The organism is Streptomyces sp. 2131.1 (assembly GCF_900105515.1).
In the GTDB taxonomy this organism is placed as follows: Bacteria; Actinomycetota; Actinomycetes; order Streptomycetales; family Streptomycetaceae; genus Streptomyces; species Streptomyces drozdowiczii.
Map to the genome: position 1 here is coordinate 7140071 of NZ_FNSY01000001.1, position 84346 is coordinate 7224416.

The following is an 84346-nucleotide window of genomic DNA, read 5'->3' on the forward strand; positions in this document are numbered from 1 at the left end:
AGACCACCACCCTGCGCATGATCTCCGGACTCGAACCGCTCAACGCCGGCACCATCACCGTCGGCGACCGGATCATGGACTCCACCGTCGACGGCGTCTTCGTCCCGCCGGAGAAGCGCGGCATGGGCCTCGTGTTCCAGAACTACGCGCTCTGGCCGCACCTGACGGTCGCCAAGAACGTCGAGTTCGGCCTGCGGGTCCGCAAGGTCAAACCGGCCGAACGGGCCGAACGCGCGGCCGTTGCGCTGAAGATGATGCAGATCGAATGGGCTGCCGACCGCTACCCCGCCCAGCTCTCCGGCGGTCAGCAGCAGCGCGTCTCCCTGGCCCGCATGCTCGCCGTCAACCCGAACGTACTGCTGCTGGACGAACCGTTGTCCAACCTCGACGCGCAGTTGCGTCTGGACATGCGGGCCGAACTCAAGCGCATCCACGACGAGACCGGCCACACCATCGTCTTCGTCACGCACGACCAGCTCGAAGCCATGACCATGGCCACCCACGTCGTGGTGATGAACAAGGGACACGTCCAGCAGATGGCCCCGCCCATGGAGGTCTACGCCCGGCCGGCCAACACCTTCGTGGCCCGCTTCGTCGGCAGCCCTCCGATGAACCTCTTCGAGGTCGGCGACGACGCGTTCACCGAGACGGCCCGCGACCAGGTCCTGGCGGCACGCCCCGACCTCACCGACCGGCTGACCACCATCGGCGCGCGCCCCGAGAACCTGCGGCTGCTCGACGAGGGCGACCAGCCACCCGCGGGCACCTACGTCTTCGAAGCGACCATCAAGACCGCCCTGCCCACCGGCTCCAGCTGGACCGTACTGGTCACCGCGGGAGACACCGAGCTGTATTTCGTCTCGTACACCGACGTACACGCCGCCCCGGGGGCGACCGTGCGCTGCGCCGTCCGCACGAGCGACCTGCACCTGTTCGACGCGTCGGGAGACAGGCTGCCCGACGAGGCCGCCGACGCCGCACTCACCGAGGAGAACACCGCCACATGGGCCAGCTGACCCGCCCCACCGCCCTCCTGCTCGACTTCGGCGGGGTGGTCGTGGCGACGACCAACCGGCCCACCTGGGCCAACGAACTCGCCACCGAGTTGCACACCGCGCTGAGCGCGGCAGGCTGCCGCGAACTGAGCATCGAGCACATCGAGGCCGATCTCAAGGCGGGTTCCACGGCCGACTCGCACTGGAAGAACGCGATGAGCCGGCCGGCGGCGCCCGAGGAGTTGACCCACCAGCGCTTCTGGCGCGACTTCGTCGCCGCGGACTGGCCGGCCGCGGCGCAGGCCTGGGTGACCGCGCACGCCGATCCGCTGTGCCACCGCCTCGGCGAACTCAAGCAGGACCGCACCACCCGCCAGGGCATGTCCGAGCTCCTCGACACCTGCGACGACCTCGGCATCGCCGTCGCTATCGTCTCCAACGCACTCTCCGGATCCGTGCACCGCGCGTACATGGCCGAGCACGGCCTCGACGAGCGGGTGGCGGTGCAGGTCTACAGCGACGAAGTCGCCGTCCGCAAACCCAACCCGGAGATGATCCACATCGCCGCACGGGCCCTGGACACCGACCCGGCCGGCTGCTGGTACGTCGGTGACAACTACGACCGCGACGTCCTGTGCGGCAGGCGAGCCGGAGCCGGCGCCACCGTCCTGATGGAAGCTCGCACCACCTACGACCGGCCCTACATCGTTCAGGCAGAACCCGACGCCGTCGTCGGCGACCCGGACGAACTGCGCGGACTGCTCCTCGGGGCATCGGCCCCGCGTACTCAGTGAGCACCGCCGGCCCGGCAGCCCGGCATCACCTGTGGGCTGCCGGGCCGGCGGTCCTCCGCGCACATTTCCCGACCACCCGAACCACCCGATGGGAGACCCCGTGACGACGCTCCGCCCCCCGCGGGCGCTGCTGCTGGACCACGGCGGTGTGCTGATGCGGTCCGTCAAGCGCCCCGAGCGCATGGCTGACTTCGCCGCCCGCGTGCACGCCCTGACCGGCCCTTCATCAGGTCTCGACCGCGCCGCCGTGCTGGCCGACATCACCGCCGGCAGGGCCGCGTACCGAGCCTGGAAGAACGGGCTTGTCCGCAACCCCGAGCCCCGCGAGATCAGGCACCGCGAACTCTGGGAGGACTTCATCGCCGCGGACTGGCCACCCGCAGCCCGCGCTCTCGTCGGTGCGGAGGCGACTTCGCTATGCCGCGAACTGGTCCTCGCCGAGAGCGACAAGACGGTGGCCCCGGGCATGCTCGAGACGCTGCGGCTCGCCCGCCGCCACGGTGTGCGCACCGGCATCGTCTCCAACACCCTCGTCGGCGCGCTCAACCGGGATCTGGCCCGGCGCTTCGGCACCGGCCCCCTGCTCGACGTGCAGGTGTACTCCGACGAGACGGGGCGGCGCAAACCCGACCCCGAGATGATCCTCCTGGCCGCCCGCGCCCTGTCGGTCGTCCCCGCCGACTGCTGGTACGTCGGCGACAACTATGACCGCGACGTGGTGTGCGGGAAGCGCGCGGGGGCCGGGGTGACGATCCTCATGCGCCCCGCCGACCGTCGCGACCCGCAAAGCCGCCCCCGGCCCGACGCCGAGGTCGCCGACGGAACGGAACTGCTGGACCTGCTGCGTACCGCACTCACCCGCCACACCGCACACACCCCCGGGCAGGAGGCCGCGGCATGAACGAACTGGACGAGCTCTCCGTACGGCTGCGCGAGGTTGCCACCGAGGCGGCGCTGGCCGTCGGTCCCGACCTCGTGGCGGCCTTCCGAAGCGCCATGGACGTCGACTTCAAACGCGACGAGCACGACCCCGTCACCGTGCACGACAAGCGCGCCGAAGAGCGCATCCGTGACCTGCTGGTCAAGCGGGTGCCCGACAGCACGGTCGTGGGGGAGGAAGGCGGCCGTCAGGACGGCAGCGGCCGCATCGCCTGGTACGTCGACCCCATCGACGGGACCGCCAATTTCGCGCGAGGTCTCGCCTTCTTCTGCACGTCCGTCGGCGTCACGGTCGACGGCGAACCCGTGGCGGGCGCGATCGTTGATCCGGTCGCCGGACACGTCTTCACCGCCGACGCCACCGGCGCCTGCCTCAACGCCGAGCCGCTGCGCCCCGCCGGAGTGCGCGAAGAGGCCCGCGGGCTGCTCATCACCGGCTTCCCCACCACCCGGGAGCTGGCGTGGAACGACCCGGAGACGCTGCCCAGGTTCGGTGAACTCGTCACCCGCTACGGAACCGTACGCCGTACGGGGAGCGCCGCGCTGACCCTCGCCCACGTCGCGGCCGGCTGGTGTGACGCGGCCCTGGGCACCTCCGTCAACGCCTGGGACATCTGCGCCGCCCGGATGCTGGTCCGGCGTTCCGGCGGCGTGTACGAGTCCTTCGCCGGTGACGGGGGCTGGGACCAGCCCGGGTATCTCGCACACGGGGCGAACCTCGAACCGCACGCCGCGCGTGAGTTCGTGGAGTGGTACCTGAGCCGGCTGCCCGCGAGGAGTGCCTCATGACGATGCCGGAGGCACCCCTTGCCCGCGAGGAGTGCCTCATGATGATGCCGGAGGCACCCCCGCACTACGCGTGGATCGTCACCGACCTGGACGGCACGCTGGTCGGCCGTGACCTGCGGATCGTGCCCCGCAGTGCCGAGGCCCTGCGGCGCTACCAGGACATGGGCGGCACCGTGGTCATCGCCACCGGCCGCAACGAGGTCTCGGCGGGCCGCTACCACCAGGAACTGGGCCTGAGCACACCGCTGATCGTCTACAACGGCGCACGCGTCGTCGATCCGCTGTCCGGAACACGGCTGCTCGACCTGAACCTGGGGGTCTCGTGGGACGCCCTGCGCGATGATCTGCTCCGTGAACTCCCCGACGGCGTAGGAGCGGTGGCCTTCGCCGGCGAGGACGCCCACATCCTGCGGGCAGCGCCCTCGCTGGCGGCCTACGCCGGACGCGACCGGATCGAACTGCGCGAGGACGCCGTGCCGCAGGCACCGACGAAGGTGATGCTGATCGCCGACCGGCCGGGCCTCGGTCCACTGGCCCGGCTGACGGCCCGGCACTGCCCGGCCGCCCGCCTCCTGCAGTCGGAGGACACCTATCTGGAGATCCTGCCGGGTGCCGCGGGCAAGGAGGTGGCGGTGCGCCGGCTCGCCGAGCGGGCGGGCGTGCCGATGGAGCGCGTCGCGGCCATCGGCGACAACCCCAACGACACCGCCATGGTGCGCGCCGCCGGCCTGGGCGCGGCAGTCGGCGACGGGCACAAGGAAGTCCGCGCCGCCGCGGACATCGTGGTGGGCCCGTGCGGGCTGGGCGCGGTCGCTGACCTCGTCGAGCACGTCATCCAGGGCGCCGGACGGTGATCGTCACCGTCCTCGGCTCCTCGGGGTCGGTGCCCGGGCCAAACAACCCCTGCTCCGGGTACCTGGTGGAGCACGGCGGTCACCGGCTGCTGCTCGATCTCGGTACGGGAGCCTTCGGCACGCTGCTGACGTATGCCCGGCCGGACCAGGTCGACACCGTCGTCGTCACCCACCGGCACGGCGACCACTCGGCGGACCTGGCGGCGCTGGCGTACGCCCAGGAGAAGCTGGCGCCGCGTGCCGAGCCGACCCGGGTGATCGCCCCGGCCGGCACACGGGCGGGCGCGAGCCGTACGTCGCCGTTGGCCTTCGAGGACTCCCGTCCGGGCGAGCTGGATCGCGGGCCGTTCAGACTCCGTCTGGTGCCTGTACGCCACTCGGTGGAGACGTACGCCGTGCGGGTCGAGACCGGCGGGGGATCGCTGACGTACACCGGTGACTCGGGGCCCTGCCGCGCGCTCCTGGACCTGGCCCTCGACACCGGACTGCTGCTGGCGGAGGCGGCACTGGGACCCGGCGACGCGCCCGGTGCGGCACGCGGCCGCTGGGACGACGACGCCGCCGGTCCCCCTCCGCACCATCTCACCGCCCGGCAGACCGGGGAGCTGGCGGCCGCCGCCGGAACCGGCCTGCTCGCGGTGACCCATCTGCGCCCGTGGGAGGACGCCGGACGCTCGTTGGCCGCGGCGGCGGCCCGGTTCGGTGGCCCGGTGCTGCTGGCCCGGCCCGGCCTGCGGCTGGCTCCCGGCCGCTCCGCACGCGCGCCGAACCCGAAGGAGGAGACATGAGACGGGGCGAGAGGCTGTCGACCGCGATCCTTGTGGTCCGCGAGGCGGCGGTGCGATCGGCGCTCGGGGCGATGGCCCGGTGAACCACGACGGGACATCACTCGCCCACTTGGCGGTGGCCTTCGCTCTGTGTGCCGTCATCGGTCTGGAGCGCGAGTACCGCCAGAAGTCGGCCGGCCTGCGCACCCATGTGCTGGTCGGCCTCGGATCGGCGCTGTTCATGCTGGTTTCGAAGTACGGCTTCGCCGACATGCTGGGACTGCCCGGCGTGGCACTGGACCCTTCACGCGTCGCCGCGCAGATCGTATCCGGTATCGGGTTCATCGGCGGTGGACTGATATTCGTGCGCAGGGACGCGGTGCGTGGTCTGACGACGGCGGCCAGCGTGTGGCTGGCGGCGTCGATCGGCGCGGCCGCGGGCGCGGGGCTGTTGCTGCTGGCAGCCGCTGTGACGGCGGCCTACCTCCTGGTCACGTTCGCGTTCCCGGTGATCGCACGGCAGTTGCCCCGCTCGCCCACGGAGTCGGTGCTGCTGCGCGTCAGTTACCTGGATGGACGCGGACTGCTGCGCGACATCGTCCGGGAGTGTACGGGCGCGGGATTCCACGTGGCCGGCCTGCGGACGGCCGGCTGCCCGGCGGCGGAGGCGGCCCCCGCCCAGGTGGGTGTCCTGCTCGAGTTGTCCGGGAACGGGGTGTACGACGAGCTGGTGCCTCGCCTCTCCGACCGGGAGGGGATAACCGAGGTGACTCTGTTGCAGGATGAGGTCGACTGAAGGACTCCGCGCACGCAAGGCCGTGTTGCTTGTTGCTGCCCCTTCCGGCGGCAGCTGGGCACCCGGGCATGAGCAATTCTTCAGTCAGTATGTAAGGACAATAGGTTGACAGGTCGCTACATGACGGAGCAAGCTCGGTCACGAGAGCCGGACACATGCCCGGCACACCCACCACGGAGAGAGAAGAGGACGGCATGCCGATCAGCCTGGCCCACGCCGTACACACCGCCGAAGGAGGCAGGCCGTGACCGCACCCCTCACCCAGCGCATCGCGGGAGCACCCATCTCCTGGGGCGTCTGTGAGGTCCCGGGCTGGGGCCACCAGCTCGGCACCGACCTGGTCCTGCGGCAGATGCGCGAGGCCGGACTCGCCGCCACCGAGTTCGGACCGGACGGCTTTCTCCCCGACGCCCCCGCGGCCAAGGCCGAGACACTCGCCTCGCACGGCCTGCGCGCCGTCGGCCAGTTCGTGCCGGTCGTCCTCCACGACCCGGACCACGACCCGCTCCCCGAGGTCGAGACCGCGCTGACCGCTCTCCTGGCGGCCGACGCCCGCACCGTCGTCATCGCGGCGGCGACCGGCTCCGACGGCTACGACGACCGGCCCGCACTCGACGCCGCGGGGTGGTCCGTCCTCCTCGCCAACCTCGACCGGATCTCCGTCGCCGCAACCGACGCAGGCGTCCTCGCGACCCTCCACCCCCATGTGGGCACGATGGTCGAATCGGGCGACGAGACCCAGCGGGTCCTCGACGGATCGGGCATCGGGCTGTGCCTGGACACCGGCCACCTGCTCATCGGCGGCGGCGACCCCCGGGACCTCGCCGCCCGGCTGCCCGGCCGCATCGCTCATGTCCATCTCAAGGACGTACGCCTCGACCTCGCCGACAACGTACGGGCCGGGCGCATGACGTACACCCAGGCGGTCGCCGAGGGCATGTACGTTCCCCTGGGCGCCGGCGACATCGACATCGCGGAAATCGTCCGCCTGCTGGAGGCGGACGGATACGCCGGATGGTACGTGCTCGAACAGGACACCATCCTGCGCGCCGCACCCGGTGAGGACGGTGGAGCCGATCCCCTCGACGACGTCCGCGCCTCGGTCGCCCACCTTCGTTCCCTCGCCGGCGACGACACCGTGGTGGGCTGACCATGGCTCACGAGTTCCTCGCCATCGGACGGGCCGGCGTCGACATCTATCCGCTCGACCACGGCGTCGGCCTTGAACAGGTGAGCACGTTCGAGAAGTTTCTCGGCGGAAGCGCCATGAACGTCGCCGTCGCCGCGGCCCGCCACGGCCGCGACGCCGCCCTGATAACCCGGGTGGGCCGTGACCCCTTCGGCCGGTACGTCCAACAGGAGGCCGCCCGCCTCGGCGTGAACACCGCCTTCATCACACCCCTCACCGCGCCGGACGGACCGCCCACCCCGGTCACCTTCTGCGAAGTCTTCCCGCCCGACGACTTCCCGCTCTACTTCTACCGGTACGGCGCGGCCCCTGACCTCATGATCGATCCCGGCACACTGCCCCTGGAGGACGTCCGCGAAGCGGCGGTGTTCTGGGCCACCGTCACCGGCCTGTCGGCGGAGCCCAGCCGTGCCGCGCACTTCGCCGCCTGGCGAACCCGCGGCCGGCGCACCCGCACGGTCCTGGACCTCGACTACCGCCCCATGTTCTGGGCCGGAACCGAGGAGGCCCGCCACCAGGTCGACCGTGCCCTCGAGCACGTCACCGTCGCCGTCGGCAATAGGGAGGAATGCGAAGTCGCCGTGGGGGAGACGGACCCGCAGCGGGCGGCGGACGCCCTGCTGGAACGCGGCCTCGACCTCGCCGTCGTCAAGATGGGGCCGGCCGGTGTCCTGGCCGCCACCCCGGACGAACGGGTGAGCGTCGCACCGTTCCCCGTCGAGGTCGTCAACGGGCTCGGCGCGGGTGACGCGTTCGGAGGCGGGCTCGTCCACGGCCTGCTCAGCGGCTGGGACCTGCGCCGCGTCATCGAGTTCGCCAATGCCGCGGGCGCCATCGTCGCCTCCCACCTGGCCTGTTCCACCGCCATGCCGACCACGGCCGAGGTAGAGGCGGTCCTCGCGTCCCGGTCGCCGGCCCATGCCGAAGGGATCGCCTGATGGATGCCGCACAACTGACCGAGATCCGGGCCCGCGAGCCCGGCCGTATCGCACGGTCCTGGCAGAAGCGCTCCCGCCGGCCGCTGACCGGCGAGGACGGCCGCCTGCTCATCGTCGCGGCCGACCATCCCGCCCGCGGAGCCCTGGGCGCGGGTGGCGACGAGGCGGCCATGGCGAGCCGCAGCACGCTGCTCGACCGCCTGGCCACCGCTTTGTCCCGCCCCGGGGTGGACGGCGTGCTGGGCACCCCGGACCTCCTCGACGACCTGCTGCTGATGGGCGCCCTGGAGGACCGGGTCGCCATCGGTTCGATGAACCGCGGCGGACTCCAGGGCGCGTCCTTCGAATTCGACGACCGATTCACCGCCTACACCGCCGAGGCGATCGCCGGCCACGGGCTCGAGGGCGGCAAGACACTCACCCGGATCTGTCTCGACGACCCCGGCACCGCGGCCACCCTCGAAGCGACCGCCGCCGCCGTCACCGGCCTGGCCGACCACAGCCTCATGGCCATGGTCGAACCCTTCCTCACCGTCCGCGAGGAAGGCCGCGCGCGCAACCTCCTCGACCCCGACAGCGTCATGAAGTCGATCCACATCGCCAGCGGACTCGGCGCGTCCAGCGCCTACACCTGGCTCAAACTGCCGGTCGTCGACGAACTCGAGCGCGTCCTGGACGCGACCACCCTGCCCACCCTGCTGCTCGGCGGTGACCCGCAAGGCGATCCGCACGACACCTACGCCTCCTGGGCGAAGGCGATGTCGCTGCCGGCGACGCGAGGACTGGTCGTCGGACGCACCCTGCTCTACCCGCCCGACGGCGACGTCGCAGCCGCCGTCGACGTCGCGGCCGGGATCGTGCACGGGAGCGGCACATGAGTGACAACAGCCGATGGGTGCGCCCCCTGGGGACGTCCGCCGCCACGGGATGGCAGACCGCCGTCACCGCCGACGGCCAGGACTGGCGGCACACCAGCCTCCATGTGACGACCCTGGCCCCCGGCGAGAGCCGGGCGGTGGACGCGGGGGACTGGGAGCACGTCGTCGTGCCGCTGTCGGGCAGTGCTCAGGTCACCGCGGTGACCGCCGACGCACGTACCCACGTGGCGGAACTCTCCGGCCGCCCCGATGTGTTCGCCGGCCCCACCGACACCGTGTACGTGCCCGCGCGGTCGCGGATCACCCTCCGGGCCTCTGCCGGACCGGTCCGGCTCGCTCTTGCAGGGGCGCGCGTGGCGGGGGACACCCGTCAGGGCTCGCCCGGCGGTTACGCCTTCCGGCACCTGGCCGCGGCCGAGGTACCGGTCGAACGGCGCGGGGCCGGCAACGCCTCCCGGCAGGTACGTAACTTCGCCAGCCCCGAGGTGCTCGGCGCGGACGCCCTCATCGCCTGCGAGGTCATCACACCAGCCGGTAACTGGAGTTCCTGGCCGCCGCACAAACATGACACCGCACTCCCGGGGGAGGAGAGCATGCTGGAGGAGATCTACTACTTCGAGACGGAACCCACGAACGCCCGCTGCACCGACCCCGTCGGCTACCAGCGCGTCTACACCTCCGACACCGATCGGCCCATAGACGTACTCGCCGAAGTCCGCTCCGGCGACGTCGTCCTGGTGCCCCACGGGTGGCACGGTCCCGCGATGGCCGCGCCGGACGCCCATCTGTACTACCTCAACGTCATGGCCGGTCCCGGCCCCGAGCGCGCCTGGCTCATCAGCGACGACCCCGCCCACGCCTGGGTCCGCGAGACATGGCCGGAGCTGCCCTTCGACGCACGACCGGCGCCCCACCGGGCCGCCGGAGCAACCCGGCCCGCACGCCGCACACCAGGAGGCGCCGCATGAACACCGCACCGTCCGCAACCGTGCGGCTCACCGTGTCGCAGGCGACCGTCAGGTTCCTCGCCGCCCAGTGGTCCGAGCGCGACGAACAGCGCAGACCGCTGTTCGCGGGCGTCCTCGGCATCTTCGGCCACGGCAACGTCGCGGGCATCGGCCAAGCACTCCTCGAACACGAGCACGAAGCGGAAGGGCGCCCCGACCTTCCCTACATCCTGGCCCGCAACGAACAGGCCATGGTGCACACCGCCGTCGCCTATGCCCGGCAGAAGGACCGCTTGCAGACCTGGGCCTGCACCGCGTCGATCGGCCCGGGATCCACGAACATGCTCACAGGCGCGGCACTGGCCACCATCAACCGCCTCCCCGTCCTGCTGCTGCCCGCCGATACGTTCGCCACCCGCCCCAGCGCCCCCGTGCTCCAGGAACTCGAGCATCCCTGCGCGGCAGACATCTCCGTCAACGACGCCTTCAGGCCCCTGTCACGGTTCTTCGACCGGGTCACCCGCCCCGAGCAACTTCCCTCGGCCCTCATGGGAGCCATGCGGGTGCTCACCGACCCCGCGGAGACCGGTGCGGTGACGATCGCGCTGCCCCAGGACGTCCAGGCCGAGGGATACGACTGGCCCGCCGAACTGTTCCACGACCGCACCTGGCACGTGGCCCGCCCACCGGCCGAACCCACCCGCCTCACGGCCGCCGCCGACCTCGTACGACAGGCCCGGTGCCCGCTCATCGTGGCGGGGGGCGGCGTACACCACTCCGCGGCGGAGGAGGCGCTCACCGCGCTGGCCGAGAAGACCGGCATCCCGGTCGGCGAGACCCAGGCGGGCAAGGGATCGCTGCCCCACGGCCATCCGCAGCAGATGGGCGGCATCGGCTCCACCGGCACGACCGCGGCGAACGCCCTCGCCCGGGACGCGGACCTCGTCATCGGCGTGGGAACCCGCTGGGCCGACTTCACAACCGCCTCGCGGACCGCCTTCCAGCACGAGAACGTCCGCTTCATCAACATCAACGTCACCGGCTTCGACGCCGGCAAGCACGCCGGCCTCTCGGTCGTCGCCGACGCCCGTGAGGCGCTGACCGCCCTCACCGACGTACTGGGCGGACACCGTGTCGACTCCGCTTACGAGAAGCGGCAGGACGAGTTGTGGCACAGCTGGAACGAGCAGGTCGAGGCCGCGTACAACCCGCCGCCCGAGGTGACCGAACGGCTCCCCGACGGCGTCCTCACCCAGGCCACCGTGCTCGGCTGCGTCAACGAACTGAGCGACCCGCGCGACGTCGTCCTGTGCGCGGCCGGCTCCATGCCCGGTGACCTGCACAAGCTGTGGCGCGTGCGCGACCGCAAGGGGTATCACGTCGAGTACGGCTACTCCTGCATGGGCTACGAGATCCCCGCCGCACTCGGAGTCCGGCTCGCCGACGACACCCGGGACGTCTTCGCCATGGTCGGCGACGGCGGGTACCTCATGATGCCGACCGAACTGGCCACCGCCGTCCAGGAGCGGCTCAAGATCGTCGTCGTCCTCGTCCAGAACAACGGCTTCCACTCGATCGGCTCCCTGTCGGAATCGCTCGGCTCCCAGCGTTTCGGCACCCGCTACCGCTACCGCTCGGCCGACGGACGCCTGGACGGCCCGAACCTCCCCACCGACCTCGCCGGCAACGCCCGCAGCCTCGGTGCCCACGTCGTCGAGGTGCGTTCCCGCAGCGAATTGGCGGCAGCCGTCGCACAGGCCAAGACGTGGCCGGCGGACGGCGGCCCCTTCGTCATCCACGTCGAGACCGACCCGCACGTCTTCGCGCCGGACAGCGAGAGCTGGTGGGACGTCCCCGTCAGCGCGGTCTCCCGGCTCGGCTCGACGCAGGAGGCCCACGCTTCCTACACGGCCCACAAGAAGGCCCAGCGGCCCCTGCTCGCCCCCGCGGCCGACGCGGAGCGGAACGGCCCGCCCGCAGCGCGTGCCGGGAACCAGTCCTGACCACATCGCAGAAGGAGCTCGCCGTGAGCCTGCCGCAACGGATCACCCACTTCATCGACGGCCGTCTCTGGGACGGACCCGCCGGACGCACCAACCCGGTCCACAATCCCGCCACCGGAGAGCACACCGGGACCGTGGACCTGGCTTCGGCCGAACTCGTCGACGCCGCCGTCGCCTCCGCGAAGACGGCCTGGCGGGACTGGCGCACGCAGTCCCTCGCCAAGCGGGTGCACGTGCTCTTCGCCTTCCGGGAACTGCTCAACGCGCACAAGCGGGAAATCGCCTCCCTGATCACCGCCGAGCACGGCAAGGTGCTGATGGACGCCCTCGGAGAGGTCACCAGGGGCCTTGAGGTCGCCGAGTTCGCCTGCGGAATTCCGCAGCTGCTCAAGGGGGACTACTCCGAGAACGCGTCGACCCGGGTGGACGTCCACTCCGTCCGGCAGAGCCTCGGCGTCGTCGCGGTGATCTCGCCCTTCAACTTCCCCGCCATGGTGCCCATGTGGTTCGTCCCCATCGCCCTGGCCTGCGGCAACGCGGTGGTGCTCAAGCCCAGCGAGAAGGACCCCAGCGCCGCCCTCGCCCTGGCCGCCCTGTGGAAGGAAGCCGGTCTGCCCGACGGCCTGTTCCAGGTCGTCAACGGCGACAAGAAGGCCGTAGACGCGCTCCTCCACCACGACGATGTAAAGGCCGTGTCCTTCGTCGGCTCGACACCCATCGCAAGGTACGTGTACGAGCAGGCGACCGCCCGTGGCAAGCGGGTCCAGGCCCTGGGCGGCGCGAAGAACCACATGCTGGTGCTGCCGGACGCCGACCTCGACCTCGCTGCGGACGCCGCCATCAACGCCGGCTTCGGCTCGGCCGGCGAACGGTGCATGGCGATTTCCGTGCTCGTCGCCGTCGAACCGGTTGCCGACGCGCTCGTGACACGGATCGTCGAACGGATGCGCCGCCTGCGTACCGGCGACGGAACCCGCGACTGCGACATGGGTCCCCTGGTCACCCGGGAGCACCGGGACAAGGTCGCCTCCTACCTCGACGCCGGCGTCAAAGCCGGTGCCACCCTGCTCGTCGACGGCCGCGAAGGCGCGATCGACGCAGACGGGGACGGCTTCTTCCTGGCTCCGACACTCTTCGACCACGTCAGTGCCGACATGTCCCTCTACACCGACGAGATCTTCGGCCCCGTCCTCTCGGTGGTCCGTGTGCCCTCCTACGATGACGGCCTGGCCCTCATCAACACCAACCCGTACGGCAACGGCACCGCGATCTACACCAATGACGGCGGGGCGGCCCGGCGCTTCCAGAACGAGGTCGAGGTCGGCATGGTCGGCATCAACGTGCCGATCCCCGTGCCCGTCTCCTACTTCTCCTTCGGCGGCTGGAAGAACAGCCTGTTCGGAGACACCCACGCGCACGGCACCGAGGGGGTCCACTTCTTCACCCGGGGCAAGGTCGTCACCTCCCGGTGGGCCGACCCCAGCCACGGCGGCATCGATCTCGGCTTCCCCCAGAACGGGTGAACGGCCCCGGCGCGGAGGTCCGCGCCTGCTGGAGGATCGCCCCTCGCCGTGCCGGCCCGGCAGACTACTGACCGGTACTCATCACAGAGTGCCGTCCCGGCCCCTTGCCTGCCCAGCCACCTCAGTCCGTTTACGCCCAGTGGCCGGCAGCGATCTCCCGGCTCACCGTCGACCACATCGAGGAGAGGGACGGAACCATCCGCATCCGCCTTGACACCGTCCCCGTCGAGCTCCCCGCGCCCGTCGCTGCACTGGCCCCCCGGCAGGCCGGGACTCGGCGCAGCCATGCCGTCCTCGGCTGGACAGACTCGTCTGGCTCTTTCCCGGCGGCCAGCCCGGCCGCCCGATAAGTGCCTGGGCCAGGGGCGAACGACTCCGCAAACTCGGCATCCGGCTCGCAAAAGCCCGCTCGACCGCGTTGTTGCAACTCGCTGGCGGACGGGATGTCGCGCGGACCGAGGAACAGGTGCGCGACGCGGTAGAGAGCCTGGTCCAGGAGGCGGTGACGTGGTCGCGGGATGGTCGCTTCGGGCCGCGCGTGTCGTTGATCGGATAAGTGGGACCAGGCGGGGTAGAACGTGTGCGGTTCCTGCTGCCAGGGGCCGGAGCGCGCCAGGACGTCCGGGCGGTGTTCCCAGGTATGAGCGAAGGATCAACAGCATGGCCAGCGGCACTGTGAAGTGGTTCAACTCCGAAAAGGGCTTCGGCTTCATCGCGCAGGACGGTGGAGGTGCGGACGTCTTCGCGCACTACTCCGAGATCCAGGGCAACGGCTACCGCGAGTTGACGGAAGGCGAGCACGTCACCTTCGACATCGGGCAGGGCCAGAAGGGCCCGCAGGCGCAGAACATCGTCCGCGGCTGACCGAGCGAAGCCACGGCCCTGGGGGGTGGCTGCCGGGCCGGCAGCCGCATTCCGCGTCGCCCTGCCAACAACCATGCGGTGCCCTGCCCGGGAGCCGCTCCCCTTTCTAGACACGGCGGCGGCCCGGTTGCGGCCGCCGAAGGCACTGCCCGCCGGTGAGACGGCGCCCGGGCGACTCGCTGTCATTTCGGTAACGCAGTTTCGGATCGGCGGTCGGGAAGAAGCGCCCGCACCTCGGCGGTGACGAGCGCGGTACGGGCCGGCATGACCGGCGCCACGGCACTGCGGGGCTGCGGCCCCGTTGCCTGGGGCCACTTCGCACGGTGACAGTCCCGTGGGCTGCTGGCATTCAGTCGAAGGCCGGATGCAGCTCCGGTCGGGATTCCCACCAGGCTTGGAAGAACGTGTTGTTCGGGATGCTGTCGAGGTACGCGCGAGCCACCGCACGGAACAGCAGGCCGGCGCGTGGTTCGGAGATCGCGGCCCGGTTCCAGGCAAGCCGGATGCGGCCGATGATCGGGTCGCCGGCCAACGGTCGGAGCACTGTGCCCTCGACGTGCGGCGAGGTGGGCTGGCACAGGGAGACGGCTCGTCCGGCGGCGATCAGTTCCCACCGCATTCGGCGGTCGGCGATCCGGTAGCGCAGCTTCGGTGTGAACCCGGCTCGTCGGCAAGCATCCGTCATAGCCTCGGGTCCGCCATCACCGTCATCGGTCAACGTCGTCCAGGTCTCGCCCGCGAGGTCGGCAAGTTCGATTTCCTTCTGCCCGGCCAGTGGGTGGGAGGCCGACAGGCGCACGCATGCAGGTTCCTTCGGTATGAGGGTGCGCACCGCCACACCGTCGGTTAGCGGCACCTCGTGGTCCGCGACCTCTCCGAACAGGATCGCGTCGTACTGTCCGGCCTGGAGCATGCGCATGAGCGCGGGCGCCGAGTGCTCGATGGTGATGTCGATTTCGTGGTCGGGCAGTTCCGTCTCCAGACGCCCGAACAACTGGTCCACCAGGACGAGCAGGATGCACCCGAGCCGCAGTGTCGGGTGCGGAGCGGCGGCTCGCGTCCCGGCGGTCAGGGCGTCCATTTCGCCGAGCACCCGGCGGGCCGCCGACAGCACGAACTCGCCCAGCGGCGTCGGTGCAACCCCGGACGCGCTGCGGACGAACAGCTCCCCGCCCGCCACTCGTTCGATACGGCGCAACTGCGCGGAAAGGGCGGGCTGGGACACCCCGAGCCGCGCTGCTGCACGCCCCACGCTACCTGCCTCCGCCACCTGGAGGACAGCTTCCAGATGCCTCAGCTCTAGCTGCATTTCTCCAGCATATGCAGGCACAGCAGCTGAGTTGAAGGGCTCCGGCGACGCAATCCATAACACCCGTCTTATAGGCGATGAGATGTCCCCTCTATGGCATGCACACACCCATACTTGGCCCATCCCCACCCCCCCTGAATACCCGGAGCAGAAGTGCAACCCACCAGACTCACGGCGGCCCTCGCCACCCTTGCCCTGACGGCGGGCCTCGCCTGCACACTGGCGACCACCGCCACCGCGGCAGACCGGAGCGCCGACAACGCCCCCCGAGGTTTGCACCACGGCGCCCTGGAAGCCAAGCTCAGCCCGGCCGAGAGCAAGGCGCTCGTCCGCAAGGCCGAGGACAAGAGCGCTGACACCGCTCGCACCCTCGGCCTCGGCACGAAGGAGAAGCTGGTCGTCAAGGACGTCGTGAAGGACAACGACGGCACCCTGCACACGCGCTACGAGCGCACCTACGCCGGCCTGCCCGTTCTCGGCGGCGACCTGGTCGTGCACACCGCACCCGCGTCGCAGGCGTCCGGCACGGTGGCCACGACCTTCAACACCAAGCGCGACATCCGCGTCGCCTCCACCACCGCCTCCCTGACCAAGGCGGAGGCCGAGACCAAGGCGCTCAAGACGGCCCGCACACTGGATGCCCGGCAGCCCGCTACTGAAAGCGCCCGCAAGGTCGTCTGGGCCGGCAGCGGTACCCCCAGACTTGCCTGGGAGACGGTGATCGGCGGCCTGCAGGACGACGGCACCCCGAGCCGCCTGCACGTGATCACCGACGCGGACACCGGCAAGGAGATCACCCGCTACCAGGACATCAAGACCGGCACCGGAAACACCCAGTACAGCGGCTCCGTCACGCTGGACACCACGCGGTCCGGTTCGACGTACCAGCTCTACGACACCACGCGCGGCGGCCACAAGACCTACAGTCTCAACAACGCCACGTCGGGCACCGGCACCCTGATGACCGATACCGACGACGTCTGGGGCACCGGCTCAGGCTCGCACACGCAGACCGCGGGCGCGGACGCCGCCTACGGCGCGCAGGAGACCTGGGACTTCTTCAAGGAGACGTTCGGCCGCAGCGGCATACGCAACGACGGCGTCGCCGCCTACTCCCGCGTCCACTACGGCAACGCCTACGTGAATGCGTACTGGGACGACAGCTGCTTCTGCATGACCTACGGTGACGGCTCGGGCAACACCCACGCACTGACCGCGCTGGACATAGCCGGCCACGAGATGAGCCACGGCGTCACCTCCAACACCGCGGGCCTCACCTACAGCGGGGAGTCCGGCGGCCTCAACGAGGCCACCTCGGACATCTTCGGCGCGGGTGTGGAGTTCTACGCCGACAACAGCACGGACGTCGGCGACTACCTCGTGGGTGAGAAGGTCGACATCAACAGCAACGGCTCGCCGCTGCGCTACATGGACAAGCCCAGCAAGGACGGAAACTCGGCGGACAGCTGGTACTCCGGCGTAGGCAATCTCGACGTGCACTACTCCTCGGGCCCCGCGAACCACATGTTCTACCTGCTCTCCGAGGGCAGCGGCAGCAAGACGATCAACGGCGTCACCTACAACAGCCCGACCGCCGACGGCGTCGCCGTCACCGGCATCGGCCGCGACGCCGCCCTGAAGATCTGGTACAAGGCGCTGACCTCGTACATGACGTCCAGCACCAACTACGCCGGCGCCCGCACCGCCGCCCTCAACGCCGCGTCCGCGCTCTACGGCACCAACTCCGCCCAGTACGCGGCCGTCGGCAACGCCTTCGCCGGCATCAACGTGGGCAGCCACATCGACCCACCGGTCGGCGGCGTCGCCGTGACCAACCCGGGCAGCCAGTCCTCCACTGTCGACACCGCCGTCAGCCTCCAGGTCCAGGCGAGCAGCACCAACAGCGGCTCCCTGGCCTACAACGCCTCCGGCCTGCCCACCGGCCTGTCGATCAACGCCTCGACCGGCCTGATCTCCGGAACGCCCACCACGGCCGGGACCTACACCATTACCCTCACGGTGACCGACTCCACCGGTGCCACCGGCACCACGACCTTCACCTGGAAGATCAGCACCAGCGGCGGGGACGGCGGCTGCACCGCGGCTCAACTGCTGACCAATCCAGGCTTCGAATCCGGCAACACCGGCTGGACCAACAGCGACGTCATCAACAACGACCTTCGTGAGCCGGCCCATGGCGGTTCCTACACGGCCTGGCTCAACGGCTGGGGCTCCGCACACACCGACACCTTGTCCCAGACCGTGACGATCCCCGCAGGCTGCAAGGCGACCCTGTCCTTCTACCTGCACATCGACACCACGGAGTTCTACGCCGGCGTATACGACAAGCTGACCGTCACCGCGGGATCCAAGACCCTCGCGACGTACTCCAACGCCGATGCGGCCTCCGGCTACGCCAAGAAGTCCTTCGATCTCTCCTCGCTGGCGGGCCAGACGGTGACCCTGAAGTTCACCGGCGTCGAAGACGCGTACCTCGTGACCAACTTCGTCGTGGACGACACCTCCCTGACAACCAGCTGAGCGTTCGGCCGGCACGTCGCCGTGCCGGCCGGTGACACACGCGGAAGCCCCGGCCAACACAGAGAGGTACTGCCGTGATCATGCCGGAAAGCTCTACCGATGAGCCTGACAACGCTCTCGTCTCCCGAATGGTGTCCCGCCGCCGCATGCTCCTGCTGGGCGGAGCGGTCGGCGCCGTAGCCCTCGGCGGCGCCGCCGTCGCGAACGCCGCCAGCCGCAACACCGCCGACGCCGGCTTCCTCGACTCGGTGAAAACGACCGCCGCTGCCTCCACCACCTGCATGTCGCTGACCACGGAGCAGATCGAAGGCCCCTACTACATCGACTACGAGCTCTTCCGTAAGGACGTGGTCGAGGACCGCACGGGTATCCCGCTCCTCCTCGTGCTGCGCGTGGTGGACAGCGCGACCTGCCGTCCCTTCCGCAACTCCGCCATAGAAATCTGGCACTGCGACGCTTCCGGCGTCTACTCCGGCTACACCCAGAACGGTAACGGAGGCGGCGGGGGCACACCTCCCGGCCCGCCGCCCACCGGAACGCCGACGGCTCCTCCGGACGGTCCGGGCGGTCCGGGCGGTCACGCCCCCCCGACCGACGACCTCACGTGGCTGCGCGGCATTCAGATGACCGACGCTCAGGGGTTCGTTACCTTCCGGACCGTCTTCCCCGGCTGGTATGCCGGTCGCGCCGTCCACATCCACACCAAGGTCCACACCGGCGGCTCGCGCACCTCCGACGGCTACACCGGCGGACGCGCCTGCCACACCGGGCAGTTCTACCTTCCCGAAGAGGCGGTCAACGCGACCTCGAACACCGAGCCCTACTCTGCGAACACCATCACCCGGATAACCCTCGACAACGACTCCATCTATCCGGGGACCGGCCCCCAGGGCGGCCTGCTCAATCTCAACTACGACAAAAAGCACATCGAGCGCGGCGTCATCGGACACATCACGATGGCAGTCGATCCCAACGCCACCCATGACGGCCAAGGAACACCCGGCGGCCCCGCCCCCACGACCACCTCGTAGCCCTCGCCCTGACGCGACGACACCAGCGACTCGACAGCCCCCGGCGGCCCAGACACCGAAAGGAGTCTGGGCCGCCGCCCTCGCGCTCTACCCGAAGCCGAGACAAGATCGAGAAACCGCTTCGAACTTGCGGACGCGCTGCTTGGCGGGCAGCGCACCTGCCACGTGAGGTAATCCCGGGGCACGCCACTTCCTGGGACACACAGGAGCTGCCCGGCGGAACGCCCTGCCAAGCTCTCCTCAAGCAGCACGAGGGGCCCAAATTCGGCGGGGTTCGGCACGTCGATTCTGTTCGGGGCTTCCTTCTCTTGCCAGCACTATGTCTCAGTCTCGACCGTCCGGGAGAACGTAACGTCGGCATCGGTGGCGCACAACTCTCCACAGAGATGCCAGGCGTGGCTCCGCCCGTCTGGAGGCTTTCTGTGTACGGAGCACTTCGTCGGACATGCCGCTGCCTGTGCAGGAGACCTGATCGACACGGAATGACTCCCACACCTCGCCCAGCATCAACCGCTCAGTGATCCCATGGCCAAAGCTTCCGTCGAGTCGCCCAAATGAGATGACTTCTTAGTACACCGCGCGCTCCCGCACCAACGTCGTCTTCTTCCCGGGGGATGTTCCTGGACACGCTCGTGCGAGGATTCCTCGACCAGCAGCGCATGCCACTCGCGTACGGCGGGGGAGCCGACTGGGGACTGGTGATGCACGACATATCCAGCTGGGAGTGCGGCGAGTACGACCTCGCCGATTACGGACGGCGGCGAACTCGATGTCTTCGTGACCGAGCCGTGCTGGGCCAAGGCCCGCGGGCCCTCGTTCCAGTACTACCAGCACGTGCGCCTGATCACGGGCTTCAGCTTCGAGACTTCATGGAGATTCCTCACTCGGCTCTCCGCCTTGGAGAGCCAGTCCACTCCCGACAACGACGCGCACCCTCGCGAGGTGATCGCCCAACCGTGGGCATAACCGCCGGCTGGACAACCTGGTGACCGGTCCCGGACCGGTTCTCGGGAGACCTGTCTCGCCCTGCCGTGGCCGCGCAAGGCGTCATGCGCAGACCTCATGGACGGCGGCCCCCTGAATCCCGCACGCCTCCGGTCCACCCCGACGGAGCCCGCCCAACCCCGGGTACTAAGAGCGGCCTAGCAGTCACTTTGGGTTACCATGCTGCTTTCGGGGCTCCGCGCGCAGTGAGAGGGAGTGGCGACATGGACGAAGCAGCCACGCCTGCCCGCAAAGCCTTCGAGGCAGGTGAGATCGTCAAGATCGTGGACGGGCCGTTCGCCGAGTTCAACGGAGAGATCGAGGACGTCAGCTATGAGAAGAGCCGCCTCGGGATCTCCATCCTCATCTTCGGTAAGCCGACCTCCGTGGAGCTCGACTTCGGCCAGGTGGAAAAGGTGTGAGAATGGCTGGCCCGCACTACGCAGGCGGGTGGCGTCCTCTGGACTGCGCCGCCCTCGGAGCGTCCTCCGACGAAAGGGCCGAGGGGACTACCAGCCCGCCGTTGCGGCGTGCCCGCCATGCGCTCCGACAGCGGCGGGCACGCCGCTCCGTGAAGCGCACGGGCCCCCGGCGCCCCCGGTGGGGTGCGGGGGCCCGTGGCGGGTGGGGTGGTTAGGGGATGATGACGTGGAAGGGTTCGTCGGTGGCGGTGCCGTTGACTCCTGTGAGTACGGAGAAGGTGCGGTCGACGTCGGCTCCGTCGGGAACGCGGGTGTAGATCTCGCTGCCCCAGTCCGCGTCCTGCCTCAGACAGACGACGGGAACGGACCGGTCGAGGGCGATCTCCTCGTTGACGGTGACCGAGTACCGGCCGGCACCGGTCCGCTTGATCTCCACCACGCCCTTGGACCTGACCGCTGTGCCGTCCTTACTGATCGTTTCAGAATGAGACTTGGTCTGACGTCTGACCGAGATCGCGTTCAGCAGGCGATGGAACGGGTTGCCCCGGTTGGCGCGTTGGCTCGACAGGACTCTGGAAGGAGAACCTTGTCGAGTTTGAGCTTCCCGTCGACGCGGGCGGTCGGACGCGGGGCAGCCTGGTACCGCGGGGACTGCCATGTTCACTCCCTCCACTCGGACGGGGAACTCTCCCCCGAAGAGTTGGCCGTCCGGGCGAGGGCGGCCAGGCTCGACTTCATCGCGACTACGGAGCACAACTCAGCCGCGGCCCCGGGGGTGTGGGGGCATCTGGCCGCCGATGACTTCTTGATCCTTCTCGGCGAGGAGGTGACCACGAAGACCGGGCACTGGCTCGCGCTTGGCCTCGATCCCGGCGAGGTCGTCGACTGGAACCACCAGGTCAGGGACGGACTGGTGGACAAATGCCTGGACCAGGTCCACCGAGCAGGGGGCCTGTGCGTGGCCGCACACCCGCATGCGCCCTACCCCTCGGGCGACTTCATGTTCCCCTTCCCTGGCTTCGACGTAGTGGAGGTATGGAATGGAATGTGGACTTCGGACCGGCCCTGGAATGCCGACAACGAGGCGGCCCTGGCCGAATGGGGTCGGAGCCTTGCGACGGACCTTCGCACGGGCTCGTGGCGGCCTGCGATGGGCAACAGCGATACCCACTTGGAAGGGCAGATCGGGATCCCTCACACCGTGGTCTTCGCTGAGGAACTGAGCACAGGGGCAGTGCTGGCCGGGATCTGCGCCGGCCGCAGCTGGATCGCCGAGTCGGCGGATGTGGACGTGTCGTTCACCGCCCATGCGGCCGGCCGCGTTGCCGGGGTGGGCGAGCGGCTCGCGACTCAGGGTGGGCAGGTGGAAGTGCATGCGGCAGTACGGGGTGTGCCGGCGGGGACCGTCAGCTTCCACACCGATCGAGGAAAGGTCCACCGAGCCCCCCTCCCCGATGACGGGCCGGGAGCGGTGCAGTGGGACACGACAGCGGAGCAGTCAGCGTTCGTCCGCATCGAGGTCCGACATCACAGCAGGCACGTCGCCGCACTCACCAATCCGATCATCCTCAACTGACCGCTCATATCATCGTGCGGTCCGCAGGCGGCGGAGGCACATGAGGCTGCGTGCCAGTTCGAGCAAGCCCTGATGAAGGCCGGCGCGTCGTTCGTAGCGAATCCGGAGTCGTTTGAACTGGTGCAGCCAGGCGAAGGCCCGTTCCACCACCCAGCGGACTTTGCCGAGTCCTGATCCGTGGACGACGCCGCGTCGGGCGATCATCGGCTTGATGCCGCGCTTCCACAGGAGGCGGCGGTATTTGTCGAAGTCGTAGACCCGGTCGGCATACAGGTGCCGCGGCTTGCGGCGAGGCCGTCCTCGTAGTCCCCGGATCGGCGGGATCGCTCGAGTAGCGGCAGTAGCTGGGTGACGTCGTGGCGGTTGCCGCCGGTGAGCGTGACGGCGAGCGGGGTTCCATGCCGGTCGACTATCAGGTGGTGCTTGGAGCCGGGCCGGGCGCGGTCGACTGGCGAGGGGCCGACGTGAGCCCCCCTTTTAGGGCCCGAACATGCGAGCCGTCAACAGCGCAATGTTCAAGATCCAGCAGGTCGGCGCGGCGCAGTTCGGTCAGCAGGGCTGCGTGCAGGCGCGGCCAGACGCCAGCCTCGGTCCAGTCTCGAAGGCGGCGCCAGGCCGTCACCCCGGAGCAGCCGACCGTTTCGGCCGGGACATCACGCCAGGCGACGCCAGTCCGCAGTACGTACATCACCCCGGTGAGGGCCGCCCGGTCGGGAACACGCAGTCGCCCGGGGTGGCGGCGGCGTCGCTCAGGAGCGGGTGGCAGGAGCGGAGCCACCCGCTCCCACAAGTCATCCGGAACAAGATCAGCACGCAACCGGACACCTTGACGACCAAGATCGCTAGATGCAAGACCCGCGGTTCAACTCATTCTGAAACGATCAATAAGTCGCGGGCGGCCGCGCCGCTGCCAGTGTGATCCACCTCCTCGCCGCCGAGTACAGCCCCGCCCCGGGCTCGCACCGGCGGCCGATCCGCGCAGTTGACTGGGGAGGCGAGGAGCGCGGTGATTTACGAAAGTGTTTCGTCACTGGTGGATTCCATCTCCTTGTCGCGGGTGTGAATGGCGTGTCAGTGTCCCGGTTCATCAGGCAGGTAGTCCTAGCCGTACCGGTCCGAAATCCTTTCGGGGAATCCGCCCGCCTGATCTGTGGACAGAGCACGGCCGAGAGAAGCGGGACAAGAACATGCACGGGAACCTGGGACCGGGTGGAGCAAAAAGCCGTACGCGCGAGGCGAAGGGGCGGCGCTTCCTCATGCCGGCGGTTGCTGTGGCGGCGGCGCTCAGCCTCGCGGCGTGCGGCTCTTCGGGCCCGTCCGCGGCCACGTCGGACAAGGGCCTGACCATGTGGGCGCTGACGGATCAGACGATCCTCAAGGAGTCCGTGGACGCCTACAACAAGGACCACCCCGACGAGAAGATCACCCTGAGGCTGTTCGCCAACGACGACTACAAGCAGAAGCTGCGGGTGGCCTTCGGCGCGAACCAGGCCCCGGACCTGTTCTTCAACTGGGGCGGTGGGGCCCTGAACGACTACGTCGAGGCAGGAAAGGTCGAGCCGCTCACGGATAGGCAGGTCAACCTGCTGCGCTTCATGCCCAGCGTGCTGAAGAGCGCGGCATTCAGCGGGAAGACATACGGCGTCCCGGCCAACGGGCTGGCCCCGGTGGTCCTCTACTACAACAAGAAGGTACTGAAGGACGCGGGTGTCGAGCCGCCCAAGACCTACGACGATCTGTCGTCTGCTGTGAAGAAGCTCAAGGGCAAGGGAGTCACTCCGCTCTCCCTCGCGGCCAACTCGAAGTGGCCGACCATGATGTACCTGGAATACCTGCTCGACCGCGAGGGCGGCGCCGAGGTGTTCCAGAAGATCGCCGCCAACGGCTCCGAGGACTGGAAGAGCCCGGCGGTCACCAAGGCCAACGCCCGGCTCCAGGAACTCGTGAAGGCCGGAGCCTTCGGCAAGAACGCCTCCTCCGTCGGCTACGACCAGGGCGCCTCCACAGCCCTGCTCTACACCGACAAGGCCGGCATGGAACTGATGGGCACGTGGGAGTACGCCAACCTGGTCAAGGCCGCGCCGGACTTCGTCAAGAAGGACCTCGGTTACGTCGCCTTCCCCGCCGTCTCCTCGGGAGCGGGTGATCCCAAGAATGTCGTCGGCAATCCTTCGAACTTCCTGTCGCTGAACTCGGACAGCAAGAACAAGACCGAGGCTCTGGACTACCTGAAGAACTACGCCATGAACGAGCAGCAGATCGACAGCTACCTTGCCGCGGGCAGCGTGCCGCCCGTCAACAAGTTGGAGGACAAGCTGGCACAGACGAAGTCGGCCGCCGACAAGCAGTGGCTGACCTTCGTCTACGGGCTGGTCGAGAAGGCACCGAACTTCCAGCTCTCCTGGGACCAGGACCTTCCGTCGAGCCAGGCGGATCCGCTGCTGACCAACGTGGACAAGTCGTTCCTGGGCGAGATCAAGCCCGAGCAGTTCGGTAAGAACATGAGCGAGGCGTCGAAGTAATGACCGCCGTTGCTCGTACGCCGTGTCCGGCCGCGCCGCACAGGGCGCGGCCGGACACGACCCGCGCGGGTCGACGCGGCCTGAGCGGTCTGCTCATGGCCGCTCCCGCGCTCCTCCTGTTCGGCCTCTTCGCCCTGATCCCACTCGGGGGCGTGGTGGTGCTCAGCCTCACCAGCTGGGACGGCCTCGGATCCATCAGCTGGGCCGGCCTGTCCAACTGGAGCGGCGTCCTGACCGACGGCACTACCTGGCAGGCGCTGTGGCTCACGGCCAAGGTCATGGTGGTCAGCTGGCTGGTCCAGACACCGCTGGCCCTTGCACTCGGGCTCTTCCAGGCACCCCGGGGCCGGACGCGCGCCTTCTTCGCGGTGCTCTGGTTCCTGCCGCTCCTGCTGTCCGCGGTGGCGATCGGCCTGACCTGGCAGGCGCTGCTCGATCCCTCCTTCGGCATCGGCTCCACCCCCGGCCTGCACTGGCTGGCCCGTCCGCTGCTCGGTTCGCCCGACCTGGCTCTGTACACGGTGATCTTCGTGATCGCCTGGCAGTTCGTCCCCTTCCATGCGCTGCTGTACCAGGCCGGTATCCGGCAGATCCCGGTATCCCTGTACGAGGCTGCTGCCATCGACGGCGCCGGCGTGATGACCCGCCTCCTGCGGATCACACTGCCGCAGCTGAAGTACACGCTCGTCACGTCAAGCACGCTCATGCTGGTGGGCTCACTGACCTACTTCGACCTCATCTTTGTTCTCTCGGGTGGCACGGGCGGACCAGGCACCGCGACCCGCGTACTGCCCCTGGCCATGTACATCACCGGGTTCCAGGCGCACGACATGGGCCGGGCCAGCGCACTGGCCACGCTCCTGGTGCTCTTCGGCCTGGGCCTGTCCATGATCACCACCCGCCTGTCCGGCTTCACCCGGATGGACAGCCAGCAGGAGGGCATGTGAGCACCACCTCGACTGCACGCGGACGCCACCAGGCCACCCGGCCGCCGGTGCAGGCCGCCGCCCGTTCGCGACGGGGCGGCAAGCCGCTGCGCCGCACGCTCTCCGGCGTCGCCGCTCTGGGATGGACGGCACTGGCCGTCGTCCCCGTGTACTGGCTGGTCGTGACCAGCTTGCGGACCCGCACGGACTTCACCACCGACAGCCCGCTGGCCCTGCCCAGCAGCCCGACCCTGGAGAACTACAAGACCGTCCTGAACGGTGAGTTCACCACCTACCTGATCAACAGCGTCCTCGTCACCGTCGTCACCGTGGCGGTCACCCTGGTCGTCGCCCTCATGGCGGCCTTCACGGTCGTGCGGTATTCCAATCCGTGGTCGCGCCTGTCCTTCCGGCTCTACCTGCTCGGACTGGCCATCCCCCTGCAGGCAGTGATCATCCCCGTATACCTGCTGATCATCCGCCTGCAGATGTACGACAGTCTCCCGGCGATCGTTCTGCCTTCCGCGGCGTTCGCACTGCCCGTGACCGTGATGATCCTGGTCAGCTTCCTGCGGGACATCCCCCGCTCGCTGTTCGAGGCAATGGTGGTCGACGGGGCCGGGGACTGGCGGATGTTGTTCTCCCTCGTAGCACCGATGGCCCGTCCGGCTCTGGTGACGGTAGCCGTCTACGACGGTCTTCAGGTCTGGAACGGGTTCCTGTTCCCCCTGATCCTCACCCAGAGCGGCGACAAGGCTGTGCTGCCGCTCGCGCTGACCCTCTACCGGGGCCAGTTCGGCATCGACGTCCCCGCGACGATGGCCGCGGTGGTCCTTTCCACCCTGCCCATGCTCGTCGTGTTCGTCCTGGCCAGAAGGCAACTGGTTGCCGGACTGACCGCCGGATTCTCCAAGTAGTCGCCCGAGGCAGGCCAGGCACCACGCCTGGCCCACTTCGGCATGCCCGAAAACCACTAGGAGCAGTACATGTCCACCACCACGCCGGACTTCAAGCTGCCGGAGTGCGAAACTCTCCCGCCGCCGGCAGGCGGCGACCGGCCATGGGCCGATCCGGACCTGCCGACGGACGAACGGGTCGAGGCACTCCTCGCTCGCCTCACCCTGGAGGAGAAGGTTGCCCAGCTGAGCAGCAGCTGGGAGGACGTCGAGCCCTCCGGCCCCGAGGTGGCCCCCGGAACCAGCCTCTTCGAACGGGTAGGCGATCTCACCGAGACCGCCAGGAACGGTCTGGGACAGCTGACCCGGCCCTACGGGACCGTGCCGCGACATGCCCTCGACCACGCCCGGCTCCTCGCCGAGCGGCAGAGGCAGATCATGGCCCAGAGCAGGTTCGCCATCCCCGCAATGACCCACGACGAGTGCCTGACCGGCTTCACCGCCTACGGCGCCACGATTTACCCCACCTCGCTGGCCATGGCCGCCACTTTCGATCCGCCACTCATCCGCCGCGTCGGCGCCGCCATCGGGGCGGACATGGCGGCCGCAGGTGTCCACCAGGGGCTCGCCCCCGTCGTCGACGTGATCCGTGACTACCGGTGGGGCCGCTGCGAGGAGACCTACGGCGAAGACCCGCACCTGACCGGGGAAATGGGCGAGGCATACGTTCTGGGCCTGCAGAGCGACGGTGTGTATGCCACTTTGAAGCACTTCGCCGGCTACTCCGATTCCATGGGCGGCCGCAACCACGCACCCGCGAACATCGGGCGCCGCCAACTGACCGACGTCATCCTCCCTCCCTTCGAGCGGCTGGTCTGCGCCGGCGTTCGCTCGGTCATGAACTCGTACGCCGAAATCGACGGAGAGGCCCCCGCCGCCAGCCGCTGGCTGCTGACCGAGGTCCTGCGCGAGCAGTGGGGTTTCGAGGGCACCGTCGTATCCGACTACTGGTCGCTGCCCTTCCTGGTCAACGCCCATCGAGTGGCGGCCGACCTCCCCGCAGCCGGGGCGCTGGCCCTGGCTGCGGGCATGGACGTCGAACTGCCCGACCAGCGCGGCTTCGGTGACGCCCTGATCGCCGCCGTGAACAACGGGCTGGCCCAGGAGGCCGACGTCGACCGAGCGGTGCGCCGGGTACTGCGGCAGAAGACCGAACTCGGTCTCCTCGACCCGGACTGGGACCCCGAGCCTCCCGCGCTGCGCGCGGGGGAACTCGAACTCGACAAGCCCGAGAACCGCTCCCTCGCCCGTTCCGTTGCCCGCTCCAGTGCGGTCCTGCTGTCGAACGACGGCACCCTTCCCCTGCCGTCCACGGGACGGATCGCTCTGATCGGTCCGTGCGTCGACGACGTACGGACCATGTTCGGCTGCTACAGCTTCCCCAACCACGTCCTGTCCAACCGCGACGACCTTGGCAACGGTGTCACCGCCGTATCACTGCGCAGCGCGCTGGCCGCACAGTTCCCGGACGTCATGTGGGAGGTCGCCCAGGGGTGCCCGATCCGGGATCTCGACCGGTCGGGCATCGAATCCGCGGCAGCGATCGCCGTTGCCGCCGACCTCACCGTCCTGGTCGTCGGCGACAAACCTGGCATGTTCGGCATCGGGACGTCCGGCGAGGGCTGTGACGTCGAGGACCTGCGGCTACCGGGCGCCCAGGAGGATCTGGTCGAAGCCGTGCTTGCCACGGGAAAACCCGTCGTCCTTGTGATCAACAGCGGCCGCCCGTACGCTGTGGGCCGCTTCGCGGCCACCGCCGCCGCCATGGTGCAGGTCTTCCTGCCGGGGGAGGAGGGCGGCCACGCCCTGGCCGAACTCCTCTCAGGCGTGGCAAATTTCAGCGGCAAGCTGCCGGTGCAGATACCGAACTCGCCGGCTGGACAGCCCTACACCTACCTGCATCCGCCCCTGGGCGACCGCCAGAGCGCGCTGTCCAACCTCGACCCCACCCCGGCCTTCCCCTTCGGGCACGGCCTGTCATACACCACCTTCACGGTCGCAGACCTGGAGGCCGATTGCAGCGACGTCCCCAGCGACGGAGGGTTCGTGGCGTCGGTGCGTGTGAGGAACACTGGCGCGCGCGTCGGCGCCGAGACGGTCCAGCTGTACTTCACCGACCCGCTCGCCCAGGTCACCCGGCCGGTGCGGGCACTGCTCGCCTTCGTCAAGGTCCACCTGGAACCCGGAGAGGAGGCCACGGTCCGCTTCGACGTCCACACCGACCGGCTCGCCTTCACCGGACGGGCCGGCCACCGGATCGTCGAGCCCGGCGAGATCCAGCTGTACGCCGGGTCCTCCAGTTCCGACACACCGGCTGAGGCCGTGGTGCGCGTGGTGGGCCGGGAGCGTGCCGTGCCTGTCGTCCGCAGGCACGGCGTGCCCGTAACGGTCGAACGGGGCTGAAGACCTGCGCAGGGCGGCCGGCCTTCGGGCCGGCCGCCCTCATTCGTTGCGTACGGCAGTCGATGTCCTGAGCACCAGTTCCGTCGCCAGCTCGATGCGCGACGAGACGGGCGGACGCCCGTCCGCCACTTGGAGCAGGACCCGCGTGGCCTCCCGCCCCAGTTCCTCGAAGGGCTGCCGGACCGCGCTCAGCGGCGGGCTTGCCATGGCTGCCACCAGCGTGTCGTCGAACGACATCACCGCCAGGTCCTCCGGAACCCGCCGCCCACGCTGCCGGGCCGCCTCCAGCACCCCCAGTGCCTGAGTGTCGCTGGCCGCGAACACGGCCGTAGGCGGAACCTCCGCCCCCAGAATCTGCGACGTGGCCGCCAGCGACTCGGCGTAGTCGAAATCCGTCGAACGCACCAGTGCCGGGTCGTAATCGATTCCGGCTTCCTCCAGGGCCGCCCGGTATCCGTGCAGCCGGGCAGCCCCGGCCAGCGAGTGCGAACGCCCCGCCACCATGCCGATGCGCCTGTGCCCGAGGCCGATGAGATGCTGCACCGCTTCTCGGGCACCGCTCCAGTTGGTGACCCCGATGCTCGGAATCTCCGCTGACGGAGCACTCAGCGGATCCACCAGCACGACGGGCAACTGCTCCTCGACGATCCGCCGTTGGTCATCCTCCGACAACATCGAGATGACGACGATCAGCCCGGCAGCGCCCAGCACCTCACACTCCTTCAGCCACTGCCCGATGGACCGACGCCCGGTAGTACCGGTCACCACGTGCACACCGAACTCCCCGGCCGCCTCGACGATCCCGCGCACCACCTCCAAGGTGTAGGGACCCGACAGGTCGCGGAACACCGCGATGATCTGCCGGGGCACCCGCGGATCGCGCTCCCAGGAGCGGATGTACCCGTGCCGGTCCAGCAGCTCCTCGACCCGGGCCCGGGTCCGCGTCCCCACGTCACGACGCCGGTGCACCACCTTGGACACGGTGCTCAGTGATACCCCCGCCTCCTGCGCGATGCTCGTCAGCAGCCCGTACTGCGCCTGAAGCCGCCCGCTGTCCTGAACCGTCACTGTCCCGCTTTCCTCACCGGCTGCGCGCCGGGCGTTGCACGTCAGCCCACACAACAGCAGCGGGCGCCGGCAGACAAGCCTGCGGCGCCCGCTGCGAGACGGCTACACCCGGCTCCACGCCTGAGTGGCGTGGCCGAGCGCCGTCCAGAGCTGGACCAGTGATCCGTTGCCGGTCCGCGAACCGCTGACGTCGATAGCCAGACCATTGGAGCGGTTGATCACCGAACCGTCCAGCCTGAACCACCATTTCTGGCTGGAGCTGCCGTTGCACGGCCACAAGATGAGCTTGGTCCCCGCCGCAGTGCCGTCACCGGCCGCGGCGAGGCACTTGCCCGCGACGCGGAGTTCGCCCGCGCCGGTCTGCGTGATGGTCTGGTTCGCGTTGCCGTTGCAGTCCCAGATCTGCACCTGCACCCCCGTCGCACCGCCCGGCACGTCCAGGCATCGGCCCGAGAGGCCGCCCTTGAGCGAGAAGGGCGCATCCGTGGGCAGGGCCTCCCGCACCAGGCGCCATTCCTGGGAATCGTCCGCGGACGGGTCCGTAGCCGCATCGATGGCCGTCCGCACATCGACGGCCGCGTCCGCGGCCGCGCCGGTCATGTACAGACTGCTGTCCCCGGAGGCTCGGAGCTTGTAGTAGCCGTCGCTGGAGGCAACCAGTGTCCACTGTTTGTCGCCGGCGCCGTCGTCGACCCACTGCGCGAGCTCGGCGCCCGCGGTCGCGGTGCCGCCCCAGATGCCGGCCGCCCGGCCACCCGCCTTGTTCAGCAGCGTCACCCTGCCGCCCACGTCGGTGAGGTGCCACCGCTGGGTGTCGTCTGCCGGTGACACCGGCCCGGTGACCAGGTCGGGAACGTTGCCGGTGAGGATGGCATCCTGCGTCCTGCCGCCCCGCGGAGTCAGTGCCTGCCCGGTGCGGCGATTGACGAGCGTGTAGTAGGCGCCGTCCGAGTGCCCGAGGTCGACCTCCCCGTACCGGACGGGACCGATACTGCCGCCCGCCCACGACGCCTGGAGGATCAGCACCCGGCCGGTGCCCTCGACGTACTGGAGGCCGCGGCTGTATCCGGCGGGCACCGGCGTCTGGTACTCCTTCCAGGTGCCGCTGCTCCGGCCGGTCTCGTTCACCCAGACGTTCCCGCTGCCGTTCGCGTTGTAGACGATGCGCCCGTCGGGCAGCGCCGAAAGCACGGGGCTGCCGCCCGTCGCGAGCCCTCTGCCCCCGGACGAAACAGGCAGGGCACCGACAGCGTCGTCCTGGGCGGCGTGGAACCCCAGCGGGTCGTCCCCCAGCCGGTAGCGGACGGTCGACCCTCCGCCCCAGTACTCGTACGTCATGAGCCACTTGCCGTCCGTGGTCGGCACGACGGTGGTCATGCCGGGGCGTCCGCCGCCGATCAGGTTCTTGACGCCGGACCACACGGTTTTGCCGGGTACGTCGACCACCGGGGTGCTCCAGGAGGCGGCCGTACCATCCCAGGTCCGGTGCGCCAGGATCTGGAGAGCGGGGTCCGGCGCGGTGTCGTTGTGCGGATCGAGAGCGGGCACACCGGTGGTGGTGTCGTAGCCGGTGTATTCGTTCTCGTCCGAGTAGTAGGCGATCAGCTTGCCGCCGCGGGCATACAGGTGAGGCTCCCAGACGGGGTCCTGCTGCTTGTTCGTGTTGGCGGCAGAGCGGCCCGTGCCGCCGTCGCCGCCCTGCCATCCGCCTGCCGCGATGATGTTCTCGAAGTTCCAGGTGGCGCCGTCGTCCGCGCTGGCATACAGGGCGAGCGAAACGTCCTTGCGGTCACCGTTGCCGGAGGGCTGCCAATCGGGGTCGGCGGCCTTGCGCTCCTTGTAGTAATAATCGTCGCCCGACACGACGCTCGCCAGCAGCAAGGTGCCGGCCTTCAGCTGCCCCACGTCGTGGGGCAGCACGTAGAGGTAGGGATTGGTCCAGTTGCTCGTGTACTTCGCGTACCGCGGGTCTGCGGACAAAGCGGCTGGTGCCTTCACGTCCGTGAGCTTCTGCCACGTCGTGCCGTGGTCGTCGCTCTTGTACAGCGGCATCGTCTGCCCGACCGGATCGCCCTGGCTGTTCTCGAACGCCGCCACGATCCGGCCGCTCGGCAGCTGTGCCGACTTGGGGTAGAGCACGCAAGGGCGCTTGTTGCACGTCGGGCTCTGCGCCACGTACAGGTCGGAAGGGCTTGGCTGGTACGCCGCCGCGCTCGGTGCCAGGGCGAGAGTGAGCGCTACTCCCAATCCTGCCGTGGTCGCCACCGCGAACGTTTTCCTTATCGAGTCAGATATCAACTGCGGCTCCTTCTAGCATGCGCGTGCCGGCGCCTGTCGTCGTGGCGGTCTGGGTGCACGCGGGTATCGCCTCGCGGCTTAAGGGGTGTCACCACGGCGCGCGGAAGAGGCGATGAGCCTCCGATGCGTGCGCTGGTTGGTGGCAAGTATCGGGACGGGACATCGCCATGTCACCGGTAACCTCACGAAAGCCTTTCGGACCTCTGGTGCGCCGGGGAATTGACACTGGACGACGGCGCACGTCCACCATTACGGCGCATACTCGGACTCGGACTCCGGACGCGCCGAGAGCCGCTCCCGGGGAGAATGCGGCGTGGAGATGGCTGGGCGAAACCCTTTCGGGACGGCGATCCCGAGCCCCTTCCGACGGTCCGTCCTATGGGCCGGCCCTCCACCCCCCACCGCGTTCATATTCAATGCGACGAGCAGCGGTCGCCGGCCCCAGCGGCTGAGCTCCCATAGCGGCGCCACCCGTCCACCCCTCCCTCCTCGGTTCGGGCCCCCAGTGCTGCGCCTCGGGCCGTCTATGACGCCGGTACCAGCGACCACTGCTGGTCCGCGGCCCCCGGTGTCGTTCCACTGGACCACCTGCGCGCCATCCGCAGTGGAGGGGGAGTCGACACCGAGTACCTTGCCGCAGCGGCGGTTGAGGAGCTTGTAGTACGAGCCGGTGGGCACGAGCGACCACTGCAGGCGTAGCTGCCGTCCTCGGACCGTTGCACCGCCGCGGCACCCCGGGGGGTGCTCGCCGCGTAGACACCGAGATTCAGCGCGCGGTTGTGGGCCCAGAACAGCGAGCGCAGCCCCAACACTGTTTGGGGGCCTTCCTCAACTGGGCCATGCAGATCCGCCATTGGCGATGCTTACTCTCCATTCCCGTGATGAAGGCCACCCGACGCGCCGCGCTCAGTGAAGACGAGCGCTTGGACTCCCTCGGCTGGCTGCTGACCGACCCGGACACGCCGAAGAAGCTCCGCGTCGCCGGCGTCACCGTTCTCCTCTACGCGGAACCCCTCACCGGATCGTCCGGCTCTACGTCGACGACGTGGTCCACGGCGGCGAACCAGTCCTCCTCCGGCTCGGGGAACCGGCCCCACCTGTCCCCGTCCCGGCCGCTTCCTGCCGCGGACTACATCGCCGACCGCGAGTACATGAACACAGCCACCAACCAGGCATCCCCCTGGCCGTTTCCCGACCGCCGGGCGGGTCAGCCCTTCCACCCCGATGACCTGTCCGCGTCCCTCATCGAGATCGGTGTTCCAGTGACTGCCGCTCGCGGCGCCGCCATCCGTCAACAACCCCTTGAGATGCCCGTTCCCCTGGTCGCGGACGCTCTCGGCTACCACGATAAGACCGGCACCCGCCTACTCAACGAGACCGACGGGACCTGGAGACGATACCCCGTTGGAGATCACACACGGTCACCAGAAGGCTGGGTTCCTCGGGGAACTGGCGACAGCGGAATAGGAGAGCCCAGCAGTACCGAGGCCGCTGTACGCCCGGCTTCTGCGCGCGAGGTGTCGTGGGCGAAGCGAGAGGCTGGAAGTGCCGAGTGTCAGCCATTTCCGGTGTCACTCATGTCGCCGGTCGGGCGGCTGCGGCCGGTCGTGGCGCAAGTTTCGGGCTCTCCGGTATGGAAGAACGACAGGAGTGCAAGAATTTTCGCCTGCTTAAACCGCGTCTGAACTGCTGATTAGTATGATTCTTCGATGGTTGGCTGAAAACTCTTGCTGAAAGTTGCACAAGGTCTCCGAGTGCGGCAAGGATCCGGGCATGGCATACCTCATGAAGCACAGATTGCGCCCCATCGCTCTCACCGCCACCGCTGCGGCAGGTCTCGTCATGACCCTGACCGCGGCCCCGTCCGCCGTGGCGGACACCGGGACGTTCGCGCCGGCATGTGTGGAGTCCTTCCAGAGCTGGCGCTACACCGACGTCCACAACACCTGTAACGACACGGTCTCCGTCACAGTTGAGTACACGAACAACCAATGGGCCCCGTGCCGCGTGCTCCAACCCGGCGAGTGGGCGACCTTCGCCGGCTACGGAACGGACGGCAATTACGTCACCGGGCTGCGAACCTGCGACCCCATCAGCGGCGCCTGAGTTGTAGCACTTCGCAGGCGAATCGGTACGCCGCGGGGTCGGACGCCGGGTGGCGGCACATCGGGCACTGATGCGAGAGCATCCATCGAGCCTTGGAGTCCACGGCCTGTGGCCAGCATTTACGTGGCCGACGGAGTCGGTTCCCCACCGCGCCGACCGCAGACGGACAACTCTCCGCCGGTGACGGGGGCTGGGCGGAGAGCCGCGGCCGAGACGCTCCGAGCGGAGCTTGACGCGCCGCCGGCCGCGAGCGGCACGCGACTGAGCGTGGTCTCACGAGGTCCGCGCGGGAGAAGCCCAAGGCGTTCGCGCCGCGGAGCCTGGCGAGGGCCCGACTCGACGCCTTCAGATGGCTGAACCGCTACAACACCCGACGCCGACACTCCCGCCTCGGACAGCGATCACCGATCGCCTTCAAGAACGTCTTCCACCGCACCCCAACTACGCTGGCCCAAGCCCCATAACCCGTGTTCAGAATTCAGGGTCAAGGCCCCTGGCCGACACGAGTGAGCTTGGTCGCGAACCCGTCTACCAGGAGCTTCGGCAATTCGTACGGCCCGCCGACCGCCTGTCCACCGTCAGGCCGGAAATGGCTCCAGCTCCCCATCCGGCCAACCCCACCCACCACCCGCGTGGCCCTCGCTGGCGACCTTCCGTCCGCGGTACTCGGCCAGATGCTCGGCCTCTGCTGATGCGCCGGCCCGCAGCCACCGCGTTGTCGGCCTCGGTTAGCAGGTCGCGCGTGGAGATCCGGGCGGGGCCGACCGGCGTGCGACGCGTTCACGAGTGGTCGCCCCCGAGGGGGGCAATAGCGCGTCCGTGTCCAGGGCCTCCGGCAGAAGGCGCTGAAGAACGCGCTCTCGCCATTCCCGGAGAGATCGGGGAGGCTATGGGTCTGGAGGCCGATGAGTTCGAGCAGGTACGCGCGACACTGCGCCGTCTGACCACGAATGTCACCCGGCACACTCTCTCCCGGCGCTGACGCCCCGCGCCTGCTTGCGCAGGACCCGGGCACAGCCATCGAGAACCAGGAGCTGGATCGGATGTGGGCCTTGCTGGACCGTGCCATCGCCTGATGCGGCACGTGCGGGTGTCCTGCGGGCGACGCCGGCCTCGCTCGCCGGACCGTCGCAGCGCCGTCCGGTCGGAATTGGAAATAGGGGTTGATGCAGACCGACTCCGCGATGCACGAGTGGCGGATCGAACCCCGGGAGTACGCCCGGCAGGAGGCCAGGCGCGGCAAGAGGCACGCCTACTCAAGCCTTGACCCGGTGCGCACCGCGCTGATCGTGATCGACATGGTGCCGTTCTTCGTCGAGGCGAGCCCGTACTTGCGCGGCATCGTGCCGAACATCGGCCGCCTCGCCGACGCGCTGCGCACCGTCGGTGGGCTGGTCGCCTGGGTGCTGCCGGCGAACGTGGCACCGCTCGCGAGGGTGAGCGGCGAGTTCTACGGACCGGTCGTCAGCCAGACGTTCGCGGCGACCGGCGATGAGGGGCCTCCACGTTCGCGTGTGTGGCACCCCTTCGACGTCCGCCCGGACGACCTGGTGGTGGAAAAGACCGCGTACAGCGCCTTCTTCCCCGGCCGCTGCGTGCGGCCGGAACTGCTGACGGAACGCGAGATCGACACCGTCGTCATCACCGGCGCGCTCACGATCGTCTGCTGCGAGTCCTCGGCCCGGGACGCGGCCACCACTGGCCTGCGCGTGCTGATGGTGGCCGACGCGAATGCGGCCCGGCGCGACCAGGACCATAACGCCACCCTGCACACGATCTACCGGTCGTTCGGCGACGTCCGGACCACGAACGAGGTCCTGGACCTGATCGGCCGGCCGATCGTCCTCGACAGCCGCGACGCCGCACACGGTGTGTGCGAGACGAGCACCTGACGGCCGCTGCTACGGGGGCCAGCTTTGGTTCAGGCTGCTCAGTACCAGTGCGCTCGCCTGGAATAGGGCAGGGAAGGACGCCCTGCTGCCACTGAGGAGAGCCCATGTGCAGTGGTCACCGCTGCAGCATGACGCGCAGCGAGACCCGGTGCTGCCGTTCTCGTGAACAAGCCAGAAGCGGGGTGGGCTCTGGTCCAACTTCTGGGAAGCCGTGTCAGCAGGTCAGGCGCCCACCTCGGGGCAAGCCATTGACCTGCCAGTTCTCAGGGATCGCCGGCTCCTGACACCGGAGATCGGTTCGACGTCACAGAAGCTGTGCCAGAACCGCGGGGTGGTCGAGGAGGGAACGTCCTCGACCACCCCGCCGGTCGGGCAGTTACACGCTCTCGCCGCTACTCTTGTCCACCGTCCGGGCTGCGAGCGCACGGAACGCCCCCTGGACCGTGCCCAGGGCTATCTGGGAGGTGAGGCCGGCACTGTCGGAGCTGGGCGGCTGAGGAACGGGCGCCGGGGTGGGCAGCTGGACGCGCGGAGAAACATTATCCCGGGTCATGGTGCTTCCTTGGACGAGGAGATGAAGAGGTCCGGACACCTGCGTGGTGTCGTCCGCGGGGGTGTACGCCGCGCGGTCGGCGGTCCTGCTCCGGCTCTCGTGAGCACGTCCCTGCAGTCCGGCTTCAGCCGTCGCCCAGGGTGGCGGTGTTGACACATCCACCGTAGCGCTGGTGGGCGGAGTCGTTGCCCCCGTTGCCTGCTTGATAGCCATGAGGGCTTCCTCCACGAGTGGTCGGTCTGCGGGCGGGACGGGCTCGGATACCGCTGTCTCGGTCCGGCAGGATCAGCGTCTTCACCCCATAGGCGCCAAGGCCGGTAACTGGACAGCAGAGAACAGCCAGAAATTTCCGAGGCATGACGAAGCCCGTCTCGCCCGGTCTTTGTCAGGCAGGGGTAAGAGGGTCAGATACCTCTGACTGCTCGCCCTCCGGCGCAAGCCAAATCCTCCCGGCGCACACCACCGCGCGACGGGGCCGCACAGACCAGGCGCGAGGGTCCACCTACTGCACCAACTGCTACGCCGCCCACTCCAGCCCGAGATCGGCGAGGGCGGCGAGCCGGCCTTCGATCCGCCGGTCGCGCCCACTCATGTGGCTGCTCAGGAACACCCCGAGTCGCACGGACATCCCGTCCGCCAGGCCCTCAACATGCTGCCATCCGACGATGGCCTTCCCTTCCCGCGCGATGTGTGCCCCACGGCCTCACGCCCAGCTGGGGCCCTGCAGCGCCAGAAGCGGTCCAAGTCACACGGTGTGCTGTCCCCACCCCTTGCCAGCCGTCCAACGCAGCCCTCGCGGAGAAGCCGCCGCCCACCATCGCGTGGTGGTCAGCGGTCGCGCTCTCCGAACCCCCCTTCGCGAAGAGCGGTTGCCTTCCCCGTGCGTCCGGTGTTCGTGTAGGAGATGGCGAGGTTGTGGCGGGCGGTGAGGGTGTTGGGGTGGTCGGGTCCGAGGAGGCGTTCGGAATCGGCTAGGCCGTTTCGTTTGGATCACCTGATCGTTGGTCTGGACGTGCCGTTGACTGACGTGCAGTGGGCGCGAATCGAGCCGTTGTTGCCAGACCGGACGCCGCAGCGGGGTTGCCGGTGGCGGGATCACCGTGAGGTGATCGATGCGATTGCCTGGAAGTTCCAGACCGGATCGCAGTGGGTCCACCTGCCCGAGAAGTACGGGAACTGGAGGGGCGCCTACAACAGGCTGCGGATGTGGGCCATCGACGGCACCTGGGAGCGGGTGTTCACCGCACTCATCGCGCAGGCCGATGCCGAGGAAGACCTCAGGTGGGCCGTCTCGGTCGACTCCACTGTCGTGCGCGCGCACCAGCACGCAGCCGGGGCCCGCAAAAAGGGGCCCCGGCCGGCGAGCCCGATGACAATGCCATCGGCCGGTCTCGTGGTGGACTGACCACGAAGATCCACCTCGCCTCTGATGCTCACTGTCGGCCACTGACCTTCGTGCTCACCGCCGGACAGGCCGGTTACGTGCCCGTCTTCGCTCACGTCATGGCCCGCCTCTGCGTCCCTCGTCAACGAGGACGTCCCCGTACCAGGCCGGACGTGGTCCTGGCCGATAAGGCGTACTCTTCACGCGCGATCCGCGAGCACCTGTGCAAGCGCAAAATCCGGGAGGTCATCCCCGTTCCGGCCGATCAACGCGGCCACCGGCTGCGGCGCGGCAGCCAGGGCGGTAGGCCACCCGCCTTCGACCGTGAGGCGTACAAGCAGCGCAACACCGTCGAACGCTGCATCAACCGCTTGAAGCAGTGGCGGGGCATAGCCACCCGCTACGAGAAGACCGCAACCATCTACCTGGCCGGACTCTACATCGCTGGCATCTTTCTTTGGTCTGCCAGGCCAACGGCTCAGGAGCAGGAGCGAAGCGCATCGTCCCAGGCGCCAGGGCTGCGATAGTGGTTCTTGTGCCCGGCGGCAAGTACGTGGCGCAGTTCGGCAAGGTGCTGGGTGTTTGTGGGGAGATCCAGCTGACCGAGGAAGGTCAGTGCGACAGCCGGCTCCAGGTCGCCGTAGACGTCGTGGAAGCTCGCCAGGAGGCCGCGGAAGACGGCCGAGTGCAGGGCAGGAAGTCGCATGGCGGTGCGGTACGTCAGCTCCTTCACCGTCCAGCGCACCGGGCCCGAACACTCCAGAACCCGACGGGCTCGGCGGAGCAGGGCCTTCGATTGCTCGGCCACTATCCGGTCGATGTCGTTGCCGAGAACCTCGGCGAAGGCGGTCGCGGAAGTGGCGTGGTCCTCGAACCAGTCCACCCACAGCGAGTAGGTGACGGCCTCAGAGTCCCGGTCCGCCTCCAGTCGCTGACGGTAGCCGTCCCACATCACGTCGGCCGGCAGGGGACCCTCCGCACCCTCGTTCGCGAACCGGATCTCGCGCGTGACCCAGTACTCGTCGAGGAGGTCCAGCAGCCCGAAAGCCAACCTCACCTGGTCGGCTGCATCCAGGTCTTCGGCGAACACATCACCGGCCCAGGAGTGCGCTACCTCGTTGGCGGTGAGCAACGCGTCCGGCTTCTCGTCGCTCACCCACCCGTCGCGCACATGGCTGACACCCTGATCGGCCAGCCAACGCCGCGCTGCCTCCTCGGCTTGCATCTCCACTCGGGAAGTATGACAAGCCTTGCAAGATACAAACGAAACGGCCTAGGTCGACGGGGGGTCAGGAGCCCGGCCGTCCGCGGCCGTCGCGGCAAGTGATACCCGCAGGTGAGCCAGTGCGGGCAGCGCTTGCGGCCCGGTCGTGGGGCGTCGCCACCGGGTCCCGATCTCCAAACGACGGACAACGGAGGTGGACGGGTAGGAAGACAAAGTGCGGCTGGACAGATCGATTGACGACGGGTAGACAAGCACACAGACTCCTGGCGAACACCGGTTCCCCTCGTCGCGGACCCGTCTACCAGGAGCTTCGGCATGTTGCACAGCAGCCCAACTCCGAGACATTGAACTCAGGTTGCAAAAGGCTGATCGTCAAAGATTCTGAAGGTGGGGGACTGTGAGCGTCAAGCTCTTCTTTCTCAGTGTGGGCCTCATGATACTCGCGGGCATCTTCTTCTTCTTCACCCTCGGCAGCTTCTTCGTCGAAAGAGAAAACCGGCGGATCGGTCAAGTCGCTCTGTGGTTCTGCCTGGGGTTGGCCAGTCTGGGATCTTCTCTCTATGTGATCGCCGCCATAACCTGAGTCCGAGATTCTCCCGCCAGCAAGTGGCGTCTCTGTCGAGGAACTCGTCCACGTGGTTCCTTGCGCAGGTCCTCCGTTCGCGGGCGACCGTATGCCATGGCAACTTTCACGTCGGCCAGGGGCTGACGACGGGTGAGGATCCGGTGCCAGTTACCGCGCCGTTGCCACCGGCGGAACCGGTCGTAGTACCAGCCCCACGGAACGCCGGCCCGGACCCGAAACCGAATGCCGTCAATCAACCGCCGTAGAGACCAGACGGCCGGCCGCCCCGCCCACTGTTCGCCCGTGCAATCACCTAGCCCCATGAACCGTGATCATCTACTGCTCAAGATCTACTTTCGATACACGGCCTAACGAGCTCGTGCACGGTAAGCGGTGGGACGTCGAGCGCGGATCGGCGATCAAGGTTGTGTGGTGGGGAACGCGACTCGCAGAGCGATCATCAGCGACCGGAGGATCACGGGCTTATCGGCCGCTGTGATTGCTGAACTCGTTGCTGAGGTCGGGCCGTTGTGGCGTGAGCGGCACCAGGCGAGGCTTGCGTCCCGGTCGCGGAAGCGTGCCGTGGGCGCTGGTGCGAAGCACCAGATGGTGTTCGTCGACCGGCTCTTGGCCACGCTCGTGCACCTTCGCCACGGGGTTACTCACGATGTGCTGGCCTGCTGGTTCGGTATGGACCGCTCGACCGTCACCCGGGCTGTCGGTGAGGTGCGGCCCCTGCTCGCCGAGCGAGGGTGCACCGTCAGCCCCGACGTGCGGCTGCGGACCCTGGCCGAGGTCGTGGAACATCTCGGGCAGGCCGGGAAGACCGGCATCATCGACGGCACCGAGATCCGGGTCCGCCGCCCGGCCGTCGGCCGCAAGGACCGGGACAAGTTCATCTCCGGCAAGAACAAGCAGAACGCAGTGAAGGCCATGGTCCTCACCGACGGGGACGGGCGGCTGCTGTTCTGCAGCCCGATGAGACCCGGAAGCTGCGCGGACGTCACCCACGCCCGCGAGTTAGGGCTGGTCAAGCTCCTGGCCGACGGGCCAGCGGTCGAGATCCTCGCCGATGCCGGCTACCAAGGCCTCGGAGCACAGACCGGCGGACGCATCGTGACGCCACCGCACCGCAAGTTCAAGAAAAACGCCCCGGACTGGTACGAGGAGATGCACGAGCGCCAGCGCAAGGCCCACTCCTCGCTCCGCATCCGGGTCGAGCACGGCATCGCCCACCTGAAGAACTGGCGAGCACTGGCACGTCACCTCGGCCGCCGCGAGCACATGGACGACACCGTCCAAGCCATCGCCGGCCTACTGTCCCAGCAACAAACCGCATACCGGATCCTGGCTCGGCAGACGTGAGCACCGAATGCCCCCGGCCCTTCGACGTCCCACCGCTTACCGTGCACAAGCTCGTTAGTCCGCACACCAGCGCCTACGCGAAGGCGAGCAGGTCAGCGGCGCAGCGGCCGAGACCTACCGGCACCGCGTCCAAGCCGCCACTCGCTTCGCCGGCCGAGTCCTGCGCACCAAGCGGCACGCCACCACCATGCTCGCCAACCCCGGCCTTCAGATTTTTCCCCGGCAAGGGCATGATCTGCGTCCTGGACCCCAAGCGAGCAGCCTGCCGCCTGCGCAGCGAGGAGGACAGCACCCGCCGCACACCTGACCTCGACGACTGCCGCCCGAGCTGCGTCAACATTGCACGGACCGACCGCGACATTGAACAGATCCTCGTCCAGATCGAGCGGCTACGGCTGCTCGTTGACGACTCGCTGGCCCCCGCGTTCCGACACGCCCGCGAACAGCACGAGCTCGACCGCCTGGAGCACATATTCACCGCCCACGACCGCACCGGAGAACCCCACGAGGGCCACTGACCGCGACGCCGAACGCGACGCCATTACAGCAGCGATCCAGCGGCTGCTCGACGGACGTCCCATCCGGTCCACCGGGGCGCTCACCACGCTGCAACTCGCCGCCGGGGCAGGTTCGGGCAGCAGCATCGCGCGCTGGCGGACGAGCGGACCCCTCTGTGGCTCTGCATGCGGCGGTGCCCGTCCCTCGGCGGTGAGGCAGTCGTGGATCGCGTCCTGTAGCTCGTCGAGGCGGGTCCACAGCTCGAGTGCGCCCTCGCAGTCTTCTCGATCGTGCAGCCGGGACGCCGCCCCGCAGGGGGTGGCCGCGATCTGGCATCCAGCCCGTCAGCCTGCCGCCCCAGCGCCGCGACCCGCGCACTCACATCCCGCGCCCCGTCCATCAACAGCGCGCGCTCCTGCCCGTAGACCTTCGCCGCCTCGAATAGCTGCTTCCGGATGAAGTACGCCTCCAGGTCGGCGTGCGTGGCGAGCAGCCCGTCCAGCTTCGGCCGGTTCCACACCTCGATCCGGACCTTGTGCCCGGCCGCCAGCGAGGTAACGAACTCCCGCTCGGGCGGGGTGAGGGTGCACGGCACCACCAAGATCCACTCCCAGGGCTGGTGCTCCATGGCCCGCGCGAACGACTGCTTGATCGAATCGCGTCGCCCCTTGTATGCAGTGGTGGGGAAACCGTCCAGGTAGTACTTCAGCTGGAAGATGCGCACCTTCGAGCCGTGGGTGACCTTGATGTCGATACCGCCATCGCCGCCGCGCCCGTTCACCGCCTCCACGCGCGCTGTCGCGTCGTACGTGCGATGCACCAGCGCTTCGATGATCCGGTCGAACTTCCGCTGACCGATCTGCTTCCACTTCACCGCCACAACCGGCCCCCTGCCCGCCCCGATGCTTCAGGCAAGCATCCCACTCAGCACTGGTACCCTGCCGCCGCTGGGGCTCGCACCGTGGCCGGCTGAAGCATTCAGCCCGCCGCCGTTCCGGGTGAGTAACGCCTCCGTTCACATCCGTCCTTCAGAGTCACGAAGACATCGACATTGCAGACCTCGGCGAAGTCCTCGCCGCCGCTGGGCAGGAACGACACCTGGAAGTTCTCCATGCGGACCCGATACCAGGGCCCGTCCCATCCTCGCTCGATCGGTTCAAATGATGTGCTGGAGCTCATCGCGTGAGTGTCCCTGCGCGGGTCATCGATCTCAACCGAGATCCTCTGTCCCATTACCTCTGCCTGCGGCCAGAGCCGGGGACGTGCTGGATGTACTCAGCTCGGGTTCCGGTGTAGCCGATGACTGGGTGCTCGCCGATGGCCCCTCCGTTGAGGCTGAAGGGGTGGTCCAGGTAGGCGGCGATCAAGGGCTGGGCCCGGTACGCGGCGCCTACCCACGCGGTGGAGTACGGAAGCAACCGCCTCCAAAGACACAGTGTTGTCGCTACGTGATACGACAAACTCGCGGCCCGTTACGAGGCGACCGACGTCGTCGCAGCCATCAACGAGTGGCTGTGACCCTCGGTTATCACTGGATGGGATCCACGTTCCACGTCTCCGGCAGATCGCTGCCACAGAAGACGCAGACGAAGTCGTCCTCGCGCACGATGTTGTGCTCCTGGCAAGCGGGGCACCGCCGGAACACCACTTCGTGGGTGAAGCCGTAGGGGCGTTCGATCCCTACGTCGTCCAGAGCATGAGCGACTGCCGACCAGGAGGCGACGTCCGGGCAGTATCCGGTTGACTGGTTGCTGACCTCGCCCACGGTCCACCGTTCTGCCTCACGCATGAAGCTGATCTCGCCGGCACTCAGAACCACGTCCCCGCCAGCGCAAGCAACGTGCTCACTTCGCCGCGGCGCCAGCCGAAGCACACCATCCGTGCCGACCACGAAGGTGAACGGTTCGGTCAGCTCTGCTGCCGATCGCTCAGCGATCCAGCCGTCGAAGTCAGCCGCCGAGCCGATTCGGCACCCGCCACCGTCAGGCCGGACCGCAGCCTTTAGCTCGACCGGTCCGACGTATCGGTAACTCCGCCCCCGCGTACTCACGTCAGCCAACCTAGTGCCGCAGCAGGCAACGTTCGCCCTGTTGTGGTGTGACGCGCCGCCCGAATGCTTGGCCGGGCGGCATGGGGCGGCCGCCTTTGTCATGCATCGATACATGTACAGGCCCGCGCACCAGCCTGATAGATTTACGTTGAGTAACTAACCTTCCCGGTCCGGAGTTCGTACCCGCCGGGGAGGCTTTTTCATGCCCGGAAACAGATTGTCTCAGGCTGAAGTCGACCACCCTCACCACGGAGTCTCGTGTCAGACATCTTCCTGCACCTCGCAGACCTCGCCGACAAGCCCACAGTCGAACGCCTGTGGCTTATGTTCCGACATGACATGTCGGAGTTCGAGGGTGACCTGCCCAACCCCGACGGATCCTTCCGAGACGAGTGGCTTCACATGGCCTTCTCCGACCCCGACCGGGCACCGTATCTTTTGACGAGCGGTGACCGGCCCATCGGGTTCGCGTTCGTCCGCGGTCTGATTGGTCCGGCACGCGTGATGAACAGCTTCTTCGTGGTGCGTGGGGCACGGCGGGCGGGGACCGGGATGCGCGCTGCTCAGGGCATCGTGGCCCGGCATCCGGGGCCGTGGGAGATCGCGTTCCAGGATGCCAACCCGGGCGCGGTGAAGTTCTGGCGTCGCGTCGCCACAGAGATCACCGGCGATGCCTGGACCGAGGAGCGCAGACCGGTGCCGAGCCGGCCGGACCTGGCAGCTGACGTCTGGATCTCGTTCAGTACCACGGCCGGATCAGGCAGCGTTCGCCCTGTCGACGACGGCGCGTAGGTGCTGGTCGTCGGCAAGGCGGTTACGCCAGATGATGTAGCGGCGGATCATGCTGCCCTGTTCCTTATGGGTGGCGGGGTCGGTGCCGTCGAGGGTGAAGTAGCGCAGGGCTGTGAATTGGGCTTCGAGGCGGTTGAGCCAGGAACTGTTGGTCGGGGTGTAGGCCATTTCGACGTTGTTCGCCGCCGCCCAGGTGCCGACGCGCTGACACTTCTTCGTGGTCAGGTGGGGTGAGAAGTTGTCACTGACGATGGCGATCCGGACCTGGGGCGTACCGCGTCGATGGCGACGCCGAAGCCGTCCAGGCGGAGCTCTTCCACGCCGGCGCCCAGGCAGCGGAGTGGCTGAGGCCCTTGCTGAAGCGGCCCCACGGCCTGCTGCGGTGCGAGAACATCGTCTTGTTGGGCGACGTGCCCGGTGCCCGGCACCGTGACTTGATGGCCTGGCCGCACTGGGTGCTGAAGAACCTCTATGGACCGGTCGGGGTGATGTTCGGCAAGTTCTACGCGGGAGAAGAGGAAGTCACCGGGGCCGGCCACCGGATCCCGGCCGCGCCCGCCTCGTTCCTTCCCGTGCGGGCCGCCGTCCGTCGCCGCGACTCCCGCTTCCTGAGCGCGACACCCGACCTGGCCGCCGCGCTCGCCGGGGCCGACGACGACGGACGCGACGTGTTCGCGCCCATCCCTACCGAGTGGAAGGACATTCGCACATGGGCCAGGAACCTCCTGCCCCTGGCGAAGCCGTCGCCCTCCTCACCGGACACACCGGCGAACCCACCACGATCCAGCTCCTGAGCGACCGGCGCGGCTCCCGGGCCTGGAAGGTGCAGGGCCCCACGGGGGCGGTCGCGGTGAAGGCCAACACCCCCGACGGCGACAACGCCGACGAGAAGGCCGCAGAGATGGCCCAGGAGGACGACCACCTCCTTCGCCTCACGGCCGCCGGCGCCCTCAGCCCCGACTACCGGGTGGGCGCCGGGACGTGGGAGGGCGGCCGGTGGCTGGCCGTTAACTGGATCGACGGCGCATGATCGAGTCTCTGGGGATTCGATGGTGGGGGTGTGGTGTGGAGGATTGGCGGACCGATCCGACGTTCGCGATGTGTCGTGCACTGGTGGACGGAGCAGATCTGGCCTCGTTCGTGGGAGGCGCCTTCGATGTGCGGGCGGTGGTGGCCGACATCGGGCCCGAGATAAAGCGCGGGTTCCGCCTGGACGCTGTCCCGTGGGGCAACTTCCCGTACGGCGACGATGCCCGGGAGGCCGTTCACCTGCTGCACGCCGGCGACAGATCCGCTCGCCGCACGACGGGCCTGCTGGGCGGCCTGTGTGCCAACGACAGCCGGGCTGCAGCCGCCCTTGCCGTACCGTTTCTGATCCCCATCGCCACAGACATCCACCACCCACGCCGTGCCGACGCCCTCGGCGTACTTTCCGCCCCGGCCCGCGCCCGTCACTTCGGCGTCGCCTCCCGCGAGGAATTCCTTCTCCACCGCACCGACCCGCGGCGCCACGCCCTCGACGACTACGACGACTACGGTGTTGAGGTGACCGGCTACCCCGCAGGCTGGTCGGTCGCCGCCGCCCGAGCCGCGATCACCACCGAAACGCCGGTGCTCCTGACCCTTCTCGACGACGCCGACCCCGCCATCCGCATCGATGCCGCCTACGCTCTGGCCACCGCCGCCGACCCCGACGGCACGGTCCGAACAGCCTTCGCCACCAGGCTTGCCACGGAGCACGACGCCATAGTCAGCGCCGCCCTGCTCCTCGCCGGCGCCGAGACCACCCGCGCCGACGCGCGGCCGCCGATCGCCTCGTGGATCCACGAGCGGTGGCAGGACCGGACACTGGCCCCCGAAGCCCGCCTGGCCGCAGCGATCGGGTGGCTCTGCCTCACTGACGAGCCGGCCCCCGCAGATCTCCGCCACGCGTTTGACGTTCTCGCCACCAATGAACGCGCGCAGGCCATGGAGGCCCTGCCGTGGATGACTGCCGCCGCCGGGTCAGGTGAACCGGGACTCCTGCGCTGCGTTCGCCGCATGTTCCACCCCGAACAGCCCGAACCGGACGATGACCCCTGGGCCGGCCTGCTCTGAGCAACGCATGACCAGTCGCGGCCCTCGGTCATGCCGCCGCGTTGTGCATCGAAGTTGTCCACCGGTGCCAAGTAGCGTGCACGTTCACACCTCCGCGCGCAGCAGGCATGGAACGCCACCTACGACGCCCTGGCCGTGCCGAACCCCCGCCACTCCACCGTGCTGCGCCGGCGGTTGCTGAAGCTGTCGGTCCCCTGCACACCCACCCGTTCTGGGCGACCGCCCCCGGTGGTGCGCCGGCGGCCCGGGTGGAGCTACGTCGCCGCGCCCGGTCGGCTGTGCAGCGGCGCGGTGACCAATCGGCGTGAACCCGGCTAGGTTGTCGGCGCGGCAGGAGGCCATTCTGTGGGCGGTGCGGGAGTGGATTGCCGAGCACGGTGAGGGGCCCTCGGTCCGGCAGATGTGCCCGGGTCGGTCTGTCGAGCACGAGTTCGGTCGCCTACCAGCTCGGGCGCCTGGAGGCGCGCGGGCTCATCAGCCGGACCGGCCGGCGCTGGCGGACCTGCCGCCTGCACCCCTGACACCGGGTGCTGGGTCAGCGGACCGGGCGCCCCGACGCCCCGGGAACGCTGACCCATCTGCTGCGGGCAGTGACCCAAACAGTGACCCAGCCCTGGAAGCCCGGTTCCAGGTGGTCTTGTTTCTCCTTGACCGGGATGGCTGCCGGGCACCGTCAGACCGACGACAAGGGGTGCCCTCGCACGCTGCCCGGGTCCTGTTCCGGTGCAGCGAAGGAGCCCTCGATGACCAGTACCACCCGCCCGCGAGCCGGCCGCCGTACGGTGCGCACCGTACGAGCCGGCCGCCCGGCCTCCCGGCGCTCCAGGCCCGGCAGCGCCCTGCAGCGGCCCCTGCGGATGCCCCTTGGAATCCCCCTTTGGTGCCCGGCGGCCGAAACCTCGCAAAGTTGCTGGTCAGCGCGGAACGGAGCGGTGGCACACCCCTTCTTCTCCCCTCCTGAGGAAGGAGAGCATCGGGTGCCGGCCCCGGCCGCCCGGCGAAGCCCAGCCGACGGCCGACTGGCAGCGGGACGTGCGAAGAAGGCGGCGAGCTGATGGCGGCGGTGAAGCGGAAGTCGAACGCGGCCGGTTCGACGAACACGGCACGGGCGGACGTGCTGCGCGTCCTCGGAGTGCTGAAGGTCGCCACCACGGATCAGATCCAGCGGATAGCGATGCCGCACCTGAACCACCGCCACACCGGCAAGCCGACAGAGGCGAAGCGGAAGACGGCCCGCACCGCCACTCATACCGCCGCCCTCGCCGACCTGCGCACCCACCGCCTCGCCGCGAATGGCGGCTCCACCAGCACAGGCGAGGCCCTGCGCCATCTGACCCTCAAGGGCCTGGAGGCCGCCGCCACCGAACTCCAATGCCCCCTGTCCGAGATGGGCGCCACCGCCCGCGGCGCCGGTGCCGGCGGCGCCTCCCACCCGATGGCCGTCAACGAGACCGTGATCGCGCTGCTGCGCCCGAACCCCGAACTCGCCAAGCTGGCTACGGACCGGCCCGAGGTGCGGGCGGCGGCCCAGGCCGTGGTCGACGCACCGGGCGGGGTGGGGAGCATCGGCTCGTACTGGACCGAGGTCCCGTTGCCGGTGGCTGGGTCTTGGAGCACGCCGGGTCGGGGCGGCGCCCAGGCCGACATCGTCCTGACCGCGCCCCAGGACGGCGTCCCGCTGCTGTTCGTGGAGGTCGACAACTGCCACGAGACCGCGGAGGAGCTCGCGGACAAGCTGGAGAAGTACGCCCGCTTCTTCCGCCGCAAGGTGAAGGACACGGTGGGCAAGGCGCAGCCGATGTGGCGCACCCGCTGGACCACCCCGCTCGGGACATGGGCGACAACCCGTACCCACCAGTGCTGCTCGTCTTCAACCCGCTCGGTGCCCGCAACCCCGAACGCACCATCCCGCGCCTGGCCGCCCTCACCCGCCACCTCTGGGCCGGGACCAAGGACTACGACGAGGACTTCCACCACTACGACAAGAAGATCCCCGTCATCACGACCACCCTGACCGACCTCCAAGCCCACGGACCGCGCGGCGCCGTCTTCCGCCGCTTCGGTCGGTCCGGCCCGCAGTCCGTGTTCGACGCGATCGGCAATCCCCGCCGCCAGGCCGTCCTGGAACGCCACTGGGTCGAACAGGAGGCCCGTGAGCGGGAGGTCCGGGAACGTGAGCGCCAGGAGGCCGAACAGCGGGCGGCGGAGCGGGAAGCGCAGCGCCCGGCGTGTGCGCGGGTGCGGGACGAAGTTCACCGACGAACGGTGGGAAACGACCCAGGCCACCGACTGGGGAACGCCGGCGGACACCCACCCCACGCTCTGCGACCGGTGCCAGCGCCGCGCCCTCGTCGCCGTGCAGCTGGCCCAGACCCTCCAACACCGTTCGGAGCGCCACGACCAGGAGGACCACCAGGAAGACGGAGCCGGCGCGGAAGCCCCGCCGCTGGTTCTCACGTCGGCGCGCCTGAGGGGTGGGCGGCGGCGGTCGCCGGTGACCTATGACTTCTTCCAGCGGTCAGAGGAGGGTGACGACCTCTCATCCGCCCGCCAGGTCCCCTGAAGATGTTCCGTCCGAGCTGTGGGAGGGCGAGGAGGAGGCCCTGGCCGCCGCGGCTGCCGGCCGACGGGCCGCCGCGTGGGTCCGCTCCTTGCCCGGTGCGCCGACTGCCTGCCCGGCGGGGCCTGGCTCGCCGGGGAGCTGCCGGAGGTGACCGAGACGGCGACGGCCTCCCTGACTCCGGAGGAGTGCGACCGCATGGACGCCTACGGCGCGATGATCGACGGCACGGGCGGCGTCGACGAAGTGACGCGCAGCGAGCTGGCCGCCGTGGCGTGCGTGGTCCAGGACGCGCCGTGGCTCACTGCGGAGCAGCAGATCCGGCTGGTGGCGGTGGCCTCGCTGGTCGCAGGGGCGGCACGGCTGCTCGCGCAGGATCCGGGCACAGCGATCGAGCACGGGCAGCTGGAGCGGATGTGGGCTTTACTGGACCACGCCATCGTCTGACGTGCTGACGCCCGGCGACCGGATCGAAGAGGAGAGCCTTGTGGCAGCGGATCGGCGACCCATGGACCTGGACGCGTACGAGGCCAGGGTGCGTAACGGTCCATGCTTCATTTGCGCGTTCGTGGCGGGTGAGCCCGGTCATGTGACGGTGTACGAAGACGACCAGCACATCGCCTTCCTCGACCGGTATCCAACCGTGCCGGGGAAGGTGCTCGTGGCTCCCAAGACCCACATCGAGCATGCTGTCCGCGAACTTGAGGAGCCCGCCTACCTCGCTCTGATGTCCGTGGTCCGCAAGGTGGCGCTTGCGGTGGAAGCGGTCGTCGCACCCGAGCGCACCTACCTGCTGTCCCTGGGCAGCCAGCAGGGCAACGCGCACCTGCACTGGCACATCGCCGGCCTTCCCCCGGGAACGCCGTACAGGGAACAGCAGTTCCACGCTTTGATGACCGAGAACGGCATGCCGTCCTACACCGACGCGGAAGCAGCGGCACTGGGGGAACGTCTACGCGCCGCCCTCGCCGAAGGGCGAGTTCCCAAGCCGCCCGCGAGGGCGGGTTCGGTATCGGGAGCTGGGGCGTGATGCTTCGTGGCCGACGTGCCGTTGCCGTGGGCCAGGGTTTGCCCTGCCAGTTCCACCGGCCGTGGCCGTCGCGTACGTAGGCGGGGTCACCGGGGGTTGGCCAGGACCCGGCCGAGCGGGATCCCGTGTCCATCCGTCATGCCCGAGCGTTTCAGGCCCTGTTTGCCGCGGTCGACCGGTGAGCGCCCGGCGACCTCGCCGCCGCCGGGGGCCTTGGTGATGGAGCCATCAACGGCGATCTCCCACCCGCTGGGGTGCCACCGGCCCCGCATCAGCGACCGGATCGTCGGGCTCGTGCTCGACCACGACCGTCGGGCGCTCGGGCAGCAAGGCAGCGAATTGGTCCCACAGCGGGCCGGTCAGCCATGATGGCAACACGGGCACAGGTTCCCCCAGTGATCACAGAGCGTCGCAACTCCATGATCACGGAGACCTGTGCCCGCATCGCTGCCTGAGCCTCCACCCCGCCTATCTGCGCGGGCTCTAAGGCAAGCCGTCCATTTCTGTCCGGGGCAGACCGAAGATCTCCACCACTACCCCAGCTCGAAGGGATCCCTCCCTCGAAAGCAAGTACGGCTACCACATGCGGTCTCGACCTGGTCAAAACCGGACAATCGCCATGATCCGGCCACAGGTCAGACGGCAGGGACTCCGCAGTGGCCCGCGTCAACGACGTCGTTCCCGTTCTGCTCCATGCGGTGGGGAATCGTGCCGATCGAGCGGCGGCCCGTCGCAGTGAAACGTTGTCCGGGCTTCGTCTGAGAGAATTGTGTGCATGATCCAGGTAAATGCGGCGGGGACATCGCCCATCCAGACTGAACCACTGATCGTCGTGGCGGCGACGGTCGTCCAGGACGGGCAGCTCCTCGTGGTGAGCAAGAAGGCGGCTCCCGAGGTCTTCTACCTTCCCGGCGGGAAGCCCGACGGGAACGAGAAGCCCCTGGAGACGCTGGTACGAGAATGTGAGGAGGAGCTCGGCGTTCGGCCCGTGGAGCCGCGGTTGCTGGCCGCGGTTGAGTCCGTCGCGGCTCTGGAGGGCGTCCCTCTGCTGATGACCGTCTTCGCGGCGCGCCTCAGCGGCCCCCCGGTCCCGGCTGCAGAGCTCGCATGCCTGCGGTGGGTGTCGGGCCACGAGAAGGACATCCGTATTGCTCCCGCGGTACGGGACCACGTGCTGCCGCTGCTGAGGGAGAAAGGCCTGCTGGCGGCGTAGGCGGATACACGCCCTGTTCGCACTGCGGGACCGGGCGGTAGCCGGACCGGCGGTCGGTGCGCCCGCTCGATGTCCCCCGCGTAGCCGCACGTCCGAAGAGAGTGGCGTTCGTGCATCGGCGTACGCCGGGTTCGGGTGGGGGCGGTCGTGCGTGGTCCCGGTGCGGCAGCACCGAGCGGGGGTGTTAGGGGCTGTGGTGGCGGAGGCCGAAGCGGTCCAAGTGCATCACCTTGGTCCAGGAGGCTGCGAGGTCCTGGACGAATTGGCGCTTCCCGTCGTGGGGGGTGTAGATCTCGGCGAGAGCTCGGAGTTCGGCGTTGGAGCCGAAGACGAGGTCGGGGCGGCTGCCTGTCCAGTGCTGTTTTCCGGTCGCGGTGTCCTTGCCTTCGAAATCTCCGGATCGTGGGCAGTGGGGCCTAGGGCTTGTCCGACAAAGGATCTTGGGCGGGTTCGGGGAGCCAGAGGACAAGTGCGGCAAGGTGGATTCCCGCCTTGTAGCGAACGGCGAGTTTGTCGAAGCGGGTCGCTATCGCGCGGAATTGCTTCAGGCGGCCGAAGCAGCGTTCGACCACGTTGCGGGCCTTGTGGGGCTCGCGATCGAAGGCCGGAGGTCTGCCGCCGGCCTGTCCGCGCCGCAGGCGGTTGGCCTTCTGGTCCGCCCGCTCTGGGATCACCGCTCGGATGCCTCGCCTGCGCAGGGTCTGGCGGATCGCCCGGGAGGAGTATGCGTTGTCCGCGATGACCGCGTCGGGCTTGCGGCGGGGTCGTCCGGCGCCGCTCCTGGGCACCTTCAAAGCGCCCAGGACGGCGTCGAAGACGGTGGAGTCGTTGACGTTACCGGGCGTGACGAGGACGGCCGGGGGGAAGGCCTCGGCCGTCGCAGGCGAGGTGGAGCTGGGTGGTCAGCCCGCCACGCGAACGGCCCAGCGCCTGACCAGCCGCCTCGCGTGCCGGATCTTCCAGTTCGTCCCCCGCCGCCGCCCCTTTTTGCGGATGTCGGCGGCATGCTGGTGAGCCCGGCTGATCGTGGAGTCGACCGACACGGTCCACTCCACGGCTCCGGCGGAGTCGTCGCGGACCTGTACCTGCTCGAGCGAATGGGCCCAGGTGCCGTCCGCTTCCCAGCGGGCGAACCGCTCGTAGGCCGTCTGCCACGGCCCGTAGCGTTCCGGCAGGTCACGCCACGGGCCACCAGTCCGCAACCGCCACAACACCCCCGTTGGTCACCTGCCGGTGATCCCGCCACGGCCGCCCACGGCCATCAACACCAGGCAACAGGGGCGCTATCCGCTCCCATGCCACATCCGTCAGCCCACCACGACCCACCACAAGATCAATTATCAGACAGCGCCTAGGCCAAATTTGAGTCGAGCAGGTTGACGAAGTAATCCGCCCATGGCCGACTACTGGTAGGTGGCGCCGAGCACGCGCAGACCGCCCACCAGGGCGGTCATCTCCCTGGGGGTGAGCCCACCGAACGTTTTGCAGTCCCGTCTGCCGCGTAGCTTCAGTGCTTCGCCTGCCCCGTCGCCGGACCCGGCTCGGGCGGCGGGGCGAGCGGGCGGACCTGGTGGGCCTGGTCGGCCTTGGTGGCTGAATGCGCCCTCGGCGGCGAACCGCTGTGCAATGGCTCTGCCGACCGCGGAGCCCGCCCCGGTCACCAGCGCGACGCGGGTCGCAAGCTGCTTCGGCTCGGGCAGCAGCTTGGCCTCTTCCAGCTCCCAGTACTCGATGCGGAACTTCTCCCCCTGGTCGATGGAGGCGTATCACGACACCGCCTCGACGCCGCGCATCACGTTGATCGCGTTGATGCAGAACTCGACCGCCACCCGCGCGGTGCTTGTCCTCGCCGAAGGAGAACAGCCCGACACCCAGGCCCGGAACGATTGCGGGGTTCGCTCCGCGCATGGCAGGCGAGGCGGAGGCCGCGTGTCGCGCGTAGTAGGCGGCTTAACTCCTACCTGTATACCTCGTGCAGCTTCTTCAGCCGGGCAACAACCTGCCCAGCGGGGCCTTGGGCGGCAGGTCCAGGAGGAGCGGACGGACTTGGGTGGGCAGGCAGTGGTCCGGGCAGGAGGTGCCCAGGGCGGCAAGCCGCGAATGCTGGTCGTGGGCGAGAAAGTCCAGAACGATGTCGGTGTCCGTGAAGTGGCCGACCTGCGGGCGGTCCTGGGAGGCCAGGCAACGGATGACGGGAGCGAGCGCGGCACCCCGCCCCTAAGCTCCTGGCGTGCCAGCGCTGCGTAGCCGGACAGAGGCGCACCCAAAGGCGGCTGTTTGCCGCGGTCTGCCGGGAAGGTCTCCGCGGTGCGGATCATCCACGGCGCGTTGCTCTCGCACTCCTCAGCGCCCCCGCCCCGGGCGGTGAGCGAGTCATGCCGCCCTCGGTCCGCGTCAAGAGCTGGAAGGTCAGAGCAGAGATGAGAGGTGATCTGCACAATCGGCTTCCGACAGGGCCGGTCCGAGCGCGTGCCGCGGATACCCGAATGGCCCAGTTCGCGGGACACGGCCGCGTGGCCCACCGAGCATGAGCACATGAGCGACACGGACAACATCGGCGACGTCCCAGCACCATCCCGTTTGCTCGCGAGGCTGTCCGGTCGGACGGACGGCCTTGCGGACCTCTACCGGCATCTGCATGCCCACCCCGAACTCTCCTTCGGGGAGACCCGCACCGCCGGCCTCGTCGCCGAGCGGCTGCGCGGGCTCGGTATGGACGTCACCACGGGTCTCGGCCGGACGGGCGTCGTCGGTGTCCTGGACAACGGTGACGGCCCCAATCTCCTGCTGCGCGCCGATTTCGACGGCCTTCCCGTCACGGAACAGACCCGTCTGCCGTACGCCAGCGAGACGGCGGGCGTGATGCACGCCTGCGGTCACGACATGCACGTCACCTGTCTGCTGGGCGCGCTGGACCTGCTGGTCCAAGGAAAAGCGTACTGGGCAGGGAAGATCTCGGCCGTCTTCCAGCCGGCGGAGGAGATCGGATCGGGGGCCCAGGCCATGGTCGATGACGGGCTCTTCGACACGATCGGCAAGCCGGACATCGTCCTCGGCCAGCACGTCGGCCCCTTCCCCGCCGGCACGATCGGCTGCCACGCAGGCCCCGCGCTCGCCGCCACGGATGCGCTCAAGGTCACCCTTCACGGCAAGGGTGCCCACGGCTCCCGACCCGAAGCCGCGATCGACCCAGTGGTGATGGCCGCGTCCACCGTGATGAGGCTGCAGACCGTGGTCTCGCGCGAGATCGCCGGCGGCGACACCGCGGTGGTCACCGTCGGGGCCCTCAACGCGGGGACGAAGGACAACGTGATCCCGGACACCGCGGTGTTGAAAATCAACATCCGCACGTACGACGAAGCGGTACGCAAGACGGTCCTGAACGCGGTGAAGCGCATCATCGAAGGCGAAGCGGCGGTGGCGGGAGCCACGCGAAGCCCCGACTGTGAGCCGATCGACACCTTTCCTGCCCTGGTGAACGACGAGTCCGCCGTGGCCCGTACCCTCGCTGCCTTCCGCGACCACTTCGGTGAGACTCAGGTCTTCGACCCCGGGCCGGCGACCGGCAGCGAGGACTGCGGCGTCTTCGGGACCGCGTCGGACACCCCCGTCTGCTATTGGTTCTTCGGCGGCATCGACCCGGAGACGTACGCGAAGGCGCAGCGGTCCGGGACGGTCAACCGTGATATCCCCTCCAACCACTCCCCGTACTTCGCACCGGTCATCGAGCCCACCCTGTCCACCGGCGTCGAGGCGATGACCGTCGCGGCCCTCACCTGGCTGTCGGGAAGGGGAAACCGATTTGGATGAAGCGGTCGCTGAGGCTGACCCTTTGGAGTGGACACCCTGACAATGGATCTTGATGGTCCAAGGAGGGATGTGCAGGTGGGGGACCCGGGTCTCCGTATCCGGAGCAGTTCAGGAATGACGCGGTCGCGCTCTACCGTGCCGCTGCCGGGAAGAGGACCTATGCGACCGTGGTTGCAGATCTCGGCGTCACCGCGGAGTCGCTGCGAACGTGGGTGCGCAAGAACAACGCTCAGGCCGCGCCCGGCCACCGTGACACGGGCAGCGAGGCGGACGAGTTGGCCCGGCTTCGGGCGGAGAACGCACAGTACGAGAGCCAGCGGAACGCCTTGAGCCGTGTCGGGGCCTTCGAGGTCCAGCGTCTTCCGTGAAGCAGTTCTCGTTCGAGGCCCTGGAAGAACGACTCGGCGAAGGCGTTGTCGTAGCTCGAGCCGGTCCGGCCATGCTGCGGCGGATGCCGTGCCGGCGGCATACCTCGGTGAAGGCGGCCGCGTTGTACTGGGCACTCCGTCCGTGTGGAACACGACGCCGTCCACCCGTCCGCCGCGGGCGGCCACGGCCATCTCGATCGCGTTGGTGATCAGCGAGGTGCGCATGTGGCTGCACAACCACGCGGGGAGCGATCGGCGTGAGCCGCCAACCAGGTTGTCGCCACGGCAGGAAGCGGTCCTGCGCGCGGTGCGGGAGTGGATTGCCGAGCACGGGGAGGGGCCCTCGGTCCTGGAGGCTGGTGCCCGGGTCGGTTTGTCGAGCACGAGCTCGGTCGCCTACCAGCTCGGGCGCCTGGAGGAGGTTGGTCTGATCAGCCGGACCGGCCGGCGCTGGCAGACCTGCCGCCTGCACCCCTGGCACCCGGTGCAGGGTCAGCGATTCCGGGCATCGCGCGGACAGCCCGGAAACGCTGACCCATCTGCTGCGGGCAGTGACCCATTGGCGGCATCGACGCGCGCCAACTGGCACGAGTCCTCCCAGACTCACTGATGGCGGACTGGGTCACCAGGACAGTCACCTGCCGGGTTGTGATGTCGTTGCCCAGTCGGAATCCCACGGTCAGCGTCATGGCGGTCGAGGGCCGTAATCTGGTCGTCTAGTCAGATGACAGCGGACGGGTCGCCCTGGCCTCGACCGGTTGCCAGGTTCCCCAGCGCTTCGGAGATGGCCCGGCCGAGGCGGCGTCCGATGCCTCGTTCGAGGTCGGTACAGAGGATGCCCTGCACATCGATCTCGTCCCCGGTGGCCGGGCGGAATGCGTCCGGCTGGTACCTGTTCTGCCGCTCGGGCCAGTGCTTCGTCCTTTCCTGCGGGTAGTCCCATGTGGTGGTTTGGATCCGGATCACGCCGATACCGGCTGCCTTTGCCACTTCATCGGCGCACTCGCTGCGTCCGGGCCGGGTGTCTGCCTCTGCCGCTCTTGCTTGTGCGGGGACAGCGGGGCGTGGTGGCGTAGGGGCCAGGGCAGAGGTTACTGCGTAACGGGTTTCGGCGCGGGGCGTTCCAGCGGTGTCCGCCGGATTCCGGTGATGACCCAGGTGCTGCCCTGCTTGGCCAGGCTTATCGTGCGGTGCTCGGTGTACGGAGTCCCAACCGCGAGGCCGCCCTTCTTGAGGTACGCGGGGTCTCCTGCGGTGAACTCGAAGACGGTGTCCATCTCGGCCTTGGCGGTCCTGCGGTTCCGGAAGACGGTCGACCGGTACCAGGCGACCTTCTGCTGCCGTGTGGCCAGAGCGTTGTCCCGGAATAGGGCGATCGCCTTCGTGGCGTAGCTCCGCGCTTCGAGGGCCTTTCGGAATTCGACGCCGTAGAACGAGAACTCGCTCTTCAGGCTCTCCGTGACCGATGCGCTGTTGCGGTCGTCAACTGCGCCCGAGTGGAGAACGACGGTCCTGCGGATCGCGGTAACGTCGGGGTCGTCATCCGCCAGGGTTTCGATGGTTTCGCCGTCGGCGTCGATGAGCGTCCACAGGGAGCGGTTTTCCGGGCCGGTGGGCGGTCCGGCCTGCCGTGCGGTGGAGGAGGCCGGGTCCGGGACGGTGGTCGCGGAATCGCAGCCACTGAAGAGCAATACGGCGAGGCTTGGCAGGGCGAATCGGGTGGCGAGGCGGTGTGCGCGCATGGGCGGGGGCTCCTGGGTGGGTGGCGCGCCCCGGTGGCAGGGCGCGCCATGGGTGTACGCGGTGGCTCACGACGCCGGTTCGGTCGCCCACTGGCTCGTCCAGTAGCCGGCCGGCACATTGCCCTGTTCGACGAATCCGGTCAGGCCCTCGGTGTGCGCGTAGCCGCCGGATGCTCGGTTCTTCAGGCGTAGATAGCCCGCCTCGGACTCCTCCGTCCAGTCGGCTCCTGGCGCATCCGAAGCCGCTGTGCCGTAGTGGACGTAGCCGTCGGACCCGGAGGTCAGGTACTCGCCGGTCCACCGGTTGCGGAAACGGGTGTAGCCGGCCGGTGTGGTCTCCGGCGCCCACTGGGAACTCCAGGCCGTGGCGGGCAGGCTGCCGTACTCGGCCTTCCCGGTCTTGTTCTCGATGTGCAGGTACTTCGAGGTCTGGCGGTTCTTCAGCCGTTCGTACCCGCTGCTGCCGTACCCGCCGTCCTTCTTCCAGACGCGTAGGTAGTCCACGCTCCAGGACTTGGGCCAGACGTCGTTGTGCTGTCCGGAGCCGGCGTCCGTGTAGATGCCCATGATCATGGCCATTGGCATGTTGGGGGCGTCGTTGATGGTCTTGTACAGCTGGTTGTCGTAGTAGAAGTTGAGCTGGGTGGGCGTCCAGTCCATCCCGTACACGTGGTACTCCTCGGTGGGCTTGCCGCTGGGTACCGGGTCCTCGTGCAACACCCAGGAGCCGAGGAAGTTGGGGTCGCCCCAGCCGTACGCGGCTATCCGCCAGGAGTCCGGCTTGCTGAAGAAGGTCTCGATCATGTCGATCTCGGCGTTCGCCGACGCGCTGCTGGTGTCCTTCGTGCCGACCAGCCACAGGGCTTGGTGGCCCCCGCCGCCGACGTCGGAGAGTTTGGCACGGGTCTCGATGTAGCCGTACTGCGTGGAGTAGCCGTCGAAGTCGGGCTCGTGATGGTCGTTGGGCATCGCGTAGTTGAACCGGTGCCACCAGTCCTTGTCGTACGTCTGGATGCTGGAGATCTTCACCGTGCCGTCGTAGGCGGGGTTCCACGCCGGGGTGGCCTGTTCGATGCGCTCGGTGAGCACCCCGTCCGCGATGGTGTAACGCGCTTTGGCCTTCTCGCGGTCGGCCGTCCAGTGGGGGAGGTAGTACGGCAGCCACTTGTCGGTGTCCAGGGTGCTGCCGCTGAATTCTTCCTGGAAGTCCAAGGTGTATCCCGGCTTTGCCGTCGGGTTGGCGGGAAAGTCGGCGGCCGACGCGGCTGGGGCGACGGCCAGTGCGCCCAGTGTGGCTGCCAGCACTCCCAGAAGGGGGGTGCGCAGACGGCGGTGTCTCAACTTGGCTCCTTCGAGGCAGAGTTCAGGAGGCATCGGCTGTCGTGGCGACCACGGGACGACATAGCCATGCAGCCGTGCACTTACGTAAGAAAGTTTCCTGCGTAATGTGCCGTCAGGTCCGCCCTCTGTCAACAGCCGTGTGAGCGTCAGTTCGCCACTTGCTCCGCCACGGACAGCCGTCCGCGCACCAGGTCCCGGGCGGCTTCCACGCCGCCGACGGCCACCGCACCCGCAGTCAGTGCGCCCAGCGTCAGGGGCGGAGCCTCGTAGCAGATGCCGTTGAGTTGCTCCCGCACCGCTTCCAGGACCGCGGGCCCGGCCCCGGCCAGTGCCCCGCCGAGCACGATCAGCTGCGGGTCGACTGCGAGGACCATCGCGCCGATGCCGTCCGCCACCGCCCGGGCGTAGCTGTCGACTGTGGCCTTGGCGGCAGGATCCCCGTGCCGGGCCCGGGTGAACACCAAGCCGGCCTCTCCGGCGTCGGGCAGGGCGGCGACGGAGCCGCCACTGAGCTTGGCGGGGGTGTCCGCCCAGCCCAGGCGCGGATGCCTGCCGATCTCGCCCGCCGCCCCCGTGCGCCCGGTGAACGGCGTGCCGTCGACCAGGATTCCCACGCCGAGCCGGTTGTCCAGGTGGACGTACAGCACATCGGAGGTGCCGCGAGCTGCGCCGATCCGGTGCTCGGCCAGGACGGCCAGGTTGGTGTCCTTCATCGCCACGACGGGGCACCGCAGCAACTCGTGGAGCTGCGCGGAGAGGTGCACGCCCGACCACTGGTGGATGGCCACGCTCAACCGCACGGACCCGCGCGCGTCCACGATCCCAGGCGTCCCGACGCCCGCCGCCCACAGCGACGGGCCGTCCGCGGCAAGGTGCTCGCGCACCAGATCGGCGGCCTCCCGCACGCGCTCGTCCGGGTCGAGCGCGGCGAGGGTGGGCCGGTGGGCCTCGGCCAGCAGGGTTCCCCCGAGATCGGTGATCCGTACGGAGATGCCGTCGGAGTCGATGTGGATCCCGGCCAGGCGCCCGGCGTCGAAGTCGAACGCGTAGCGCTGCGCGGGCCTGCCGCCGGTGCGCGTCGCGTCCTGGCCGTCGAGGGTGAGGCGGCCGTCCGCCACGAGGGCGGTGACGATGCCGCGCACCGTGGGACGCGACAGGGCGGTGACCTGGGCGATCGCATTGGTGGTCAGCGGTGGTCCGTCGTACAGCAGTTGCAGGATCCGACTGGTGTTGAGGTGGCGCAGGGCGCTCTGGTCGCCGCCCGGCAGGACGTCCGAGTTCTTCATGTCCCCCACTTGCTGCGTACATTCCAGGTTACGGAACGGCATAGCTGCCCCCTGGCGTCTTGACGGGCGCAGAGGCGTAACCGATTCTTTCGAAGAAAAGTTTCCTTCGAAACTAGCTGGCTGGCACCTGCAGGTCGCCATCCTGCCACACCAGCGATTCCTTCCCACGTGTCACAGGAGAGCAGCGTCGATGAAGATCAGCAGAGTTCTGGCAGGAGCAGTCCTGGTGGCGTTGTGCGGGACCGCCTGCGCGCCCGGCGCATCGAAGGAGGCGTCGGGAGCGGAGCCTTCGGGCCCGGTCAAGAAGGGCGTGACCGACGAGAAGGTCACGCTCAAGCTGGTCTCCACGCCCGAGTCGGGAGCGGCGGTCAAGTCGGTCATCAAGGCCTTCGAGGTGAAGTACCCCCAGGTCACGATCGAATACGAGGACAACAGCGTTGACGACTACAACAAGGCGCTGAACCTGTCCCTCGCCTCCGACCAGGCGCCCGACATCGCCCTGCTCAACTCGGTCGGTACGACAGTCAAGGACGGCCTGGTCCTCGACCTCTCCCGGTACGCTAAGGCGTACGACTGGGACAAGACGTATCCGAGCACGCAGCTCAACCAGTGGCGGGTCGCCGAGGACGGCAGCACGCTCGGCACCGGCGGCCTGTACGCGGCCCCCGCCGGCTTCTCCCTCGTGGGCGTCTACTACAACAAGGCGAAGGCGGCCAAGGCCGGTATCACCACCCCGCCGGCCACCCTGGAGGAGTTCGAAGACGCCCTCGCCAAGGCGAAGAAGGCCGGTGAGCTCCCGCTCCAGCTCGGCAACCAGCAGGGCCACGCCTCCTTTGCGATCCAGCTCATCGGCCAGTCGGCGGACGGTGCCGAGAAGGCCGCGCAGTGGACCTTCGGCCAGAAGGGCGCCACCTTCGACACCCCGGGCAACCGCACCGCCGCCGACAGGCTCACCGCCTGGAAGAAGAAGGGCTACCTGCCGGGCAGCGCCAACGGCACCGATCTGCAGACGGCCGTCGACAAGTTCACCAAGGGCCGGGGCGTCTACTTCGTCGACGGCAACTGGGACGCCGAGAAGATCGGCGACAAGCTGGGCAAGGACGCGGGATTCATCGCCTTCCCGTCGCCGAAGGCCACCGCGATCGGCACCTCCGTCGCGTACGCCATCTCCTCGAAGAGCAAGAACGCCGACGCCGCCGCCTTCTTCCTGGACTTCCTGCACTCGCCCGAGGCCTCGGCCGCCGAGTTCAGGGCCGGCTTCATGCCCGCCGACCTCACCGCCGCCAAGCCGCAGGACGGCACCGTGATGAAGGACATCGTGACGGCGTGGGGGAGGGTCAACGAGGACAACGGTCTCGTCGGCTTCAACAACAACGCCACCGCGACGATGAATGACAAGCTCACCGCCACCACGCAGGAACTCCTCGCGAACCGCACCGACACCGACGGCTTCGTCAAGGCGATCCAGGACGAGTGGACCAAGACGCATGGCTGACACACTCGTGCGCACCGAGCGGCCGGCGGCTTCGGCCGAGGCCCGGCGCGGGGCGGTCGCCGCCCCGCACCGCAAGGGCCGGTTCGTGCCGCTGCTATACGTGGCCCCCGCTCTGGTCTTCTACGCACTCTTCGTTATCGCGCCCTGGCTGCACAGCTTCTGGATCTCGTTCTGGAACTGGAACGGCATCGGCGCCGCCACCTGGGCCGGACTCTCCAACTACACCGCGGTGTTCGAGGAACCCGCCCTGCGCGCCGCCCTGACGCACGCCTTCGGCTTCATCGTCTTCTACACGGTCGTCCCCGTCATCCTCGGCCTGATCCTGGCCGCCGTGACCTCGGCCGTCCCCTGGCGGGCCATGCCGGTGATCCGCACCATCATCTTCCTCCCGCAGATCCTGCCGCTCGTCGCAGTGGGCGTCGTCTGGAAGTGGATCTACGGCGAGGACGGCCCACTCAACCAGATGCTGCGTGCCGTCGGCCTCGGCTCCCTCGCCCGCGCCTGGCTGGGCGACTTCACCTACGCCTTCCCGGCCGTCGGCCTGATCGGCACCTGGGTCTCCACCGGACTGTGCTTCCTGCTCCTGCTGGCTGGCATCGGCAAGATCGAGCCCTCCCTCTACGAGGCCGCCCGGTTGGACGGCTGCGGCAGACTGCGCGAGTTCTGGCACATCACCGTCCCAGGCCTCCGCAAGGAGATCGGCGTCGCCTGCAACGTCACCGTCATCTCCGCCCTCGCCGGATTCGACGTCGTGTACGTCATGACCGGCGGCGGGCCCGGCTACTCCACCATGGTCCCCGGCGTCCAGGTCTACCAACTCGTCTTCACCGCCGGCCGGGTCGGCACCGCCTGCGCCCTGGCCACGGTGCTGTCCCTCATCACCTGTGCCGCCATGTACGGCCTCAACAGGCTGTCGCGGGAGCGCTGACGCATGCCGCGCATTTCACTGGAGTCCTCCCGATGACCAAGCAACTGCCCAGGCTGGCACTCACCGTCGCCGCCGCAGCCGTACTGTTCCCCTTCCTCGCCCTGTTCACCGCGGCGCTCCAGCCGCAGAGCAACCTCTCACCGGGCCTGTCCTGGCCGTCCGACCCGCAGTGGGGGAACTTCGCCACCGCATGGACCACCGCCGGATTCGGCTCGCTACTGAAGTCGAGCGCCGTCATCGCGCTCGGCGTCGTCCCGATCGCCCTCGTCCTCGCGACCCTCGCCGGCTACGGCCTGGCCACCATGCGGCTGAAGGCCAAGGGGCCGCTGTTCGCCCTTCTGATGCTCGGACTCGCCCTGCCGTACGAGGCCATCGTCATCCCCCTCTACTACGACCTGGACTCGGCCGGTCTGCTGAACACCTACTGGGCCGTGATCCTGCCGCTGGTGGGACTATTCATGCCCTTCGGCGTCTTCTGGATGCGTACACACTTCGAATCGCTGCCGAAGGAACTGCTGGAGGCCGCCGCCGTGGACGGCGCGAACAGTTGGCGCACCCTCACCCGCGTTCTCCTGCCGACTGCCGTCCCGGCGCTCACCACCCTGGGCCTCCTCTACTTCATGTGGGCGTGGAACCAGTTTCTGCTGGCCCTGGTGCTCATTCAGGACCCGGCGATGCGCACGGCCCCCTCCGGCCTCGGCAAATTCGTCCAGCAGTACGGCAAGAACATTCCGCTGCTGTCGGCCGGCACCTTCATCGTGATCGCGCCGATCGTGCTGGTCTACCTCTTGTTCCAACGCCACTTCATCAAGGGCATCCTCCAGGGTGCCGTCAAGTAAGGGATTGCGCACGTGACCGTCACCCTTGCGATCGTCGGAGCGGGGGCCCGAGGGGCCTCTTACGCCCGCATCGCCGCCAACCAGGGCGCTGCCGTCGTCACGGCCGTCGCCGACCCCGACCCCGTACGCCGCCAAGCCCTCGCGGGCGAGTTCGCGCTGCCGTACGACCGGGTCTTCACCGACTGGGCCGAACTCGCCTCCCGGCCCCGACTAGCCGACGCCGCGATCGTCGCCACCCCCGATCGCATGCACGTCGAACCGGCCGTGGCACTGGCCGACCTCGGCTACGCCCTGCTGCTGGAGAAACCGATGGCACCCTCGGAGGAGGACGCCCGCCGCATCGTCGCCGCGGCCACGCGCAACGACATCCTGCTGGCGGTGTGCCACGTCCTGCGCTACACGCCGTACTCGGTCAAGCTCAAGCAGCTCATCGACAGCGGCCGGATCGGTGACGTCGTCAGCGTCGAGCACCTCGAACCCGTCGGCTGGTGGCACCAGGCGCACTCCTACGTGCGCGGCAAGTGGAGCGTCGAGGCAGAGTCGTCGTCCATGCTGCTCGCCAAGTCGTGCCACGACATCGACTGGCTCGGCCATGTGGTGGGCAAACCGGTGGAGAACGTCTCGTCCTTCGGCAGCCTCTTCCACTTCCGCCCGGAGAACAAGCCCGAGGGCGCGGGTGACCGCTGTGTGGCCTGCCCCGTCGAACGAACCTGCGTCTACTCGGCCCCGCGCATCTACGAGCGTTTCCTTGGCGACCCCGTCTTCGAACAGTGGCCGCTCGGCGTTCTCACCGACGACGTGACGAGCTTCGGACTGACGAAGGCGCTGGAGGACGGGCCGTATGGCGAGTGCGTCTACAACGGGCGCAACGACGTCGTGGACCACCAGGTCGTGAACCTACAGTACGAGGGCGGCGCCACCGCCTCCTTCACCATGACCGCCTTCACCGGCCTCGATTTCCGTAAGACCCGAGTGTTCGGCACCCACGGCTCGCTCGACGGCGACGGCCGTACGCTCACCCTTCACGATTTCCTCACCGACACCCGCGAGGTCTTCGACTTCGACCCCGAGGGTGGGGCGTCGGCGGCGGACGGACACGGCGGCGCGGACGACGAGCTGATCCGCGCCTTCCTGGCAGCGGTCGCCAGTGACGACCGGGAACTGGTGAATACAGGCCCGGACGAGGCCCTGCGGTCGCACCTGGTGGTCTGGGCGGCGGAACGTGCACGCCGCAGCGGCCAAGTCGTACGCCTGGACTGACGGCTGCGCGGGGGCGAGCGCCCAGGCGGTCACCGGATCGCCTGGTGATCATCGGCACCCAGTCCGTCCGCGCTGCCGCGGGTGTCCCGAAGCCGCGACGGGACTGGACCCGACAAGAAGGTGTCGGGACGCAAGCGGGGACTGGCCGTCGATGTTCTGGGGCTGATCATCGGTGTCGTGGTGCCGGCTGCCTCAGTCCATGACAAAGCGGCCGGCACCGCCCTGATCGATCCGGCGGATGGGCGGTGCGGAATCCGTCTGGAGAAGGCCCTGGTGGACCGGGGCTTCGAGGACGAGGTGCTCTCCTCCACGGTGCCCCGCTGGACACCGAGGTCGAGGTCGTCCGCCACAGCCCCGCAGACGAGGGCAAAGGCTGCATCCCGCAACCGGATTCGCGCAACCGGGTTGACCACTTGGGGGGCGAACTTGACGTCCACTCAGAGGGAGGCTCCGATCTCGACCGATGTGGACGTAGGCCAGCGTGTGGATGTGGCCCCCGAAGGGACCGTTGTTGCCGCGCGACCTCAGCGCAGGGGAGTGGCACCGCACCCTGACCAACCCCTACGGCGACTCCGCTCCCGGAATCACGGGCTCCGCGGTCGCAGCGCGGTGATCAGTTCGAGGAGGCGGGTCACCGTCGGGTCGGCGTCGGAGCGGTGGATTGCGTAGACGGCGGTGTCCAGGTAGCCGTTCCCGCCGCGCAGGGGGAGCAGGGTGACGCCGCCGCTGGTCAGGTGCCGCAGCTCTACCGGGGCCAGGCTGACGCACAGGCCGGCGGCGACATAGCTGAACAGGCCGGTGAGGTCGTCGGCGGTGGCTACCGCCCGTGGGGTGAACCCGGCCTGCCAGCAGGCGTGTCGGACCTGCTCGGCGAGTACGGGGAGGGCGGCCGGGTCGGGCAGTACGAAGTCCTCCTGCGCCAGTTCCGCCAGCTCGATCCCGTCGACGCACTCGGCGAGGCGGTGGTCGTGTGGGACAGCGGCGGCGATGGGCTCAGTGGTGATGACCCGGCTGACGAGATCGTCGGCGAGCCGGCGCGGATCGCGCACGAAGCCGAGGTCGAGGGTGCCGATGCGGACCCGGTCGGCGACGCCCGCCGACGAGCCGTGCTGGAGGTGTACGCGCAGTCCGGGCAGTTGCTCGGCCGCCGTCCGGAGCATGGTGGGCAGATAGAGCTGGCTCATCAGACTCACATAGCCGATCCGGACGTCGCCCTCCAGACCGGCGGAGATCCGCCTCGCCCGGGCGACCGAGGCGCTCTGTAGATCGAGCATCCGCCGGGCGTCGGCGGCGAAGGATTCCCCCGCCGGGGTCAGCCGCACGCCGTTCGGGCCGCGGTCCAACAGGCGGGCGCCCACCGCCCGCTCCAGGCGCTGGATCGACTGGCTCAGCGGCGGCTGGCGCATGCCGAGCCGCTCGGCGGCGCGGCCGAAGTGCTTCTCCTGGGCCACCACCAGGAACTGCTCCAGCAGCCGCCGGGAGAGGTTGATATTGTCGATCATATTATCCAGTACCTTATTATATATTGGACGGTTCTTCCCCATCGGGTGTCCACTGGAGATCAGAAACAGCCCGCCGCTGTGCGGGGCCGGCCTCGCCTCCGTTCACTCAGTCGCATTGCCGCCTCCACGCCGATATGTACTGGTGGGTGGGCTGACGGCCGGTGCGTCCGCGCTGGTTGTTCTTCATCTTCTTGTGGGGTGAGTTCGCATGCGTGTCGCGACCATTGTCGGAGCTGGTCTCATCGGCGTCTCCTGGGCGCGCCTGTTCGCCGAGGCCGGGTGGCAGGTCAGGATCAGCGACCCGCGCCCGGATCTGGACGAGATCGTTCAGCGTGACCTGGCCGGACTGCCTGTCACCGCGTTCTCCGACCTCACCGAGGCGGCAGCCGGCGCCGGCTTCGTGCAGGAGAGCGGCCCGGAGTCGCCCGAGTTGAAACGGGACATGTTTGCCACGCTGGCCGCCGCCACAGCCGACGACGTCGTTCTCGCCTCCTCCTCGTCCTCGCTGCCGGCTTCGGCGTTCGCCGAGGGAAATCCGGCGTCCGGTCGCGTCCTGATCGGACACCCATTCAACCCACCGCAGCTGATCCCGCTCGTCGAGGTCGTGCCGTCACCGGACACCGAGCCCTGGGCCGTGGGCCGTGCGGTCGAGGTCTACCGCGAACTGGACCGACTACCGATCCGGCTGAAGAAGGAGATCCCGGGCTTCGTCGGCAATCGCCTCCAGCGGGCCTTCAACGACCAGGCCATCTACCTCGTGCAGCAAGGCGTGATCGACCCAGCTGACCTCGACGACCTGGTCAAGGCATCGCTCGGGCTCCGCTGGGCCACCGTCGGCCCGTTCGAGAGCATGCAGCTCGGTGGCGGTCCCACCGGGATGCGGCACCTGGTCGAGCACGTCGGAGCGCAGATGACCTTCGACCTCGGCGCGCCCGTCCCCAACGCCTACGGCCCGGTCGTCGAGGCCGTCGACGCCGCCTACGGCACCGGCCCGGCGGCGTACGGGGCGAACACGCGCCGCCGCGACCGCCGCACCCGGGCCGTCACCGAGGCACTCGCGGCCAGCGACGCGCGGGCCCAGGCCGAGACCCAGGCATGAAGCACGACCTCGGAGAACCGGAGAACACAGCATGTTTCGAAAGTTGATCGCGCTCGGCGTCTCGACCGACAGCATCTTCACCGTCGACCTCGCCGACGGCCGCGTCGAGCGCGTATACGCGGACACGGGGCCTAATCCGGACGGCGTGCAGATCGCCGACGGAGTGGCGTACTGGACAACAATGGGCACCCCGTCGGTCCGACCCGGCCTGACCGGTGAAGCCGCACTGGACTACAGCGCCCGCAATGGCGGCGTCCACTCGATCCGGGTCGACGGCACCGACCGCCGTGACCTCACCGCCCCCGGCGAAGTCACCACCGGTAAGCAACTCGCCATGGCCGACGGTCGGTTGTACTGGGGTGACCGCGAGGGCCACCGCGTCACCCGCGCTCGTCCGGACGGCAGCGACCGCGAGGACCTGGTGGTCAATCCGCCCGGGATCGACAACCAGTGCATCGGTGTGGCTGTGAACACCGCTGGCTACCTCTACTGGACCCAAAAGGGGCCGGCGAAGGGCGGAACCGGCCGGATCCTGCGCGCCCCCCTGGATCGGGTTGTCGGCCAGAGCGCCGAGAACCGCACCGACATCGAGGTTCTGTGGGAAAAGCTGCCGGAGCCCATCGACCTGGAGATCGTCGATGGCCTCCTGTACTGGACCGACCGCGGCGCACCGCCCAACGGCAACACCTTGAACCGGGCGCCACTGCCCGCCCCCGGCGAGCGCGGAAGTGACCCGGAGATCCTCGCTGAAGGCTTCGACGAGGCCATCGGCCTGGCTGTGGACCCGGAGGCCGGCACTGCCTATGTGTCCGACCTCGTCGGACACATCTACACCGTGCCGCTGCCCCAACGCCCTAGTCACATGGGCCACATGCCCAAAAAGCACCTGCTGGCCGACCTCGGCACACACATCACAGGCATTGCCGCGGTCGCTGGCTGATACGAGCGCGAGAGAAGAATCGGAGCTAAACCCATGGCATTCACACTCCCCACTCCGGTCCAGGACCGGCCCGTCGCGGTGATCGGCGCAGGAACCCTAGGACGCCGGATCGCTCTGATGTTCGCCGACCGAGGCGGCCTGGTGCGCATCTACGATAAGTCCGAGGCAGCCGGCGAAGCCGCACGCGAGTACGTCGGCCAGCACATCGCCGAGGTCGCCGGACGGGTCGAGGGCGGAGCGCCGGGCCGCGTCGCCGTCACCGGTGACCTGGCCGAGGCGCTCGCGGACGTCTGGCTGGTGGTGGAGGCGGTGCCCGAGCACCTTGACCTCAAGCGGGAGATTTTCGGCCAAATCGACCGCGTGGCACCTGCGGACGCGATCCTGGCGAGCAACTCGTCCTCGTACGCGTCACGCGAGTTCATCGACCAGGTGACGCACCCCGAACGGGTACTGAACATCCATTTCTACATGCCGCCGGCACAGAATGCGGTCGACCTGATGTCCGACGGGCGGACTGACCCGAAGATCATGGACTTCCTCAAGGCGGAACTCCCGCGCTACGGTGTGTTCCCCTTCGAAGCGCGCAAGGAGTCGACCGGGTTCATCTTCAACCGCATCTGGGCCGCGATCAAGCGCGAGGCGCTGCAGGTGGTGGCGGAAGGGGTCTCCAACCCGCAGGACGTCGACGCGATGTGGAAGATCAACATGGGCGTCCCGGCCGGTCCGTTCCGGATGATGGACCAGGTCGGGCTGGACGTCGTCCTCGACATCGAAAACCACTATGCCGCCGAGAACCCGGCATTGCCCGTGGGCCCACGCGAGATGCTGAAGATGTACGTCGACGCGGGCAACCTCGGCGTCAAGACCGGACAGGGCTTCTACACCTACTGACACCGCCCGGCCGGTGCCGGTCTGAGCCGCCCCCGGGCACGCCGGACGAAGGGGCCGTCCCAGCCGTCGGCCCTCCCGAATGACGGGAACCTCAGGTCAGTCCGTCCGCCTGGGGGCCGGCCGCGGCGAAGCGGGCCCCGAGGGGCGCCGCTCGAAGGCGCTGAGGAATACACGTATCGGCAGCGGCCGCCCCGCGTCAACGTGGGGCCGGGCCCCCAACCGGACCTCTCGGTGACACGGGGCACGGTTCATGAGAGTCGGCAGGAGGGGCGGACGGTGCGCAGTTTGGACCTCAGCAGGGGCGTGCCGCCGACAGGCGCCGGGTCCTGCGCGGTCGGCTCGATTCCGCCGGCGGCGATTTTGTCGAGCGTCTTCAGACCGGCGGCGCCTACCGTGCCGAACACCGTGTAGTCCGGACGCAGGGCGGAGTCATCGTAGACGACGAAGAACTGCGAACCGTTCGTGTTCGGTCCGGCATTGGCCATCGCCAGCAAGCCGCGTCCGTAAAGGCGACGGGCCGTCACTGCCGCGCCGTGCAACGTGGCCGGGATTTGGGCCGCCGTCATCCGCACCCCCGGGCGACTGGCGAAGCCGGCGGACGGCATCGATGCGGCCGAGTCCTGGTCGGCGTGCGTTGGGGCGGCGCGGCGATCCCTTGGGAACTGATGCGTCGGCACTATCGGCGTCCTCGAGATGGCCTTTGGCCGTGAGGGCAGGCACCCGCCCGTGCGACGTGATGTGTCGGGCGAGGCGACAGAAGAGCAGGGCTAGGTTCGCACTACACCATATGTTCAAATGATTCTGGCCAGAGCGTTCTTGTGTGAATCGAACGTGTCATCGCGTGAAGGAGATCGTGCGTTCCCCAACGGGTCATTCGAACAGGGAAAGCCGCACCCGGCGCGGGTCTACGACAGAAGCCAACTCGTACGGTGCGCACCGTACGGCGGCCGGCTCGCGGGCGGGTGGTACGGACGTGAGCGTGTTGCGTACCGTCCCGGCTGCTTGATCGTCCCCGGACTGCTGTGCGCGGGGCGCGGCGCCGACCGAGGCGCCCCTCTGCTGGGCGGTGTCCCCGGCCCGCAGGCCACCCGGGCCACGGTCTGTCTGGCCGCGTGCTCGGCGATCCGGTAGGTGAGCGAGGTCTTCGCTCGTAGGTTCGTGCGGTGTAGGGCGGGCCGAGCCGTAGGGGTGTGTATGACTGATAGCCAGGTCACGATCAAGCTCACGAGTGACGGGGCACTGGTGCTGTCGCACTGCCGCGATCCCGGACGGCGCCCGCCGCTTCCACACCGCGCTCACTGTGCCGGCGGACTCCAAGTGTCCCGTCGGCGACTGCCGGATGGTCGGCGAGGAAGTCGGCCGCGGCGCCCAGATCACCAACCTTCAACGCAGGCGACTCGTAATCACGCGGCGCGCCCTCGGACTCGCCGTACCCGGTGAAGTCGAACGACAGCGCCGCATGCCGCGCGCGGCCAGTTCCTGTGTGTAGCGGTTGGCCATCTGCTCCTTGACCGAGGTCCAGGTACAGGCGACCAGTACGCCTGCCGCCGCCGCGGCCGCATCGGCGTCGGGCAGATAGAGATTGCCTGCGAGCTTGCCCTTGGCGCCGACGAAGCTCACCTGTTCACGTACGGGCATGTGTCACTCCTGTTGAGCGGGGAGATGGAATGCCTTCACGCTGGCACCCGGGCGCACTCGGGAACAACACCGCATGTGTAAAGGGAGGTTGAGCTGGGTTAAACCTCCGGGCGAACGATCCGCCCGCACGGAAGCCCGGTGAACCACATTGCGCCCTGGTCCGCCGGCAACCGCCCACGGCAGCCTTGAGGCCGCCGTGGGCGTGTGAGCAGGCCATGGAACCATCAGGAACGTGGTCCGGCATTGGCTAGGCCACGCCGGACCCCGTCATCAGCCCCCATCACTCGAAGTAACGAAGTGCTGCTAGGGCGTGTATCGAAAGTAGATCTTGAGCAGTGAATTATCACGGTTCATGGGGCTAGGTGATTGCACGCGCGACCAAGGGGAGGGGCGGCCAATGATCTGGCCGCGGCGGCAGTTGATCGACAGCATTCGGTTTCGGGTCCGGACCGGCGTTCCGTGGGGCCGGTACTACGACCGGTCCCGCCGGTGGCAGCGGGACGGTAGCTGGACCGGATCCTCACCCGTCGTCAGCCCCTGACCGACGTGAAAGTTGCCATGGCATACGGTCACCCACGAACAGGGGACCTGCGCAAGGAACCACGTAGACGAGTCCCTCGACAGAGACGGCACATGCTGCCGGGGAATCTCGAACTCAGGTTATGGAGATCACATAGAGAGAAGATCCCAGACTGGCCAATCCCAGGCAGAACCACATAGCGACTACACCATTCCGTCGCTCTTCCCTAGGGGCGTCGAAGTAGCCAAGAGCGAAGAAGAAGAAAATGCCTGCGAGTATCATAAGGCCCACACCGAGAAAGAAGAGCTTGACGCTCACAGTCCCCCACCTTCAAGATCTTTATGGATCAGCCCTTTTGCAACCTGAGTTCAACGTCTCGGAGTTGGGCTGCTGTGCAACATGCCGAAGCTCCTGGTAGACGGGTCCGCGCCGAGGGGAACCGGTGTCCGCCAGGAGCCTGCGTGCTTGTCTACCCGTCGTCGATCGATCTGTCCAGCCGTACTCTGTGCTCCCTGCCCCGCCACCTTCGTTGTCCGTCGTCTGGAGATCGAGGCCCGGTGGCGACGCCTCACCACCATGTCGCAAGCGCTGCCCGCACTGGCTCACCTGCGGGAGTCGCTTCCCCCGCGACGGCCGCGGACGGCCGGCCTTCTGAGCCCCCGTCGACCAATGTGTGGTCCCTCTACGTGAACTGCGATTTGGTAAGACGGGGTGAAGCTGTTCTTTTCTGGGGCGATCCCGACGTCGGGAACACCTGTCTGATGACGCGCGAGCATTTCATAGCCATTCGCCGATCGCCGCGACCAGCACAGTCGCCTCGTAGCGGACCGCGAGCTTGTCGCAGCGTGTGGCAACCGCGCGATGCCTCTTCAGGCGATTGATCCCGCACTCGACGGCATGACGCTCGCGGTAGTCGATGGGGTCGAAATGCGGCGGACGGCCACCGAGGGACCCGAGCTTTCTCCGGTTACGTGCCTGGTCGGCCTTGCTGGGGATGGTGCAGCGGATTCCGCGGCGACGCAGGTATGCACGGTTCTTCCGGGAGGCGTACGCCTTGTCAGCCCGCACGCGATCGGGGCGGACGCGCGGCCGGCCCGGCCCAATGCGGGGTACGCGAACCTTCTCCAGCACGGGTTCGAACTGCGGCGAGTCCCCGCGCTGCCCTGCCGTCACCACGATCGACATGGGCTTTTGCCCCTGTTCAACGGACAGGTGCAGCTTGGTGGTGAACCCGCCGCGCGAGCGTCCCAGCCCGTGATCCTCAGGTTCGGCGAACACCCCACCTGGTGGTTCTTTCTGCAGATCACCCCGTGTTCGAGCCCCGGCTGCGTGCTGATGGGCACGGCAGACCGTGGAGTCGACGTTCAGGTCCCATGTGATCGCACCCTTCGCGTCGGCCAAGGACTGGAGTCGGGTGAGGAGCCGGTGCCAAGTGCCGTCCCGCTGCCACCGGCGGAACAGGTCATAGATCCGGTTCCATGGACCGTACTGGACGGGCACGTCCCGCCACGGAACACCGGTCCGGACCCGGAACCGTATGCCGTCGATCAACTGCCGTCGAGACCAGACGGCCGGCCGCCCCGCCTTCGCACCCTTCGGCAACAGCGCTTCCAGCACCGCCCACTGCTCGTCCGTGAGATCTCCCCGCCCCATGAACCGTGATCATTCACTGCTCAAGATCTACTTTCGATACACGGCCTAAGAGAAGGAGACCGCCAGGGTGGCTGCGACGGGCGCCAGGTACAGCACCGGGAAGGCGACGGTCTTGTGGGAGCGGGCGCGCAGGACGGTGACGACGGCCCCGGCGAAGTAGAGGATCAGGCCCACTGCCGCGGCGATCCCGATGGCCGGCGCACCGATGCCGGCCAGCAGCCCCGCCGCCCCAGCAATTTGGCCACGGCAAGCGGGGTCCACCAGGAACGGGGCACCCCGTAGGAGACCAGCGGATCGACGACGAAGGGCGCTCGCCGCAACAGTGACACCACACCGCTAAGCTCACGCTCGCCGCGTGAGCATGACCGCGTGTCCACCACAACGGGGGAAGGCCCGTGGCGCACCCGCTGGTGACGTGCGCCGTTGCGGGGCCCGGCGTGAGCCGGAGTCTGGACGTGCCTCGTGACCCAGCTGGCCGGTTTCGTCCCTCAGATGGTCGTAACCGTGTGACCAGTCCGAAAGACGGGCGTTGAGCAGGTACAGGGCTGACCAGCGAAAGTGAGGCGTCATGTCGGACAGCGAGGACACCACGAAGTACGCGGTCGTCATCAACGCCGAGGAGCAGTACAGCATCTGGCCGGCCAACAGGGAGGTACCGGCGGGGTGGAGGCTGGAGGGCACGATGGGGCTCAAGGACGAGTGCATGGCGCACATCAAGGAAGTCTGGACGGACATGCGCCCCCTGAGCCTGCGCAGGCACATGGAAGCCGCGGCCGCCCAGGACCACGACTAGCGGACCGACACACTCCGGTCCCGTTCACTCTGTTGGCCAAGGCCGCCTTCAGGCCCTGGATGGATGCACCTTGGCTCGCCCCTGCCGGAGCTCCCATGCCTCGACCTGCTCTTCGCCACCTCGGGCGCCCCTCGGCATTGTTCATCCCTGTTGCACGGCCGCAACGTCCCGTTGCCTCGTGGTGCCTACGGGATGAACCGGGACGAGGTACGAGAGATCCTGGTCGTCACCTCGATCTGCATACCAGCGAGCTGGTGTCCGGACCCCTGAAGGGGATGGGCCTGGACACCCTGTACAACTCGCGCCCGAGTCTGCGCCGCTGGGTCTGCGGCACGTCTCCTGGACTGGACATGAGCCGAGACGGGCGGCCGTTGACGAGGGGTGAATTCCCGGACTGGGTGAGGGCCGTCCGGTCTGGTGCGCTGCCCGTGCTACGCGAGTTCCCGGTCCGTGATCGTCCGCAGGGCGCTCGTCCCGGCACGGTCCGCCCGGGCCTGTTCCAGGCGCAGCCGCGCCGACCGGCCCCGGAAGGTCAGCGTCATGATCTGGTTGCCGAACCAGGGGCCGCCGGTCCTGCGCCAGCTCACTGCTGGCGGCGCGCAGCGTCCGTGCCGGGCGATGCACCGGCCGAGGGCCCGTGCCAGCGCGCTCCAGCCGAAGCGGAAGCCGAGGCGCATCGAGAGCGGCACGGAGTTGTGGACCGGCGAGCAGGTCAGCTGGGCCACCCGCGCGTCGGGCGCACGGCCCGGCCAGGACGGCTCGGCGATGTAGGCGTGATGCACGTCGCCCGACAGCACGCTCACCGTCGCGGGCGCCTCCGGTCCCGTACCGGCCTCGGCGATCAGGTCGCCCAGCGCGTCGAAGGAGGAGCTGAAGGCGGCCCAGTGCTCCAAATCGGCCCCGCGTCGAATCCGTTCCCCGCGCTCGGCCCAGCGCTCGCCGCGCTCGCCGCCGCACATCGCGGCGTTCCAGGCTTCGACGTCGTGCACCAGGTGGGGCAGCAGCCAGGGCAGGGAGGTGCCGATCAGCAGGTGGTCGTACGAGCCCCGCCCGTCCAGGATCTGCTCGCGCGCCCAGGCGGCCTCCTCCGGGTCGAGCATCGAGCGGCGGTCCTCCGCCAGGATGCGGGCCGCGCGGGAGTCCACCATCAGCAGCCGGGTGCGGCCGAAGTCGCGCCGGTAGCTCCAGCGGACGGAGGCCGCGTCGGCGTCGGCCCGGGTGGCGAACGCGCGCAGGGCGGCGGTGCCGTCGGGGGCCTCGCGGACGGCCGCGTACAGCGGGTCGGCGGCCAGCTCGGCCGGGGAGAGGTTGCCCAGCTGCTGGTACACCCAGTACGACATGAGCCCGCTCAGCAGCCGCTCCTGCCACCAGTCGGTGGCCCGCATGTCGCTGAGCCAGGCGGCGGAGGTGTTCCAGTCGTCGATGACGTCGTGGTCGTCGAAGATCATGCAGCTGGGCACGGTGGACAGCAGCCAGCGCACTTCCGGGTCGAGCCAGGACTCGAAGTAGAGGCGTGTGTATTCCTCGTAGTCGGCGACCTGGTCACCGGGCGGTTCGTCCAGGTCGCGGCGGTCGCCGATCCAGCGGCGGGTGGCGTCGGACACCTCGTCGGCGTACACCTGGTCGCCGAGCAGCAGCAGGATGTCGGGGCGGGCGCCCCCGGGGTCGGCCGCCATCCGGGCGGCGAGGGTGTCCAGGGCGTCCGGGCCCACCGGGTCCTTGCCGCCGGCCGGCGGCGCGGCCCAGCGGCAGGAGCCGAAGGCGACGTGCAGGCCGTCGTCGTCAGTGGGCGTGGCGATCACCGAGGGCGGGAAGGGCGAGTCGGGCGGCGGCCACACGCTCGCACCGTCGAGGAGTACCTCGTACGGCGTCGACGTGCCGGGGGTCAGGCCCTCCACCGGGACCAGGGCGTAGTGGTGGCCGGCCACGAGGAAGGTGCCGACGGTGCCCCGCGTCCCGTCTGCGCAGCGCACCTCGGCGGTGCAGGGGCCGCTCGTCTCCACCCAGACCGTCGCGCACGAACCGTCGGTGTACCTCAGCAGTGGGCCCAGGCGCAGTCCCGCCATGATGATCCTCTCCTTCGTCGCCCCGTACGGTACGGGGCGACGAAGGCCGGTGGAAGGTCGGTGCCGAACGGACGGCGGTCGGCCGGCGTCTTCGAGAAGTTGGTGAAGGCAGTAAGGGAGCGGGAGGAAACGGTCCCGGTCGAGGGCGCCCGTGGTGCCTGCCGCCGGCGGACCGGGTCCTGTCGGTGGCCGTCTACTACCGGACCAACCTCACGATGCGCCGGCTTGCCCCGCTCTACGGGATCTCCCCGGCCACCGTCTGCCGGGTCATCCATCGCCTGTGGCCGCTTCTCGCGCTGGAGCCGGCTCCGCGGCCCGTCGCGGACGTCGAACGGTTGTGGATCGTGGACGGAACCCTGGCTCGCGGCCGTACCGTCGCCGCGTCCTCCCGTAATTACCGGTTCTCGGCGAACGTGCAGGTCACCATCGATACGGACAGCCACCTGGTGATCGCCTCGGTCCGCCCCGTCCTCGGGAACACGGTGGACTGGTTGCTGACCTTGCCCACGGTCCACCGTTCTGCCTCACGCATGAAGCTGATCTCGCCGGCACTCAGAACCACGTTCCCGCCAGCGCAAGCGACGTGCTCATCGCCGCGGCGCCAGCCGAAGCACACCATCCGTGCCGACCACGAAGGTGAACGGTTCGGTCAGCTCTGCTGCCGATCGCTCAGCGATCCAGCCGTCGAAGTCAGCCGCCGAGCCGATTCGGCACCCGCCACCGTCAGGCCGGACCGCAGCCTTTAGCTCGACCGGTCCGACGTATCGGTAACTCCGCCCCCGCGTACTCACGTCAGCCAACCTAGCCTTGTTCCCGGGGACGGGGCGGGCGGAGGCGATCGCCAGGCGGCATGCGCCATAGGTGACGCCTCGATTTGTGACCGATCAAGAGCGATGTGCGGTCGGCAGGGCCGCAGGATCCACCCCGGAGAGTTCGACGATGCGGTGCGCCGGGAGGCCGGCGGCCAGAGCTTTGTGAAGCAGGGCGTCGCGCCCCTCCTCGCTGTCACGGTAAGACAGCAGTTCCTTCTCGACGGCCGCCACCTGGTCGGTGGCGGCAGCCCGGCGTACCCGCTCCAGCTCCTCCTCGGTCAGCGGCACCGGGAGCCGTTCTGCTCCCTCGGGAATCATCCCGGTCTCTTCGGGCGGCACGACGTGCAGCGCCGGAGACGCGGCATCGGTCTGGTGGGCATCGAGCCAGGCCCGCACGGCCGGTGCCTGCGGGCGTTCGCCGCCCGGCACGCCGCCGCCCACGCGAAAGCGGCAACCCTCCGCCCCCAACGCCCGATGCCACTGCGGCGCGCAGAGCTGCGAAGCCCACCCCGACACCAAGACCCACTGCGCAGGCACCGTCCTGCTGATCCTGCGCCACGACCCCCTCATCCGCCGCGTCTGAACCATTGAAGCAGTCTGCGAAGCGTGCACGCCGCTGATCCCGAACGCCACGGTCCTGGCCCGCGCCGAGCGCCCCCGCAGCACCCCCGATCGCACCATCACACAGGTGGCAGCCCCGCACGGGCGGTAGTTGCGGGCGGTTTCTCCTCACCCGCCGCTCCGAGTGCCGAGGACGCTGATCCCGTACGGCGTGCCCGGCGCAGCAGCTGGCGTTCATGACCTGGGCCCTGCCTGAGGCCCGGGATGTGGTCCGTTTGCTGATGTTGTTGGCCGATGACAGTGAGGCGGTGCGGGAGACGCGCAACCGGGTCGGGGGATCGCGGGGCGGCTGCTGGCGGAGTAGGACCGGGCTGTCGAGATGCGCCGAAGGGGTGACGGGGCGAGCCTGGTTAGGCCACTTCTTCCGATCCCTTGGAGAGTCATGATCGTCAAGATGTTGCATGACAAGGGCTTGCAGTCCGAGCACGCCTACGCCGCCGGGTTCGCATCGATCGGGCTGTCGATCGCGTCGTGGTGCGGGTCGATGAAGGTGGAGCCGTCGGGGGTGTCCCGCGCTGACCGGTGGGGGATCTTCGTCGGTGAGTGGGCGCCTACGTTCTTCGCGCTCGGGCTCGCCCTGGCGAACTACGAACGCGACGAACTGCACTCCGTAGCCGGCTGACAGCACCACGCCACGCAGCAAGCGCACGGCCCTCCCGCTGGGGAGGGCCGTTCATTTCCGGCGTTGACGCCGCTCGCCTTCCTACTTCTCCGCACAGGTTGGGTCGGCGGGTTGATGGCCAGTCCTGTTGTCGGCCACCTTCTCCGGCGTCGCCGACCTGCGCAAGCTCTTCACCGCCGCACGCAACCGACGCACCATAGGCCAGAGCACCATGTTGTTCGTCGACGAGATCCACCGCTTCAACCGCGCCCAACAGGACAGCTTCCTGCCCTACGTCGAGGACGGCACGGTCACCCTGATCGGCGCCACCACGGAGAACCCAAGCTTCGAACTCAACGGCGCCCTCCTCTCCCGCACCCAGGTCCTCGTCCTCAAACCCCTCGACGAAGCCGCCCTGTCCACACTCCTCGACCGCGCCGAACACCTCACCGACCACCGGCTGCCCCTCGACGACGACGCCCGCCGCGCCCTGATCGCGATGGCCGACGGCGACGGCCGCTACCTGCTCAACCTGGCCGAACAACTCCTTGCCCTTCCGGAGACCAGGACACCTCTGGACACCACCGCGCTCGCCCACCACATCCAGCAGCGCGCCCCGCTGTACGACAAGGCACAGGAGGGCCACTACAACCTGATCTCCGCGCTCCACAAGTCGATGCGCGGCTCCGATCCGGACGCGGCCCTGCACTGGCTCGCCCGCATGCTCGACGGCGGCGAGGACCCCCTGTTCGTCGCCCGCCGCCTGGTCCGCTTCGCGAACGAGGACATCGGCATCGCAGACCCGCACGCCGTCCAGCAGGCACTCGCAGCCTGGGACGTGTACGAGCGACTCGGCTCCCCCGAGGGCGAGCTGGCGATCGCCCAGGCAGTCGTCTACCTCGCCACCGCACCCAAGTCCATCGCCGTCTACCGCGGCTTCAACGCCGCACACCGGGCCGCCCGCCGCACCGGCTCCCTCATGCCCCCCGCCCACATCCTCAACGCCCCGACCCGGCTGATGAAGGACCTCGGCTACGGCAAGGACTACCAGTACGACCCCGACACCACCGACGGCTTCTCCGGCGCCGACTACTTCCCCGACGACATGGACCACGAGACGTACTACCAGCCCACCCACAACGGCTACGAAGCCCAGATCACAGAACGCCTCCGCCACTGGGCCGCTTTGCGGGCGCGCAGACAACGTGGCTGACACGACAGACGCCGGCTCAGACTACAAAGACCGGACGAGGTCAGCGTCGCGGCGCAAATGAGATGGCTGCGTGGCACTCCCTACTGCTGGTTGAGCCACACGGCGGCGGGGACAAGTCCTGGCGCGCCACAGGTCCCGCTCGGCGAACAGCTGAACCTCCGGCTCCTCGTGCCATAGAGAACTCGGCGCGCCCGGCCGCGGTTCGTCGGACAGGCCTCCAGGTCCCGTTCGATGAACCGCCGCCGCCAGGTGCGGACCGTGTCCGCGGCAACATTCAGCCGATGGGACATCTCCAGGATCGAGTGCCCCTCGGCGTACTCCAGCACGATCCTCGAGCGCTGAGCCAGAGCCTGGGCCGTCATGCGACGAAGCACCCAACCCTCCAGCACGGCCCGCTGGGCATCAGTCACCGAGAACGGCGGAATCTTCGGACCCGGACGACTCATGAACAACCAACGACGAACCTACGACTCAGGTCACTAGCCGGTGCCGGCTCCACCTCGGCCGGGCGCTAGCCGTACCGCACGTATGCCGACCGGGTCACTGCGGCGACGAGGCAGAAGTGACGCGGCCAGCGACCCGGCTGACCGCCGGAGGGACTGAGCTGAAACCCTCACAGACTTGCTCGGCAGGGAAGTCGTAGAACGCGAGCATTTCGGCCTCATCGCCGAAGGGCTGGCGGTACGGCTTCGAGGGGCTGGCGGGCCCGGCTCAGACCCCGTCCATCACCATCTGCGCGCTCTCAGCCTCGGCCTGGCGCTGGTCGTAGTCGGCGCGCGCGGCGGCGATCTCGTCCTGGTGGTCCTCGGTCCAGGTGACGAGCGCCTGGATGGTGTTGTGCAGCGTCGAGCCCATCGGGGTGAGCTGGTAGTCCACGCGCGGCGGGACGACGGGGTGCACCGTGCGGTGTACCAGCCCATCGCGCTCCAGCTGGCGCAGTGTCACAGTCAGCATGCGCTGGCTGATTCCGTCGATCTCGCGCCGCAGTTCGGTGAAGCGCAGGGTGCGGCGGTCGAGCAGGGCGATGACGAGCAGCGACCACTTGTCGGCCACGCGGTCGAGGATCTGACGGACCTCGCAGCCCTCTCGGGTGTCCCACTGTCGGGCTTGGTCGTCATCGGTTCCCGTGCAGTGACTCAGTGACTTCAAAGTGCCTTCTTCCATGGTCGTTCAGGGTGCACCAGGATCGAGACGGTAACAAGAGGGAACTGACAGGTGGTTCGGTAACCATCTGCGATGCCTTCGTTCTCTCTTTTCTCCCCTTCCCTTTTGCTTGAAGGAGCCGTCCATGTCCACGTCGTCCATGTCATCTCCGCCGGATCCAGGCGCCGCCCGCCTGAGCGGGCGCGCCTGGGGGGTGCTCTTCGTACTGTGTGGAGCGATCTTCCTGGAAGGTATCGATGTGGCCATGCTCAATGTGGCCCTGCCGTCGATCCGTGCCGACCTGGGGCTGTCCACCGGTGAGCTGCAGTGGGTGATGAGCGCGTACGTCGTGGGTTACGGCGGGTTCATGCTGCTGGGCGGAAGAGCGGCGGACCTGTTCGGCCGCCGACAGATGTTTCTGTTCTGGCTCACCGTGTTCCTGCTCTTCTCCGGCCTGGGCGGGTTCGCCGACGATGGATCGACGCTCATCGTCGCGCGCTTCGTCACGGGGGTTGCCGCCGCGTTCATGACTCCGGCCGGGCTGTCCATCATCACGACCGGCTTCGAGGAGGGGCCACAGCGTGACAAGGCCCTCTTGGTCTACTCCGGCACCGCGGCCGGAGGTTTCTCCATCGGTTTGGTCGTCGGAGGGCTGCTGGCCTCGGCCGATTGGCGCTGGGTGTTCTTCGCCCCCGTAGTCCTGTCGTTCCTCATCCTGGTCGCCGCCCTGGCCCTCATCCCCAAGTCCGAGCGGCCCGACCGCGCCGGGCAGCGTGTCGATCTGCTCGGGGCGCTCACCGTGACTGGCGCGATCGTGGTCCTCATCCTCGCCGTCGAACGTGCCGCCCACGCCGGCGTGGGCCAGACGCTCGGTACCCTCGCCGCGGGCTTCGCGCTCCTCACCGTCTTCGTACTGACCGAACGCCGGGCGGCCGCCCCGCTCGTGCGGCTGGGGATCTTCCGCAGCGGTTCCCTGGTGCGCGCCAACCTCGCCGCGCTGCTGTTCTCCGCTGGCTTCTTCGGCTTCCAGTTCATCGCCGTGCTCTATCTGCGGGAGTTGCGAGGCTGGTCCACGGTCCAGACCAGCCTCGCGCTCCTGGTGATCGGCATTGACGCCGTGCTCTCACCCACCCTCACCCCCAAACTCGTCAACCGCTTTGGCAACGTCCGGGTCATCTTCGGCGGCCTGGTGCTGGCCGTGCTGTCGTACGCCCTGTTCCTGCCGGTCGCCGGCGACTGGACGTATGCGGCGATGTTCCCCAGCTTCATCACCCTCGGCCTGGCGTTCTCCCTGGCCTACGGTCCGCTCACCCTTGTCGCCACCGAGGGCATCGACGAGGAGGAGCAGGGACTCGCGGGAGGACTCCTCTACACATTTTTCCAGTTCGGCGCCGCCCTCGGTCTGTCCACCGTCACCGCCGTCAACGTCTCGGCCACCGGCGACGGGGGATCCCCCAAGGCCCTGCTCGACGGCTACCACGCCGCCCTGCTCGTCCCGCTCATCGCGGCAGCCCTCGCCGCGCTCATCAGCGCGTTCGGCCTCCGCGGTCGCCCCCGTGCGACGGATGGCGACGCCACGCGGGTCGCGCCGGCCGCCGCCGAAGGTGCCGAGACGGCAGAGGCGGCGCGATGAGTCCCGCAGAGACGGAGGTGGCGCCATGGCGCTGAAAGGGCGCTCCTTCTCCGATGTGGAGAGCGAGTTCTTCCAGTACATAAGCGACATCGCATACGCGACGATGACCACTGTCGACAAGAAGGGCCGCCCCCGGGGTCGCATACTCCTGCCATCTGGGAGGTCATCGACGGCCGCCCCGTCGGCTGGCTCGCCGCAGGGCAGCCCGCCCGGGGTCGGCTATGACCCCGGCGGCTACTGGCGCGGCGGACCGACGGACCCGGAGTACCACGTGGGTCCGAGCCGGCCGGCGGGGCGTGCAGGGTGGGCGCTCGATCTCCCACGGCCGCCGGAGGTCAGTGGCGAGTGGCACGGGCGAGGCGGAGCTGGGTGTGGGCGGCGAGGACCAGCCAGGTCCAGCGGTCGGCGGCGGCCGAGTCGCGCAGGCGTGGCCGCGTCCAGCCGAGGGTCTGCTTGAGCATGATGAGTTCGGCCCGCTGGGAATCCGCCCCGCCGCAGGCTCCTGCTGGGCCGCCCAGACCAAGCCCGACCGCATCCCGGCGACCTGCCACCGCACCCACGGCGTCACCTACTTCCGCGGCTGCTACTCCATCGGCGACGACACACTGTGGGGTATCAACCGCCGGCACAAGGGCTCGGCCCAGTCCTTGGCCGCGCTGAGATCGATCCGCGCGGCCCGCGATCGAAGCACACTTCGGACCGCTTCGGCAGTTCACCCTGGCCAACTCGAATCACCCAAACCACACCGCCCAGACCCGCGAACTGCACCGCTACCTGCGCTGGCGCAACGTCAGCGCCCGCCACCGCGATGTCCTCGCCGCCGGACGCAAGGAACGCGCCCGCATCCGCAGCGAGAAGGGCATCCGCTGGGGCGGACGCCCTCTCGCCGACGCAGCCTGACCCCAAGCCGGTGAACCTATGCGGTCAGAGCACGTGCTCTGACCGCATAGGTTCACCGGCTTGATTTTCAGAGGCGGAGGCTATTGGGGGCGTTTTGAGGCGAGCATCCGATGCGAGGGCTCAAGAGGTGGTTGGGTACGAACCGGTGCGAGTGCGCTGGTAGCGCGCGGGGGTGATGCCCACGTGGCGTGTGAAGTGTCGGTTCAGGTGGGCTTGGTCGTGGAATCCCAGGGTTGTGGCGACCTCGGCGGGCCGGTGGCCGTCGAGGAGAAGTCGGCGTGCCTGCTCGATGCGCTTGCCGGTGAGGTAGGCGTGTGGCGGAAGGCCGTATGTCTGCTTGAAGCAGCGGATCAGGTGGGTGGGGTGGGCATACAGGATGGCCGCAGCCTCGCCTAGGGATATGCCGACGTGTATCCGTGCGTCCAGGAGTTCTCGCAGTTCGGCGGCGAGCCGGTTTGCCTCACGCCCCGGTGCGCGGGGCTGGAGCGCCTCGAGGTGGGAGTGGAGGCGTTCTGTGATGAACGAGAGGCGGGACTCTGCTTCGAACCGGTCTTCGGCATGAACGAGAGTGGCGTGCAGCTGGTGGATTCGACGGCGCAGTAGTCCGTCGGTGACGACTGGGGCGTCCACCGCCCGGCCGGCAAGACGCTGCGGGAGTACGGAGTCGTCGAGGTAGAGGTTGCGTTTGCGGAAGCCTGACGCTGTGACCGTGCGGCCGTCGTGGGGGATACCGGGAGGTAGCAGGAGGACGCTGGCGGTGCCGGTTGCCCCATGGCGGTGACGGTCGAGTGCGAAGTCCACGGAGCCGTCGTCGAGGATCATCAGGTCCCACGTGTCGTGGGTGTGGGCCGGGTATGCGTGGTCGGTGAAGTGGGCGTGGAAGACCTCGGTGATCCCTGGGACCTGCGGCCTCCAGGCACTGACGGTCGTGCGGGGTCGGTCACCACTCATGCCAGAAACGTACAAGACTGGCGGAAGCCGAGCACGGCAGGCTCGTGACACCGGCCGGAGGGGCTGAGGAGTCACTCCCGGTTGACCGGTCTTGAGGAAGGATGCCGCATGTCCAAGTCTGCTGTCCCTGTCAATCTCGCCGACAGGCTGTCGCAGTTCAGCGAGCTGTGGTCACAGAAAAAGGTGGCTGCGCTCAACGACTACGAGGTCAAACTGGCCAAGCTGAAGGGTGAGTTCGTCTGGCACACGCACGAGGAGACCGATGAACTCTTCCTGGTCATCAGCGGACGGCTCACCATCCAGCTCAGGGATGCCGATGTGGTGCTGGAACCCGGCGAGTTGTTCGTGGTCCCGCGCGGGGTCGAGCACTGCCCGGTGGCATACGAGGAGACCGCGATCCTGTTGTTCGAACCAGAGGGAACACTCAATACCGGTGACGCAGGCGGGCCGATGACCAAGGCGGCCGAAATCCTCAGCTGACAGGAGGGCGTAACGACATCAGGCCGCCGCCGTCATGGGGCGTCCGCCCCAGCGGATGCCTTTCTTGTTACGGGCGCGGGCCCGCACGCGTCGTTGAAGCGGTGGATCACTGTCGAATTGATCATCTAGGACCGCATCAGACAACGTTTGCCCTGTCGTGATAGGCGGGCCGACTCATC

At 68.6% G+C, this 84346-nt stretch carries 80 protein-coding genes and 14 pseudogenes (1 of these 94 only partly in view); 58 read left to right on the forward strand and 36 right to left on the reverse strand.

What is annotated here, in order from left to right:
- The 14 genes from BLW14_RS31960 to BLW14_RS32025 all read left to right on the forward strand — a co-directional run.
- On the forward strand, positions 1-1016 hold the 3' portion of the coding sequence (locus tag BLW14_RS31960) for an ABC transporter ATP-binding protein (RefSeq protein ID WP_093710534.1). 127 nt of this gene lie to the left of the window's left edge; the window shows 1016 of its 1143 coding nt (coding positions 128-1143); its start codon lies beyond the left edge, outside the window; its stop codon occupies positions 1014-1016.
- Positions 1004-1789, forward strand: a complete 786-nt coding sequence (locus BLW14_RS31965) for an HAD-IA family hydrolase (RefSeq protein ID WP_093710535.1) — start codon at positions 1004-1006, stop codon at positions 1787-1789. Before BLW14_RS31960 ends, BLW14_RS31965 begins: the two co-directional genes overlap by 13 nt.
- 100 nt (positions 1790-1889) lie before the next feature.
- Positions 1890-2690, forward strand: a complete 801-nt coding sequence (locus tag BLW14_RS31970; protein WP_177154174.1) for an HAD family hydrolase — start codon at positions 1890-1892, stop codon at positions 2688-2690.
- Complete coding sequence (locus BLW14_RS31975; RefSeq protein WP_093710537.1) at positions 2687-3517, forward strand: inositol monophosphatase family protein; 831 nt, start codon at positions 2687-2689, stop codon at positions 3515-3517. The genes BLW14_RS31970 and BLW14_RS31975 overlap by 4 nt, the downstream gene beginning before the upstream one ends.
- The gene (locus BLW14_RS31980; protein ID WP_256332954.1) at positions 3514-4371 is read left to right on the forward strand and encodes an HAD hydrolase family protein; all 858 of its coding nucleotides are present in this window, start codon (positions 3514-3516) and stop codon (positions 4369-4371) included. Before BLW14_RS31975 ends, BLW14_RS31980 begins: the two co-directional genes overlap by 4 nt.
- Positions 4368-5159, forward strand: a complete 792-nt coding sequence (locus tag BLW14_RS31985) for an MBL fold metallo-hydrolase (protein ID WP_093710538.1) — start codon at positions 4368-4370, stop codon at positions 5157-5159. The genes BLW14_RS31980 and BLW14_RS31985 overlap by 4 nt, the downstream gene beginning before the upstream one ends.
- Positions 5160-5238: 79 nt before the next feature.
- Entirely contained in the window at positions 5239-5934 is a 696-nt protein-coding gene (locus tag BLW14_RS31990; RefSeq protein ID WP_093710539.1) for an MgtC/SapB family protein, read from the forward strand.
- 244 nt (positions 5935-6178) lie between these two features.
- The gene (locus tag BLW14_RS31995; protein ID WP_093710540.1) at positions 6179-7084 is read left to right on the forward strand and encodes a TIM barrel protein; all 906 of its coding nucleotides are present in this window, start codon (positions 6179-6181) and stop codon (positions 7082-7084) included.
- A 2-nt stretch (positions 7085-7086) separates the two neighbouring features.
- Complete coding sequence (gene iolC / locus BLW14_RS32000; RefSeq protein WP_093710541.1) at positions 7087-8061, forward strand: 5-dehydro-2-deoxygluconokinase; 975 nt, start codon at positions 7087-7089, stop codon at positions 8059-8061.
- Positions 8061-8939: a Cgl0159 family (beta/alpha)8-fold protein gene (locus BLW14_RS32005; RefSeq protein WP_093710542.1), complete on the forward strand. Its 879-nt coding sequence runs from the start codon at positions 8061-8063 to the stop codon at positions 8937-8939. The genes iolC and BLW14_RS32005 overlap by 1 nt, the downstream gene beginning before the upstream one ends.
- Positions 8936-9907, forward strand: coding sequence for a 5-deoxy-glucuronate isomerase (iolB, locus tag BLW14_RS32010; RefSeq protein ID WP_093710543.1), 972 nt, complete (start codon positions 8936-8938; stop codon positions 9905-9907). Before BLW14_RS32005 ends, iolB begins: the two co-directional genes overlap by 4 nt.
- A complete protein-coding gene (gene iolD / locus BLW14_RS32015) occupies positions 9904-11889 on the forward strand; it encodes a 3D-(3,5/4)-trihydroxycyclohexane-1,2-dione acylhydrolase (decyclizing) (RefSeq protein ID WP_093710544.1) in 1986 nt (661 codons plus the stop codon). Before iolB ends, iolD begins: the two co-directional genes overlap by 4 nt.
- 29 nt (positions 11890-11918) lie before the next feature.
- Positions 11919-13412: a CoA-acylating methylmalonate-semialdehyde dehydrogenase gene (locus BLW14_RS32020; protein ID WP_093710928.1), complete on the forward strand. Its 1494-nt coding sequence runs from the start codon at positions 11919-11921 to the stop codon at positions 13410-13412.
- Between the two features lie 660 nt (positions 13413-14072).
- On the forward strand, positions 14073-14276 hold the full coding sequence (locus BLW14_RS32025; RefSeq protein WP_093710545.1) for a cold-shock protein: 204 nt from the start codon (positions 14073-14075) through the stop codon (positions 14274-14276).
- Between the two features lie 349 nt (positions 14277-14625).
- Here the strand turns inward: BLW14_RS32025 and BLW14_RS32030 are convergent, their stop codons facing one another.
- Positions 14626-15585, reverse strand: a complete 960-nt coding sequence (locus BLW14_RS32030) for a LysR family transcriptional regulator (protein WP_093710546.1) — start codon at positions 15583-15585, stop codon at positions 14626-14628.
- 153 nt (positions 15586-15738) lie between these two features.
- Here BLW14_RS32030 and BLW14_RS32035 point away from each other — a divergent pair, with 153 nt between their 5' ends.
- The 3 genes from BLW14_RS32035 (at position 15739) to BLW14_RS32050 (ending at position 20563) form a co-directional block, all read left to right on the forward strand.
- The gene (locus BLW14_RS32035) at positions 15739-18126 is read left to right on the forward strand and encodes a M4 family metallopeptidase (protein WP_093710547.1); all 2388 of its coding nucleotides are present in this window, start codon (positions 15739-15741) and stop codon (positions 18124-18126) included.
- 74 nt (positions 18127-18200) lie between these two features.
- The gene (locus BLW14_RS32040; protein WP_371128105.1) at positions 18201-19157 is read left to right on the forward strand and encodes an intradiol ring-cleavage dioxygenase; all 957 of its coding nucleotides are present in this window, start codon (positions 18201-18203) and stop codon (positions 19155-19157) included.
- Between the two features lie 1208 nt (positions 19158-20365).
- Positions 20366-20563: a KOW motif-containing protein gene (locus tag BLW14_RS32050; protein ID WP_177154176.1), complete on the forward strand. Its 198-nt coding sequence runs from the start codon at positions 20366-20368 to the stop codon at positions 20561-20563.
- Between the two features lie 211 nt (positions 20564-20774).
- Here BLW14_RS32050 and BLW14_RS32055 read toward each other — a convergent pair whose 3' ends face one another.
- A complete protein-coding gene (locus tag BLW14_RS32055) occupies positions 20775-21002 on the reverse strand; it encodes a hypothetical protein (RefSeq protein WP_093710550.1) in 228 nt (75 codons plus the stop codon).
- 90 nt (positions 21003-21092) lie between these two features.
- Here BLW14_RS32055 and BLW14_RS32060 point away from each other — a divergent pair, with 90 nt between their 5' ends.
- On the forward strand, positions 21093-22139 hold the full coding sequence (locus BLW14_RS32060; RefSeq protein ID WP_177154251.1) for a CehA/McbA family metallohydrolase: 1047 nt from the start codon (positions 21093-21095) through the stop codon (positions 22137-22139).
- 9 nt (positions 22140-22148) lie between these two features.
- Here the strand turns inward: BLW14_RS32060 and BLW14_RS32065 are convergent.
- Positions 22149-22956, reverse strand: a pseudogene (locus BLW14_RS32065) (IS5 family transposase).
- Positions 22957-23395: 439 nt separating this feature from the next.
- Between BLW14_RS32065 and BLW14_RS32070 the strand changes: the two are divergent.
- The 4 genes from BLW14_RS32070 (at position 23396) to BLW14_RS32085 (ending at position 28946) form a co-directional block, all read left to right on the forward strand.
- Complete coding sequence (locus tag BLW14_RS32070; protein ID WP_093710552.1) at positions 23396-24661, forward strand: extracellular solute-binding protein; 1266 nt, start codon at positions 23396-23398, stop codon at positions 24659-24661.
- A gap of 95 nt (positions 24662-24756) precedes the next feature.
- Entirely contained in the window at positions 24757-25608 is an 852-nt protein-coding gene (locus BLW14_RS32075; protein ID WP_093710553.1) for a carbohydrate ABC transporter permease, read from the forward strand.
- Positions 25605-26504: a carbohydrate ABC transporter permease gene (locus BLW14_RS32080; protein ID WP_218137694.1), complete on the forward strand. Its 900-nt coding sequence runs from the start codon at positions 25605-25607 to the stop codon at positions 26502-26504. Before BLW14_RS32075 ends, BLW14_RS32080 begins: the two co-directional genes overlap by 4 nt.
- Before the next feature lie 69 nt (positions 26505-26573).
- Positions 26574-28946, forward strand: coding sequence for a glycoside hydrolase family 3 N-terminal domain-containing protein (locus BLW14_RS32085; RefSeq protein WP_093710554.1), 2373 nt, complete (start codon positions 26574-26576; stop codon positions 28944-28946).
- A gap of 39 nt (positions 28947-28985) precedes the next feature.
- On the opposite strand, the gene BLW14_RS32090 is transcribed toward BLW14_RS32085, so the two are convergent.
- From BLW14_RS32090 to BLW14_RS35480, 3 genes are all read right to left on the reverse strand, one after another.
- Positions 28986-30014, reverse strand: coding sequence for a LacI family DNA-binding transcriptional regulator (locus BLW14_RS32090; RefSeq protein ID WP_093710555.1), 1029 nt, complete (start codon positions 30012-30014; stop codon positions 28986-28988).
- Between the two features lie 102 nt (positions 30015-30116).
- A complete protein-coding gene (locus BLW14_RS32095) occupies positions 30117-32153 on the reverse strand; it encodes an RICIN domain-containing protein (protein WP_371128106.1) in 2037 nt (678 codons plus the stop codon).
- Between the two features lie 408 nt (positions 32154-32561).
- Entirely contained in the window at positions 32562-32990 is a 429-nt protein-coding gene (locus tag BLW14_RS35480; protein ID WP_177154177.1) for an RICIN domain-containing protein, read from the reverse strand.
- A gap of 200 nt (positions 32991-33190) precedes the next feature.
- On the opposite strand from BLW14_RS35480, the gene BLW14_RS34710 reads away from it, so the two are divergent.
- The 5 genes from BLW14_RS34710 (at position 33191) to BLW14_RS32115 (ending at position 36310) form a co-directional block, all read left to right on the forward strand.
- Positions 33191-33997, forward strand: a complete 807-nt coding sequence (locus BLW14_RS34710; RefSeq protein WP_177154178.1) for a hypothetical protein — start codon at positions 33191-33193, stop codon at positions 33995-33997.
- 88 nt (positions 33998-34085) lie between these two features.
- Positions 34086-34418, forward strand: coding sequence for an alpha-amylase (locus BLW14_RS32110; protein ID WP_093710557.1), 333 nt, complete (start codon positions 34086-34088; stop codon positions 34416-34418).
- A gap of 320 nt (positions 34419-34738) precedes the next feature.
- The gene (locus BLW14_RS35845; protein ID WP_177154253.1) at positions 34739-34882 is read left to right on the forward strand and encodes a hypothetical protein; all 144 of its coding nucleotides are present in this window, start codon (positions 34739-34741) and stop codon (positions 34880-34882) included.
- Positions 34819-35400 (forward strand): EspF repeat-containing protein, encoded by a 582-nt coding sequence (locus tag BLW14_RS35850; RefSeq protein ID WP_371128137.1) that lies wholly within the window; start codon positions 34819-34821, stop codon positions 35398-35400. The genes BLW14_RS35845 and BLW14_RS35850 overlap by 64 nt, the downstream gene beginning before the upstream one ends.
- 184 nt (positions 35401-35584) lie before the next feature.
- Positions 35585-36310, forward strand: coding sequence for a cysteine hydrolase family protein (locus tag BLW14_RS32115; protein WP_093710558.1), 726 nt, complete (start codon positions 35585-35587; stop codon positions 36308-36310).
- Between the two features lie 1070 nt (positions 36311-37380).
- On the opposite strand, the gene BLW14_RS34140 is transcribed toward BLW14_RS32115, so the two are convergent.
- Positions 37381-37491 (reverse strand): helicase, encoded by a 111-nt coding sequence (locus BLW14_RS34140; RefSeq protein WP_107468456.1) that lies wholly within the window; start codon positions 37489-37491, stop codon positions 37381-37383.
- A 200-nt stretch (positions 37492-37691) separates the two neighbouring features.
- Positions 37692-37787, reverse strand: a pseudogene (locus BLW14_RS32120) (hypothetical protein); the annotation flags it as partial.
- 82 nt (positions 37788-37869) lie between these two features.
- On the opposite strand from BLW14_RS32120, the gene BLW14_RS32125 reads away from it, so the two are divergent.
- Positions 37870-38774 (forward strand): IS5 family transposase gene (locus BLW14_RS32125; RefSeq protein WP_371128138.1). Its coding sequence is split into 2 segments (ribosomal slippage): positions 37870-38215 and positions 38215-38774, totalling 906 coding nucleotides; the frame shifts between segments, so codons are not numbered across the junction.
- Here the strand turns inward: BLW14_RS32125 and BLW14_RS32130 are convergent.
- Both BLW14_RS32130 and BLW14_RS35485 read right to left on the reverse strand, forming a co-directional pair.
- Positions 38726-39472 (reverse strand): hypothetical protein, encoded by a 747-nt coding sequence (locus tag BLW14_RS32130; protein WP_177154254.1) that lies wholly within the window; start codon positions 39470-39472, stop codon positions 38726-38728. The two genes, BLW14_RS32125 and BLW14_RS32130, sit on opposite strands and share 49 nt — an antisense overlap.
- A 105-nt stretch (positions 39473-39577) precedes the next feature.
- Positions 39578-39727, reverse strand: a pseudogene (locus tag BLW14_RS35485) (IS5/IS1182 family transposase); the annotation flags it as partial.
- 142 nt (positions 39728-39869) lie between these two features.
- Between BLW14_RS35485 and BLW14_RS32140 the strand changes: the two are divergent.
- The 3 genes from BLW14_RS32140 to BLW14_RS35490 all read left to right on the forward strand — a co-directional run bounded on the left by BLW14_RS32140 (position 39870) and on the right by BLW14_RS35490 (position 41920).
- Positions 39870-40055, forward strand: coding sequence for a hypothetical protein (locus BLW14_RS32140; RefSeq protein WP_093710560.1), 186 nt, complete (start codon positions 39870-39872; stop codon positions 40053-40055).
- 564 nt (positions 40056-40619) lie between these two features.
- Complete coding sequence (locus BLW14_RS32150) at positions 40620-41402, forward strand: transposase (protein ID WP_256332956.1); 783 nt, start codon at positions 40620-40622, stop codon at positions 41400-41402.
- Positions 41403-41632: 230 nt separating this feature from the next.
- Positions 41633-41920 carry a hypothetical protein gene (locus tag BLW14_RS35490; RefSeq protein ID WP_256332957.1) on the forward strand — a complete coding sequence of 96 codons (288 nt, stop codon included), beginning with the start codon at positions 41633-41635 and terminating at the stop codon, positions 41918-41920.
- Between the two features lie 80 nt (positions 41921-42000).
- Here BLW14_RS35490 and BLW14_RS32160 read toward each other — a convergent pair whose 3' ends face one another.
- The 3 genes from BLW14_RS32160 to BLW14_RS32175 form a co-directional block, all read right to left on the reverse strand.
- Positions 42001-42774: a hypothetical protein gene (locus BLW14_RS32160; RefSeq protein ID WP_177154180.1), complete on the reverse strand. Its 774-nt coding sequence runs from the start codon at positions 42772-42774 to the stop codon at positions 42001-42003.
- Between the two features lie 104 nt (positions 42775-42878).
- Positions 42879-43079, reverse strand: a complete 201-nt coding sequence (locus BLW14_RS32165; protein ID WP_143052032.1) for a hypothetical protein — start codon at positions 43077-43079, stop codon at positions 42879-42881.
- 349 nt (positions 43080-43428) lie between these two features.
- The gene (locus BLW14_RS32175; protein ID WP_093710565.1) at positions 43429-43950 is read right to left on the reverse strand and encodes a hypothetical protein; all 522 of its coding nucleotides are present in this window, start codon (positions 43948-43950) and stop codon (positions 43429-43431) included.
- A 324-nt stretch (positions 43951-44274) separates the two neighbouring features.
- On the opposite strand from BLW14_RS32175, the gene BLW14_RS32180 reads away from it, so the two are divergent.
- Complete coding sequence (locus tag BLW14_RS32180; protein WP_371128139.1) at positions 44275-44742, forward strand: GNAT family N-acetyltransferase; 468 nt, start codon at positions 44275-44277, stop codon at positions 44740-44742.
- Here BLW14_RS32180 and BLW14_RS32185 read toward each other — a convergent pair.
- Positions 44707-45012 (reverse strand): annotated as a pseudogene (locus tag BLW14_RS32185) (IS630 family transposase); the annotation flags it as partial. The gene BLW14_RS32180 and the pseudogene BLW14_RS32185 sit on opposite strands and share 36 nt — an antisense overlap.
- 167 nt (positions 45013-45179) lie before the next feature.
- Here BLW14_RS32185 and BLW14_RS32190 point away from each other — a divergent pair.
- The 7 genes from BLW14_RS32190 (at position 45180) to BLW14_RS32225 (ending at position 50429) form a co-directional block, all read left to right on the forward strand.
- Positions 45180-45536 carry a hypothetical protein gene (locus tag BLW14_RS32190; protein ID WP_256332959.1) on the forward strand — a complete coding sequence of 119 codons (357 nt, stop codon included), beginning with the start codon at positions 45180-45182 and terminating at the stop codon, positions 45534-45536.
- Positions 45537-45592: 56 nt separating this feature from the next.
- Entirely contained in the window at positions 45593-45772 is a 180-nt protein-coding gene (locus BLW14_RS35495) for a hypothetical protein (protein ID WP_256332960.1), read from the forward strand.
- Positions 45769-46839, forward strand: coding sequence for a hypothetical protein (locus tag BLW14_RS32200; protein ID WP_093710567.1), 1071 nt, complete (start codon positions 45769-45771; stop codon positions 46837-46839). The genes BLW14_RS35495 and BLW14_RS32200 overlap by 4 nt, the downstream gene beginning before the upstream one ends.
- A 1054-nt stretch (positions 46840-47893) precedes the next feature.
- The gene (locus BLW14_RS32215; protein WP_256332961.1) at positions 47894-48853 is read left to right on the forward strand and encodes a replication-relaxation family protein; all 960 of its coding nucleotides are present in this window, start codon (positions 47894-47896) and stop codon (positions 48851-48853) included.
- 159 nt (positions 48854-49012) lie between these two features.
- The gene (locus BLW14_RS35505; RefSeq protein ID WP_256332962.1) at positions 49013-49402 is read left to right on the forward strand and encodes a hypothetical protein; all 390 of its coding nucleotides are present in this window, start codon (positions 49013-49015) and stop codon (positions 49400-49402) included.
- A 75-nt stretch (positions 49403-49477) separates the two neighbouring features.
- Entirely contained in the window at positions 49478-49846 is a 369-nt protein-coding gene (locus tag BLW14_RS32220; protein WP_093710568.1) for a hypothetical protein, read from the forward strand.
- A gap of 61 nt (positions 49847-49907) precedes the next feature.
- A complete protein-coding gene (locus BLW14_RS32225) occupies positions 49908-50429 on the forward strand; it encodes an HIT family protein (RefSeq protein ID WP_093710931.1) in 522 nt (173 codons plus the stop codon).
- A gap of 98 nt (positions 50430-50527) precedes the next feature.
- Here BLW14_RS32225 and BLW14_RS32230 read toward each other — a convergent pair.
- Positions 50528-50813, reverse strand: a pseudogene (locus BLW14_RS32230) (IS5/IS1182 family transposase); the annotation flags it as partial.
- Between the two features lie 391 nt (positions 50814-51204).
- Between BLW14_RS32230 and BLW14_RS32235 the strand changes: the two are divergent.
- Positions 51205-51642 (forward strand): NUDIX hydrolase, encoded by a 438-nt coding sequence (locus BLW14_RS32235; protein WP_093710569.1) that lies wholly within the window; start codon positions 51205-51207, stop codon positions 51640-51642.
- Between the two features lie 184 nt (positions 51643-51826).
- Here the strand turns inward: BLW14_RS32235 and BLW14_RS35510 are convergent.
- The 3 pseudogenes from BLW14_RS35510 to BLW14_RS35515 form a co-directional block, all read right to left on the reverse strand.
- Positions 51827-52036, reverse strand: a pseudogene (locus BLW14_RS35510) (hypothetical protein); the annotation flags it as partial.
- Positions 52037-52058: 22 nt separating this feature from the next.
- Positions 52059-52971: pseudogene (locus tag BLW14_RS32240) on the reverse strand (IS5 family transposase).
- 269 nt (positions 52972-53240) lie between these two features.
- A pseudogene (locus tag BLW14_RS35515) lies at positions 53241-54011 on the reverse strand (bifunctional rhamnulose-1-phosphate aldolase/short-chain dehydrogenase); the annotation flags it as partial.
- A 166-nt stretch (positions 54012-54177) separates the two neighbouring features.
- Here BLW14_RS35515 and BLW14_RS32245 point away from each other — a divergent pair.
- Together BLW14_RS32245 and BLW14_RS32250 are read left to right on the forward strand one after the other, a co-directional pair.
- On the forward strand, positions 54178-55452 hold the full coding sequence (locus BLW14_RS32245; RefSeq protein ID WP_093710570.1) for an amidohydrolase: 1275 nt from the start codon (positions 54178-54180) through the stop codon (positions 55450-55452).
- 155 nt (positions 55453-55607) lie between these two features.
- A pseudogene (locus BLW14_RS32250) lies at positions 55608-55820 on the forward strand (transposase); the annotation flags it as partial.
- On the opposite strand, the pseudogene BLW14_RS35520 reads toward BLW14_RS32250, so the two are convergent.
- Positions 55733-56081, reverse strand: a pseudogene (locus BLW14_RS35520) (DDE-type integrase/transposase/recombinase); the annotation flags it as partial. The pseudogenes BLW14_RS32250 and BLW14_RS35520 overlap by 88 nt on opposite strands.
- On the opposite strand from BLW14_RS35520, the gene BLW14_RS35525 reads away from it, so the two are divergent.
- Entirely contained in the window at positions 56044-56430 is a 387-nt protein-coding gene (locus BLW14_RS35525) for a LexA family protein (protein ID WP_256332963.1), read from the forward strand. The pseudogene BLW14_RS35520 and the gene BLW14_RS35525 overlap by 38 nt on opposite strands.
- Before the next feature lie 110 nt (positions 56431-56540).
- On the opposite strand, the gene BLW14_RS32260 is transcribed toward BLW14_RS35525, so the two are convergent.
- The 4 genes from BLW14_RS32260 to BLW14_RS34310 all read right to left on the reverse strand — a co-directional run bounded on the left by BLW14_RS32260 (position 56541) and on the right by BLW14_RS34310 (position 60189).
- Positions 56541-56810, reverse strand: a complete 270-nt coding sequence (locus BLW14_RS32260; protein ID WP_143052033.1) for an SNARE domain-containing protein — start codon at positions 56808-56810, stop codon at positions 56541-56543.
- Between the two features lie 101 nt (positions 56811-56911).
- Positions 56912-57562 (reverse strand): hypothetical protein, encoded by a 651-nt coding sequence (locus tag BLW14_RS32265; protein ID WP_093710572.1) that lies wholly within the window; start codon positions 57560-57562, stop codon positions 56912-56914.
- 66 nt (positions 57563-57628) lie between these two features.
- Complete coding sequence (locus tag BLW14_RS32270; RefSeq protein ID WP_218137695.1) at positions 57629-58903, reverse strand: family 16 glycosylhydrolase; 1275 nt, start codon at positions 58901-58903, stop codon at positions 57629-57631.
- Positions 58904-59049: 146 nt separating this feature from the next.
- Positions 59050-60189: an ROK family transcriptional regulator gene (locus BLW14_RS34310; RefSeq protein ID WP_177154181.1), complete on the reverse strand. Its 1140-nt coding sequence runs from the start codon at positions 60187-60189 to the stop codon at positions 59050-59052.
- A gap of 190 nt (positions 60190-60379) precedes the next feature.
- Here BLW14_RS34310 and BLW14_RS32280 point away from each other — a divergent pair, with 190 nt between their 5' ends.
- From BLW14_RS32280 to BLW14_RS34160, 5 genes are all read left to right on the forward strand, one after another.
- Complete coding sequence (locus BLW14_RS32280) at positions 60380-61684, forward strand: ABC transporter substrate-binding protein (RefSeq protein ID WP_177154182.1); 1305 nt, start codon at positions 60380-60382, stop codon at positions 61682-61684.
- The gene (locus BLW14_RS32285) at positions 61677-62612 is read left to right on the forward strand and encodes a carbohydrate ABC transporter permease (protein WP_093710575.1); all 936 of its coding nucleotides are present in this window, start codon (positions 61677-61679) and stop codon (positions 62610-62612) included. The genes BLW14_RS32280 and BLW14_RS32285 overlap by 8 nt, the downstream gene beginning before the upstream one ends.
- Before the next feature lie 32 nt (positions 62613-62644).
- Positions 62645-63451 carry a carbohydrate ABC transporter permease gene (locus tag BLW14_RS32290; protein ID WP_093710576.1) on the forward strand — a complete coding sequence of 269 codons (807 nt, stop codon included), beginning with the start codon at positions 62645-62647 and terminating at the stop codon, positions 63449-63451.
- A 12-nt stretch (positions 63452-63463) separates the two neighbouring features.
- Entirely contained in the window at positions 63464-64711 is a 1248-nt protein-coding gene (locus BLW14_RS32295; protein ID WP_093710577.1) for a Gfo/Idh/MocA family protein, read from the forward strand.
- Positions 64712-64792: 81 nt separating this feature from the next.
- A complete protein-coding gene (locus BLW14_RS34160; RefSeq protein WP_371128107.1) occupies positions 64793-65380 on the forward strand; it encodes a transposase in 588 nt (195 codons plus the stop codon).
- Here the strand turns inward: BLW14_RS34160 and BLW14_RS32300 are convergent.
- Positions 65296-66213: a LysR family transcriptional regulator gene (locus BLW14_RS32300; protein WP_177154184.1), complete on the reverse strand. Its 918-nt coding sequence runs from the start codon at positions 66211-66213 to the stop codon at positions 65296-65298. The two genes, BLW14_RS34160 and BLW14_RS32300, sit on opposite strands and share 85 nt — an antisense overlap.
- 208 nt (positions 66214-66421) lie before the next feature.
- Here BLW14_RS32300 and BLW14_RS32305 point away from each other — a divergent pair, with 208 nt between their 5' ends.
- Genes BLW14_RS32305 through BLW14_RS32315 form a run of 3 tightly spaced genes read left to right on the forward strand, consistent with a single transcriptional unit; the run spans position 66422 to position 69143 of the window.
- Positions 66422-67312: a 3-hydroxyacyl-CoA dehydrogenase NAD-binding domain-containing protein gene (locus BLW14_RS32305; RefSeq protein ID WP_093710578.1), complete on the forward strand. Its 891-nt coding sequence runs from the start codon at positions 66422-66424 to the stop codon at positions 67310-67312.
- Positions 67313-67355: 43 nt separating this feature from the next.
- Positions 67356-68252 (forward strand): SMP-30/gluconolactonase/LRE family protein, encoded by an 897-nt coding sequence (locus BLW14_RS32310; protein ID WP_256332964.1) that lies wholly within the window; start codon positions 67356-67358, stop codon positions 68250-68252.
- A 33-nt stretch (positions 68253-68285) separates the two neighbouring features.
- Positions 68286-69143 (forward strand): 3-hydroxyacyl-CoA dehydrogenase family protein, encoded by an 858-nt coding sequence (locus tag BLW14_RS32315; protein WP_093710580.1) that lies wholly within the window; start codon positions 68286-68288, stop codon positions 69141-69143.
- Positions 69144-69391: 248 nt separating this feature from the next.
- Here BLW14_RS32315 and BLW14_RS35640 read toward each other — a convergent pair whose 3' ends face one another.
- From BLW14_RS35640 to BLW14_RS35855, 5 genes are all read right to left on the reverse strand, one after another.
- Entirely contained in the window at positions 69392-69820 is a 429-nt protein-coding gene (locus BLW14_RS35640; protein WP_305616435.1) for a peptidylprolyl isomerase, read from the reverse strand.
- A gap of 706 nt (positions 69821-70526) precedes the next feature.
- Positions 70527-70781 (reverse strand): alpha/beta hydrolase family protein, encoded by a 255-nt coding sequence (locus BLW14_RS32325; RefSeq protein WP_256332965.1) that lies wholly within the window; start codon positions 70779-70781, stop codon positions 70527-70529.
- A 655-nt stretch (positions 70782-71436) separates the two neighbouring features.
- Entirely contained in the window at positions 71437-71619 is a 183-nt protein-coding gene (locus BLW14_RS34720; protein WP_177154185.1) for a hypothetical protein, read from the reverse strand.
- Positions 71620-72078: 459 nt separating this feature from the next.
- Positions 72079-72954 carry an IS5 family transposase gene (locus tag BLW14_RS32335; RefSeq protein WP_093710581.1) on the reverse strand — a complete coding sequence of 292 codons (876 nt, stop codon included), beginning with the start codon at positions 72952-72954 and terminating at the stop codon, positions 72079-72081.
- A 45-nt stretch (positions 72955-72999) separates the two neighbouring features.
- A complete protein-coding gene (locus BLW14_RS35855) occupies positions 73000-73215 on the reverse strand; it encodes a DoxX family protein (RefSeq protein WP_371128108.1) in 216 nt (71 codons plus the stop codon).
- Between the two features lie 307 nt (positions 73216-73522).
- Between BLW14_RS35855 and BLW14_RS32345 the strand changes: the two genes are divergently transcribed.
- Positions 73523-73747 (forward strand): MbtH family protein, encoded by a 225-nt coding sequence (locus BLW14_RS32345; RefSeq protein WP_093710582.1) that lies wholly within the window; start codon positions 73523-73525, stop codon positions 73745-73747.
- A gap of 431 nt (positions 73748-74178) precedes the next feature.
- On the opposite strand, the gene BLW14_RS32350 is transcribed toward BLW14_RS32345, so the two are convergent.
- Positions 74179-75813: an alkaline phosphatase D family protein gene (locus BLW14_RS32350; protein ID WP_093710583.1), complete on the reverse strand. Its 1635-nt coding sequence runs from the start codon at positions 75811-75813 to the stop codon at positions 74179-74181.
- A 60-nt stretch (positions 75814-75873) separates the two neighbouring features.
- Between BLW14_RS32350 and BLW14_RS32355 the strand changes: the two are divergent.
- A pseudogene (locus BLW14_RS32355) lies at positions 75874-76301 on the forward strand (transposase family protein); the annotation flags it as partial.
- Here the strand turns inward: BLW14_RS32355 and BLW14_RS35530 are convergent.
- Positions 76241-76604: pseudogene (locus tag BLW14_RS35530) on the reverse strand (hypothetical protein); the annotation flags it as partial. The pseudogenes BLW14_RS32355 and BLW14_RS35530 sit on opposite strands and share 61 nt — an antisense overlap.
- A 93-nt stretch (positions 76605-76697) precedes the next feature.
- Positions 76698-77066, reverse strand: a complete 369-nt coding sequence (locus BLW14_RS32365; protein WP_256332966.1) for a DUF6003 family protein — start codon at positions 77064-77066, stop codon at positions 76698-76700.
- 562 nt (positions 77067-77628) lie between these two features.
- On the opposite strand from BLW14_RS32365, the gene BLW14_RS32370 reads away from it, so the two are divergent.
- Both BLW14_RS32370 and BLW14_RS32375 read left to right on the forward strand, forming a co-directional pair.
- On the forward strand, positions 77629-77868 hold the full coding sequence (locus BLW14_RS32370; RefSeq protein ID WP_093710584.1) for a hypothetical protein: 240 nt from the start codon (positions 77629-77631) through the stop codon (positions 77866-77868).
- Positions 77869-77995: 127 nt separating this feature from the next.
- Positions 77996-79060: a replication-associated recombination protein A gene (locus tag BLW14_RS32375; protein ID WP_256332967.1), complete on the forward strand. Its 1065-nt coding sequence runs from the start codon at positions 77996-77998 to the stop codon at positions 79058-79060.
- An 80-nt stretch (positions 79061-79140) separates the two neighbouring features.
- Here the strand turns inward: BLW14_RS32375 and BLW14_RS35860 are convergent, their stop codons facing one another.
- On the reverse strand, positions 79141-79506 hold the full coding sequence (locus BLW14_RS35860) for a helix-turn-helix domain-containing protein (RefSeq protein ID WP_371128140.1): 366 nt from the start codon (positions 79504-79506) through the stop codon (positions 79141-79143).
- A 265-nt stretch (positions 79507-79771) separates the two neighbouring features.
- Entirely contained in the window at positions 79772-80224 is a 453-nt protein-coding gene (locus BLW14_RS32385) for a winged helix-turn-helix transcriptional regulator (protein WP_093710585.1), read from the reverse strand.
- Between the two features lie 124 nt (positions 80225-80348).
- Here BLW14_RS32385 and BLW14_RS32390 point away from each other — a divergent pair, with 124 nt between their 5' ends.
- Entirely contained in the window at positions 80349-81836 is a 1488-nt protein-coding gene (locus tag BLW14_RS32390) for an MFS transporter (protein ID WP_093710586.1), read from the forward strand.
- A gap of 277 nt (positions 81837-82113) precedes the next feature.
- Here the strand turns inward: BLW14_RS32390 and BLW14_RS35540 are convergent.
- Positions 82114-82297, reverse strand: a pseudogene (locus BLW14_RS35540) (transposase); the annotation flags it as partial.
- Here BLW14_RS35540 and BLW14_RS35545 point away from each other — a divergent pair.
- Positions 82298-82736: pseudogene (locus BLW14_RS35545) on the forward strand (IS630 family transposase); the annotation flags it as partial.
- 120 nt (positions 82737-82856) lie between these two features.
- Here BLW14_RS35545 and BLW14_RS32400 read toward each other — a convergent pair.
- A complete protein-coding gene (locus BLW14_RS32400; RefSeq protein ID WP_093710587.1) occupies positions 82857-83687 on the reverse strand; it encodes a helix-turn-helix transcriptional regulator in 831 nt (276 codons plus the stop codon).
- Between the two features lie 108 nt (positions 83688-83795).
- Between BLW14_RS32400 and BLW14_RS32405 the strand changes: the two genes are divergently transcribed.
- The gene (locus BLW14_RS32405; RefSeq protein ID WP_093710588.1) at positions 83796-84167 is read left to right on the forward strand and encodes a cupin domain-containing protein; all 372 of its coding nucleotides are present in this window, start codon (positions 83796-83798) and stop codon (positions 84165-84167) included.
- Positions 84168-84346: the final 179 nt, after the last annotated feature.

What these genes read in the sequence shown, in the direction of transcription:
- BLW14_RS32235 (WP_093710569.1), top strand. Translation starts at nt 51,205, where the DNA reads ATGATCCAGGTAAATGCGGCGGGGACATCGCCCATCCAGACTGAACCA.
- BLW14_RS32025 (WP_093710545.1), top strand. Translation starts at nt 14,073, where the DNA reads ATGGCCAGCGGCACTGTGAAGTGGTTCAACTCCGAAAAGGGCTTCGGC.
- BLW14_RS31975 (WP_093710537.1), top strand. Translation starts at nt 2,687, where the DNA reads ATGAACGAACTGGACGAGCTCTCCGTACGGCTGCGCGAGGTTGCCACC.
- BLW14_RS32405 (WP_093710588.1), top strand. Translation starts at nt 83,796, where the DNA reads ATGTCCAAGTCTGCTGTCCCTGTCAATCTCGCCGACAGGCTGTCGCAG.
- BLW14_RS32005 (WP_093710542.1), top strand. Translation starts at nt 8,061, where the DNA reads ATGGATGCCGCACAACTGACCGAGATCCGGGCCCGCGAGCCCGGCCGT.
- BLW14_RS32305 (WP_093710578.1), top strand. Translation starts at nt 66,422, where the DNA reads ATGCGTGTCGCGACCATTGTCGGAGCTGGTCTCATCGGCGTCTCCTGG.
- BLW14_RS32130 (WP_177154254.1), bottom strand. Translation starts at nt 39,472, where the DNA reads ATGCAAGCCGAGGAGGCAGCGCGGCGTTGGCTGGCCGATCAGGGTGTC.
- BLW14_RS32085 (WP_093710554.1), top strand. Translation starts at nt 26,574, where the DNA reads ATGTCCACCACCACGCCGGACTTCAAGCTGCCGGAGTGCGAAACTCTC.
- iolC (WP_093710541.1), top strand. Translation starts at nt 7,087, where the DNA reads ATGGCTCACGAGTTCCTCGCCATCGGACGGGCCGGCGTCGACATCTAT.
- BLW14_RS32190 (WP_256332959.1), top strand. Translation starts at nt 45,180, where the DNA reads ATGGCCTGGCCGCACTGGGTGCTGAAGAACCTCTATGGACCGGTCGGG.
- BLW14_RS32315 (WP_093710580.1), top strand. Translation starts at nt 68,286, where the DNA reads ATGGCATTCACACTCCCCACTCCGGTCCAGGACCGGCCCGTCGCGGTG.
- BLW14_RS32225 (WP_093710931.1), top strand. Translation starts at nt 49,908, where the DNA reads ATGGACCTGGACGCGTACGAGGCCAGGGTGCGTAACGGTCCATGCTTC.
- BLW14_RS32285 (WP_093710575.1), top strand. Translation starts at nt 61,677, where the DNA reads ATGGCTGACACACTCGTGCGCACCGAGCGGCCGGCGGCTTCGGCCGAG.
- BLW14_RS32200 (WP_093710567.1), top strand. Translation starts at nt 45,769, where the DNA reads ATGATCGAGTCTCTGGGGATTCGATGGTGGGGGTGTGGTGTGGAGGAT.
- BLW14_RS32070 (WP_093710552.1), top strand. Translation starts at nt 23,396, where the DNA reads ATGCCGGCGGTTGCTGTGGCGGCGGCGCTCAGCCTCGCGGCGTGCGGC.
- BLW14_RS32400 (WP_093710587.1), bottom strand. Translation starts at nt 83,687, where the DNA reads ATGAGTGGTGACCGACCCCGCACGACCGTCAGTGCCTGGAGGCCGCAG.
- BLW14_RS32390 (WP_093710586.1), top strand. Translation starts at nt 80,349, where the DNA reads ATGTCCACGTCGTCCATGTCATCTCCGCCGGATCCAGGCGCCGCCCGC.
- BLW14_RS32050 (WP_177154176.1), top strand. Translation starts at nt 20,366, where the DNA reads ATGGACGAAGCAGCCACGCCTGCCCGCAAAGCCTTCGAGGCAGGTGAG.
- BLW14_RS32335 (WP_093710581.1), bottom strand. Translation starts at nt 72,954, where the DNA reads ATGGGGCGGGGAGATCTCACGGACGAGCAGTGGGCGGTGCTGGAAGCG.
- BLW14_RS35490 (WP_256332957.1), top strand. Translation starts at nt 41,633, where the DNA reads ATGATCTGCGTCCTGGACCCCAAGCGAGCAGCCTGCCGCCTGCGCAGC.
- iolD (WP_093710544.1), top strand. Translation starts at nt 9,904, where the DNA reads ATGAACACCGCACCGTCCGCAACCGTGCGGCTCACCGTGTCGCAGGCG.
- BLW14_RS32060 (WP_177154251.1), top strand. Translation starts at nt 21,093, where the DNA reads ATGGAACGGGTTGCCCCGGTTGGCGCGTTGGCTCGACAGGACTCTGGA.
- BLW14_RS32265 (WP_093710572.1), bottom strand. Translation starts at nt 57,562, where the DNA reads ATGCGCGCACACCGCCTCGCCACCCGATTCGCCCTGCCAAGCCTCGCC.
- BLW14_RS32075 (WP_093710553.1), top strand. Translation starts at nt 24,757, where the DNA reads ATGGCCGCTCCCGCGCTCCTCCTGTTCGGCCTCTTCGCCCTGATCCCA.
- BLW14_RS31980 (WP_256332954.1), top strand. Translation starts at nt 3,514, where the DNA reads ATGACGATGCCGGAGGCACCCCTTGCCCGCGAGGAGTGCCTCATGATG.
- BLW14_RS32325 (WP_256332965.1), bottom strand. Translation starts at nt 70,781, where the DNA reads ATGCCCGTACGTGAACAGGTGAGCTTCGTCGGCGCCAAGGGCAAGCTC.
- BLW14_RS32290 (WP_093710576.1), top strand. Translation starts at nt 62,645, where the DNA reads ATGACCAAGCAACTGCCCAGGCTGGCACTCACCGTCGCCGCCGCAGCC.
- BLW14_RS35525 (WP_256332963.1), top strand. Translation starts at nt 56,044, where the DNA reads ATGTGGCTGCACAACCACGCGGGGAGCGATCGGCGTGAGCCGCCAACC.
- BLW14_RS34310 (WP_177154181.1), bottom strand. Translation starts at nt 60,189, where the DNA reads ATGAAGAACTCGGACGTCCTGCCGGGCGGCGACCAGAGCGCCCTGCGC.
- BLW14_RS32370 (WP_093710584.1), top strand. Translation starts at nt 77,629, where the DNA reads ATGATCGTCAAGATGTTGCATGACAAGGGCTTGCAGTCCGAGCACGCC.
- BLW14_RS32180 (WP_371128139.1), top strand. Translation starts at nt 44,275, where the DNA reads ATGTTCCGACATGACATGTCGGAGTTCGAGGGTGACCTGCCCAACCCC.
- BLW14_RS32350 (WP_093710583.1), bottom strand. Translation starts at nt 75,813, where the DNA reads ATGGCGGGACTGCGCCTGGGCCCACTGCTGAGGTACACCGACGGTTCG.
- BLW14_RS32115 (WP_093710558.1), top strand. Translation starts at nt 35,585, where the DNA reads ATGCAGACCGACTCCGCGATGCACGAGTGGCGGATCGAACCCCGGGAG.
- BLW14_RS35860 (WP_371128140.1), bottom strand. Translation starts at nt 79,506, where the DNA reads ATGAGTCGTCCGGGTCCGAAGATTCCGCCGTTCTCGGTGACTGATGCC.
- BLW14_RS32245 (WP_093710570.1), top strand. Translation starts at nt 54,178, where the DNA reads ATGAGCGACACGGACAACATCGGCGACGTCCCAGCACCATCCCGTTTG.
- BLW14_RS32345 (WP_093710582.1), top strand. Translation starts at nt 73,523, where the DNA reads ATGTCGGACAGCGAGGACACCACGAAGTACGCGGTCGTCATCAACGCC.
- BLW14_RS32215 (WP_256332961.1), top strand. Translation starts at nt 47,894, where the DNA reads ATGGCGGCGGTGAAGCGGAAGTCGAACGCGGCCGGTTCGACGAACACG.
- BLW14_RS32110 (WP_093710557.1), top strand. Translation starts at nt 34,086, where the DNA reads ATGGCATACCTCATGAAGCACAGATTGCGCCCCATCGCTCTCACCGCC.
- BLW14_RS32165 (WP_143052032.1), bottom strand. Translation starts at nt 43,079, where the DNA reads ATGAGCTCCAGCACATCATTTGAACCGATCGAGCGAGGATGGGACGGG.
- BLW14_RS32385 (WP_093710585.1), bottom strand. Translation starts at nt 80,224, where the DNA reads ATGGAAGAAGGCACTTTGAAGTCACTGAGTCACTGCACGGGAACCGAT.
- BLW14_RS31965 (WP_093710535.1), top strand. Translation starts at nt 1,004, where the DNA reads ATGGGCCAGCTGACCCGCCCCACCGCCCTCCTGCTCGACTTCGGCGGG.
- iolB (WP_093710543.1), top strand. Translation starts at nt 8,936, where the DNA reads ATGAGTGACAACAGCCGATGGGTGCGCCCCCTGGGGACGTCCGCCGCC.
- BLW14_RS32300 (WP_177154184.1), bottom strand. Translation starts at nt 66,213, where the DNA reads ATGATCGACAATATCAACCTCTCCCGGCGGCTGCTGGAGCAGTTCCTG.
- BLW14_RS32280 (WP_177154182.1), top strand. Translation starts at nt 60,380, where the DNA reads ATGAAGATCAGCAGAGTTCTGGCAGGAGCAGTCCTGGTGGCGTTGTGC.
- BLW14_RS32030 (WP_093710546.1), bottom strand. Translation starts at nt 15,585, where the DNA reads ATGCAGCTAGAGCTGAGGCATCTGGAAGCTGTCCTCCAGGTGGCGGAG.
- BLW14_RS34140 (WP_107468456.1), bottom strand. Translation starts at nt 37,491, where the DNA reads ATGTCCGTGCGACTCGGGGTGTTCCTGAGCAGCCACATGAGTGGGCGC.